Here is a 106,496-nt window from a genome sequence, read left to right as displayed (position 1 = left end):
TCACGCAAATCCTGATAAATCGGGTTATTTTGCGCAAATGATCGTGAGTCTGCCGATTCCGTCAAGCGAATTCTTGGTTATCCAGTGGTTAACAAACCGGATTCGACGAAAAAATCATGTGGAATTCCGGAATCTTAGCTCAATTGTCAGCTGACAATGGCGGTCGTGTCCGAATCCATAAAGCCAGCCCTAAAGTATCGAGGCACATTTTCGACGCGACTCAGCGTCGTTGCCGGCTGATCATTTATAAGCGGGCGAACGGTACAGGTTTTCGGTTTCCAGCCCACGGACGGGTTCATTGCCAGAAGCCTTGTCACTTCCATCCTGAGTTTCAGAATCGCGGCGCGACGGGGCGAGGCCGAGCATTTGTTCGAGACGACCAGCATTGAGCGGAGCGCTTATTCCCTTGAAGTTCATGATCCATCTTTCGTCTGCGCATGGATTGCGTAAAGCGCAGAGATAAGCGCAATTTTAACCCGCCGAGAACAGGCCAGCGGTGTTATCACCATCTTTTCCGACGCGAAGCAGGAAGTGGAGGGGAGGGGAGGGGAGGGCCTCTATCTTCCAAGCGCCGCCCCAAAATGCGGCAGCGACGCTAGACGTCCCGGATCACTTCTGTGCGCAGAGATCAAAGAGGGGCCCGCAGAGACGAGCCCACCAGAATTCCGAAATGCCGGCTGCGGGCCTTACTACAGGCGAAGCTGCTGCCGCTATCGGGGGAGGGGACCTCTAACCCGAACTTTCTCGTCGATCTAAGTCGCCTGAATGTTGGGGCAGAGGCATTGGAGGGGTAGCGTTTCGTTTGCCCGCAGGTCCGATTTGGCCAGGCCATGACATCAGTCCAACCACATGCCGGCAGCTGAGGGCTAGCAGGGTTATCGACATCCTCGGGCGTCATGACCGTAACCGGCGCTTTGGTCACACCTCGGAGGTTTTGGCTATTCAGGTTATGATGGTACCCTGGTGGAAGACAATTTGCCACGCGTCGTCGTTTTTCCGCCAGAGTGTCGTTCTGCGAGTTCGGCGATCCGGCTGCTGCAAAATGTAGTTGAGTTGGTAGAGGCCTTCAGCAAGCTGGCGGATCGAGAATTCGGAGCATGACCAGCCTTCAGGTTCCGGCTTTTTGTAAAACTCCAAAAGGTTCTCTATGACGAATTCGCGGTCGTAGGCTTTACCGCTTGCGCCAATCTCCCAAAAATCATCGGCCGTCATTTTGAGAAGGTCTCCGCGGCTGGTGCCAAGCTCTCGATGATGGAAAAGCGGTTCGCGAGCCCTGAGTTCGCCAAGGATTGCATGGAGATCAGGGGTCAGCATATACCCTCCTTCAAACGTATATCGACGGCCCATTTCTCTACAGCATCGAGGCCTGGTAGAAGATCGTGAACGAGAATGGTGCGGCAGATGCCAAACCTCAATTTGAAGACCTTTTTTTCTATCTGCTTGTGGGCATCTTCGCAATTATGGTAGCCCTGATGGCTCCCTATATGCTCCGCTATAAGTCTATCCACGAATTCCCAAAGCGTGTTCGCGTTCGGCTGGCACTGACAGCTTCTCCGCTCGGTCACGGTTTTCTTATCATCGCGATGGAGGCTAGCGAACTCCACTTGAAGGGGCCACAATTTCCGTAAGGTATCGGATGATCGCTTAGAGCGCCCGCGATCATTGGCGTGACTTGCCATGTCACACCCGATAATTCCGCGGCAGGAGTTAGTTGATCTGGCTCTGCCTATGACCATCGACGATAGGGGCGAGCGTGTTGGTCAGGTAGGCCTGCGGATCGACGGCATTGGGCTTGTACATCTCGACGAACGAGGCGATGGTTGCACAGTTCTCCGCTCCCGCGTCATGCCCGGCGAAGAGAGTGTTCTAGGCGAATCAGGTCTCGGCGGTTATGCTCAACAGCGCTGGTTGGATTTTGCATTGGTGTCGCAGACCTTGCTACTGGTGCGATAACCCGGATCCCGCCTGTCTTCCGCAACCAGCAACTCTTTCCTAGCGGAACCTATTGGCGAGTTCGCTTCCGTCTGCCGAATTTCTTCTTGTTTACCTGCGGTTTACCATAATCTTTCCCGGCGCCGGCCGAGCCTTCGGCGGGGTAAGTGGGGCAGATTCGATGGCGCTGCCGGTTTGGCAGGCAGAAGCGTCGAGCGCTGATGACCGTTGGTGGCTCCAGCGTTTAAGCCCGGGCAAGGATGGTGGCCGGGAGAGACGGGATGGGGTGATCTTCACTGCCGATCCCAAGCCGGTCACCGAGATAATGGTAGAAGGAAAGGCCGAGCTTTTGGCAGGTCTTCATCAGGCCGAGCATGACATCGCGCGCAACACGGCCATCCTGGCTCATTGTGCCACCGGAGATCTTCCGCTTCGTGACAAACGTCCGTAAGGCATTTTCGGAGGCATTGGTGTGGAGCGGGATGCCGGGATACTCGAGCACCTTTAGCAGCTCGTTCTTCCTGCGATGCAGTCGCTCGAGAAGCGTGTCGAGTGCTTCATAACCCGTACGTAGTGTGAAGATCCTATCGAACCGTCGTCGGAATGCGGGAGCGGACTGGGGGGAAGGGCACTGCTGGTAGGCTTTCAGCGCTTTATAGAAACGCCAGACGAGATCTCGGACCATCGTGACCAGCCGCTCCTCCTTTGCAGTGGTCGGCATCAGCTTTTGCAGAAGGCGCTCAGTATGGACCCAACACAGTGCATGATTGCCGACACGGAACTGTCCGGCATCGTCGGACACGATCACCGTATTTGCCATCAGGCCGTGATGGCGGATGGAGCCCCAAAGCCCTGCTTCGGCAAGGGTGCCGATCTCCTGGCGGTTGAGAATATCGACACCTTTGTCAGCCAGATGCGCCATGAACGGTACCTGGTTGCAGAAGTGTTGCGGCTCAAACGTCCGAAGCCCATGGACTACGGGCGGATTGCCGCGACGTTCTTTCAGATAATCGAATGCGGCGTCACCCAGCACATAATCCTGATAGCCGCCGCGCAGCAGGGACAGAAAGTTCAGGCGTGACTTCGATTTCGTGGTGCGAAAGACGGTAAAATCCGCACCGCCGATCTGTGTGGTGTAATAGTTATTATGGGAATGCCGCGCGCCGGTGTCGTCAACCGTCACATAAGGCGACGCCACGAGACCGGCATGCAGCAGTGCGGCATCCTCGGCGACGAAGCCCTCCAGCTGCCTGGTGAGAAGCCGCACTATCTGACGCTTGGAGATGGCGATCCCGACATCGTTCAGCAATGTCGTCAACCGCTGCGTCGTCACCTGTCCTTGTGCGTGCAGCATCAGGCAAAGCCGCCGGAGGTTGGCGCCATAGCCACCTATGATCCCGGCCGGCAAGGGAGCGAGAACCGTCTTTCCATCCGGTGTCACCCAGCATTCACGGCGGTAGTGCACGAGTTCCGCCTTGAGCACCAGGTCTCGGACGTAGACGCTTCTATATCCCTTGAAGCGCGAGCCGGACGGAGCATCGATGCGCAGGATCTCCTGCCGGCTGACCCGATCCACATCCAGCTTCGGACCCCGCGGCTTTTTCCTGCCGGCCACATGGTTTGCTGGAGAGGCCTCCGTTGCCCTCTCCATGCCGGAGGCGCGAAACGGCGGGCGCGGCGGCAGATTTTTCAGCCGGGCGATCTCGTCGCGCAACAGCTGGTTCTCGAGTTTCAGGCGGGTATTCTCCAGCCGAAGGGCGGCGTTTTCCTCCCGCAGCTGGATGTTGTCGGCCTCAAGCTTCGCAAGCCGGGCTTCTGCCTGCTGCGACCGTTCCAGAAGACCCGTCACCAATCCGCGCAACGCATTCAGTGAAAGCGTGTCGGCATGCTCGGGGGAGGGGAGCCGTTTCTTCATGGCAGAATCGAATCATGATTTGCCCCGGCTTGAGAATCCTCAGGCTAGCAATCACTTCTCAAAGCGCGCGGTTATGCACACTTCTATGACCGCTCACCAAAACGCCGCCATGGATTTTGCCCCACGTACTTCGGCGGCTTCGGCGGTGCGGCGGTGCGGCGGTCGATGCCGCGCCCCGTCAGCGGGCGCTGCATGGGTCAAAGGTCGAGCCTATCGCGCCTTCGTTCCCTCGCGATTGGTGAAACGAGCGTTGCCCAAACCCGTGCCTATGGTCAGCACGGCCCATCTCGACACGTCGTTCATAAAAGGGATCTGCGACAATCCCTGCACGACGGCGTCGTTGTGCATCATCACGAATGTGCTGTCCTCGCCGATCTCAGGAATGGCCTTCATCAGTGCGGCGGGAAGGTTGAAACTGTCGCTCTCCCAGTTTCCGCCCGGAAGGTTCTGTCCACCGCGTTCGATGGAGCCATCGGCTTTGATGATGCCGGGGCATGCGATCCCGATGATGGGCGCCGGCTTGAGATTGGCCTTTTCGGCCTTGCCAATCAGATCGCGCAACATTGCGGCCAACTTCTCGATGGTGGCCGTGCGGCTCGGCTCGTCGTCGGCATGACGCCAGATGGCTGAATCCCAGACGCTCGCATCGGCAAAATTCGGCACGTCGTCCTTTCCGAATTTAACGACGCCGGCGCGAACATTCGTGCCGCCGATATCGACTGCCAGGATCGCCTCATGGCCTTTGAACATCCAGCGCGGCATCAGATGGACCGAGCCGATCAGTCCGGCTTCATCGGGGTGGTGAACGATCGGCACGACTTCGACGTCGACGCCGGCCGCCTTGAGGATAACCATGGTCCTGGCGATCGCCAGCTCGCCAAAGCGGCTCTGCCGGAAGCCGCCGCCAACGACGATGCGTTCCGTCTTGACCCAGCGCTTATCCTTCAGGAACTTTCCGATCACGTCGGCAAAGTCCTGGGCGAAGTCCTCCACCGCCCCCATGACCAAAGCCGCCGCTTCCATATCGTCGCCTTTCAGAAAGGCATCGATCTTCTTCTTGGAAAGCTTCGCTGTCGCGGTCTTACCGATCGGGTCGTCTCCGACCTTGCGGATGCGTTTTCTCCAATCGTCGAGCTTCTGCTGGAAAGTCTTCTTGTTGGCGTTGTCGCCAACGAAACCATCCTTGTCACGCAGTTCGTTGTTGTAGTCGTCGATCGTCACCAATGGCAGGTTTAACGCGCCATGCGCCAACGGGGCATTGACCTCATCACGGGGCTCGGAACTGCTTTTGGCCATCAATGTACCTTCTACGGCGCGAGTGCTCGAACGGGCGGCGTGATACAACGCGGACTAGCCTCCGTATGTTCCGGAGTCTGAAAGGCCACCTTGTCCTCGTCGGCCGGCGACCTAGCTTCAATGATTGCAGAGTTTGGAGAATGCCGTGCAGGACGACGACGCTACTCAGGAAATGCTTTCACTGGTCTTGGAAGAGCCCGACCACTGGGCGATGTTTCTCGATATCGACGGGACGCTGCTCAATCTTGCGCCCACGCCGGATGCGATCGAGGTCCCAGAAGCGCTTCCGGGACAACTTCATCGCCTGTCGAACAAGCTCGGCGGCGCCTTGGCGCTGGTCACCGGCCGATCACTTTCTTATGCAGACGAGCTGTTCAAACCCTTTGAATTTCCGACGGCAGGCCTTCACGGCGCCGAAATCAGGAACGCCGCAGGAATGCAGACGGTCGAGGCGACAGCTGAGTTTCAGGCACTGAAGCATGCGCTGACCGCGGAAGCCGAGCACTATCCTGGCGTCTTGATCGAGGACAAGGGCGCGGCCGTTGCCGCCCATTACCGGCTGGCGCCCGAATATGAAAAGGTGCTCGAAGAGCGCATGCACCACTATGCCGAGCTCGCCGGGCCGAACTGGGCATTGCAGCTCGGCAAGATGGTATTCGAGCTGCGTCCGGCCCGGTCGAGCAAGGGCGATGCGCTGGAGCGGTTCTTCCAGTCCGACCCGTTCAAGAACCGCTGCCCGATTACCATCGGCGATGATCTGACTGACGAGTCGATGTTTGCGATCGCCAATGCGCGTGGTGGCGTTTCCGTGCGCGTCGGCGCGATCGGTGCTCCGAGCTGCGCCACGAGCCGGCTGTCCTCTTCTGCGCTGGTCAGAAACGTGATTGCCGCCTTGGCGGCCTGAGGCACGCCGTTGGGCGATGTGCATGCGGATTGCTGTCGTCTTTACGCCGGCTGCGCAGCGTCAATTGTCAAAAAAGTATCGGTTTTAGCCGGGAATCGTGGTGGCGGGCGTGACATGAGCCCATTACACTCCCCTTCAACAATAAAGCCAAAAAGGGAATTTGGCTGGCGGGCCTGGAACCGTCCTCGGAGGAGGAGACAATGGAACCTGACTTGGAAGTCATTCAGATCCGGCCCGGCGAATCTTTCGCAACGAAGGCGCATGGCTACCCCTACCATACGGTTCGTTGGCATTTTCACCCGGAATATGAACTTCATCTCGTGGTAGCGACGACAGGACGCTATTTCGTCGGCGACTTCATCGGCGAATTCGAACCGGGCAACCTTGTGCTTGCCGGGCCTAATCTTCCCCATAACTGGATCAGCGATGTCCCGAAAGGATCGAGCATTCCACTTCGATGCCAGCTCATCCAGTTCAGCGAGAATTTCATCAGCGGCACGATGAAGGTCCTGGCCGAACTCGGGTCCTTCGATCCGGTTCTTGAAGCCTCGCGGCGCGGCGTGCTCTTCGGCGCCGATACCAGCCGGCAGGTAGCTCCCCTGATGAACGAGGTGCAGCAGGCACACGGTGTGCGTCGTATCGAGCTCTTCATGATGATCGTCGGCCTGCTCAGCCGGGCGCAGGATTCCCAGCTTCTTGCGAGCCCGAGCTATCTGCCCGATCCATCGGGCTACATGTCGGCCGGCATCAACAAGGCGCTCGCCTATATCAGAGAGAACCTGACGAAATCCTTCGACGAAGCCGATCTCGCAGCGATCGCCGACCAGTCGACCGGCGCCTTTTCGCGCGCATTCCGCCGCCATACCGGCATGTCGCTGGTACAGTATGTGAAGCGCCTGCGCATCAATCTCGCCTGCCAGATCCTGATGAGCGATGACCACGCATCGATCACCGATATCTGCTTCGAGGTCGGCTTCAACAATCTGTCCAACTTCAACCGGCAGTTTCTCGCGGAAAAGGGCATGACGCCTTCGCGTTTCCGGCGGTTGTTGGGCGACAATATCAACGTGGCAAAGGCGGCCTAGAGGAGCCGAACGAGCACGGTCCAAGGGACGAGGGAGGACAAGGAGGAGGAACGAAAACTGACACTGACTTGAGCGTGGGCACGCGATGAGCGGCTCACGATTGGAGATGCTTGTCCTCAAAAACGTCAAACCACCGGGACAGGCGCGACCGTTCATTCAGCCGAACGGCCACAGCAGACAGTGTAATCACGAACCTACACAATTTTACCAATGGGAGGAGATGGAAATGATGAAATTCTCAACAAAAGCGGCAGGCGCCGCAGTATTTGTCCTGTCCTTGCTGGGTGGTACTTCCGCCTTTGCGCAAACCGCCGTTGCGGATGCGACAGTGGCATTCCTCATGCCCGACCAGGGCTCGACCCGCTACGAGGAGCACGATCACCCGGGCTTCGTCGCGGAAATGAAGAAGCTTTGCGCGTCGTGCAAGGTGCTCTATCAGAACGCCGATGCCGATATCGCAAAACAGCAGCAACAGTTCAATTCGGCCATCACGCAAGGCGCCAAGGTCATCGTGCTGGACCCGGTGGATTCGGCGGCGGCCGCATCGCTCGTCCAGCTCGCACAGAGCCAGGGTGTCAAGGTCATTGCCTATGACCGTCCGATCCCGAAGGGCAAGGCCGATTTCTACGTCTCCTTCGATAACAAGGCGATCGGTAAGGCAATTGCGGAATCGCTCGTCCAGCATCTGAAGGCTGAGAACGTGCCGACCGATGGCGGCGGCATCCTGCAGATCAACGGTTCGCCGACTGATGCGGCTGCCGGGCTGATCAAGGACGGTATTCACGAGGGTCTGGCGAGCGGTGGATACAAGACGCTTGCCGAATTCGACACGCCCAACTGGCAGCCCGCCAACGCCCAGCAATGGGCAGGCGGCCAGATCACCCGTTTCGGTAAACAGATCGTCGGCGTGGTCGCCGCCAATGACGGCACCGGTGGCGGCGCCATCGCAGCCTTCAAGGCAGCGGGTGTCGATCCGGTGCCGCCGGTGACCGGCAATGATGCGACGATCGCCGCGCTGCAGCTGATCATATCAGGGGATCAGTACAATACGATCTCGAAGCCCAGCGAAATCGTCGCGGCCGCCGCTGCCGACGTTGCCGTGAAGCTTCTGGCCGGAGAAACGCCGAAGGCCGAAATGACGCTCTACGACACGCCGGCGCAGCTTTTCGTCCCCGCCGTGGTCACTGCCGAAAACCTCAAGGCCGAGATCATCGACAAGAAGATCAACACCGCCGAGGAGCTGTGCACCGGCCGCTATGCCGACGGCTGCAAGAAGCTCGGCATCACGAAGTAATCGAGCCAAGGGAAAGCGCGGCCGGGCCACCGGTCGCGCTTCCGATCTTCGCTTTTTCGAAAGGCCAGGCGATGTCTGAAACCTCTCATATTCCTGACCCTTCCCGTCAGCCTGTGCTCAGTCTGCGGGGAATATCGAAGAATTTCGGGGCGGTGTCGGCGCTCACCGATATCGAACTCGACGTGTATGCCGGTGAGGTCGTGGCGCTGGTGGGCGACAACGGCGCCGGCAAGTCGACGCTGGTCAAGATCCTGGCCGGCGTGCACCAGCCAAGCTCGGGCACGATCCTGTTCGAGGGCAGGCCAGTGAACCTGCCGAGCCCAAGTGCTGCTCTCGGGCTCGGCATTGCAACGGTGTTCCAGGATTTGGCACTGTGCGAAAATCTCGATGTCGTCGCCAATATCTTTCTCGGCAAGGAACTCAGCCCCTATCAGCTCGATGAGGTCACCATGGAGATCCGCGCCTGGCAGCTCCTGAACGAGCTTTCGGCCCGCATTCCAAGTGTGCGCGAGCCCGTCGCCTCGCTTTCCGGCGGACAGCGCCAGACAGTGGCGATCGCCCGATCGCTGCTGCTCGAGCCAAAACTGATCATGCTCGACGAACCCACGGCCGCACTCGGCGTTGCCCAGACCGCCGAGGTGCTTGACCTCATCGAGCGCGTGCGGGAGCGCGGCCTCGCTGTCATCATGATCAGCCACAACATGGAGGATGTGCGCGCCGTTGCCGATCGCATTGTCGTCCTTCGCCTCGGCCGCAACAATGGCACCATGCCGCCTGACGCATCCAACGAGCAGCTCGTCAGCGCCATCACCGGTGCATCCAACAATTCCGTCTCCCGCCGCGCGTCGCGCCGCCAGGCGCAGAGCCAGCAGAACGAGGAGGGCAGGCCATGATGAAAACCATCGAGAATGATCCGGCGGCACCGGCGCTGCTCGACCGGCGTGATGAGAGAGTGCACCATGACGACAGTTTCGGCGGCTCGATCCAGGCCTTTTGGGATCGCATCCGCTCGGGCGATCTCGGTTCACTGCCGGTCATTGTCGGCCTGGCGATCATCTGGACGGTGTTCCAGGCGCTCAATCCGGTGTTTCTCTCCAGCAGCAACCTGGTCAACATGCTGTTCGATTGCTCGACAGTCGGCGTCATCTCGCTGGGTATCGTCTGCATCCTGATGGTGGGTGAGATCGACCTTTCCGTCGGTTCCGTCAGCGGCTTTGCCTCGGCACTGGTCGGCGTCTTCTGGGTCAACCAGGGTTGGCCAGTGGTCCTGGCAGTCCTCGCCGCCATGATTGTCGGCGCCCTGATCGGCTCGCTCTACGCGTTTGTCTTCAACCGCTTCGGCATGCCGAGTTTCGTGTCCACCCTGTCCGGGCTGCTCGCGGTTCTCGGCCTGCAGCTCTATATCCTCGGAGCGACCGGTTCGATCAATCTTCCCTATGGTTCCTGGCTGGTGAGTTTCGGCCAGATCATGGTCATGCCGGACCCAATCGCCTATCTGCTGGTGGCGCTAGCCGGCATTGCGTTCTTCTTCGCCAGCTACCGTACGTCGGCGCGCCGGCGGGCGGCCGGCCTGTCGGCGAAATCGGCCCGCGGTCTGCTTCTGCGCGCCATCATCATCACACTCGCCCTTGAAGCTGTCGCTTTCTATCTCAACCAGTCACGCGGCATTCCGTGGATGTTCGGCCTTTTCGTCGGGCTCACCGCCGCCATGAATTATGCGCTGACGCGCACCAAATGGGGACGCTCCATGCATGCCGTCGGCGGCAACAGGGAAGCAGCGCGCCGTTCGGGCATCAACGTCTCGCACATCTATACGAGCGCCTTCGTCATGTGCGCTCTGCTTGCGGCAACCGGCGGCGTTCTCTCCGCCGCCCGGCTGGCAACGGCAAGTCAGCAAGCCGGCACCGGCGACGTCAATCTCAACGCCATCGCCGCGGCGGTCATCGGCGGCACGAGCCTGTTCGGCGGGCGAGGCAGTGCCTATTCAGCCCTTCTCGGCATCATCGTCATTCAGTCCATTGCCAGTGGGTTGACGCTTCTCGATCTGTCATCGTCGCTTCGATACATGATCACCGGCGCCGTCCTTGCCGTCGCCGTCATCGTCGACTCGCTGGCACGCCGATCGCGGATCTCCCACGGCCGAGCCTAAAGCAACTGAGAAAACAGAGGAAGAAAATGGGACAGGATCTGTCTGGAAAAGTCGCGGCCGTCACCGGAGCGGCGTCGGGTATCGGCCTTGAATGTGCCAAGGTTATGCTTGTCGCAGGCGCTCGGGTCGTGCTGGTCGATCGAAATGAAGACGCCTTGAAGGAAATCTGCTCGAAACTCGACGCCAACGCCATTCCCTTGGTCACCGATCTCACGGATCCGAAAAGCGTCGCACGGATGATGCCTGAGATTCTGGAAAAAGCCGGCCAGCTGGATATCTTCCATGCCAATGCCGGCTCTTATATCGGCGGCGAAGTGCTGGGCGGAGATCCTGATGCCTGGGACCGGATGCTCAATCTGAACATCAATGCCGCCTTCCGCTCGGTGCATGCCGTTCTGCCGCATATGGTCGAGCGCAAGACCGGCGATATCATCCTGACGAGTTCCGTTGCCGGCATGATCCCTGTCGTCTGGGAGCCGATCTACACCGCCTCGAAACATGCGGTCCAGGCATTCGTCCATACGCTGAGGCGGCAGGTGGCCAAGCATGGATTGCGCGTCGGCGCCGTCGCTCCTGGCCCCGTGGTCACCGCCCTTCTCAGCGACTGGCCGCAGGAGAAGCTGGATGAGGCGCTCGCCGCGGGCGGCCTGATGGAGGCGAACGAAGTGGCCGAAGCGGTCCTCTTCATGCTGACGCGCCCACGCAACATCACGATCCGCGATCTTGTCATTCTGCCGCAAAGCGCCGACATCTGACGAAAGTGCGATCGCCTTCAACACTCGCGGAACGCCTACTCAAGAGGAAACGGCCATGATCTTCGACAGATTTCGCCTGAACGGACAGGTGGCACTGGTGACCGGCGGCACGCGCGGCATCGGGCTTGCCATCGCCGAGGCGCTCGGCGAGGCGGGCGCCAAAGTGATCATCACGGGCCGAACCCGCAATGCAGCGGCGGAAGACCGGCTCTCCAAGGCCGGCGTCGATTGCGATTTCGTTGCCGCCGACCTGATGAAGGAAAGTGCTGCCGACGAACTCGTCACTGATACCCTCTCACGGGCGGGGCGGCTCGACATCCTCGTCAACAATGCCGGTATCGCCATTCATGGCGACAGCGGCGAGTTCTCCGATGCCATCTGGCGCGAGATCATGACCGTCAATGTCGACGCCGTCTTCCGCGCCTGCCGCGCCGCACTGGCACCCATGCGGCGCCAGGGCGGCGGCGTCATTCTCAATATCGGCTCGATGTCGGGCATCGTGTCCAACATTCCGCAGAACCAGGTCGCCTATAACACTTCCAAGGCGGCGGTCCACATGATGACGAAGAGCCTCGCCAGCGAGGTTGCCGCTGAAAACATCCGCGTCAACGCCATCGCCCCCGGCTATATCGAGACCGATCTGTCGCGCGGCGGCATCGACAATCCCGACTGGTTCCCGACCTGGCGCAGCATGACCCCGATGGGACGCGTCGGGCAGCCGGAGGAGGTGGCGGGTGCCGCATTGTTCCTCTGTTCGGCAGCGGCAAGTTATGTCACCGGCGAAGTGCTGGTTATCGACGGCGGTTATACGACGCGCTGAAACGCGAAGACGGGATTTGGGGGGAGGGTGGCTCGCAGCCGCTTGGTTGGGGGCGAGTTTCCCCTCTGCCATTTCCCGATTGTCCTCTGCTCGCGATGTTCTGAATGATTGCGACCAGGCGCCGACTTTCGCACGTATCGGTGCGATTATCGTCTCGCACTTGTGTGTAGACAGCACATGGTCACGCTAGAACAGGATGATTTTAGGCGGGTCGGCCTAAAATCTGAATCCTGTTCTAAATTAAAGAGTTAGAGCATGATGCCGTCCAAAAACCGCTCACACTTTTCGGCATCATGCTCTAGGCAATCGAGCATCCACTGGACGCCAAAGCGATCCGTGAGCTTGCCATAATAGCTTCCCCATGGCTGGACGGCGAGTGGCGTCGTGATCTTGCCGCCCTCAGCCAGCCGTGCGAAGAGGCTGTCGGTACTGTCGCGGTCGTCCATGATCAGCATGTGGGCGGAGCCTCGCATCGGCTCGGCATCATGATTGTCCGAAGCGAAGAAAAGAATACCAGGTCCTTCGAAACAAGCGTGCATCACCTTGCCCCGCGTGGCGTCGGTGGCAACGGGCATCCCGTCTGCGCCGTGACGCTTCAATTGCGTGATCTGGCCAAGCCCGCATTCGGTGTAGAAAGCAAGCGCCTCTTCGCAACCGGTGGAAAAGAACAGATAGTTGGCAAGCTGCATGGCTTGGCTCCGTCAAGTCGCCGGACCACGACGTCTTTGTGTCGCCGGCCCGGCGTTGCATCAAGTCTGAGATTTCCGAGCGTACGCCGCGATCGTTACGAGGCGGCAACCGCACGCTGGATGGCGCCGACGAGATCGGCATTGTTATAGCTGCGGCCGGCGATACCCCAGGCCCCTTCAGGCGCGTAGACGATGTTCGACCATATATGTTCGCGCTTGAGCCGGCCTTCGGCGGCCTGTTCGATCACATCGGCCGCTTGTTCGAAGAAGGACTGTTTTGCTTCAGCGCTCACCAGCGCCATCTCGGGCAGCTTGAGCTCGACGAAGGCTGCAGCGATCGGCTCTCCCGCAGCAAGCACATGCTCCCGCGGCAGCACGTTGATCGTACCGATAATATTGGCGGTCATGAAGTCATTGCCGGTCAAGCCGGCGGCGTCGAGCACTGCCTCCGTCAATCCGGCAAAGGCTTGGGCCTGAGCCCGCTGCGAAAGCAGGCCTTCAGGCACGGTGAGTGTGATAGGCATCGTATATCTCCCTGTTTGAACCGTGACCGCTTCTGATATATACCGATCACTCTTTATGCATACACATCGATCACTCTCTTAGCAATACATAAAGAGCGATCACTCTTAAAAGGGACATATATGCGCTACAGTGCCGAACATAAGCAGGAGACCCGAACGCGCGTCATTGCCGCGGCTGGACGGGTTTTCAGACAGGAAGGCTATGGCGGCGCAGGCATCGATGCATTGACCAAGGCGGCCGGCGTGACCAACGGTGCCTTCTACGGACATTTCAAGTCCAAGGGCGAAGCCTTTCGCACCGCCGTGCTGGCGGGCCTCGAAGAGCTGCGGCAAGGAATTGCGGCGCTAAAGGCCAGTCAACCGAAAGACTGGCTGACGACATTCGTCGGTTACTATCTCGGCTATAAAAGAACCTGCGATCTGGGCGAGAGCTGCGCTCTGCCGAGCCTTTCCCCCGACGTCATGCGCGCAGACGATGAAACACGAAGCGCCTATACGGCAGAACTCAAACGTCTCATCGAGGAAGTTGCGGTCGGCTTGCCGGAGGGTGAGATACCGGGTCAATCCAAAAGGCGCCGGGAAGATCAGGCGATCTTGCTGCTCGCCATGCTCAGTGGCGGTGTGACCCTCGCCCGCGCTGCTTCCGACCCGGCGTTGTCCAAACGCATTGCAGATGTCATCGCGCAGGCTGCATTGACGGCGATAGAGCCTGGAAACTGATCCACTCGCTTGAAGACATTGCCTACCTCAGGGGATCGTCTTTCGGCGCAGTGCTCCCATCAGTCTCTGGAACGTCAGCTCGGTCCCAGGATGGTGATTTCGAACTCGGCACCGGCGCCGGTCGTCGGCAGCAGGCGGATCGTACCGCCATGGGAGCTCAGCATGGCGCGGACGATACCGAGGCCCATGCCGGTACCGCCCTGCTCGCGGCGGGTTGAGAAGAACGGCTGAAAGATGCGTTGGCGATTTGCCTCGGAAATACCGGTGCCGTCGTCACGGACGAGAATGAAACCGGCGGCAAGAAGCGCTGTCGCAATCAGCGGATAGGCGCCGCGATGAGCATATTCGGCATGGCTCATGTGATCGGGCAAATCCGCGCCGCCCCAGAGATAGACGAGATCGAGAAGCGTCTGCACGGCAAAGAGCGCATTGAAGAGAAGCGGCGAGCGCAACAGCGAGGCATGGCCGAGCGGTGAATTTTTGGTCGGCACGATCATGAACGCCCTGCCGGCTTGCCACCTTGCAAATCGACGCTTCAGGCGTGGCCGCAGCAAAGCCCAGACCACAGCGGCAATCATTATCCAGAAGCCGATCCGCCAGGGATCGAGGAATTCCAGCAGAACGTCAAAACGGATGCTGCGCAGCGTGACCTCGATAACGGGATTTGCCGCTGCAAAGAGGAGCAAGAACGCTGATGCGAGGATGAGCGCGCTCCGCCGGACTTCGGTGAGGGAGGAACGTTTCGCCGGTGTCGCAAGATAATGGTTAGGTAGCAACTGCCACCGTCAAATGCTACCTAATTGCGCTTATATATCAAGGATTACACTATTTACGATTACTATAATTTCAATTACTATAAGAGGAATTATGTTAATTGAAGGACGCTTCATATGAAGTTTCTAGGCAGGGGTCGTGAGCTGGCGCGGTTCAAAGAGGAGCTGGATGCCGCGCGTCCATCACTTGTCATTCTCTACGGTCGCCGGCGTGTCGGCAAAACCAGGTTTCTTCGCGAACTGGGCAAAAGCCGGAAGGAGATTTACTTCCAGGCCACACGCGTCTCCTCTCTTTTGAACCTCGAGCAGTTCAAGATCGAAGTCGCAAACGTTTTAGGTGCACTGCCAGTGCTTGAATCGTTGCCGAGCTGGGAAGGTGTCTTCTACTACATTGCCGAGCACACGCGGAACAATCCGGGCCTGCTGATCACCATCGACGAGTTTCCATATCTGCTTGACGGCGACTCGGCGCTGCCTTCGATCCTGCAGAAATTCTGGGATTCTGGCGCACCTGCGGATGGCGGTCTGAAGCTCATTCTCTGCGGGTCATCCATATCCCAGATGCAGGATCTGTTGGCGGAAAGGAATCCACTGTACGGACGACAGACACTGTCCTTGGATATGAAACAGCTCCCCCTCACGGATGTGGCGCGCTTTTTCCCGAAATACGACGCCGAAGCGATCATCAGCACTTACGCCATATTCGGGGGAATACCGCATTATCTTCAACTCTGTAACCCGGACGTTCCGTTGAAGGACAACGTGGTCAAGTTGCTGCTGACCGAGACTGGAACTCTTGTCGACGAGCCGAACACGCTTCTCCAGACTGAACTTCACGAGCCTGGCTTCTACTCCAGCGTCCTCGCGGCGATCGCCGACGGTTGCAACACGACATCGGAGATCGCGAGCCGACTGGGCGTGAAGGTAGAGAAAATTACATCGTACGCCGCGAAGCTGGTGGCGCTCCACCTGATATCGAATACGAAGTCGTTGGATGTGGATGAGAAGGTGAGAAATCGTAGGTTTCGGCTCGACGACAGCCTGATCTCATTCTGGCATCGGTTTGTACGGCCCAGCCTGACCGCGATCAGCGGTGGCTTTGGGGAGGAGGTATACAGGCACGTGGTAGCGCCGGGCTTCTCGGAATACATGGGTATTGCCTTCGAAGCTATCGCGCTCGAGTACGCCAGGATCCATATCCAGGAAAAACTCGGCCTTCCTGCAAACGAACTGGGCCAGATATGGGGACATTCGGACTTCGATATCGATGTTGCGGGAAGACTCCTGAATGGCGAATATTTCTACGGCGAGTGCAAATGGACAAACGCCGATATAGACATGGGGCATCTAAGACAGCTACGTGAAAGATCCGAGAGAACGAGATACGGCAGAGGAACGGCCGGAAAGCATTTCTTACTCTTCAGCAAGGCTGGATTTTCGACCGACCTAATCGATTTCGCAAAAGATGAAACACGGCGGGTTCACCTACTGACGCCTAACGATCTCGTTAGACCTAACCAGTAAGCCTGCCTGTTGGGGGTGGCGATGCCTACGGTAGGCCGACGTATCGGACACCCCCAATTTCCCAAAGACGCTGCATATTTCCCGACATCCTCGGCAAGCCGCAAGGGAATGACGAGCGCGAAACGGGAAAACGCTAAAGGCAGGCCGGTGAGGCTGCGAGGCATGAGCTTGCCGCTGACGAGAGCCACCGACATCAGGGCTGTGAGGACCGAGACCTCCTCGGAAGGAGCCCTCTGCGGCCGGCACGTCTCTGTCAGCCACCATCCGTCGGAGGCGGTCCGGCACAGCGGACGGTGTAATGCGGGGCGGAATGTCGTTCTTGCTCATGGCATAGGGATGCCCGACCGGATTGCAGATTTTGTGCAGGGAGTGAGGAGCAATTCAGGAAAATTGCCCGGCTGCGGGATCATCGAGAAATTCGACAGATCATATCGAGTGCGAAGATAGCCGGTAGTTTACGGCGCTCGCGGCGAGCTTCTCCCGTGCGAGCCTGTCGGCGTCCGCGCTCTTTTTTCGGCAATCGGGATCGAGGCAATCAGCCTGGCGAGCGCTGCCTGAGATCGCACGCCGGCCTTGCCGAAGCATCGGCCGGCATGTGTCTTCACCGTGTTGGAGGAAATCCCGAGAGCGAGGGCAATCTCAGGCAGGTTCATTCCGCTGCCGATCAGTGCGGCGACCCGGGTTTCAGCGTCGGTCAGGCCGAAGATGTGTTGCAGTTGTTGCGCTTGCCGCCGCGTCTTTGCTTCCGGATCGACGATATGAATGAGGACGCGTGCTCCGCTGTCGGTCGCATCCCACGTGGAAATCGCCGTGGGCGCAAGCGGCGTGATCATCATCAGATAGGGCGGCAAGCCCGATGGCCGGGAGATCGCCAATGCGCCTTCGAAAGGCGTGTCTTCGCCATGGGCTATCAGCAAAGCCTGGCGGATGGCGTTTGCCAGGCGCGTCGCCGTTTCGGAAATATGGGCGCCAAGCGCGGGTCTCTCCGACCGGCTGAGGAAAATGCCGTCGGCCTGCCTGAGCAGCGTCTCGGCTGCCGCATTCAGGAGGAGGACTGCGCCCCGCCCGTCGATCAGCACGGCGGCATCCGGTATCGCATCGATCAATCGTTGCGGCAGTTCGGGCGCACGATTGATCTTGTTAATCTGAAAGGAAAGGTCGATGGCGCGTGCCATATGCGGGCTCAGCAGCTTCAGGCGTGCCGCCGCCTCGGCGGCGTGCTCGTCCTGTTGACGAGACAGAAACAGCGCCACTCCGCCAATGCCTCCGCGCTCGTGCAAGCTGGCATGCGGCAGGAAGAGTTGATTGAAGATGTTCTGCGGCTCGCAGATATCGGCATAAAATGCGGAATGCCGCACGGCCTCCGCATCGATCAGGCTGTTGCCGATCGCAATCTCGCCCGGTCTTACCTTCTCGAATGCGCGGGCATAGGGGTTGCCCGTGTAATTCTGAAGATAGAGCGTATTCAAGTCTTCACGCATGCGACCGGGGATCAGAAAGCTGCCTCGGCCACCCGGCGCCTGATAGACAATATTTCCGGCGACGGCGCCGACATAATCGACGATCGAGCACAGGGTGTCCGGCCATTGCTCGGAATGGACTGCAGCCTGATAGACAGCATCAATGATGTCGACATGATCCATATCAGCGCCTCTCGTTTTCACGACGATGGTTTCGCCAATTGCGACGAATGCTTTATTTCGATCACTGCATAAATGTCTAAGGGGAGGCGAGGCAGCGAGCGTCACCCGATCAGGTGACGTCGTGGCGCGCTCCGCCCTGCACTGTAAGGGTTTTTTCAACCAGACGCACTCCCTTGGCAGAACAGGATAATGGCAGCGCCGCGTGATCAGGTCCCGGAAAGCGGTCCTTCCTGGCGCGGATGCTATCCACAACTGAAAACTCCGCACTAGGTTAACTGGACCCGTCAAATTCGCCGTGGCGAGCTCTCACGATCACGGTGAACGAGATAGCGAGGCAGACGGTCTCTGCCTTCATAATCCAGGTACTCCAAGGAGTTTCTCCAATGCCGGACATCTCACAAGCTCCGAAGACATTCCCAGCTCCCAAGGATCAGCGCCTCCGGGATCTCGCCGACTGCATCCGTTTCCTCTCCATGGATGCGGTTCAACAGGCAAAGAGCGGTCATCCCGGCATGCCGATGGGCATGGCCGACATCGCAGCGGTGCTTTTTTCCGAGTTTCTGAAATTCGATGCCGCCGATCCCTATTGGTTCGATCGCGACCGCTTCGTCATTTCCAACGGTCACGGCTCAATGCTGCTCTATAGCCTGCTCTATCTGACGGGCTACAAGGACATGACCATCGAAGAGATCAAACGCTTCCGCCAGATCGACAGTCGCACGGCGGGTCACCCCGAATATCGCCACGCCACCGGCATCGAAACGACCACCGGTCCGCTGGGGCAGGGGATTGCAAATTCTGTCGGTCTCGCACTCGGCGAGCGGATCATGAATGCCTCGTTTGGCGACAATCTGGTCAATCACCACACCTATGTCTTCCTGGGTGACGGCTGCCTGATGGAAGGCATCAGCCACGAGGCGATATCGCTTGCCGGACATCTGAAGCTCGGCAAGCTCATCGCCTTCTGGGACGACAACTCGATCTCGATCGACGGTGCGACCAGCCTTGCTGAATCCGATGACCATCCGGCGCGTTTCCGCGCGGCGAACTGGCATGTCCAGCAAATCGACGGTCACGATACCGATGCGATCCGCGCCGCAATCATCGAAGCGCAGAAGGTGACGGATCGGCCGTCGATGATTGCCTGCAAAACCATCATCGGCTTCGGTTTCCCGACCAGGGCGGGAACGCAGAAGGCCCATAGCGACGCGCCTGGTGAAGACGAGATCGCCGGGGCCCGCAAGATCCTCGGCTGGACATCGCCTCCCTTCGAAATACCGGAAGCGCTTCTCAACGACTGGCGAAAGATCGGCGCGAAAGGCGGGCCGGCGCGGATGGCATGGGCGGTCCGTGTCCAGACCGCTTCGCCGGACAAGCGAGACGATTTTGAGCGGCGTATGAACGGAGAACTGCCGTCCGGTTGGCGCGCTGCCATTGCTGCGGCAAAGCAGGAACTTTCAGGTTCCGAAAAGGATCTCGCCACCCGTCAGGCGAGCGGCATCGTGCTCAACCATCTCTTCGATGCGGTGCCCGAGCTTCTTGGCGGCTCGGCGGATCTGACGCCTTCAAACAACACCAAGGCCAAGAACCAGGTCGAGATCAAGCCCGGGGAATATGGCGGATCCTATCTCCACTATGGTGTCCGCGAGCATGGCATGGCGGCCACGATGAACGGTTTGGCGCTGCATGGAGGGCTTATTCCCTATGGCGGCACGTTCCTGACATTTTCCGACTATTGCCGCCCGGCGATCCGGCTCGCGGCGATCATGGAGGTGCGTTCGATCTTCGTGATGACACATGACTCGATCGGATTGGGCGAGGACGGGCCGACACATCAGCCGATCGAACATCTGAGCGCATTGCGCGCCATTCCCCGACTCGCTGTCTATCGCCCAGGCGATCCGATCGAAACGGCCGAGTGCTGGGAGGCGATCATGGATGCGCCGCGGCAGGCAGCACTGATTGCTCTGTCCCGCCAGCCAATGCCGCTTTTACGCCGCGACCCGTCCGACGAGAACCGCTCGGCAAGGGGAGCCTACGTTCTCCAGGAAGCTGAAGGCGGCGAGCGGCAACTGACGATCCTTGCCTCCGGCTCGGAACTGCATCTGGCGGTCGAAGCCCGCTCGGTGCTGCAGGACGAGGGTATTCGCACCGCCGTTGTTTCGATGCCGTGCAGGCTGCTGTTCGAGAAGCAGGATGCCGCCTACAAGAAATCGGTGCTGGGCGGCAGCCGAGCCAGGGTCGCCGTCGAAGCAGCCGTGCAGGATTCCTGGGACCGCTATCTCGGCTTGGACGGCGTATTCGTCGGCATGCATGAATTCGGAGCATCCGGCAAAATCGATGACGTTTACAAGAAGTTCGATATCACCACAGACGCAGTGATACGTGCCGGACGTGAGGTGGCCGGAAAGCAGGCCTAGCGTCGCGAGTCGGAGCCCATAGGCGGTCCCCAAGCAGGCGACCAGGTCGAGCGCCCCTTATCTAAATCTTGGGGCGCGCTTGGCATTGTGGATCAGCTCGGAGGCAGTCGCGAACGGCCCGAAAAGTCTGAGCAGCAGCGCTTGTTCCTCGGTACCTATGCGGTGACGCGCGCAAAACTCGGTCACGGACCAGACTTTCGTCAGATCGTCTGTTTCCATTTGCCTGGGTTCGATGTGTTCGGTCAACGGCGTGTCCTCCGAACAACGAGACTACGCCGCCCCGGCATTTATAAGAACTAGCTAAAAAGTATTATGCCGCTTTGCAGACCGGCTGAATATGACAAGCCGATATATGAAAACGCCCGCCGATTGCGCGGCGGGCGGTGTCTCTCACTGATTTCTCGCAAGTGATCAAACGAGATGAGCGTCGGTGCCCGTGATGTTGAGCGTCAGAACGCCAACATCCGTGTGGCCTTCGCCATCGGAGATCTTGTAGTACTGGACGGTTTCCGTGACGTTCTGACCGGCAGTCAGGTCTTCCGTCAGCGTGTAGGTGAATTCGCCATTCGGCTTGACGTGGAAGATGCCATGGTCGCCGACGATGTCGGTAACAGCGTCGACGCCGCTCTTGGCGCTGACGTTCGTGCCGTCGAACTGACGAAGGAAGAGCTTGCCGTTGTCGCCGGCAATGTCGTTGTCCAGAACGTTACCGCCGATGGCGCTACCTTCGTTGAAGCTGTAGTGGTCGTCGACAGCAATCGGCTTTACCTGGGTTACGCCCTGGATGTTCAGGGTGAACAGACCGACATCGGTATGACCGCTGCCGTCGGAAATCTTGTAGGAAACCTTCTCCTGGTAGGATTCGCCGTTGGCGAAGCCGATCTTGGCAGCGTCGCTCAGGACATAGGTGTAGCTGCCATCGGGCTTGACGAAGAAGGTGCCGTAGTCGCCCTGGATCTCGGTGACCTGGCTGTTGCCAGCCTTGGCGCCAACGCTTGCGCCATCAAAGGCGCGCAGGAACAGGTGGCCGTTGTCGGATGAATCGTTGGAAAGCAGATTTCCGGAAATAACGTCAGTTTCTTTAAATGTTGCACTATCATCAGTTGCATGAATTGGCGAAGCCATTGCACTCTCCTCAAATTGTTTATTGGCGGGTCAATTTCGACCTCAGCGAGCGGCTCCTTTAACAACCTATTAATACTACAAGTCAATGGTCTATTTAACAGAAGGTTAATTTCGATGCCGATCTCCCCGTTGCTTCCATTCCGGCGGAATAATGTCACTTTCAAGCCAAATTGAAGAAAATTCGGCAGAAACTATACCCGGCTAACTTGAATAAAATGGTGCAGAGTATATCTGAAGGCGATTGGCGATGCCCGCGTCATGCCATCCGGGCTGTCCGTTGCAATTGTGCCCGCCGATACCTATGTTGCTCGAATACCAGATCAGGCGGAAATCTGAGCCATTGCTGGCTCATGATTGAAACGCTTGTGTATCCGTGCGCGCCATTGTGGCTGCGTGACGGGCAATCCCACAAACAATCGATGATGCCGGCCGAGATCGGCAAAGGATTTCTTTTTGAACCACATAAATACAGCCACCGCGGTTGCGGCGGCGAAACCACGTGACGATGACGAGGCTGTCGGCCGCGTTGCTGGGAACTGGAAGCCGTTTCCCTGTCTTCTCACCCGCCGCGAATTGCGGGCTCTGATCGCCGAGCAGCTCGGCTGAGCGGCGATCGTCGCGCCACAAACAAGGAGAACTCGAAATGCAGGTACTCGTCAGAGACAATAATGTCGATCAAGCGCTCAGGGTCTTGAAAAAGAAAATGCAGCGCGAAGGACTGTTCCGTGAAATGAAGGAGCGGCGCGCCTATGAGAAGCCGTCCGAACGGCGCGTCAGGGAAAAGGCGCAGGCGATCAGCCGTCAGCGCAAGGCTGCACGCAAGAAGATGCAACGTGAAGGCCTGCTTGCCGGCCCGAAGCGGGTCACCACTGCCCGCTAGCAACCATTCCCAACCGGATTTTCCGGACTTCAGTGGGCACATTCCCCGAAAGGACAGACAATGGACGAACTCAATAGCCTCACCGTTTCGGAAGAACGCCTCGAGGATTGCCGCGATGTCGTGGACCCGGATCTTCAGGATCTGATCCAAAGCGCGCTGACATCGGGCTTTTCCCGGGAGGAAATCCTCATCGCCGTCAGCGAACTGGTCGCCGAAGACTTCGCAATGGTCATGAAAACCCCAAGCGTCCATTGAGGCACGAGCGCAGTGAGCATCATCGTGCAGGAGGATCTCTTTCGTGCGGCGGACCGGACGCTCCCTGAGGGGTTCCGATATTCTGCTGAGATCGTTCGTCCGGATCTTCAGCGCATGGTTCTTGAGGCAATGCCGACCCTTGCCTTCAAAGCCTTCGACTTTCATGGCTTTGAGGGCAAGCGCAGGACGGTTTCCTTCGGCTGGAAATACGACTTCGACACCCAGCGCGTCAGAAGAGCCGATGCGATGCCGTCGGTGCTGCTTTCCATTCGCGAAGTGGTGGCGCGCTTCGCCGGCATCGAGCCCGATGCGCTCGTGCAGGCGCTGGTCACTGAGTATGGCCCGGGTGCGCTCCGATCGGCTGGCACAAGGACAAATTCGTCTTCGGCCGGGTCGTCGGTGTCTCCTTGCTCTCGTCTTGCACCTTCAGGCTCAGGCGGCGTGACGGTGCCAAATGGCAGCGGCGATCGCTCGTCCTTGAACCCGGCTCGGCCTATCTCATGGCTGGCGCTTCAAGAACGCTCTGGGAACATTCCATCCCGCCCGTCGACCGCCTGCGTTATTCGATCACCTTCAGGGAATTGGCTGAATAGACCGCCCATTGGGAACATCGGCCTCGGCAGATGGTTACTTCGTCTTTTGCACAGATGGAGATGACGATGGCAGAGCATGACGATGCGACGCGGGTATGGGAGTTGATCGACAAGATCGGGTTTTGCATGCTGACGACCCGTAACGGCGACGATCTCAAAGCCCGCCCGATGTCCGCCTATACCGCGCAGCTCGAGAATGCGATCTATTTTCTGACGGATGTCAGCAGTCACAAGGACGATGAGATCGCCCGCTGGCCAAACGTGTGTCTGGCCTTTGCCGACACCAAGGGACAGAAATATGTTTCCGTATCGGGGACGGCCGAGGTGCAGAACGACCGGGAGAAGATCAGGGAATTATGGGCGACGCCGGCAAAGGCGTGGTGGGACAGCCCCGACGATCCTTCCATCCGCATCCTCAAGATGACCCCGTCTTCGGCCGAATATTGGGACAGCCCGGGCACCATCATCAGCTATATCAAGATGGCCGCCGCCGCGGTCTCGAACAGCAAACCTGATATGGGCGACAATGCCGAGGTCAAGCTTTGACGCATGGAAGCGCTCAACGACGTTCCTTCTGGCCGCAAAACATCAAGCCTGATTGGCTGATGCCTTGACGAAATCGATGAATGCCCTCAGCGGCGCCGGCACCAGACGCCGTCCAGGATAATAGAGAAACGGCCCAGAGAAGCGCTGCCACCACGGTTGGAGGATGGGCTCGAGCGCGCCGCTGTCGATATGCGGGCGCAACCAGTCCTCGAAGAGGCAGACGATCCCTGTTCCCGATATCGCTGCATCGACGGCCAGGTCGGTCGCACCGCCGACCCGCACGATCAGCGGGCCCGTCGGATCGACCCGCACGATCTCGCCATCGCGCTCGAACTCCCACGGCGCCGTCATCGCACCGCTCGAAAAGCGACCCAGCAGACAGGCATGGCCGAGCAGCTCGCTCGGATGTTGCGGCCGGCCACGGCGATCGAGGTAATCGGGGGAGGCGGCAGTGGCAAAGCGCTGGACGCGTGGGCCGATCGGTATTGCGATCATATCCTGCTCCAGCCGCTCGTCATAGCGGATGCCGGCGTCGCAGCCGGCCGCGATCACGTCGACAAAGCTCTCGTCGGTGACCACCTCCAGCCGAATATCGGGATAGGCGGCGAGGAACGGTGGAACGATGGCAGGCAGCACCAGCCGCGCCGCGCTGACCGGCACATTGAGGCGCAACGCACCGGCCGGCCTGTCGCGAAAACCGTTGACGACGTCGAGGGCAGACTCCACCTCGCTCAAAGCAGGGCCGAGCCGCTCCAGCAAGCCCTTGCCCGCTTCGGTCGGGACGACGCTGCGTGTCGTCCGGTTGAGCAGCCTGACGCCGAGCTGGGCCTCCAGGCGACGCACCGCTTCACTGAGGAAGGAGGCGCTGCTGCCGCTTACGCGCGCGCCCTCGCGAAAACCCCCGGCACGCGCCACGGCAACGAAGGCATTGAGATCACCCAGATCTGCTTTCACTGTTCGCTACTCCGCACAGCCCGTGCGGATTGTAGCCAATTTTCACACGTGCCGACAATGCTTATCTTGGGCTTATCTCTTGGGCCTATCTTGGCGTCATCTCTTGAAAGGAATTAGACCATGTCCACTATCGATCAGTCCGGCGCGTTCAACCTCGGCGGCCGCAGCGTGAAGCGACTCGGCTATGGCGCCATGCAGCTTGCCGGGCCCGGCGTGTTTGGCCCGCCCAAAGATCATGGCGCGGCCTTGGCCGTGCTGCGAGAGGCGGTCGCGAGCGGCGTAAACCACATCGACACCAGCGACTTCTATGGCCCGCACGTCACCAACCAGATCATCCGTGAAGCGCTGCATCCCTATCGCGACGATCTCGTCATCGTCACCAAGATCGGCGCCCGGCGCGGCGCGGACGGATCGTGGATTCCGGCCTTCTCGCGGGAAGAGCTGACGGAGGCAGTACACGACAACCTCCGCAATCTCGGCCTCGATGTGCTTGATGTCGTTAATCTGAGGATCATGTTCGACGTGCACGGCCCGGCCGAAGGGTCGATCGAAGCGCCGCTGACGGTGCTGGCCGATCTTCAGCGGCAAGGCCTGGTACGTCACGTCGGGCTGAGCAACGTCACATCCAAGCAGATCACCGAGGGGCGTGGGATCACCGAGATCGTCTGCGTGCAGAACCAGTACAATCTGGCGCATCGGGCCGACGATGCCCTGATCGACGATCTCGCGCGCGACGGCATTGCCTATGTGCCATTCTTCCCGCTCGGCGGGTTCAGCCCGCTGCAGTCGTCCACCCTGTCCGATGTCGCCGCACGCCTCAATGCCACGCCTATGCAGGTAGCGCTCGCCTGGCTGCTGCGTCGCGCGGAAAACATCCTGCTGATCCCCGGCACTTCGTCCGTCGGCCATCTCAGGGAGAACCTCGCCGCCGCCGGGCTCGTGCTGCCGGATGACGCCGTCTCGGAATTGAACCGCATGGCTGATGTCGCCGCCTGAAGGTCGCCGGCGATCCAACGCTACGCCACGCTCTTCCGTGGCGTAGCGTAACAACCCCTAAATCGATTCCGATTTAGGGCCGCCGTTGCGGCTATGCTGTCAATAGCGCTCCGGCACGAGCATTTCAGGCGGAACCGGCGCCCTGTTGTAATCAGCGTGACGGATGCGGTCCGGCAACTGGATCTCAGGTTTCGGAACATCCTCGTAAGGGATCTGATCGAGAAGATGGGCAATGCAGTTCAAACGCGCGCGTTTCTTGTCTACAGCCTGTACCACCCACCAGGGTGCGTCCTCCGTGTGCGTCCGCGCCAGCATTTCTTCCTTGGCTTTGGTGTATTCCTCCCAATGGACACGGCTTTCCATATCCATCGGTGAGAGCTTCCATTGCTTCAGCGGATCGTGGATGCGCATCTTGAAGCGGAATTCCTGCTCCTCGTCGGTGATCGAAAACCAGTACTTGATCAGCACGATTCCGGAGCGGACGAGCATCCGTTCGAATTCAGGCACCGAGCGGAAGAACTCCTCGAGTTCTTCCTCGGTGCAGAATCCCATGACGCGCTCGACACCGGCGCGATTGTACCAGCTTCGGTCAAAGAGCACCATTTCGCCGGCGGTCGGAAGGTGCGGGACATAACGCTGGAAATACCATTGATGACGTTCCCGCTCGGTGGGCGCGGGCAGCGCGACCGTCCGGCAAACGCGCGGATTGAGCCGCTGGGTCACGCGCTTGATCGCGCCACCCTTGCCGGCCGAATCCCGGCCTTCGAACAGCACCACCACCTTCAGCTTCTTATGCTGAACCCAATCCTGCAACCGCACCAGTTCATGCTGCAGCCGGAACAGCTCCCGGAAGTAGATCTTTCGTTCGATCGTCTGCTCCGCCGGTTCCGACATTCCTTCGGCGACCAGATCGTCCAGCCGGTCTTCCTCCATCTGCATTTCCAGCTCTTCATCGAAGCTGTCGGCGATTTCGGCCTTAATACGGCTGAGCTGGTCCTGAGGTGTTTGAGTCATGGCCTTTTCCTTCCTGCTTATTTCGACAGGAGCATGTCACTGCGAAGTTTGTGTGACGGTTCGGCTAACCCAAAGCCGGAACAGCCCCGTCGATCCGGGATTAACGCATGCCGGCCTGGTTCATCAGCTTGGCGTATTCCACCTCGGTGGCATCATCCAACGGGAACATGCACTCGATCCTCAGTTCCTGGGTCGTTATCGTCTGTGCGGTGCCAACCGTGGTCACCAGCGAGAAGAAACTCAGAACCTGCCCGTCCTTGATGAACGACAATGGAATGACCGGTGTGCTGTCTGCTGTCGTCGAGACCTTCCAGGCACTGTCCACATCCGGATAGGCGAGGAGCGCATCGATCAGCGCCTTGGTGCGCTTATCGATGACGCGGCCCACGGACTCCCTGAACACCCGCGCCATCAGGCTCTTTGCCGTTTCCTCCCAATTCGCAATGCAGGGCCGCAAGCCGGCCGGATCGAATATCAGGTGCAGCAGACTGCGCGGTTTTTTCCCGTGCCGCCATGTCGATGAAGCTATTGAAGAAGCGCTGCGTCGCGTCGTTCGTCATCACCACGTTCCAATAGCGATCCATGACAACTGCCGGAAACGGTTCATGCTGAACAAGCATGCGCCTTAACGCATCCGTGACGCCTTTCATTTCCACATCGTCGATACCGCCTTCGGCGTAAATCGGGGCATAGCCGGCGGCAAGCAGCAGCGTATTGCGCTCCCGGAACGGCACATCAAGGGCATCGGCCAGATGCAGCAGATTGTGGCGGCCGGGCGTGCTTCGGCCACTCTCGATGAAGCTGATCTGACGCTGCGATATGCCGGTGTCGAGTGAGAGATCCAGCTGGCTCTTGCCCCGCGTGTCGCGCCAGGCGCGCAACTGGATGCCAAGCTCGTTCAGTATTGCGCCTGAATGGCCGTGCGTCGAGCTCATCTTTTTAGCGATCTCCATGTGTGCGGCTGATGGCCGGCGGGGGCGATAACGCTCCCGCCAGCGGCGATGTCGGTCAGAAGGCAATCGGGCCGACCGATCCGCACCAGCGGCCAACCTTGCCCGGCTCTCGTTCATCCATATAGAAGAAGTGCGTCATCACCGGTTTGACAACCGGTTGAGCTTCGTCATCGGGCGTCATGGTGACAGTCCCGCGGAAGATCTTGAGCGAGCCACCGTCCCAATATTCCGTTACGTCGTGAAGCGCTGAGAAACCCGTGTCGATGAAGGCGCGCAGGTTCGTGCGAATGGCTCTCGCCCCTTCCAGTCGGCGACGCCCAGATTGCAGGTAGCATCCTGCGCCAAGCAGTCGAAGCCTTCGCCGAAGGTTTTGTCATCGATCTCCTTCCAGAAGGCCAACAGCCATTCAGGGGGGTCTCGTTTGGTAAAATTCATGGTCGTCATCGTCGTTCTCCTCGGCCGCCTCGTACTGTCGACGGCAGCTTAGCCGTCGACATCGCGTTGGTCGGCCGCTTCTGTTGACGGGAATGTTCCTCCTGCAGGAAGGCCGTTCACTAATATCGCGGGACAGGGAATGCCCTCAATTACATCCGGTGTAATCAGCGGGGTGAGAACGGTCCTCTAAATCTTCGGCAAAGAAGGCGCATCCGTTCGTCTCCCAGCCAATCAAACGCCGGGAGAGTGACATTCCAACTTTGCAGAAACAGGACACTTCGACTTTGCGCCTATAGCTGTCCCGTCCGGTATTGGTCGACAAGGTTCCGGCAGGCGCGGATCGTCAGGGCCATGACGGTGAGCGTGGTGCCGGCGATGCCGCTGCCGGGGAAGGCGCTGGCGTCGGTGACGATGAGGTTCGGGGCATCCCAGACCTGGTTGTAGGGATTGAGCACAGAAGCTTGCCGGTTTTCGCCCATGCGCGCGCCGCCCGTCTCATGGATTGCGGCGCCCATGCACATGGTCTTGCGGAACCATTTGCGGAACATGAAGCGGCTGAAGGCATCGGCTTCGGGAAAGGCGCCCTTGCCCATTTCCTTGAGGCCGGTGGGCGAGCCGATGAATTCGAGGTCGCCGCCAATCTCCCTGATCATGGCGATCAGCGTCTCCTCCTGCCTTTTGAGCAGTGCCTGCTCCTCCTCTTGCATGACGCAGCGGATATGCGGCACGGGAATGTTCCAGGCATCCCTACGCCTGACATCGAGCGTGATGCGGTTGTCGCCATAGGGCAGCATACGGCCGAAGCCGAAGAAGGCGAGGCGTGCATCTCTGTCCCCGGAGACCGGCGCGCGGCCGACGCTTCCCTGGTAGTCGAAATCGCCGCGGGCGGCGTCGCCCTCTCCGAAGCGGGGAATGAAGACCCCGCCCGACGGATTGTAGAAGGGGTCGGTCGGCGCGGATTCGTCGGGTGCCCAACCCTTCGCCTTCGAAAAGGAGCCGAAGGCGAGGCACGGCAGCTGGTCCATGAAATAGCGACCGAGAGCGCCCGAGCTGTTGCCGAGCCCATCTGGATGTTTCGCCGAAGCCGAATTCAAAAGCAGCCTCACGCTCTCAATCGGCGAGGCCGAAAGCACCACCGTTACAGCGCGAGCCGTTGATACCGCGCCCGTGTTGCGATCGATGTATTCCGCGCCGGTGGCGCGGCCGGTCTTCTCATCCGTGGTGATGCGGCGAACGACGGCGTCGTAGCGGATGGTCAACTCACCCGTCGCCTTTGCTTCTCGCAGCGGTCGCGGCATCCGGTCGGCGTCAGGCGCGATGTAGCGCCAGGAGACGACGTGCCTTTCCGGCCAGCGGTTTTCAACCACCTGCTTGAAGATCTGTTCGGCGGGCGTCAGGCTTGCCGGCTTCGCATAGATGCCGTCCGGCAGCGTGGCCACGTTATCCTTGTTGCCGTAGAGCCCGAGATAGGCCTCGACCTCGTCGTAGAAAGGCACCAGCTCGTCATAGGAGACCGGCCAGTCCACGCCCTTTCCGGCGCGTGAGCGGATCTTGAAATCGTCGTCGGTCCAGCGCAGCAGCACCCGGCCGAAACTGTGGAGCCGCCCGCCGCCCTGGCGGCCGCGGATCCAGAGGAAGGGTTCGCCCTTCGGCGTCGTATAGGGGTTCTTGCGGTCATTGACGAAGAAATGGCTGAAGCGCTCGGTGAAAAAGGCTGCGCGCGCCTGGATCGGCTGGCCCTTGAGGGTGGCCCGCGCGCGCTCCCAGATATTGATGCTGCTTGCGGGCGCCTTCTTGCGCGCGGGATCGAAATCCTTCGGTCCGACGGCGGGGCCGGCCTCGAGCAGCAGCACCGATAATCCCTGTGCTGTCAGTTCCTTTACCGCAAAGGAACCCGCCGCGCCGGAGCCGATCACCAGCGCATCATAGACGATCTCAGACATGTAGTTCCAAATCCTGTCCTGGAGCAATCCTCAAAACGGCGCGAAGGGCGTCCGGAATTGCGGGAAAACAAAGGGATGGCGCGTCACAGCCGCGATCCGTCAGCGCCGAAGAGGGATGCCTTGGCGATATCGAGCCCGGGAGCCACGGCATCGCCGGGCTGCAGGGTGACATCGCCCATGAGCCGGAGCGAGAGGCTCTGGTCTGCCCAGTCGAACCAGACGACGGCGTCCGAACCCATCGGCTCGACGACGGAAACGCGACCGGGAATGGTGGGCAGGCCGCTCGTGGCGCCATCGAGCACAAGGTGTTCCGGGCGAAAGCCGAGTGTAGCAGGTCCTTCCGCTGCGCCCGCTCGAAAGGAATAACCGGAGAGATCGACAGTGAGGTCCTTGCTCCGGAAGACCAGCGCGCCGCTGCCGCGCTCGATCCGGCCCTCGGCGAAATTCATCGCCGGAGCGCCGATGAAGCCGGCAACGAAGAGATTGGCCGGACGGCGGTAGATTTCAGCCGGCGAGGCGAGTTGCTGGATGACGCCATCGCGCATGATGGCGATGCGGTCGGCCAGCGTCAGAGCCTCGACCTGGTCGTGGGTGACGTAGATCATGGTGTTGCCGAGGCGCTGGTGCAGCTTCTTGATCTCGACGCGCAATTCGTTGCGCAGCTTGGCATCGAGGTTCGACAGTGGCTCGTCGAACAGGAAGACATCCACTTCGCGTACCAGCGCCCGGCCGATGGCGACGCGCTGGCGCTGACCGCCGGAAAGCTCGGCAGGACGCCGGTCGAGCAGCTTGTCGAGCTGGAGGAGCGCCGCGGTGCGGGCGACACGGGCCTCGATCTCGGCCTTCGGCAGGCCGGCGACGCGAAGTCCGAAGGAGAGGTTCTTGCGGACCGACATACGCGGATAGAGCGCGTAGGACTGGAAGACCATGCCGATGCCGCGGTCCTTCGGCTCCTCCCAGCTGACGTTCTTGCCTGAGATCCAGACCTCGCCTGATGTGATGTCCTGGAGACCGGCAATGGCGTTCAGAAGCGTGGACTTGCCGCAGCCGGAAGGGCCGAGCAGCAACAGGAACTCTCGCGGCGCGATATCGATCGACATCTTCTCGATCACCGTATGGTCACCATAGGCGATCTTCAGATCCTTGACGGAGACGGCAGATTGCATGGAAGCGTTACCCCTTGACTGCGCCGGCCGCGATGCCGCGCACGAACCAGCGGCCGGACAGGAAATAGATGGCAAGCGGAACGATGGCGGTGAGGATCGTCGCCGCCATGTTCACGTTGTAGGTCCGCTCGCCCATCGTGGTGTTGACGATATTGTTGAGCTGCACGGTCATTGGCAGGTTGTCGCGCCCGGCAAAGACGAGACCGAGCAGAAAGTCGTTCCAGATGCCGGTGAACTGCAGCATCGAGACCACCACGACCATCGGCACGGCAATCGGCAGCATGATCTCGAAAAAGATGCGCCAGAAGCCCGCGCCGTCGACGCGTGCCGCTTTGCACAGCTCCTCCGGCACGCTGACGAAATAGTTGCGGAAGAGCAGCGTCACCAGCGGCAGGCCGAAGATGACATGCACGAGAATGATGCCGGCGAGCGAATTATAGAGATCAATATTCGCCATCGCCCGGACCATCGGATAGAGGAAGATCTGGTAGGGGATGAGGCCGCCGGCCATCAACAGGCCGAAGAGCAGGTTTGCCCCGCGCGGCCGCCAGAGCGACAGCGCATAGCCGTTGACGGCGCCGATAAAGACCGAGAGCGCGACCGAGGGGAGGGTGATCGCCACCGAATTCCAGAAGCCGCTGCGAATGCCGACGCAGACGGTTCCCATGCAGGCGCCCGACCAGGCGGTAGCCCAGGCAGAGAAATCGAGCGTGGCCGGCAGGGCAAAGATCTGCCCAAGCCGGATTTCGTCCATGGACTTCAGCGAGGTGACGACCATGGTGTAGAGCGGCAGAAGGAAGAAAAGTGCGGCGACGACAAGGAAGGCATAGAGACCGATGCGTCCGGCGGTGATCTGTGCCGGCTTCGGGCCGTTCGGATGAGGACGGGCCATCACGCAGCCCCCTTTGCTTTGTCACGCATGTGCATGATGTAGCGGAACGGGGCGACTGCGATGATCACCCCGAGGACAAGCACCGTCGCGCCTGCTGTGGCGAGGCCGAGGTTCTGGCGCCCGAACAGATTGTCCATGATGAATTTCGCCGGCACCTCCGTCGCATTGCCGGGGCCGCCATTGGTCATGGCAACGACGATGTCGTAGGTCTTGATCACGCCCATGGCGAGCAGCATGCCGGCCGCGGCCAGCGCCGGCCCGAGCTGGGGCAGGATGATCGAGACATAGATGCGCCAGACGGGAATGCCGTCGATCCGCGCCGCCTTCCATTGCTCGCCTTCGATGCCACGCATGCCGGCGAGCGCAATGACCATGACGAGCCCCGCGCCCTGCCACACGCCGGCAAGCACCAGCGCATAGATCGCCATGTCGCGATTGACCACCCAGTCGAGGACGAAGCTTTCCCAACCGAGCGAACGCACGCTTGCCTGGATGCCGAGCGTCGGATTGAGCATCCATTGCCAGATCAGCCCGGTCACCACGAAGGACATGGCGTAGGGATAGAGGAATAGGGTCCTAAAGGCGCTTTCGAAGCGGATCTTGCGGTCGAGCGCCGCGGCCAGCAGGAAGCCGAGCAGCAAACAGCCTGCGACGTAAAGGACACCGAAGATCAACACGTTTTGCAGCGATGCCAGCCACTTGGCGGAAGAGAAGAGCTTCGAATACTGCGCCAAGCCGACATAGGTCGAGGACGGAAAAAGCGTGGAATTGGTGAAGGACAGGCGGATCGACCAGGCCATGGTGCCGATGAAGACCACGACGGCGACGAACCATGTCGGCAAAAGGGCGATGGTCGCGGATAAATTGGGCTTGCGTTTGATGGACATCGGCCAGCTCGTTGACGGGTGGAAGGCAGGGCTCGCACCGCCGCGCGAGGCGGCGGCCGGCAGCTGTGGCGTCGACGTCAGGCCGACGCCACAGGCGCTATCCTACTCGAAGATGGCGAAGAAATTTTCGGCCGCGGAGGCCGTATCATTCGAGCCGCCGCTCCAGTATTCGTCGACGAAGTCGTCGAGTGCGCCGACCTGCTGGGGCGTCAGCACGATCGCTTGGTCCGGTACGATTGCACCCGCAGCCATCAGCTCGACGCCCTTCTGCGCGCAGGCGTCCAGCTTCGACTTGTCGACGTCGGAGCGCATCGGAACAGAGCCCTTCTTGAGAGCGAATTCGACCTGGACGGTCGGGTCCATGACGACTTCGGCGAGAAGTTTCTGTGCTTTGTCGGTCTCGGCCTTGCCGGTCTTCGGGAACCAGAGGGCGTCGGCGATGTAGACCATACCCTTCGACTCCGGCACGATCATGCAGCCATAATCCTTGCCCGGCTCCTTGCCGGCAACGGTGAATTCGCCCTTGGCCCAGTCGCCCATGAACTGCACGCCGGCTTTGGTAGTGATCAGCATGGCGGTCGCGTCGTTCCAGTTGCGCCCGGCAGCACCCGCATCGACATAACCGCGCAGCTTGCCGAGGATCTCAAGGGTCTTCTTCACACCTTCGACGGAGGCCTGGCTCTTGTCCTTGTCGACATAGATCTTCAAGAAGCCGTCGATCCCGACCTGCGAGAGCAGGATCATGTTGAAGACCTTGGTCTGCTGCCAGGGCTGGCCGCCCCAGGCGACCGGAACCATGCCGGCAGCCTTCAGCTTGTCGAGATCGGCAAAAAGCTCGTCCCAGGTCTTGGGCTCTTGCGAAATGCCGGCCTTCTCGAAGGCTTCCTTGGAATAGAAGAGCCAGCTTTCACCATGGGCGCCGGTCGGCGAGAGATAGACCTTGCCGTCATAGGTGATGAGGTCGTGGATCGATTTCGGCAGAGCATCGGCCCATTTGCCGGCGGCGGCCACGTCGTCGATCGGATTGAACAGGCCCTGGTTGATGAAATCTGCCGCAGCGAGACCGATGACGCCCTGCTTGGCGCCCGGCGCGTCACCGGCGACGATGCGGTTCTGGAAGGCGGCATCGGCCGCACCAAAGCCGGCAATCGAAGAATCCTTCCAGATGCCGCCGCGCTTTTCGAACTCGGTCTTGATAACGTTGAGGGCAGCCGCTTCGCCGCCCGACGTCCAGGACGACATGATTTCGATCGTCGGCTTGTCCTCGGCATGCGCCGAGGCGGATAGGACGACGATTGCTGCGCCGGCAAGTAAAAGCTTCATCATGTTCTTCATTGTTCCACCTCTTGAAAATGCCCTCTTTGCGGGGCGTTTTGTTGTCTTAGGAATGACTGTCAGCGATAGATCGGCAGGAGCGCCTGCCGGACGAGCGTGAGCCCGTTGGCGATGTCGCGGACGGGATCGGGCGCGGCATCGAGTTCGAGGATCGCCCAGCCTTCATAGGCCCGGTCGCGCAGCAGCCGGATCCAGGCCGGCCAATCGACCCGTCCGAGGCCGAAGCTGCAGAAATAGGGCTGGTGGCGTTCATGGATATGTTTGTCGATCGGCGTGTCTGAGGGCATGGGGCCGATCGCATCCTTCCAATGAGCGATGATCATGCGCTCGTGATGGCGATCGACGAGCTGGATTGGATCGGAGCCGGCAACGATGATATGGGCCGTGTCCGGGCACATGTGCACATAGGCCGGATCGGTGAGCAGCATCATCAGATCGACATCGCGCGCGGCGGCAAAGATCGAGTGCGCCTCGGTGTGCAGCGCGAGCCGCACGCCCCTGGCATGGAGTGTTGCACCGAGCCGGTTCAGGAAATCGGCGATCACCTTGGCGCGGTCGAAATCGTAGAATTGCACTGGCTGGGCGCCGAGCGTCTGGCGCAAGGGGGCGCCGATCACCATGATGTCGCTGCCGCAGGCTTTCAGGAAATCGGCATATCGTTCCGCCTTGTCGATCAGCGCGCGCTGGGCCTCGGGCTCAGCGAAATCGCCGGCCGCCTCCAGTTCCGCGAAGAAGCCGCTGCACAGCGTCAGGCCCCGTCTAGCCAGCTCGGCTGCGAAGGCGTCGACGGAACCGTAGGTCTTGATGGCGTCCTGCCAGTTGAAGGGAGAGAAGGTCAGCTCGACGCCGGTGACCCCGGAGGCCTGGACGCTGTCGAGTATCTTGTCCCAGAAGGCACGCGGTTCAGCGCGGGCATAGCCGACGATCGCATCATGGCTGTCGACGCCCCAGAAGCCGGGATGGAAGAATGTCACGAGATCGACGCCGAAGCGCAGCCTGTCAGTAGCCATAACCTGTCCATTTATCGAGGCATGACCTACCCGCGTGCGGAAGAGCCGTTCCGCATCCAATAAGCCATGGATTTTCAACGCATTAAGAAATGGCAATCGTTTGCCATGGCTAGATAATAGCCAAGCCGGTTTTTTAAGCAAGCGGTTTTTGGCAAACGTTTGCTATAAATCGGCGCCTGCCTTAGAGTTGCAAATCGAAGCATCCGGGAGACCGAAATAAACATGAATAAAAACAAGGATGTGGTAGGAGAGGAGCCATCGGGTGCATTGATGGCCGATGTCGCGCGGCTCGCCGGCGTTGCGATATCAACAGTCAGCCGGGCGCTCGCCAATCCCGGACGGGTCAACGAGAAGACGCGCGCCAAGATCAATGCCGCTGCCAGGCAGCTGGGCTACACGCCGAACGCCATGGCGCGCGGCCTCAGGGTCGGCAAATCCAACATCATCATGATCATCCTGCCGGGATCGCTCTACTATGGCGCTTCCCAGATCATTCCGCAGGTGCTGCAGAGCATCAACAAGTCGCTGATCCAGGGCGGCTACAACCTGATGATCGCCAACCTCGATCGCGACGAGATTTCCGAACGGCATATTCTCGACCTCGCCTTTGGCGGGAGCGTGCGCGGCGCCATCATCCTGTCGTCGAAGCTCCCGGAGGTCGACGGGCGCTCGCTGGCAAATTCCGGTCTGCCGATCGTGTCGATGCTGCTCGACATGAGCGATGCCGGCCTGCAGAGCGTGATTACGAACGACCGCGAGGCCGTGCGCGACGTCACCGCCGAACTGATCCGATTGGGTCATCGACGGTTCTTCTATCTTGCGGGGCCTGAAGGCAATTACCACGATGTCGAGCGTTATGGCGGCGTGCTCGAGGCGCTCGAGGCGGCAGGATTGTCGGAGGGCTCGGTGCGTCGCTCGGGCGGCCATCTCGATTATCAGCACGGCTTCGACATCGGCGTCCAGGCAGCGGACGATTTCGCCAAATTGACCGAAAAGCCGACGGCCGTCATCGCAACCAGCGACGACATGGCCATTTCGTTTGTCAGCCGTGTCCAGCGGAGAGGTGTAAGCATTCCCGGTGATCTGTCCGTCGTCTCCTTCGACGGCTCCCCGGTCTGCGAATTCTGCTCGCCGCCGCTCTCGACGATCAAGCAGCCGGTGGAAGAGATGGGGCGCGCAGCGGTGGATCTCCTGCTCGACGCCATTGGCCAGAGAGAGAATGCGGCGGCGGTGCGCACCGTCATCCGCAGCAGCCTTATCCCGAGGGAGAGCATCGCCGCTCCGAAGAGCTGACGGAGCCGGCCGCGGCGAATGCCGGGGGGCCGGGCCCAGTAGTCGAAGGCGCAGATGCCAGATGGCCAAATCTGGAAGATATAACTGTCGGTTCGGCGACAGAGGGATATTTTAGTTGTCAGTAATACAATCGTCCGGCAACATGATCGGCCAGCTTCTAGAATTGAGTAATATTGCCACCAGCACGTTGGGGAGACGGGCATGTGCGCAGAGCTTGTCGAGCGCCGATTGGCGGCTATCCTGGCTGCCGATGTGGTGGGCTACAGCCGTCTCCTGGAGGCAAACGAAGAGGAGACGCTTGATGCCCTTCGTCAGCATCGCCGCGAGCTTTTCGATCCCGCTGTCGCGAGCCACGGCGGGCGTATAATCAAGGTGATGGGCGACGGTTTCCTGGTCGAGTTCGGCAGCGTGCTCAGTGCTGCACGATGCGCAGTCGAAATCCAGCGCGGCATGCTGGAGCGCAACATTGGGATTCCAGCGGACCGGCACTTTGCGTTTCGAATAGGCTTGAACCTGGGCGATATCATCTTCGATGCGGATGACTTTCATGGGGACGGCATTAATGTGGCGGTCCGGCTGCAAGCCCTTGCAGATCCTGGCGGCATTGCCTGTTCGGCGGCTGTGCGCCACGAAGTCGGAAACAAGCTCGATCTCAATTTCGCAGACCAGGGCGCCAAGACCGTCAAGAACATTTCCCGTCCGGTCCATGTCTATTTTGCCGATTGGGGCAATGTCGGCTCCGGCGAGGAGGTACCGCTTGCCGCAAGCGGCCACACGCAGGCACCCACCAACAAGCCATCGGTTGCCATCCTGCCATTTGCCAACATCAGCAACGATCCCGCCCAGGAGTTTTTCAGCGACGGCATCACCGAGGACATCATCACTGACCTATCGAATGTTTCAGGCCTGTTTGTACTAAGCCGCAACACTGTCTTCACATGGAAAGGCCGCAGCGAGAACCTGCAGCGCATCGCCAGGGAACTCGGGGTTGCTTATGTCGTAGAGGGCAGCGTCCGCAAGGCCGGCAACCATATGAGGATCAATGCTGAATTGATCGACGCAGCGAGCGACGGCCACATGTGGGCCGCGCGTTACGACCGCGACCTCACCGACATCTTCGAAGTGCAGGACGAGATTACCAAGGCGATCGTCGAGCAACTAAAGGTCAAGCTGCTCCCGGAGGAAAAGAAGGCAATCGAGCAGGCGCCGACAGAGAGCGTGGAAGCTTATACGCACTACCTCAGGGGCCGCGAATACTACCATATTGCCTCGCGCTCAAACCATCTGATGGCTAGACAGAGCTTCGCCAGAGCCATCGAATTGGATCCCGGCTATGCCCGAGCCTATGCCGGCATCGCGGTTTGCGATTCACGTCTGCGGTCTCAATTCGGCACGGAGATTCCGGTGGAGGACATTCTCGCGAACACGGCGATGGCACTCGCTATCGATCCCAACCTGGCAGAGGCACACGCGGCCAGGGGGTTTGCGTTGGCCGTCGCCGGCAATCGCACTGAGGCGGTTTCCGCATTCGAAGAGGCTTTGTCGCTCGACGCCGATTGCCACGAGGCGAATCGGTACTATGCCGAATTTTGCGTTACCGACGGTCAGTTCGAACTGGCGGCTACGCACTTTCAGCGCGCAATGGAAATTAAGCCTGCCGATTATGGTGCGCCGATCATGCTCGTGAACGTCTTTCGTTCGCTCGGGCAAATAGACAAGGCCAGCAGCTATGCGCGGATCGCGTTGAAAAGGGCGGAGGAGGAACTGCGGCTCCATCCGGAAAATGCCAATGTTGCCTGCTTGGGAGCGACGGCGCTGGCCTTTCTCGGGGTCCGCGACATGGCGCTGGAATGGTTGGCGCGCGCGCTGGCGACGGATCCCAACGACATAAACATCCAGTACAATGCCGCCTGCACCTATGCACTGCTTGGCGAAATCGACAGAGCGATAGATTTGCTTGAGGTCTGGATGCCTCAAGTCGGCATCGAGATGCGGCTGTGGTTCAAGAACGATTCCGATCTCGACTCCATACGCAATCACCCGCGCTATTCGAGTTTGGTTGAGCTGTCTGAATAACGCCAAGTACATCTGGCAGGCTGCTTCTAATTCTATTTTATTACTTGCTAAAATTCTTGCGAGCGCCGAATGTCAACTTAAAATGGCAATCATAAAAGTCTTTTGAGGGGAGAGCGGATGAGCACCCGGTTTAGACTTTTTGTACAGCCTCCATTTGAAGATGATCGGTCTAGTCCTGAGATTGTTGAAGTATCGTCTCGGCTGGGTAGCCTGACAGCTGGGCCGGCTGACAATCGCATGTTCGTTGTGGAGCCGGTCGGCAAGACCGGTCCTTACGGTGTGAACCGCGGGCCGCTCGGAACGCCGTACATGTATCTGCCGCCCTGGACCGGCAAAATCCTCGAGCCGGCCACCCCCGACGAGTGCGGCAATTTCGACTATCTTCGACCTTCGATGGCTGGCTTCGAAGCCGCGCATGTTTTTGGTTGCGTGCGATTCACCCTGGATGTGTGGGAACGCTATCTCGGCCAGCCGCTCACCTGGCATTTTCGCGATCATTATGACCGTCTGGAAATCTCGATCCTGCCGCGATGGGACAACGCGCAGTACGGCTATGGATTCCTCGAAGTTGGGAGCCAGTTCGAGAATGACGGGCACGTCCTTCCCTTCAGCCTGGATTTCGACGTCATCGCTCACGAGGTGGGGCACGCGATCATCTTCAGCGTACTGGGCGTGCCGCGCCCGGGAACCGAGTACCCCGAATATCTTGGCTTCCAGGAGGCCTTCTCCGACTGCGTGTCGCTGATCGCGGCCATGCATTTTCCGTCCGTGATCGACAATGTTCTCGCGGAGACGCGCGGTAACCTCTACCGCGCAAATCGCCTTGCTCGCTTTTCGGAATTTTCGCCGCATCGGCAGATACGGTCGGCAAACAACAAAAGGACGATGGCCGAGTTCGCTCGTGGGTGGAAGGACGAGCATGAGCTCTCGCAACCACTCACCGGCGCGATATTCGACATCCTCGTCGACATCTTTCATGAGAGCCTGGTGGCGCGCGGCTTGATCTCGCCTGCCGTTGAGGATCTCGCAGATATTGCCGAGTTCGATCCGGCTGCCGAGGCTCCCGTGCAGCGTGCTTTCGACCGCGCTTTCGCGCGCAACCCAGATGGTTTTGTCGAAGCACTGCTCGACGCACGCGATATCGTCGGAACGTATCTGGCGGAAACCCTGTGGGCTCTTGTTCCCGACTTTCTGGACTACGGCGATGTCGCGAGAACGATGCTTGCGGTTGATCGGAACGAAAGTGGCGGCCAATTCGCAAGAATTATCAGCAGAAACTTCGGGCAACGGGCGATCGGCGAATTGCACGCCGGCGCACACGTGAAAGGCGGCGAGCATCGCAGCCATGTCCTCTCTGCGCGGACGTTACTGCCGATAGATTATCTAGAGCTTCCGAAGATGACCTTTCGCGAGAAAGTTCTGCTGTCGGGATTAGGCATCGGTCAATAATCAGCTAGATGGAGGGAGACGTGGCAGACGAAGAAACTTTACTCGGAGTATCAGCGGTATATCTGTTTGGGCGTGAACTCAGTGATCTGATCATTAGAGGCAGCGTCTACGGGTCTCTCAAGATACCTAAAACAGGAAAAAACAATTTTCTGAGGCGCCAGCTTGGTTCGGACGAGGCCACTCTCGCGCGAATCTATGCGTTCTCTTTCGAGGGAGTTTTCGTTGAACTGGGGCGGCCGGCAATCTTCATTGTGCACGGCTCCGGCGCGGATCCCGATGGTCCCCCTCCGAGCTCCCTCAGGTATGACAGCTTGTCTCGGTCCCCTGGTTCAAGCGCCCGAACGGGTCTCGGTTCCCAAATTGGAGCTCTCGCTAGGGAGATGAGGGTCTGGATCTATGACAAGGCCGATCTCTCGATGAGACTCGATGCCGAAACGGGAACCCTTGAGCAAATCCTGCTCTCGGCCGAGGTTTCGGCCGATCCCAGAGGAACGGCGAGCGGCGGAATGTCCCGATCGGGCGGCGCCCTGTCCCGCTCCGGCGGCGTGATGTCAAGATCAGGCGGGTTCATACCTCGCAGATCGGGCGATAATGATTGATCTACTGATAGGGACGGACCAGGGAGGCCAACATGTCCGAGGATAAGGCTGAAGTAGAGGTTAAAATTGATAATTTAGACCCGGACCCTGTGGAGGCTCCGTTATTTGCAAACAAGAATTTCAAAATCGTGGGCCATGGCTTTAGCAACAAAGATCTCGATGTATATATATCAACCGACAAAGGAGGCAGTAATAAAATTTCAGAAATAAAAGTGTCGATTGATGGTCATACTACAATTACAGACGATTTTTTGATGGTAGTTGCCAAGCCAGAGCTTGGCGCTCCGATGGGGAGAGTGTTGTGGGTCGCCATAAAACTGAAAGGTAAATTTCAAGACGCTCGAGAAGGATTCAAAGTCGTCTAATTTTCGGGAGATCACGTCCATAGCGGGCTGACGGTCTCCGACGCCGCCGGCCACTGCCTGCTGCGTCGGCGTCTCGATGCATACCCCCAACCCGCTGCCTTGGCCGCGTCGTTCGCCGCAGCCGATCGACCTGCGACGGAGAAGCGCCGCGGTAAAGTGTAGATCATCCCGGACGCGGCGCTTTCGAAAGCGCTTTGCTGTTCCGTGGATTCATTTCATCTCGCCGGTAAAAATTATAAGTGATTTGCGGAAGCGTCGAGCGAGACACGAGTGCGGTCGCGGGTCCGAGGCCCATCAAGAGCGTTGTGTCGTCTACCGTTCACGCGGGAACAGCCCCGTTCCGAAGACCGGGTGAGACCTGCGTCAATCGCCCGAAGACATCGCAGAGTGTTTGCCGACCACGATCCCGTTCAGCTCAGTTCGAAGTGAGGCTACGTTTGCTGCACCGTTAAGGTTCGCAAACTCTTGCTGGGCCGCAAGCCAGAGGGGCGATGCCCTTTCGTGCAGGAGACGGCCTTCAAGCGTCAGTTCGATGACCCGGTAGCGGCCATCGGTCGGCGAGGGCTTCATGGAGACAAAGCCGTCTCTCTCCAGGAAACCGACCATCTTCCCCATTGCCGTGCGTTCAACATCGAGGCGCTCGGCCAGCGCGATGACGGTCGCGCTTTCAGCCTCAGCCAGAGCGGCGAGGATGAGGAACTGGGTGATGCGCAGCCCGACCGGTTCGAGGTGAGCGTCATAGAGGCGGGTGATCTGGCGGCTCGCCTTACGCATGGCGTTGCAATTGCACTGGTCGATTCCCAGAGGCTGATTTGCCGACAACATTTCCGTTCCTTTCAAATCCATTCTCCGGGCGTCTTCACACAGCCCGCGGAAGACGCCATCCTTTATTGCCATCGCGCCGGCTATTCAGAACAATCCCGGCGGGGGTGTGATGTAGCCGGGAACCTCGTCCGCCAAGGTGCTCTTTAACAGAACCGTGCCCTTGTCGGCCATGACCTCGCTCTTTCCGGCGGACAGTGCGTCATACGTCTGTATTGCCACGTTCACCGGGCTGGTCTTCGGCACGTCGATACCGTTCGTCAAATCCGTGTCCAGGAAGCCGACGTGAAGAGCGAGCACCTGGATGCTGCGGCCCGCAAGGTGGAACCGTAACTGGTTCGTATAGCTCCAGGCGGCGGCCTTCGACGCGGCATATGGTGTCAGATAGGGCCGTGGCAGCCATACGATATCAGAAAGGACGTTGATAATGGCGGCACGGGGCACTTTGGAAAGGCCAGGCTCGAACGCCTGTGTGACGCGCGCCACGCCATAGTAATTGGTGTCAAACAACGCCTTCGATTGAGCCTCGAAATCGACCGCCAAGGGATTGTCGATCAGGGCGGCAATACCTGCATTGTTGATCAGAATCGTTGTATCTGCTGCAGCCTCGGCTGCGGCGGCGACCGAGGCCGGATCGGTGACGTCGATGCGGATTGGCACGACACCGGGTTCGTCGAAGCCTTTTGTGTTGCGCATGCCTGCGTAGACCTTCTTTGCTCCGCGCCGGACGGCCTCGCGTGCGAAGGCCAGACCTAGGCCGCGATTGGCACCTGTAATGAAGATCGTTTCGTTGTTGATTTCCATGACACGCCTCCTTGTTAGGTTAGTGGCCGATCCGCTACTCCGGCGGAGGCCAAATGAGCTGTTGAATTCAGAGGAAAAGCTGCTTGGGCAACTGACCGGATAGCGCGCCTTTGAGGTGGTCGGCGAGCGACACAACGGCATGGACCGGGGCCATACGGACGCTTACGCGCGGTATGGAGCCATCCGGGTGGCGATCGATGATGACGGTCGCATTCAGGCGTTCGCCGCTGGTCAATAGCGCTTCATATTCCAGAAACGTCCGCGAACCGACGATCTCCATAAAGGTCGGGGTTTGCTCGACGTAGAAAGTGCCGACGGCATCTACGACACGCCGGATTTCTTCCCGACCGATCACCGGTCCACGCAGCACGGAACTGATCAGTTCCGCTTCTGCGGTCAGGTCGTCTAGGAATGGATGGCGTTCTTGGTGAGTGCTCGACATAGCCGTTACTCCTGGCTTTCGCCTTCACTGGAAGGCGTCACGGTTCTTGGCGATGAATTCCGGTACGGAGAGGGCAGGGGTTCCGGTCACGCGCTCGACGACGTCGTTGGTGCCGGAAAAGACGCCCTCGCGGTAGTTCTGAGCGACTTCGACTAGGTGCTGCACGAGGAAGGGCGGAAACTTGTAGAGCGTCTCCATCTTGTCTTTAAAGGCTTCGATCGAGGCCGGCGCGTATTCGATCTTGGCTCCCAGAACATCACTCATTGCTGCGGCGATCTCTGTGTGGTTCATTTCGACGGGGCCGTGAAGGGTATAAATCTCGCCTTCATGGCCTTCCGGCTTTGCCAGCAGATGGGCGATTACACGCCCCTGGTCATCCGAGCTAATCGGTGCATGGCGGCCGTTCTCGAAAGGGAATTCGATTTTCTTGGCCGCCCAGATCTCCCTTGCAAAATGCGGATAGACGAGCCAATCGGCAAAGAAGGTTGGACGCAGATGCGTGGTTGGGACGCCTGACCAGTCGAAGACGCGCTCCGAAATCCAATGATCCTGCGCTGCGTGGCTGGTGGATTCTCGACGTGCCGAGATCTGCGACATGTTTACAATCGCGGAGAGGCCGGCTTCCTTCGCCGCCTGCGCGAAGTAGGCAGCTGCACTAAGAATTCCGGGCGCGATTGGGTGAAGAAAGTATGCAGATCGAATACCCTCCATCGCCGCACGAATGTCGTCGATGTCAGTGAAATCGCCAACCGCGATTTCGACGCCGCGCTTCCGCAGTGCTTTCGCGCGGTCGTCGTCCGAGCGAACATAGGCTCGGACCTTTTTGCCTAGTTGAAGAAGCTCGTCGATAGCAGCGCCGCCGGTCCGCCCGGTTGCCCCGCTGACCAGGATATCTGTCTTGCTCATTGCCATATCTCCTTATTGAGAGCATATGCTCGTATTTGCTAACAGATAGGAGCATATGCTTTCATTGTCAAGCATGACTTCCAGCCGCGATATTCTGAAGCGTGCCTGCAACGCCTGACCGATCGCCAAGCCGGCAGCACCGAAGGCAAGTGGACGTTTCCTGAAGCAAAGATTGCCGAGTGAAAAGCTGGCCACGACTTGGCAAGCGAAAGGGTGACCGCATTTTATACGCACTGATCCGCTGATTTCGTTCGAAAAGCGTCTTGTGGCGTAAATGGTCGACGGTTCAGATACTATCAAGGCGAACGATACGCCGCTTCTCAGGTGCGCGCGAATTCTAGCAGCGGCGCGATATCATGGTTGTCTGCTGCGCGAAGGGCCACGACGTAGCGAGTGCGCAGTTCACCGACATCGGCCAGAGTTTCGCCGCCCCAACTGAAACGCTCGCCGCCAAGGCGTTCGATCAGAAGATCGGCCGCCAAGCGAGCGTGACGGCCATTTCCGTTTGGAAACGGGTGGATCGCGACCAGGCGATGGTGAAACCTGATCGCAATTTCATCCGACGGAAATGCCTCATGCCCAACCCAATAGCCGACGTCGCTTAACAGGCTCGCGAGCTCCACTCCGATGCGGTAGGCTTGGACGCCGATGTTGCGCTCGGTCGTTCGGAAAGTGCCGGCCCATTCCCAGACGTCGCCAAACATCCGCTTGTGCAGTGTTCGCATGAAGTCCTCGCTGAGCATTCGCTCAAGCGATACGCGCCGGCGACCGCGCGCCCAGGCCGCACCCTCGACGATGCTTTCCTGCTCCGCCTCGTTGAGATCACGGCGGTGCGTGATCCAGGTCTGAAGCAGTCCCTCTCGCTCTTGCGGTTCAAGGGGTGTTGCGTCCTCAGGCTCCTGAAACAGGTCCGTCATGTCTCGTTCCAGAGGTCGCGCTCGGAGAGCCTGTCGCGAATGTATGTCTGGACGCGGGATTCGAAGTCTGCTTCATCTGTGTCCTGAGCTTCGAGCCGCATCGTATGCGCGACACGCTGAAGCTCACGTGTTGCGATCTTCCTTGCGCGCCCCTCGATGACAGTCTCAAGTGAACTGTTTGGAACGAGGGCGTAGACGAGAGTGCAATCCAGCGCCTCAGCTGCGCGACGTAAGGTATTGAGTTGGATCGTGCCTGCGGCTTCCGACTTCTCGATGGCTTCAACAGTTTGAGGTCGCACGCCAATGCGTGCGCCGAGTTGCGCGCCCGTCATTCCGAGTGCGTCGCGTAGTGCGCGCACCCATCCCTTCGGCGGCGCCCTGAACCGGTCGATCGGGTGGAGCGCTCGAAGTCGTTCATCAAGGCGCAGGCGCCCCCTCTTTCGACTGTCACTCTTCATCCATTGCCCTCAGACGGTAAGCTGATCATGAGACAATAAATATCAGCATACAGTCTGATTATCAATCCACATGACTCAGTCTACAATATGATTACAGGATCTAAGTATCATGCTGTAATCTGCGAATCGATTATCTAAAATCAGGCTGGAGTCTGTCGGATATCGTTTTGCTCGAGTGGGATAGTGGCGGGAATTGGCCGTGTTGTTGGGGGAGGAATACCTTGGTCTCGTCATGCCGGTTGGCAACGTCGGTCACGCCAGCGGAATTCGGTGGCCGCTGCTGCCGTCGAGGGAAATTCGCGAGCGTTCGGTGATATGTTTCCATGGGCGCAGGTCACGCTCCATCAAAACTTCGTCTGACCCCATCAGTCGGCGCGTCGTGCTACGAAAATGACAACGCCGGGCGATCTGAAACTTCAGCTATGCGCGGTGGAATTTGAAATTCCGAGCACGCATATGGACCTCTCGAAGATCAAGACGCTGATCGACTTTGTCGGACGATCGAACATTACCGAGCTGACGGTGACGGAGAAGGACGTGACGGTTCGGATCTTCCGCGCGTCGCAGGGTCAGGAGGCTGCTGCCGAGCCCGAGCAAGAGGCAGGATCGACGACAAGCCTTGGCAATGATGCTGGCACCGATACGCCTTCGAGGCATGAGAAAACCTATGCGGTGAAGGCGCCGGTCTTCGGCGTTCTGCATCGGACCCCGGCGCCCGGGGAGCTACCATTCGTCACGATCGGTGACGAGGTGGAAGAGGGGCAGACGCTTTTCATCATCGAGGCGATGAAGGTCTTCAACACGATCGCTGCGCCGCGGTCGGGGCGCATCACGCATCTCACCGAAATCGACGATGGCGAGGTCGAGACCGGCGATCTGCTCGCGGAGATTGCATGATGCTGGAAACGCCTGAACAGTCTGCGGCAGGCCGCTTCGATACCGTCCTGATCGCCAATCGCGGCGAAATCGCAGTCCGGATCCAGCGCGCCTGCCGCGAGCTCGGTCTGAAGACGGTCGCCATCTGCTCCGAGGCTGACAGGGAAGCGCCCTACGGCAGCACCGCAGACAGCCTTCTCTGCATCGGCCCGTCGAGTGCTGCCAAGAGCTATCTCAATCAGGATGCCATCCTTCTGGCGGCGCGTCTGGCCGGCGCCGGCGCCATCCATCCGGGTTACGGCTTTCTATCGGAAAACGCCGCCTTCGCCGACGCCGCCGAAAAGGCGGGATTGACCTTCATCGGTCCGACCTCGTCCTCGATTGCCATCTTGGGCGACAAGATCTCTGCAAAGCGGGCGATGATGGCAGCCGGCGTCCCCTGCGTTCCCGGTCCGGATACCGCGCTGCCCGACGACCCCGCCACGATCGAGCGCATAGCGCTCGAAATCGGATATCCCGTCATCATCAAGGCAGCCGGCGGCGGCGGCGGACGCGGCATGCGCGTCGTGCCAAAGGCCGACGTGCTGCATGAAGCAATTGCGCTGACGCGGGAAGAGGCCCGCAAGGCCTTCGGCTCACCTTCGCTCTACATGGAGAAATTCTTAGAGCATCCGCGCCACATCGAGATACAGGTCATTTGCGACGATCACGGCAATGCCGTGTGGCTGGGGCACCGGGATTGCTCGATGCAGCGCCGCCATCAGAAAGTGGTTGAGGAGGCGCCGGCGGCGGGAATTGTGCCCGATATCATCCAGCCGGTCGGCATGGCCTGCGTGCAGGCCTGCCTTCAAATCGGCTACCGGGGTGTCGGAACCTTCGAATTCCTCTACGAGGACGGTGCTTTCTATTTCATCGAGATGAATACGCGACTTCAGGTCGAACATCCCGTCACCGAGATGACGAGCGGTGTCGATATCGTCCAGGCGCAGATAAAGGCAGCTCAGGGCCACGTTCTTGATCTCAACCAAGGCGACGTGACATGCGAAGGCCATTCCTTCGAATGCCGCATCAACGCCGAGGACCCGGATAGCTTCCTGCCCTCGGCGGGTGTCGTCACCCATCTGGCTTTGCCCACGGGGCCGGGCATCCGCGTCGATACGCATATTCATGCCGGCTACAAGGTCTCGCCCTATTACGATTCGCTGATCGCCAAACTGATCGTCCATGCGCCGACGCGGGCGGAAGCGATGGCAAGAATGCGCGAGGCGCTTGCCGGCACGGAAGTCGAGGGGATTTCCACCAATATCCCCTTCCTGCGCGCCCTGTTCGAGGACGGCGCATTCGCGCAGGGCGAGACGGACATTCATTATCTCGAACAATGGCTGAAGCTGCGGAGGGCGGCATGAGCGCGATCGATTTCAGCGATCCGGCAACCATCGCATTCCTCACCGAGGCGCTGACGGCCGCCGGTGTGGACGGTCTCGAAATCTCCCGGCCGGGCGGACAGCTTCGCATCGTCGTCGCCGAAAAAGGCGGCGCCCGGATCAGCTCGACCGACGCCCCGCCCCGTGCTCCCGGTTTGACATCGGCTGTCGTGAAGGCGCCAATGGCGGGCCGCTTCTGCCTCGATCATCCGGCGTCCGCTGTACCGCAAAAACTGCCGCGCTCCGTATCCGATGCAGATATCGTCGGGTTCGTCGGGGTAGGGCATATCCTGCTTCCCTTTCGCGCCGGCCGTTCCGGTGTTTTGATCAGGCTGCTCGCCGAGCCCGGAGCACTGGTCGGCTTTGGCGATTCTCTGTTCGAAATCGAGCTCCCATCATGATCGCCACGACGAACAGACATGCATCGCAACGCGAGATCGTTCCGGCCACCAAAAGCCGGGCGCGGGTTTCCTCGATCGGCGCCAGATCCTTCCTGCTCGAGGCGCCCGGCGACTTCGATCTCGTCGCGCAGCGGCGGATCTGGGCTCTGTCCCAGAGCGTGAAAGGCTGGCCGGACCTTGCCGAAAACATTCCGGGCATGACCAACCTGCTGGTGATCTTCAAGGAGACGCCCGAAGATCCGGATGCGGTGGTCGCCCGGCTGCTGGAGGCATGGGAGAATGCGCGCAGCATCGATCTCAACGGCAAGACCATCGAGATCCCCGTCGATTATGGCGGCGAATATGCGACGGATCTTCCGGCCCTTTGTAATCTCTCGGGCTTGAGCGACCGCGAGGTCGTCCGCATCCATCATGAAGCGACCTACCGTGTCTTCGCCTTGGGCAGCGCTCCCGGCTTCGGCTATCTGCATGGTCTCGATCCGCGCATCTACATGCCGCGAAAGACCGTGCCCTCGCTGAAAATGCCGAAGGGCTGCGTCACCATCGGCGGCATGCAGACCGGCGTCGCCATGCTCACAGGTCCGAATGGCTGGAATTCCATCGGCTTCGCGGCACTTGAGATGTTCGACCCCGCCTCATCGAGACCCGCCATGATGGCGCCTGGAGATACGGTGCGGTTCCTGCCGGCGAGGATCGAGCTATGATCGAGATCTTGGAAAGCGGTCCGTTCAACACGGTGCAGGACCTTGGCCGCCCCGGCTATCGCGATATCGGCGTATCGGCCAGCGGTGCGATGGATCCGCTTGCGGTCCGCATCGGCAACATTCTCGTCGGCAATGATGAAAATGCCGCCGCGATAGAGGTGCAGACCTTCCCGTTCAGCCTGCGTTTCGAGCGACGCGTGGTCTTTGCCGTGACCGGCGCCGACGGCAATCCTCATCTTAGCGGAATGGAACTGCTTGCCTGGTGCGCTTACATCGCGGAGCCCGGACAGGTTCTCGAACTGAAACAGCCTCCACGGCTGGCGCGCTCCTATATTTCGGTCGGAGGCGGGCTGGATATCCCCGTTGTCATGGGTTCGCGAAGCACGTCGCTGCGCGGCAGCTTCGGCGGCAATGCCGGCCGGCCTCTGGCGAAGGGCGATCGGATCGCGGTCGGCGAGGACGCAGAGATCGCCATGCTGCCAGCCTCGGGTCTCGCCGTCGTCGAACCGGCCGTGGCACTGCGCGATGTCTTCCCGGCTGCTGTCGACGGCACGCTGCCGATCCGCGCCTTGCCTGCCGGTGAGCACGATCTTTTCGCAGGCGATGGCGAAGCTTTCTGGAGCCAGACCTGGAGGATTTCCTCCCGAAGCGACCGGACGGGCTACCGCTTATCAGGCGAGCCGATCAAGCCGACGGCGTCCATCGAGATGCGTTCCCACGGCGTCGTGCCCGGCGTGATCCAGGTTCCGCCCGGCGGCGAACCGATCGTGCAGATGAGCGATGCCAACACTGCCGGCGGCTATCCGAAGATCGCCGGCGTAATCGAATGCGATCTCTGGCGGCTCGGCCAAGCCCGCATCGGCGCCCGCCTGAAGTTCGTTCGCTCGACCCATGCGGAGGCGCGCAAGGTGGAGCAGGCTATCGCCCGCTATGTCGACGACGTCAGGCAGACATCCCGAATGGTCAAGCGCGCCTTGAAGGCGATGGCCTAATGCGTGTCGCACAAGAGGCCGTCAAAAGGAGGAACTGATGAAGATCGATCTGAATTCCGACATGGGCGAAGGATTTGGTCCCTACCGGCTGTGCGACGACGAAGCGATGATGAAACTCGTCTCGTCGGCCAACATCGCCTGCGGTTTCCACGGCGGCGACCCCGATACGATGGGGCGTATGGTCCGGCTTGCGAAACTGAACGGCGTCGGAATCGGCGCGCATCCCGGTTTGCCTGATCGGGCGGGTTTCGGCCGGCGCGAAATACCGTTTTCCGCAGACGAGCTTCGCCAGCAGATGCTCTATCAACTCGGCGCATTGATGGCGATCGCCAAAGCCGAGGGTGTGACTGTCTCCCATATCAGCTTCCACGCCGCCATGGGCAATATGGTCAACCGCGATCCCGTGCTGGCCGACCTGATGATGGATGCGATCGCCACCGTGGACGCCGGCCTCGTCGTCTTCGTCACGTCAGGCAGCGAGATCCAGCAGGCGGCCAGACGCGCGCGGTTGAAGACGCTGGCGCTTTTCCTTGCGGACCGGGCTTATGATGCCCAGGGCAGACTTGTCGCGCGCGGGCTCGCTGGCGCCGTCATCAAGGACGAAGCCTCGGTGCGTGCACGCGTACGACAATTCCTCCTCGAAGGAACCGTCGAGACGATCGACGGAGCGGTGATCGCAATGCCGGCCCGCTCCATTCTCGTCCATAGCGACACACCCGGCGCCTTGGAGCTTGCCGGCATCGTGCGCGGCGAGATCGAAGCCACGGGTGCTGCGCTCGCGCCTGCCGCCGAACTCGCCGATTGATACAATCCTGATCGCCTGCGGGCGGTCTCCCATTCCAATCCCTCATCGAAGGACCATCTTGATGTCCGCTGTATCAGACCGCCTGAAAAACGTCTCCATATCCGCATCCGCCGCCATGACCCAGCGCGCCAGGGAACTGGCCGCCAACGGGATCAAAGTCGTCAGCCTCTCGTCTGGCGAGCCGGATTTCCCCACTCCGGCGCACGCGATCGAAGCGGCTCATGCGGCAGCTCTTGCTGGCGATACGAAATATCCTCCGATGGACGGTACGCCGGCGCTCAAATCCGCCATCATCAGGAAGTTCAAACGGGACAACAATCTCGACTACAAGGCCAGCCAGATCGTCGTCTCGGGCGGCGGCAAGCAGGTGATCTTCAATGCCATGCTGGCAACCTGCAATCCGGGCGACGAGGTCGTCATTCCGACGCCCTCCTGGGTCAGCTATGCGGATATCGTCAAATTCGCCGGCGGCATCCCGGTCGCCGTCCCCTGCCACGAGCAGACCGGCTTCAAGCTGCGTCCCGAGGATCTGGAGGCGGCGATCACGCCGCGCACCAAATGGCTCTTCCTGAATTTCCCGAACAATCCGACCGGGGCGGCTTGCTCCCGGGCGGAGATGGCTGCCATTGCCGAGGTCATGCTGCGTCATCCCAATGTCTGGATCATGACCGACGATATCTACGAACACCTGGTCTATGACGACTTCCAGTTCTGCACGATCGCCGAAGTCGAACCCAGGCTCTATGAGCGCGTCCTGACGATGAACGGCGTTTCCAAGGCTTACGCAATGACAGGCTGGCGGCTCGGCTTTTGCGCCGGGCCGAAAGAGCTGATCTCCGCCGTCAGCAACGTCAACGGGCAGAATGGCGGCGGCATCGCGACGCTGACCCAGGCTGCGGCGACCGCTGCGCTGGACGGGCCTCAGGATCTCTTGAAGGAGCGTGCGGCGATCTACAAGGAAAGACGCGATTTCGTCCTAGACAGATTGTCTGAGGTGGACGGGCTGCGCTGCCACAGGCCCGAAGGCGCCTTTTACATCTATCCCAACATTTCCGGGCTGATCGGCAAGACCAGCAAGGGCGGACGAAAGATCGAGACCGATGTCGATTTCGTCATGGCGCTGGTGGAAGAGCATCATGTCGCGACCGTGCAAGGGGCGGCTTACGGAATGAGCCCCTTTTTCCGTATTTCCTACGCGACCAGCATGGAGAAACTCGGCGAAGGCTGCGCGCGCATAGCTCAATTCTGCAGGGATATGCGCTGATCGGCGACGCGCTTTAGATCTGAATTCAGATCTAAAGCAAAGAAATGGAGCATGATGTCGTCCGAAAACCGCTCACACTTTTCGGCATCATGCTCTAGCTTTTCAACCGCGCCGTCAGCTCGAGAAGGATGTCCCGGACGGCAAGGGCCGGTTCCGACAGCGGATTCTGGTCGGAAACGCACAGCGACAGGGTTTCTTCGATTCGCGGCGAGACGAGCCGGCAGATCAGCGGCTCGCTCGACTCCGATACGATGCGATCGGCGATGGCTTTCGGCATGATCGTCGCGCCGAGGCCGCTGCCCACCGCACGGGCCAGCGTGCGGACGATTTCGACTTCCGCCACGACTTTCAAATTGGTGCGGGTGCGGGTGAAGGCGGTATCGACCGCGCGGCGGACGAAATTATAGGCCGGCGGCAACAGCAGCGGCATCCCGTCGAGGGCATTGACCGGAACGGGTTTCGCATCCGCTTCGATCGCAAAGTCCCGATGCGCGACAAGGAAAAACTCTTCGCTGAGAATCGGCTCGAACCGGACACCCTTGATCGGTCCGGTTCCATGGAGAAGCGCCATCTCCAGCCGGCCGTTCATGATCATCTGGCTATAGGTCTGGCCGACGCTTTCGGTCAGGTGCAGCAGAATACCGGGATGCCGTTTTCGGGTCTCCGCCAGGAGGTCGACCGACAGCGTGGCCGCACTGCTGAAGGGCACGAGGCCGACGGACACACGCCCGGCAAGCGAATTCCCGGCTGCCGACGCATCCGCTTGCGCCTGCTCCATCTGCCGAAGGATAATCTGCGCATGGCGATACACCGCATGTCCCGCATCGGTCATGCTGACGCCCTGCTGGCTGCGGATCAGCAGCTTCTGGCCGAAATGTTCCTCCAGTGCCGCAAGCTGCTGGCTGAGGGCCGGCTGGGCGATGTGCAGAAGGTCCGCCGCTCGCGTGATGCTGCCGCTGTCGACGATCACGATGAAGGATCTGAGGCGTCTGATGTCCATGAGGATCGGGGTACCGTTCTGATCTGCGCGGCTTACATGTTTGCAGACGCGCATTGCTTTTGCAACGCGACGCCGGCGCCAGAACCGGGGACCGCCTGCGGCACGGACGCCGCGAGGCGATGCCCGGCATCAGCTCTGTCTTTTCTTCAGCAGCCTGCGCCCGCTCCATAACCGTTGCTTATTGCTCCAGAGATAATCGGTCTTAGGCAAGGGGTTTAAGCTTCGCTACTGTCTCGATCAACAACAAGGGAACGACAATGCCATTCTCCGACTACAAGACCGCACTGGTGACCGGCGCATCCTCCGGTATCGGCGCAGCCGTGGTGGAGCGGTTCCGCCGGGAGAACATCGAGGTCCATGCGGTTGCCCGTAGCGCCGAAGCGTTGCAGCAGCTGGCCGCGCGAACGGGCTGCATCGCCCACGTCATCGATGTGACCGACCGTCAGGCCATGGCCGAGCTCACCCGTCGAGTGGAGTTCGATATTCTCGTCAACAATGCCGGCGTCGACCGGCCGAAGAAATTCCTGGAAGCCGACGAGGGCGATATCGATCTCCTCGTCGACGTCAATCTCCGAGCGGTCCTGCACATCTGCCGCATGGTCGTGCCCGGCATGGTGGCGCGCGACCGCGGACATGTCATCAATATCTCATCGATCGCCGGCGCCTACAATTTCGGCGGAAATTCATCCTATCACGCCACCAAGGCCGGGGTGAGCATGCTGTCCAACCAGCTGCGCATCGACGCTTTCGGCAAGCGGGTACGGGTCACGGAAATCTGCCCCGGCCGGGTCGCCACTGACATTTTCAATCATGTCCACGGCGATGACCCCAGCATCCGCGAACGGTTCATCGACGGCTTCGAACTGCCGCAGGCGGCCGATATCGCCGACGCGATTGCCTTCGCCATAGCAGCCCCCGTCGCCGTCAACATCGGACATATGGAGATCACACCGACGCTGCAGGTCATGGGCGGCCTGCAGACGGCAAAGCCCCAGCCTTCGGCGAAGACGGATCAATCCGGGGAGCCAAACCCGTGAGCGGTTTCGACCTTTCGGCAATCCTCGGAAATCCGGAATATACCGCCATGCTGCTGCATGGCATCGAGATGACATTCATCATCTATGCCGGCTCCTGGACTATGGCGATGGCGCTGGCACTTCTGCTGCTGGCTTTGCGTTTTTCGCCCTTTCGCTTCGGCGATCCGTTAGTCGCTGCTTACGTATCCTACCACCGGAACGTCCCCACCCTGGTTCAGCTGATGCTGTGGTATTTCGGGATTTTCACCCTGATGCCGAGCGGAGTAGCCGAATGGCTGGCCGTCCATAACGCCGAGGCCATCTTCGCGGTGATCGGGCTCGGGCTCTGCCAGGCGGCCTATTTCAGCGAAGATCTTCGGTCGGGCGTGCGCTCGGTCAGTCCCGGCCAAATGCAGGCAGCCCGCGCGCTCGGCCACGGCTATGTCTCGGCGATGCGTTTCGTCATCATGCCGCAGGGCGTGCGCAACGCCCTGCCGCCGCTCATCAATCACAGCGTTTCCCTGTTCAAGAACAGCAGTCTCGCCGTCGTCATCGGAGCCTCGGAACTGACGCATGCCGTCAAGGAAATCGAGAACCTCAGCTTCCGGACCTTCGAGATCTACCTGATCGGCACGGTTCTCTACCTTTTCTTCTCGCTCGTGATCATGAGCATCGGCGCCTATCTGTCCATGCGCACGGATCCTGCCAGGAGTGCGAGGGCATGATCCACGACATGATCGCCATCGTCCAAGACTACTGGCTGCTGCTGCTGATCGGCCAATATCCTAACGGGCCGCTTGGCGGGCTCGCCAACACGCTGATCCTTTCAGCGCTCAGCATCGCTCTCGCTTTTCCGGTCAGCATCCTCTTCGCACTGGCGCGGCTCTCCAGGTCGCCGCTGCTGCGCTGGCCGGTCACGGCGCTCGTCTATTTCACCAGGGGCGTGCCGCTCTTGATGCTCATCCTGTGGAGCTATTTCCTCGTTCCGCTGCTGACCGGCGCTGATGTGCCGAGCTTCGTGACGATGCTGACGACGCTCGTGGTCTATCAGAGCGCGTTCCTGAGCGAAGTCGTGCGTGCCGGCATCGTCGCGCTCGGACCGGGCCAGATGGATGCGGGGCGTGCGCTTGGCCACAGCTATATCGGCGCGATGCGCTTCATCATCCTGCCGCAGGCGCTCTACAACATGATCCCCAGCATCATCTCCACCTTCGTCTCGACGATCAAGGACACGACGCTCGGCTACGTGATCAACGTGCCGGACCTGACCTTTGCCGCAAGCCAGGTCAACAACCAACTCCTGACGCAGCCTTTCCAGGTCTTCCTCATTCTGGCGATCGTCTATTTCGCCATCTGCTGGACGCTCACCTACTTCGCAAATCGCCTCGAGCGGAGCATCACGCGGCGACGTGCGGGACTTTCCAACCTTCCTGCCGCCGCCTTGGTTGCGCCATCGAAAATCATATCGGAGCAGCTATGACCATGTCAGTTTCAGCACAGGAATTGCAGACGATCCGGCTTTCGCAGGTCTGCAAGAGCTACGGCGACTACCCGGTCCTGAAGGACATCGATGCGCAGGTGACGCGCGGCGAGGTCGTGGTCATCTGCGGACCGTCCGGTTCGGGAAAGTCGACGCTGATCCGCACGATCAATCGCCTTGAGGAGATCAACAGCGGATCGATCACGCTCGACGGGCAAAATATTCACGCCGCCATGCGGGCAAAGGAACTCAATGCGCTGCGCAGCAGGATCGGCTTCGTATTTCAGAACTTCAACCTGTTTCCGCATCTTTCGGTGGTCGAAAACGTGTCGATGTCGCCGATCCGGGTGAAAGGCGTGGCACCGGATGTCGCCGAGGACAAGGCCCTCAAGCTTCTCGATCGGGTCGGTCTCGCCGACAAGGCGCGGGCCTATCCCGGTCAACTCTCGGGTGGCCAGCAGCAGCGGGTGGCAATCGCCCGCGCCCTTGCCATGGAACCGCCGGTGATGCTGTTCGACGAGCCGACCAGCGCGCTCGATCCTGAAATGGTCGGCGAAGTGCTGGCCGTCATGAAGAGCCTGGCGTCGGAAGGCATGACCATGCTCTGCGTCACCCACGAAATGGGTTTCGCGCGCGACGTCGCGGATCGGGTCTGGTTCATCGATGCCGGCCAGATCCTCGAAATGGCGACCCCCGAGGAATTCTTCAACAATCCAAGCCATCCCCGTGCGCAGCGTTTCCTCGCTGATCTCAGGCATTGATACCAACCACCAAAAACAAAGGAGAACAGCAATGAACTGGAAATGCCTAACCCTCACCGTCGCATTTGCCGGCATGGCGGCCGCTTTGCCCGCAAAAGCCGATCAGCTCGACAACATCATGTCGGCGAAAACCCTGCGCTGCGCGACTTTCGCTGACGTTCCTCCCTTCGCTTCGCCCGATCCGAAGACCCGCGAAATGGCCGGTTTCGACGTCGATCTCTGCGGCGCCATCGCCAAGGAACTGGGCGTCAAGGCTGAAATCAAGCCGGTTTCGGTCGAGGCCCGCGTGCCCGAGGTCAAGCTCGGCCGTGTCGACATCACCGTTGCCAACCTCGCCTATACTCTGAGCCGCGCCGAGCAGATCCAGTTCAGCGATCCCTATTATCTCGCCAAGGAAATGCTGATCGTGCCGGCGGATGATGCGGGCAAGAAGAAGGCCGATTATGCGGGCCAGCGCATCGCTTCGACCAAGGGTTCGACCTCCGAGATGTCGATCAAGCTCAACAAATCCGACCCACTGACCTTCCAGGATACCGCCTCGGCCTATCTCGCCGTCCAGCAGGGCAAGGCGCGCGGCATGGTGGCCAACACCATGACGACGACCAAGTTCGTCAATGAATCGAAGAGCAAGGGCAAGGAAATGCGGATGATCGAGGAGCCGATGCTGTACCAGCCGATCGGCATCGGTATGGCCAAGGATCAGCCGGCGCTGACCGCCAAGATCAACGAGATCCTTCGCAAGCTCGACACATCGGGCGAGATCAACAAGATCTGGGACAAGTGGCTCGGCCCGGATACCGAATACAAGATGACGCGCACCGACAAGGTCGTATCGCTCTCGGAGCTGAAGTTCGACCCGATCCCGTAGGATCTCGGGGTCCAAACGAAATCAGACGGCGGGACATGCCCGCCGTCGGCCAAAAATGGGAGGCATCCATGATCCATATTAAAGATATTGCCGAACGGCCAAGCAAAGCCGATATCGACGCCGTTTCCAAATTTTCGCCCGCGACGATCCACGAAGCCCAAGGGCGCCGCGGAGCCCTTTCCTCCCGCCTCAAGCCCGTCGACTACCGCATGAAACTGTGCGGTCCGGCCTTCACGGTGAAATGCGCGCCGCGTGACAACATCATGCTGCAGCTCGCCATCAACTACGCAAAGCCCGGCGATATCATCGTCGTATCGGCGGGCGAATACGAAGAGGCCGGATCCTTCGGCGATGTGCTTGCCAATGCCTGCCTTGCAAAGGGCATCGGCGGCCTCGTGACCGACACCGGCGTGCGCGACACGCTTCAACTGAGGGAGCTTGGCTTTCCGGTCTTCTCGCTCAGCGTCTGCATCAAGGGGACAGTGAAGGAAACCATTGCGGCGGTGAACGATACGATCATCGTCGGCGGCGAAATCATCCATCCCGGCGACATCATCGCCGGTGATGCCGACGGCCTGGTGGTCGTGCGTCGCCAGGAAGCGCAGGAAGTCGCCAGGCTGTCACAGACCCGCGAAGATGCCGAGGCCGGCTATATCGCGGCATATAAGCAGGGCAAATCGGTCATCGAGGTCAGCAATCTCGAACCGGTGCTGAAAGCCAAGGGCCTCGTCGTCGACATCTGACGCGACACCACAATAGCTATCAGCCCTGCCATTTTATAGGGCGGCTGGCCTTTCCGACCAGCCGCCCTATGCAAACCGGACGGTTCAAACGCTTTCGGGCGTAATCGTTTCAAAGGGAACCACGCGCTGAAGGATTGTTGTGCTGTCGCGGTGTTCCAGCGCGGCGATCATCGTCGCGATCAATTCGTCCGATATCTGATCCAGCGGATGGCACAATGCCGCCATGATCAGGCCTTCCGTCAAGCCCTTGCGCGTTTCCGGGCCGATGTCGCGGCAGACGACCCTGACCTTATCCCGCTTTTCGACGGGTGCCTCGCGAAGAGCGCGCAGCACACCGGAAATCCCCCCTCCGACAATGAAGATACCTCTGAGGTCATCGAGTTCGGAAAGCAGCTGGCTGACGATCCGGTAGGCTTCCTGCGGCTCCTCATGTGTCGGTCTGCTGTCATCCACCTGAAGATGCGGCGCGTGCTCGCGCATATAGGATCGAAAGCTCGCATCGGAGACATCCTGGCACTGATAACGATGATTGCCGATGAATACGGCGATCCGGCCGGGCATCGGCGTGGTCTGAGCCAGAAACCATGCGGCGGTCCGCCCGAGTTTCCAATTGTCGGTGCCGACGAAGCCGGCGCGATCCCGGGCGGACTGATCGGTTATATAGGCAACAACCGGCTTCCCCCTCTCCCTGAGCGATTGGATGGTCTGCCCGATCAACGGGTGGTCACCCGCAATGACAGCAACTGCATCACAGCGTTTGCCAAGCGCTTCGAGACGATCTGCAATATTTTGTGGCTCGAGGACATCGACAAAATCGACCACGGCCACGACTTTCTCGTGCTGGCGTCTCGCGGCCGCCTCGGTGATCTTGGAGCCGAACAGCCGGTAGAGCTCACGGCTCGACTGCTGGAGAAGAAAGCCGAAACGATAATTCGGCAGGAGCCGCTGCCTGCGGTCCTCGATCACGCCGCGACCATAAAATCCAATCTCTTCCGCGGCATTTTGCACCCTCTCGATCGTTTCCGCACGCACTGCGCCGGTACCTCCGAGGATGCGGTTGACCGTGGCGATGCTGACGCCGGACGCCTGGGCAAGGTCGGCAATGGTTGGCCTCTTCATGATATATTTCATTCCATTTTTGGATGAAATTAAATGATACATTAATTTCATCAAAACGCAATAGGCATTCCAATTTCAGCGATCCGTTGATACAAATATTCCAGCGAGTTGGGAGCCTTGCTTTGAGGAATTGTTACTCCCGACCGCCTTTTTGGGAGGAAATCACATGAGTTTTTCAATGCGCGCCGTACGCGGGCTGCTGGCTGGCGCTGTTTTGGTTCTTGGCGCTTCTTCTGTCATGGCCGCGAATATTGCTGTCGTCGGCGGCAAGACCGACGACGAATTCTGGAGCCGTATCAAGAAGGGCGTCGATGACGCCCGGCTCGTCGTCGAGAAGAATGGCGGCTCCGTCAGCTATCTGCAGCTGCAGACCTACGACAATCTCGGGCCTGACGCCGCCCAGCTCGTCCGCACGGCCATCAGCCAGGGCGTGACCGGTATCGTGGTGCCCGACTGGGTGCCCGAGGCAGAAGACGAGGCCATCAAGGCTGCCGTCACCGCGGGCATCAAAGTTATCCTGATGAATGCCGGCAACATCGACAAAGCGCGCGAGCTTGGCGCGATCAACTATGTCGGCTCTGATGAATACACGGCCGGCAAGGCAGGCGGCGAATATTTCGCGTCCAAGGGTGCGAAAAATGTCATCTGCGTCAACACGCTCCCGGGTGCGGCAAACCAGGAGGCCCGTTGCAAGGGTGTCATCGACGGCATTACCGGAAAGGGCGGTGCCGGCAAGCAGCTGCCGTTGCCGGCGACCAGCTTCGGTGATCAGACGGCAATCGCCGAAGCCGTCAAGGCGACACTGCTCCAGGACGACACCATCGACGGCGTCCTCAATGTTGGGGCTTCCGACGCTGATGCGGCTGCAAGCGGGATCGCTCAGGCAAACAAAGTCGGCAAGGTCGCGCATGGCACCTTCGACCTGAACGCCTCGGGGCTTGCCCGCATCAAGGACGGTTCGCAGACCTTTGCAATCGACCAGCAGCCTTACCTGCAGTCGCTGCTGGGGGTTTCGCTTCTCGCCGCGCATATCGACTACGGCACCAACCTGCCGACCGCACCGGTGCTGACCGGCCCGGGCATCGTCGATGCGTCGAACATCGACGCCACCCTGGCCGGCGTCAAGGAAGGCGCTCGCTGATCGTTCGAAACGGGCTCCGGCCCGCGGGATATCCGCGGGTCGAAGTTTATCGAGCGTGCGGACAACCGCGTCCGCGCGCCTGGAGATTCACGCCCAAACTGGGGTAGGCATATGAACAATCTTTCATTCGGCAACCTGTTGCGCCGTCCCGAGGCGGGTGCATTCCTCGGACTTGTCGGCGTCCTCGTGTTCTTCGTCGTATTCGGCAGCACCAAGTTCCTGGAGCCCGCCGGCGCCGCAAGCTGGCTCAACGTCGCCGCCAATCTCGGCATTATCGCTCTTCCCATCGGACTTTTGATGATCGCAGGCGATCTCGACATTTCGATTGGCGCGATGATCCCCGCCGGCTCCATGACGGTTGCGGTCCTCTCGGGCTACTACGATCTTCCCATGTGGGTCGGAATGCTCGGTGCGCTTGCCTTCGGCCTCATGGTCGGGCTGGTCAACGGCTACCTCGTCGTGCACACAGCCGTGCCGTCGCTGATCGTAACGCTCGGTACCCTCTTTGCTGTACAGGGCCTGATGCTTGGCACCTCGGTTCTCGTCACCGGCACCACGAGCGTGGCGCTGACGGCCGACCCCTGGGCAAAGTTCCTTTTCGGGCAGTTCCTGGCCGGGTCGTTTCAGGTGATCATTCTATGGTGGGTGGCCATCACAGCGATCTTCATCTTCTTCATTCACTTCTCGCCTTACGGGAACTGGATTTTCGCGATGGGCGGAGACAAGGTCAGTGCCCGCAACGCCGGCATTCCGACGACCCGTCTGACGATGGTCCTCTTCGTCCTCTCGGCGATGAGCGCGTCCTTCGTCGGCATGTGTCAGGCCATCCTGTTCAATTCCGCGCAGGTTTCGGGCGGAATGACATTCATCTTCAACTCGATCATCTCGGTCGTCGTCGGAGGTGTGCTGCTGACCGGAGGGTTCGGGTCGGTGATCGGGATCTTCTTCGGCACGATCACCTTCGCCGTCGTCAACCAAGGCATCTATTTCACGACCTTCGACCGCAACTGGTCGAGCCTGATCATCGGCGTGATGCTGCTCGTGGCCGTCCTCATGAACAATACGTTCCGCCAGATGGCGCTGACCTATTCACCCAAGAAGAAGAAGTGAGAGCTGAGACATGGCTGGCCCAATTCTTGAACTTGAAAACGTCAACAAGTCCTTCGGCCCGATCGATGTGCTCTACGACATCACATTGAGCGTCCATCCCGGTGAAGTGCTTTGCCTGCTGGGTGACAACGGCGCGGGAAAGTCCACCCTGATCAAGACCTTTGCCGGTGTCTACAAGCCGACGAGCGGCGCGGTGAAGTTCGAAGGCCGGCCGATCGTCTTCCAGAATCCGCGCGAAGCCGCAGACCTCGGCATTGCAACGGTTCATCAGTTCGGCGGCACCTTTCCGCTGATGAGCATCGGCCGTTCGTTCTTCGTGGGGCGGGAACTGACCAAGGGCTTCGGCCCGTTCAAAATCTACGATCGCAAGGCAGCCAATGAAATCGCGGTCAAGGCCGTGCGCGAGTTCGGCATCACCCGCATCGACGATGGCGACCGCCTGATCGGCGGCCTGTCGGGCGGGGAGCGGCAATCTCTGGCAATCGCCCGAGCCGTCCACTTCGGCGCCCGGGTGCTAATCCTCGACGAGCCGACCGCCGCTCTCGGCGTCAAGGAGGCGGCGCATGTGCTGCGTATCGTCCTGGAAGCGCGCCGTCGCGGCCTCGCCGTCATTTTCATCACTCACAACGTCATTCACGCCATGACGGTGGGAGACCACTTCGCGGTGCTCATCAAGGGTGCGAAGGCGGCCGACTTTCGCAAGGGTGAAAAGACGCGCGAAGAGATTACCGACCTGATGGCAGGAGGCGAGGCCATGGCCGAACTCGAAGCCGAAATCGAAGCGTACTCGACGGCGCATAGCGGACATCCCCCACCGGTCTGACCGACCGACGCCGCGGATGAACTCCAGAAACTCTAAAGAGCTCGCCTATCCCGGCGGGATGGCCCAGCACAATCATCGGACGGGTAACAGCCATGAAGATTGCAATCGATCCCTTTATGCATCGCCACCTCTCACTCGAAGAATTGCCCTCGAAAGTGGCTGAACTCGGATACGAGTGGATAGAGCTCAGCCCCCGGGCCGATTTTCTCGAGTGGTTCAAGGCGCCGCGCGTGTTTCCGGCCCGCGCCAAGGCATTCAAGAAAGCGCTTGCCGATGCCAATGTCGGCATTGCCTCGATCCTGCCGATGTATCGGTGGGCCTCGAACGATGAAAATGAGCGGCAAGCTGCCGTCAAGCACTGGAAGCGCGCCATTGAGATCAGTGTCGAACTCGGCGTCGACACGATGAACTCGGAATTCGGCCGCGGGCCTCATCCGGACAAGGGTTCGTGCTACTGCTGCCATACCGGCTCCATGATTGAGGCCTGCGAAGACGCCTGGTGGCGCTCGATGGAAGAATTGGTGCCGATCTTTGAAAAGGAAGGCATCAACCTGCACGTCGAACCGCATCCCGAGGATTGGTGCGAAACCTTGCAGCCGGCGCTCGATATCATCAGGACGGTCAACTCGAAGAACGTCAAGTTCCTCTATTGCGCGCCGCATACCTTCTACTTCGGCGATGATACCAAGGCGATGCTCCGGGAAGCAAAGGACGTGCTCGCCCATGTCCATGTCGGCGACACTTTCAATCACAAGGCCTCTTCGGGGCTCCGCTACATCCTCAACCCTCCGGGCACGCAGGCCAGGGTGCATCAGCACCTGAACATCGGGCAGGGCGAGGTTCCATGGGAAGACTTCTTCAGCACGCTGGCGGAGATCGGGTTCGACGGCATCATGACCGCATGCGTCTTCGCCTGGGAGGACAAGGCCGACCACTCCGGCAAGTTCATGCGCGCCGAAATGCAGCGCTTTGTCGACAAATACTGGACCGCGAAATAACGCGCGATGCCCCTCTAGCGGTTCGCGATGCAGCCAGGCGATTGGCGCAAGCGACCGCGGCCGGGGTTCTGCCCGGAACGCTCAAACATCACAGACATCATTCCTGGAAGGACAGAAGATGATCAACGGAGAAAGATCCATCGAGCGCCCCCTGCGTTGGGGCATGGTCGGCGGCGGCCGCACCGGGCAGGTGGGCTACAAGCATAGAACCGGCGCCCAGCGGGACGGCACCTACCGGCTCATCTGCGGAGCATTCGATCTCGACGCCGAGCGTGGACGCGACTTCGGCACGAAGATCGGCGTTACTGCGGACAGGTGCTATGGCGACTATAAGGAGCTGATCGCCAAAGAGGCCGGGCGTGAGGACGGTGTCGAGGTCGTCTCGATCGCCACGCCGAACTTCACCCATTACGAGATCACCAAGGCGTGCCTGGAAGCCGGTCTTCACGTCATTTGCGAAAAGCCGCTGTTCTTCACCGTCGCCGAATGCGACGAGGTCGCCAGGCTGGCGAAAGAGAAGGGCCTGATCGTCGGCGTCACCTACGGATTCACCGGCCATCCGCTGGTTCATCAGATGGCGGCGATGGTCAAGAAGGGCATGCTCGGCGATATCCGCATCGTCGACATGCAATATTCCCACGGCTTCAACGCGGGCGACGATGTGGGCGCCGGCGAAGCCGTGAAATGGCGCACCAATCCGAAGACGGCCGGCCCGACCTTCGTTCTCGGCGATATCGGCACGCACCTCTATTATCTCTCCGAAGTAGTGCTGCCGCATATGAAGATCGAAAGGCTGCTCTGCGACCGCAAGGCCTTCATTCCGACCCGTGCGCCGCTGGAAGACCACGCGACCGTTCTCATGCATTACGACAACGGCGCCCGCGGCCGTCTCTGGGTATCCTCGGTGAATGCCGGGAATATGGGTTCGCAGCGCTACCGTTTCGTCGGCTCCAAGGCCTCCATCGAATGGTCCGATTCCCACCCCGACCAGCTGATTTACGAGGTACAGGGTGAACCGAACCGCACCTTGCATCACGGCATGCCCTACCTCGAAGAGGAAAGCCTCGCCTACGATCGCATGGGCGCGCTGCACACCGAAGGCTTGGGCGACAGCTGGGCGAACATCTACCTCTGGATCGCGAAGGCGATCGACGCAAAACGCCGCGGCGACGAGGCATTCCTCAAGGGCCATCACTATCCCGGCATCGAAGCCGGCACCGAAGGTGTGCGCTGGCTGGAAAACTGCGTTCGCTCGGCGGACGCAGGTTCGGCCTGGGTCGAGTTCAAGTGATCGATCAGGGGGCGCGTCGGATCTCCTCCATCCTCCTCCCAGGCGCGTCCCCGACACCCTTTTTTAGAAAGACAATGACATGAAACTATCGATCTGCACCGACGTGATGGGCGACCTCTCCTTCACGGACATGCTCGACAAATGCGTCAAACTTGGTGTCGAGGGTATCGAGATGACCGGCGGCGGCTGGTCGCGCGGGCCGCACTTCCGTGCGGACGAGCTGCTGGCCGACAGGGGCCTGCTCAAGACCAAGCTGAAGGAAATCGAAGCCCGCGGCCTGGAAATCGCCGCGCTGAATTGCTCGGCAAACCCGCTCGATCCGGGTGACATGGGCAAGCGCCACCGCAAGGAAATGGAAGACACCATCCGGCTCGCCGGCGAAATCGGCGTGAAGAACATCGTCACCATGTCCGGCCTGCCGGAAGCCGCCCCCGGTGACACGGTGCCGAACTGGCTCGTCTACACCAAGAGCTGGCCGAACGAGATGCCTGAGCGCGACCGATATCAGTGGGAAGATCGAGCCTTCCCGCTCTGGCACGGCCTGGTCAAGCTCGCCGATGAGGTCGGCGTCGAAAAATATGCGCTGGAAAACTTCTCGGCCATGCTCGTATGGAACCCCGAGACCCTCTTCCGCCTGCGCAACGAAGTCGGTGCGAAAGTCGGCATGAACCTCGACCCGTCGCATCTGATGTGGATGGGCGCCGACCCGATCGCCTCCGCCCGTGCGCTCGGCAATGCCATCCATCATTGCCATGGCAAGGATACCCGCATCGAACGGGGCCTCGCCGACGTCAACGGCTTGCTGGAGCTCAAGGACGTAACCGACGTCGCCAACCGCAGCTGGAACTATGTCGCCGTCGGCGCCGGCCATGACCTGCAATGGTGGAAGGAGTTCTTCTCCGTGGTGCGGATGGTCGGCTACAATGATTGGGTCAGCCTCGAGATGGAAGACTTCACCATGTCGACCGAGGCCGGCATCCAATCCTCCATCGATGCGCTGCAGGCAACGATCAGCCGCTGATGGACAGGCGCGGGCGGTCGTTCGGCCGCGCTCCCTTGCATTGTTCGTTTCTTGTGAAGAGGCCGACGATGCCCAACCCGATCACCATGACCGAATTCAATACTATTGCGAGGAAACCGACATGACCAAGACATTGGACGTGATCACGATCGGGCGCGCCGGCGTCGACCTCTATGGGGCGCAGGTCGGAGGACGGCTGGAGGATATGGGATCCTTCGAAAAATATATCGGCGGCAGTCCGACCAACATTGCCTGCGGCACGGCGCGACTGGGCCTCAAGTCGGCACTGATCTCCCGGGTTGGCGATGAGCATATGGGCCGGTTCATTCGCGAGGAGCTTGCCCGGCATGGCGTTGACGGCAGAGGCGTCGTGACCGATCCCGAGCGGCTGACGGCACTCGTCATTCTCGGGATCCGGGACGAGGAACGTTTCCCGCTGATATTCTATCGGGAAAACTGTGCCGACATGGCGCTTTGCGAGCAGGATATCGATGAGGCTTTCGTTTCCAGCGCCCGTTCGGTGCTGGTGACGGGAACGCACCTCTCCCATCCGCGCACGGAAGCAGCCGTGCTCAAGGCGCTCGGCTTTGCCCGCAAGCATGGCGCCAGGACGGCTCTCGACATCGACTATCGTCCAAACCTTTGGGGGGTGGCCGGCCATGGCGAGGGAGAAAGCCGCTATGTGGCAAGCGGGAAGGTGACCGAAAAGCTCCAGACGACGCTTTATCTGTTCGATTTGATTGTCGGGACGGAGGAAGAATTCCACATCGCCGGCGGGACGACCGATACCGTAGCGGCACTGCGGGCCGTGCGCGCCGTGACTGCGGCGACGCTCGTCTGCAAACGCGGCGCCAAAGGGGCGGTCGCATTCGAAGATGCAATACCGGACAATCTGGACGAGGGCATTTCGGGCGAGGGTTTCCCGGTCGAAGTCTTCAACGTTCTCGGCGCCGGAGACGGCTTTTTCGCCGGGCTGCTGAAAGGCTGGCTTGATGGCGAGGATTGGCCGACCACGCTCAGATACGCCAATGCCTGCGGCGCTTTTGCCGTCTCTCGTCATGGCTGCACGCCGGCATATCCGTCGCTGCAGGAACTGAATTTCTTCCTCGAGCGCGGCATGACGCGCCCCGATCTGCGCAATGATCCGGCGCTGGAGCAGATACACTGGTCGACCAACCGGCATGGCGACTGGTCCGAGATGCGAGTCTTCGCCTTCGATCACCGGATGCAGCTCGAAAGCATGGCGGGCTACACGCCGTCGAAGGGCGGCGCCTTCAAGGAGCTTTGCCTTGAAGCGGCACTCAAGGTGCAGAACGGGCGTTCCGGTTATGGAATCCTCTGCGACGACCGAATTGGCCGGCGCGCACTCCACGCTGCCTCCGGGACCGGCCTTTGGATCGGCAGACCCTGCGAATGGCCGGGGTCTCGGCCGCTTAGCCTGGAGCCGTCACTCGGTCCCGATTGCGGGGGGCTTTCGGAATGGGCGCGCGAGAACGTCGTCAAGGTGCTCTCCTTCTGCCACCCCGATGACGACGATGCGACCTGGGCCCAGCAGCTGGCGGAAGTGCGGCGACTTTACGTGGCCTCGCGCCGCAACAAGTTGGAATTCCTGCTCGAGGTCATCCCTTCCAAGGTCGCAAGCATCACCACGGACACAACCGCGACACTGATCCGCCGCTTCTATGCCGAAGGTATTTATCCCGACTGGTGGAAGCTCGAACCGATGGACGAGCCCGAAGCTTGGGCGCAGGTCTGTGCCGCCATCGAGGAAAACGATCGTCATACAAGAGGGATCGTCGTCCTCGGCCTGGATGCGCCGGAGGAGGTGTTAAAGGCGAGCTTCGAAGTTGCCGCAAGCTTCCCGCTCGTCAAGGGATTTGCCGTCGGCCGAACAATCTTCGGCTCCGTCGCCCGCGGCTGGTTCGAGGGCTCGATCAGTGATGAAGAGGCCGTCGAAGAGATGGCGAAACGATATTCCCGGCTTTGCACGGTCTGGGACGGCGCGCGGGCGCGCGTGCAGGAGGCAGCAGAATGACAACGGTACGAATGACAGCCGCGCAGGCCATGATGAAATGGCTCTCGGTCCAGATGACCGAGGATGGCGAACGCTTCATCGAAGGCGTCTGGGCGATCTTCGGTCACGGCAACGTCGCCGGCATCGGAGAGGCGCTGCATGGGATTGGCGACGCCCTTCCCACATGGCGCGGCCAGAACGAACAGACCATGGCGCATGCGGCGATCGCTTATGCGAAGACGCTGAAGCGCCGGCGCGCCCAGGCCGTGACATCCTCGATCGGCCCCGGCGCCACCAATATGGTCACGGCTTGCGCGCTTGCCCATGTCAACAGATTGCCCGTGCTTTTCATACCCGGCGACGTGTTCGCCAATCGCCGCCCCGAGCCGGTGTTGCAGCAGATCGAGGATATGAACGACGGAACCGTCAGCGCCAATGACTGCTTCCGGCCGGTCTCAGCCTATTTCGACCGGATCGCCCGTCCCGAGCATCTCCTGACTTGCTTGCCGCGCGCCCTGGCCGTCATGACCGATCCCGGCAGCTGCGGCCCCGTTACGCTCGCCTTCTGCCAGGATGTGCAAGCAGAGCTCTACGACTACCCTCAGGCATTTTTCAAACCGAAGGTGTGGCGCATCCGCCGTCCCGAACCGGATCCGCGGGAGGTCGCAGATCTTGCCGATGCCATCCGGGCGGCGCGCAGGCCGGTGATCATTTCCGGTGGCGGCGTTATCTATTCTGAGGCCGAGGCCGAGCTTGCCGCATTCGCGGAAAAGCATCATATCCCATTTGTCGAAACGCAAGCCGGGAAGGGCGCCAACAGCTGGGAGCACCCGCTGAATTTCGGATCACCTGGTGTGACCGGATCGGCGTCGGCCAACGCGCTTTGCGCCGAGGCGGACCTCGTGATCGGCATCGGCACGCGCTTCCAGGATTTCACCACAGGCAGCTGGACGCTCTTCCGCAATCCCTCGCGCCGGCTCGCTTCGATCAACCTTGCCGGATATGACGCAACCAAGCATTCGGCATTGCCCTGCGTCGGCGATGCCAGGGTCACGCTGGCGCGCCTGTCCGCGGCGCTCGAAGCGTATCGCGGGCCTGGCGTCGATGCCGGGAGCAGGAGCGACTGGCACAAAACGGTCGAGCGCGTGACGGCGGCGCCGGAAGCCGACGGGCCTGGAAACCTGCCCACCGATGCGCAAGTCATCGGCGCCGTGCAGCGGATGGCGACGGAAAACTCCGTGGTCATGTGCGCGGCCGGCACCATGCCGGGCGCACTGCAGGTGTTCTGGCAATCTGCCAGAGGCGGATACCACATGGAATATGGTTTTTCCTGCATGGGGTACGAAGTGGCGGGCGCCATGGGCATCAAGCTCGCTCGCCCTGACAAGGAGGTCATCTGCTTCGTCGGCGACGGCTCCTACATGATGGCCAATTCGGAAATCGCAACCGCCGTCATGCGGCGGGTGCCGTTCACCGTCGTGTTGACCGACAACCGCGGTTACGGCTGCATCAACCGCCTCCAGATCGAGTGCGGCGGCGCCGAGTTCAACAACATGTACAAGGACTGCGATGTGGACGTGCAGCCCGAGATCGACTTTGTCGCGCATGCCGCCTCGATGGGCGCCCATGCCGAAAAGATAGGGTCCATCGCCGAGCTCGAGGCACGCATCGTGGCGGCGCGGGAACGCAACATTCCGAGCGTTCTGGTGATCGACACCGATGCGGTTCCCGGGACCGACGCAGGTGGCCACTGGTGGGATGTCGCCGTTCCGCAGGTCGGCGGCCCAGAGCGGCTCGAGCAGGCGCGCACGCGTTACAAGGAGAATGCCGCCAATCAACGCGCGTTTGATTGAAGGACAGCAACTTGGCTGGATGCTCCCGCGACACTGCGGACGCCTGCACGCAAAGATCAGTCTGGACACTATTATGGACACGTGTTCTATAAAATGGACAGACTCGACGGGAGCACGCCATGCATCTTTCCATGTGGACCTACCCCTGGGACATTCAGGACCAGGGGCTCGACGCCTTTGCCGCCGAGCTTCGCGGCCGTGCGGGCCTGACGACGGTCAGCCTGGCGACCTCCTATCACGCCGGCCGGTTCCTCCAGCCGCGGAGCCCACGGCAGAAGGCCTATTTCCCCGAGGACGGGACCGTCTACTTCCAGCCGGATGAAAGCCTGTGGCGGGATAAGCTGATCCGGCCGCTGATGGCTGGGAATGTCACTGAGCGCGGCGACATGCTGGAAGCGCTCGTCAAGGAACGCGAGGCGACGGGTCTCAAGGTCTCCTGCTGGACGGTCTGCCTGCACAATAGCCGCCTCGGCATGCTGCATCCCGATCACGTGACGCGGAACGCCTTCGGCAATCCCAACTATTACAATCTCTGCCCTTCCAGCCCGGCGGCGCGGGACTATGCCGTCACCCTTGTTCGCGACATCACGACCAACTACCGGCCCGATATGGTGGAACTCGAGAGCCCGAACTTCATGGGATTCGCCCATGAATACCATCACGAGAAAGACGGTGTCGGGCTCAACGCCGAAGACGATTTCCTGCTGTCGCTCTGCTTCTGCGACCATTGCACGGCGCGCGCCATAAAGGCCGGCGTGCCGGTCGAGGGCGCGCGCGGAACGGTCGCGCGCTTCATCGCGGAACTCTGCGAACGAGCTGTCCCGGCACGGCAGTTCCCGGACTTCCCGGCAGCGGGCATCGATGCCTTTCGCGACCATCCTGATCTGCATGCCTATCTCACCTGGCGCAACGAACCGGTGACCAGCCTGATCGGCGAGATCAAGGCGGCCGCCGATCCGGCGACACGCATTGTGCTCATCGACCTGAAGGACGGCTGGCTCGGCGGTGTCGATCTGGCAGCCGCCGGCAAGCTCTGCGACGGGGCGATCCTCTGCTGCTACGACATGCAGCCGGATGCCGTCGCCGATGTCATCCGGACCGGCCGGGCGGCAATCGGACCGGGCAAGTTCCTCGGGGTGGGCCTGCGCGTCTTCTATCCTGAGGTCAGCGGGCCGGCGGTGCTCGCTGCACGCGCCAAGGCCGCCGTCGATGCCGGCGCCGACGGCGTGAATTTCTACAATTACGGCCTGATACCGGCAAAGCGCCTCGATTGGGTCAAGGCAGCGGTCGACGCAATCGCTTGAGCAGATCAGCGCCCCTCAGGATGCGATCGGTTCGGCGACCTGGATCAGGCAGTCGCCGGCCTGGCTGTCGCAATGCAGCCGGTGGGAAATGACAATGCCGCTCTCGGCAAAGCGCAGCTCTTCCTCCGGCTGCTCCAGGCGTTCCAGATCATGATACCATCCGGCAAGCTCGCCGGCGGCAACGATGGCGCCGAGGGCTGCGGCCGGCTCGAACCAGCCTCTGCGGTTCGCATAGATGCCCTGGCTGTGCCGGGATAGCGACAGCAGTTGCAACGGTCCGGGCTCGGCGAGCGGCATGCGTGACAGGACCGGACGCTTCACGATGCCGAGTGTGACGAGCAGCCGGTCGATCGCCGCCGCCGTGAAGGCCATTGTCTCAGGCGTTACGGTGCCGCCGCCGCCGAACTCGCCGGAAAGACCGATGGTTCCAGCCCTTGCCGCAGCCCCCATCGATGTCGGTGCGGTCGGCCCGTTGTCGGCGATGAAGGCATGCGCCGCCCCCATGGCGCGCATCAGCGAAACGGACCGTTCGAAGCGCGCGGTATCGGCCTGCCGCTCGATCAGCGTGCAGGGCAGGTGCGCCATGGAGGTGCCGCCCGAATGCAGGTCGAGCACGACGTCATGGCGCGGAAAGAGTTCGTGTTCGAGGAAATGCGCGAGGCGCGCCGTCGGCGAGCCGCTGGGATCGCCGGGAAACGCCCGATTGAGATTGCCGCCGTCGAAGGGCGAGCAGCGCTTGGCCGCCATCACCGCCGGCAGGTTCGCCATCGGCAGGATGGTGACGGCGCCGCGGATTTCGGCGACATCCAGCAGCCGCATCAGCCGGCCGAGCTGGAGTTCGCCCTCATACTCGTCGCCATGGTTGCCGGCCATCAGCAGCAAAGACGGCCCCTCGCCATTTTTCAGGCGAAGGATCGGAATGCGGATCTGATAATAGGGCGACCGGTCGATCGAATAGGGAATGGCGAGGTGGCCGGCCTGCCGGCCCTCGCGCAAAAAGTCGATCGGATTGACGAGACCGCTATGCATGATGCCTCCAGTGCGGACGGTTGCGATGCCGTCAAAGGGCGGCGATCGCGGTCATTTCGACGCGCAGATCGGGATCGGCCAGACGTGCTTCGGTGCAGGCGCGGGCCGGCGGGTTTTCGATATCGATCCAGTCATCATAGACGCTGTTCATCGCCTCGAAATCGACGATCGCCGGCAGAAAGACGTTGACGGCGATGAGGCGCGAGCGATCGATACCGGCTTCCTTCAAGAGGGCGTCGATCTTGCCGAGCACGTCGCGGGTCTGATCCTCGATATCAGCCTTGCGATTTTCCGCGACCTGGCCGGCAATATAGACGAGACCGCCGTAGCTGACGGCTTGGCTCATACGCGAACCTTTCTGATAACGCTGGATCATAAGCGGGTTTTCCTTTTCTTGCTTTTGGAGGGAGAGGTCAGCCGAAGCTGGTCAGATAGGCCGCGGTCACCGAATGGTCCGGGTCGAGGCCGTAGAGGATGGCATGCCGGTCAAGGCAGGTGCAGGGATGCGAGATGCCGTACTCGATAACGTCGCCGACCGCGACGTCGCCGCCGTCGGCAAGGGCCACGAAAGCGTGCTGATCGTTGAGCCGAAACACTTCAGCGCTTTCGAGATCGGCAAAATAGGCCCCATTGCGATAGAGCACCAACGGCCGCGGCAGGCCCTGGTCCATCGCCACGTCGCGCATGCCCATGCCGCAGATCGCAAGCCGCGCCTCCGGCCGCGACAGGACCTCAGCCCAGACCCGCAGCGCCGGACGGAAAGCTGCGGCTGCCGAGATCGTCTCGCCGCCGATGCGGAAACCGCCGCGTGCATCGAGGCCGGCAAGGCCGCGCTCGTAAATGCCGTGATCGTGGAAGAAGATCGCGCCGCTGCGCAGCACCAGCCGGCAGGCGGGATCGGCCGCGATGGCGGCGGAAAGCCTGGCAATCACCACATCGAAAAACACCGAGCCGCCGGCGGTGACCAGGAGCGGCCGCTCGTCGCCGATGCGGGCGCGCAGCTTCGGCAGGAAATCTGATGTCACCGCCATCAGCGCGTCGATGCGACGCATCGTCTCTTGCGCATCGGCGGTCGCCGCCGCCCCCTCATAGGCGGCGATGCCGGTCAGCCGGAAGGCCGGCGTCTCCGCGGCAAGGATCGCCTCGAGAATTGCCTCGGCGGCGTCGACGCCGCGGGCACCGGCGCGGCCGGCGCCGAACTCCACCAGCAGGCCGAGGGGCGGCAGATCGGCACGCTCCTGCCATGCGGTACGGAGAGCATCGACGAGCGCTGTCGAATCCACGAAGATGTGGAGTTCGGCATCGGGATAGTGGCCAAGCAGGGCCGCGAGCCGGCAGGCAGCGGCGGCCCCGCCGATTTCGTTGGCGAGGATCAGCCGGCGTTGTCCCGCCTTGAGCAGGACGGCGGCCTGGCGGATATCGGCGACCGTCGTGCCCCAGGCGCCTGCCGCCAGAAGTGCCTCCGCCAGCGCCGTCGACATCGGTGTCTTGGCGTGCGGCGCGATCTCGGCGCCGTGGCTCTTCACATAGGCCATCATCAGTTCGACATTGCCGGAGAAAGCCTGCCGGTCGAGCGAGATCAGCGGCAGGGCCATCCTGCCATCATAGGGCTTCCATCCCTGCTTGCCGATGGCATCAAGCGGGAGCGGCGGATTGCCCGGCGGAAAACCGCGCACCCGCTCGTCGATCAACACGTTTTCCGTTGTGATATGAAGGTCAGACATGGCAGCCACTCCTGATCTCGGCCGGGTCGGCGATACCGACGCGATAGGTGTCGTTGGCGGTGGCAAAGAACAGGGCGCGCTGCTCGTCGTAAGACAGCTGCGCGGCGACCGTGCGAAAAACCTGGTAGACCTCGTCGAAAGAGGCATGCAGGCCCGCGACCGGAAAGTCGCTCGCGAACATGGCGCGCGCCGGACCGAAACACTCGAGGCAATGCTCGATCACTGGCCGCAGGCTTTCGAGCGTCCACGCGTTGTCGTAGGCGACAAGGTCGGAGATCTTCAGGCGCAGATTCGGCTCGTTGCCGAGCGCCCGCAGGCCGCGGCGCCAGAGCGCCATGCCGTCCTCCGTCCGGTCAGCCGGGCTACCGCCGTGGTTAAGCACGAAAAGCGTTTCCGGAAAAGCGCGCGCCAGTTCGAGCGCCTCATGCATCTGCCAGGGATAAAGCATCAGGTCGAAGACCAGCCCGAGCCGGGTGGCATGGACAAGCCCCGCCCGCCAGGTGGGATCGCCCATGCGGTTCGGGCGCGAAGCAAAACTCTTCGCCGCGTCCGGATGCCAGCTCAAAATATCACGGATGCCGACGACATTCGGGTTTGCCGCTTCCGCCTCGAGCCGGCGCATAGCGTCCGGCCCATCGAGAGGCACGCGCGCGATATAACGGTGCGCCACGCCAGAGCTGCGGTCGAGGCCATCCAGCCAGCGGCTCTCTTCCAATGTGTAGGCAACGGACCAGCCGGCTTCCACATGCACCGTTGCAACCACGTTCTGGCGGGCAGCATCGGCGCGATAATCGTCGATGCCATAGTCGCGCAGGATCGGCGCGAGGCTTCCGAAAACCATCTCTTCGCCGGAAGCCCTGGCCTTCTGCAGCCAGGGATGGCGTTGCAGGCTAAGGTCCCAGAGGTGATGGTGCGGGTCGATCACCGGCCCGTCATAGAGTTCCGTCATCGGCGCGCCTCGCGGCCGGAAACGAGCAGAAGGGCAAGGATCAGCGTGCCGAACATGATCGAGCGCCAGCCGGGCGAGGCGTTGACGACCGTGATCAGCGCCGTCGTCGTGACGAGCAGGATTGCTCCCGGAATGGTCCCGGCATAGGTGCCGCGGCCGCCGAGGATGGAGGTGCCGCCGAGCACGACGGCGGCGATCGAGGTCAGCAGATAGGGGTCGCCGATGCCGACATACCCTTGCCGGTTCATGCCCAGCAGGAGAATGCCGGCAAGCCCTGCGAAAAAGCCGGACAGCGTATGGACGATCAGCGTGTTGCGGGTGACGCTGACGCCGGAAAGCCGGGCCGCCAGCGGGTTCGCCCCAAGCGCCAGGAAACGCGCGCCGATCGGCATGCGGTGGACGAGCAGCAGGACGACGATCGAGACGACGAGCCACAGAATGATGCCCGAGGGAATGCCGAACGGCCGCGCCTGCCCGAGTAGAATGACCGCCGGGTTGCTGACGGTGACCGCGCTGCCGCCGGCGACGATGACGAGCAGGCCCTGCAGGAAGGTCGCCATGGCAAGCGTCATGATGATCGGCGGCACGCGAAGATAGGCAGCACCGGCGCCGTTCATCAGGCCGATGCCGGTGGCGATGGCAAGGGCCGCCGCGATGCCGGCGAGGCCGGTCGGATCCCAGGCGGGCGAAATCAGCGGCAGCAGGATCGCCGTGACGGTGATGACCGCGCCGACGGAGAGATCGATGCCGCCCATCAGGATGACGAGCGTCTGGCCGGCGGCCGCGATGCCTATCACCGCGGCGAGTTCGAGCAGGTAGCGCAGGTGGCCATAGGCGCCGAAACCACGCAGCGAGACGCTGGCGGCGATCCAGACGAGCGCGACCAGAAGGAAGGTCAGCAGCGATGGATTGCGGAACACGGACCTGATGATGTTCATCGCCTTGCCCTCCAAGCCCCAAGAAGTTCCGGAACGGCGACTGCGCCGACGATGATCAACCCTTGAGCGACATATTGGGCGACCGGCGGAAAGCCCAGGAAGAACATGACGTTGATCATCACCGAGAGCAGCAGGCTGCCGCAGATCGCGCCGCGCATCGTGCCCTTGCCGCCGAGGAAACCCACGCCGCCGAGCACGGCGGCGGCGATCGAGTTCAGCGTGAAGGGCGTGCCGATGACGGGATCACCCGAGCCGGTCTGCGCAGCAACGAAGAGACCGGTCAGGGCTGCGAGAAGGCCGGACAGGGCGAAGGCTGCGACCTTCACCCGTTCGACCGGGACGCCGGAGCGGAACGCGCCGACCGGATTGTCGCCGGCCGCGTAGATGCCGAGGCCGAGCGGCGTTGCGAGAAAGGCCTTCCAGAGTACGAGGATCACAATGAGCAGCAGGAAGGCGACGGGCGTGTGGCCGGCCAATACCGTCGACAGCCAATCGGGAATGAACCCACCCGGCCGCGGCAGCAGGATGAGTGCGACCCCGCCGATGATGAAAGAGCCGGCAAGCGTGACGATGATTGCAGGCAGCCTCAGATATGTGACGATGGCGCCGATGACGGCGCCGATCGAAAGACCGGCAAGCGAGACCGCAAGAATGCCTCCCGGCACGCCGAGCGCTCCTTCCATCGTCGTCGCGGCGATCACCGCTCCAAGACTGACGAGCGGGCCGATCGCCAGCGTAATGCCGCCGTTCAGCATGAGCAGCGCCTGCGCCATGGTGACGAGTGCGAGCGGGAACCAGTTCTGCGTGAACTTGGAGAAGCCGCCGATCGAAAGGATGCCGGGAAAGAGCAGCGCATAGAGAATGAGAAAGGCGGCGACAACCAGATAGAGGCCGGCAAGGCCGCGGTTGCGGCGAAGCTGGATCGCGCCGTAGAGCCGGGATGACGAACTTGTGCTCATGCCGCCTCTCCCTGCGTCGTGGTGGTGACGCCCATCGCCGCGCCGACGATCGCTCCTTCGCTGATTTCATCTTGCGACAGCACGGCCGCGATGCGCCCCTCGCGCAGAACCACGACACGGTCGCAGAGATGCACGAGCTCCGGCGTATCGGAGCTAGCCAGGATGACGAGCCGCCCCTCGGCGGCGAAGGCGCGGAGCATCAGGTAGATTTCCCGCTTGGTCTCGATGTCGACGCCGCGGGTCGGATCGTTGAGGAGCAGAACGGAGGGATCGAGCGGCAGCCATTTGGCGAGCGCCACCTTCTGCTGGTTGCCGCCGGAAAGCGCCTGCACCGGGCGGGCCGTATCGCCCTTGATCGTCAGCCGGCGCGCCAGATCGGCGACCAGGCCGGTTTCCGCCGGCCGGTCGCGCAGCCCTTTGCGGGCGAGCCGTCCGAGCGAGGGCAGGATGAGATTGGAGGCGATGGAATGGGGCAGCACCAGCCCCTCATGCTTGCGGTCGGCCGGGACATAGACGATGCCGGCGGCATTCGCCTCGCCGACATGGGCGGGCAGGGCGGGTTTGCCGGATACCTCCGCCCGAGCGGCGGAGGCTGGAATCGCGCCGTAGAGGCCGAGCAGCAAGTCTTCCTGCCCTTGCCCCACGAGCCCGCCGATGCCGACGATCTCGCCGGCGCGGGCGGAGAAGCTGACGTCACGCACCATGCCGGCGGAAAAGCCTTCGATGCTGATGCGCATCGCCCCGGGTGCGGTGACGGAGCGCGGCGGGAACAGGTCGCCGGTCTCGCGGCCGACCATCAGGCGCACCAGGCCTTCGCCGTCGATGCCGGACAACGACTGGTCGGCGGTGACCAGGCCGTCCTTCAGCACCGTGACGTGCGAGCAGAGCGCCTGCACCTCGTTGAGGCGGTGTGAAATATAGAGAAGTGCCGTGCCGCGGTGCTTGAGCGTCTCGATCAGGCGGGCAAGGATGCCGGCTTCGTGCGCGGAAAGCGATGAGGTCGGTTCGTCCAGGATCAGCACACGCGGCTTGCGGAATAGCGCCTTGGCGATCTCCACCATCTGACGGCGGCCGAGCGCGAGGTCGGCGACCGGCATGTCGAGCGGCTCGGTAAGCCCCACCATGTCGCAAACGTGTCGAACGCCGCGATGGAGCGCTCTGTAATCGATGAGACCGAACCGGCGCGGAAATGCGCCGAGCCCGATGTTTTCGGCAATCGAGAGACTGGCCGTGAGGCTCAGCTCCTGCTGAACGACGGCAATACCCGCCGAGCGCGCAGCCGCCGGGCTGAAGCGTTCGACCGGCTTGCCGTCGACGAGGATGGAACCGCCGTCCGGCTGGAGAGCACCGGACAGGAGGTTGATCAGCGTGGACTTGCCGGCGCCGTTTTCGCCGAGCAGGGCGTGAACCCTGCCCGGCAGAAGGGCGATATCGACGCCCTTCAAAACGGGATTGCCGAAAAATCCCCTGAACACCTGCCGGGCTTCCAGCAGGGGTCTTTCTTCCGTCATGACGGCTTTCCTCAACCCGAGTTACTTGGGCGGATTACTTGGTGGCAAGCAGCTTGTCGAAGAGCGCCTTGTCGTAGTCCGAGTAGATATAGCCGTCAGCCGGGAATTTGTCGGCGCGGGCGAGATAGCTGCCGATCGTGCTGTCGTCGATGACAGGCAGCGGCACTTTGACGAAGGCCGGAACGTCCTTGCCTTCCAGCGCCTGCACGGCGGTGTAAACGGAAAGCGCGCCGAGCCAGTTGGGCTGCATGGTGGCCCAGCCCTTCAGTCCCTTCTCCTTCCAGAGTTCCAGGAACTGCCTGGCGTTTTCGCCTGTCGTCGGCACCTGGTCGCGGCCCTGGCGCTCGAAGGCCAGCACCGAGCCGGCCGATAGCGCGCCGCCGAGCGACAGCACGCCGTCGATTTCGGGATTGGCGAAGAGCAGGCTGGTCATCGCTTCCTGTGCCGGGGCGACGTTATATTCCGTGTTCGTCTCGGTGATCACCTGGAGGCCGGGATTGGCATCGAGGACCGGCTGGGCGCCCTTGCGGCGGTCGTCGCTCACCGAAATGCCGGCCGGGCCGTTCATGATGATGATCTTGCCCTTGCCGCCGAGCTGGCTGACCATCCACTTTGCCGCGGTCGCGCCCCATTCGTTGGAATCGGTGTTGATCTTCGCCGTCACCTTGTCGGTGTTGACAAGGCTGTCGAAATTCACGACGGCGATGCCCTTGTCGCAGGCATCTGATATGACGCGGTCAAGCGCGTTGGAGGAGCCGGCGATCACGACGATGGCGTCGACATTGGCGTCGATCATCGACTGGATATGCTGGATCTGCGTCTGGGCGTTGCCCTGCGCGTCCGTGATCATCAGGTCCTTCACAAGGCCCGCCTTCTTCAGCTCCTCCACTTCAGCCGTGATGGTGCCTTCGGTCTGCTTCATCCAGGTCGGCACCGAATAGATGTTCGCCCAGCCGATCGTATAGGGCGCCTTCCTGTCACCCTTGATGCAATTGGCCGCGGCCGAGGCCGTGCCGGCCGAAAAGACGAGGAGTGCCGCAGCGGCGGCAGCACCGGCGAGAAGGTGGCGGCGCAGCGAAGCGGAAATGCCGTTTTCAAAATTCTTCATGTCGTTCCCCTTTTCGTGTGCGGCAGCGTTGACCGCTTGCCATCTATGTCCAATATAATGTACATGTGATCTATATACCGGACGAGGCGATCTTATGCCGATTTTTTCACCTCGCAAGAGGGGTGCAAAAATTTCATTCGCTGGGAATGACGGGATCGATTGACAGATGCGGCAGACGGCTTGAAAAGCTTGGCCGGACAAAAAAGGATCGACAGCAATGGATGCAGTTCAGGACGAAGCAGCCGGCAAACGCGCCCGAGGGCTCGACCGCGCCTTCGAGATCCTCGATTTCCTGCGCCAGAAACGGCAGGCCCTGAAGCCGAACGAAATCGCCGCGCAGATCGGCGCGCCGCGCTCGTCGGTTTACGAGCTCGTCAACCTGCTGCTGCAGAATGGCATCCTGGAATTCACCGGCGGCGAGGGGCGTGTCTATCTCGGCCGCAAGCTGTATTTCCTCGGCGCAGCCTATGAGAACCATTTCGATTTCACCCGCGAATGCGAGGCGACCCTGGAACAGCTTGCCGACGAGACGCGGGAGACAGCGCAGTTCTGCATGCTGGATGGAAACAGATACACCGTCGTTCGCATGCGCGAAGGCGCGCGCCCCTTCCGCATTTCGACGGATGTCGGGCAGTCGGTGCCGATCCCGTGGACGGCGTCGGGCCGCCTGCTCGTCGCGCATCTGTCGGATCAGGAGATCCTGAACTTCATTCCGCCGCAGGATTTCCGCCTGCCGAACGGCGAATGGCTAGAGCCGCAAAGCTTCATCGCCGAGGTGCGCCAGGCCGAGCGTGAAGGTCTCTTCACCTTCAACAGCATCGTCGACAGCTTCACCCACTGTTTTGCCGTACCGGTGCGGGGCGAGGAAGGTCATGCCGCCGCAACGCTCTGCCTCGTCACCCCGCGTGACGATGGCATTGCCAACCGCGACCGCTACCTCGACTGCCTGAAGAAGGCCGCCGCCGGCCTCGACCATGCCCCGACCCGGCCAAAATGAGGCTGAAGCCCTGAGCACATCAAGGCATTGATGTCCGATGGCACGGGCGCGTGTGCGTAAGCCGGCGTTCCTTTGCACCCTCGTCAAATCGGGTCATGCTCGCTCCGGCGGTGTTGCAGCGAGCCCAGGACACTAAGAAGACCAATCCTAATTTCGTCTCAGCCGGGCTCTTCGCCACGCCTGTAGACCCCGTCTGCCAGCCTGCGCTCGCATATCCCGAAGTAGCCGCCCCGATCGTTGATTTCCGATTTCACGCCAATCCGGGAAATCTATTCACTCTTCCGCCGAAACTATGAAATTAAGTTTCTCTATAAAATTAATAGAGAACGTATTTTAGCAGTCCAACAGCCAATTTTATACTTGGCCTTGGGGAAGGCCGAGCTGTTGACGACAAACGGAGAGGACACGAAATGACACGGAAAATCAGACTTGGGGCATTTCTTCCCGGCGGCGGACAGCATGTTGCCTCATGGCGGCATCCCGACCAGCCGGCCGACGGCGCGACCAGTTTCGAGTTTCACAAGCGTCTCGCCTTGACGGCAGAGCGCGGGCTCTTCGATGCCTATTTCCTGGCCGACGGACTGGCTGTCGGTTTCGGTGGAGCACGCGAAGGCGGCAATGCCCGCGTCGCCGGCTTCGAACCTGTGACGCTGTTCTCCGCCCTTGCGCCCTTCACCACCCATCTCGGCTTTATCGCCACGTCCTCGACCACCTACGAAGAGCCCTATACGACTGCCCGCAAGTTCGCCTCGCTGGACCTGATCTCGGAGGGCCGCGCCGGCTGGAATGTCGTGACCACGACGGGCGACCTGACGGCGCAAAACTTCAATCGCGACACGCAGCTTCCGCATGCCGAACGATATCGCCGCGCCGCCGAGCACGTCGACGTTGTCCGCAAACTCTGGGAAAGCTTCGAGGACGACGCGTTCATCCGGGACAAGCAATCCGGCGTGTTCTTCGATCCGGCGAAGCTGCACGACACCGACCATCGCGGCGAACATTTCAGCGTGCGCGGTCCACTCAACGTGTCGCGATCGCCGCAGGGGCATCCCGTCATCGTCCAGGCCGGCCAATCCGAAGACGGACGCGGGCTCGCCGCAGCAACGGCCGAAGTCATCTTCACCGCCCATCAGCATATCGAAACCGCCCAGGAGTTCTACCGGGACATCAAGGCACGCGCCCGTGGTCTCGGCCGAAATCCCGATCACATCCTCGTCATGCCCGGCGTATCCGCTTTCGTCGGCAGGACCGAGGCGGAGGCGCGCGAGAAATACGACCGTCTGACCTCGCTCATCGTCGAAGAGGACGGGATCGGCCTCCTTAATGGTCTGACCGGCGGCACGCTCGACCTGCACGGTTATGACCTCGACGGCCCTCTTCCGCCGGCGCCGCCGACGGAAGGCATGAAGAGCCGCCAGGCGCTCATCCGCCAGATCGCCGACGAAAACAACTTCACCATTCGCCAACTCTATCAGTGGATCGCGTCTGCCCGCGGTCACTACACCATCGTCGGAACGCCCGAACAGATCGCCGATACGCTGCAAAAATGGTTCGAGAACGAAGCTGCCGACGGCTTCAACATTCTGCCGCCCTGGCTGCCGACGGCGCTCGACGATTTCGTCGATCTGGTCATCCCGGAACTGCAGCGTCGCGGCCTGTTCCGGACGGCCTATGAGGGCAAGACGCTTCGCGAAAACCTCGGCCTGCCTTTCCCGACCAATCGATGGGCTGCAGGACGTGCAGCTCTCCAGGCAGCAGAGTGAGGAGCGGTCGATGTCCTATGAAATCAACCAGGTTCTTCCGAGAAGCTTCGGCCGCCTGAAAAGCAGTGAAAGCAATTTTTCCACACTCGCCTCGCATCTGCGCGGGGTGCTCGCATCGCTTTTGCCGCGCTACGGCCTTCTCATCGGCTTCCTCGTGTTCTGGCAGGTGTCGAGCACCAGGGGCTGGGTCAATCCCGCCATCTTCCCGCCTTTGGACGTCATCCTGTCCGCTCTTTGGACCAATCTGGCCAACGGCGCGCTGCTGGATGACATCGCCATCAGTCTGCAGCGATCCGGAACCGCCTTCGCCTTTGCCGTCGTGATCGGCATTCCGCTCGGCCTGTTCATGGGCCAGATTCGTGCGGTCGAACAGGCGCTCGACCCGATCCTGCAGCTCTTTCGCCAGACCTCGGCGCTCGCGCTCTATCCGATCTTCATCCTGCTGCTCGGCCTCGGCGAAACATCCAAGATCTTCGTGATCTTCTGGGCCACACTGTTTCCGGTGCTGCTCGCCACGATCGGCGGCGTCAAGGAAGTGGACAAGAAGCTCATCGAGATGGCGCGGACCTATGGCGCCGGACCGCTGACCATCTTCCGCCGCGTCATCCTGCCGGCGTCGGTGCCGGCAATCTTCGTCGGCCTGCGTCTCTCGGCGACGACGGCACTTCTTCTCCTGATTGCCGCCGAGATGATCGGCGCCAACAAGGGCATCGGCTTCCAGGTCATGAACGCCCAGTACAATTTCCAGATCCCGCTGATGTTTGCGGCGATCCTTCTGCTCGCCTTCCTGGGGCTTGCCGCCAATGCCTTGCTCGTTTTGCTGCAGCGCCGTCTCTGCCGCTGGTCTCAGCCGAGCCGCTGATCTGCTTCACCGATTTTCCTCTTCCGAAAGGACCCACCACATGACGTTCCATCCCCGCAACCTCCTCCTACCGGCAGCGATCGCTCTCGGCCTTGCCACGCCGGCCGCAGCCACCGATACGGTTAAGCTGCGCTATCTCGCCAGCCAGGGTGGTCTTGCCGCCCATGAACTCGCCGCCGAACTCGGCTATTTCGACGGAACGGGCATCACGCTGGAAAATGTCGGCTACGCCCAGGGCGGCCCGGCCTCGCTGATCGCTCTGGCATCGGGTGATGTCGAGATCGGCAGCGCCGCAACTTCCGCCGTCCTGAATTCGATCATCGGCGGCAACGATTTTGTCGCCGCCTATCCCTCAAATGGCATCAATGACGAGGTCCAGTCGACCTTCTACGTGCTCGAAGACAGCCCGATCAAAAATATCAAGGACATTGCCGGCAAGAGCATCGCCGTCAATACGCTCGGCGCCCATCTCGATTATACCATCCGCGAAGCCTTGCATTCCGTCGGCCTGCCGGCGGATGCAGCCAATCAGCTTGTCGTTCCCGGGCCGCAGCTCGAGCAGGTGCTGCGCTCCAAGCAGGTCGATATTGCCGCCTTCGGCTACTGGCAGACGACCTTCGAGGGGGCTGCGCTGAAGAATGGCGGCCTGCGTCCGATTTTCGACGATACCGACGTGCTTGGAGACATAGCCGGGGGCTTCGTGGTCCTGCGCCGTGATTTCGCTCGCGAGCATCCTGAAGCTGCGAAGATTTTCGTGGAGCAGTCGGCTCGCGCTCTCGACTACGCCCGCGAGCATCCGGAAGAAACCAAGAAGATCCTGGCCAAGGCGCTCGGTGAGCGGGGTGAGAATGCTGATATCGCACAGTACTTCCGCGGCTATGGCGTGCGCGCCGGCGGTTTGCCGGTCGAGCGCGATATCCAGTTCTGGATCGACGTGCTGGTTCGCGAAGGCAAGCTGAAGCAAGGCCAGCTGGCGGCCAAGGACATCCTCTTGACCGCCGACGCCAAGCCGGCAAGCAACTGAGGAATGGTGATGAGCATCGCCGAGGACACGCGTCGCGGGGAGGTGACGATCCGTCACCTTTCCAAATCCTACAGGTTGAACGGGGCACCGCTGCAGGTTCTCAGGGATATCAACCTCCACGTCCGCTCCGGTGAAAGCCTCGCCATCGTCGGCGCCAGCGGCTCGGGCAAGACGACCTTGCTCAGAGTTCTGGCCGGCCTTGAGGATTCCGATACCGGCGAGGTCCTCGTCGATGGCCAGGCGATACGCGGTGTGGGCACAGAGCGCGCCGTCATCTTCCAGGAACCGCGCCTTCTGCCCTGGCTGACCGTGCTCGACAATGTGGCCTTCGGGCTGGAAACAAGCGGTCTGTCGCGTGAGCAGGCGAGGGGGCGCGCGCGCCATTATGTCAAGCTCGTCGGCCTGCAGCAATTCGAGGCGGCCTATCCCCGCCAGCTGTCGGGCGGCATGGCCCAGCGCGTCGGCATCGCCCGGGCTCTGGCCGTCCAGCCCGAGATCCTGCTGCTCGACGAACCGCTCGGCGCGCTCGACGCGATGACCAAGATCGGCATGCAGCAGGAACTCGCACGGATCTGGCGCGATGAGGATGTGACGACCATCCTCGTCACCCACGATCTCGAGGAAGCGATCTACCTGGCCGACCGGATCCTCATCCTGCCGCGGGAAAAGGGCGGCGAGCCGCGTCTGATCGAAATCGACCTGCCCCGTCCCCGCGACCGCAGCGCACCGGAATTCGTTCGACACCGCGAAGAGTTGCTGAACCTGTTCGGACTGCACTGAAGTCTTCAATCGTCAGCGCGCGCCGCATGAGACCTGATCCATGCGGGCCGCGCGGCAATAGCAGTAGCGATGCGGAGGACGCCCGCGGACCGCTATCGCGACTTGCTCCTCGCTCCGGCGGTGAGATACGGGCGCCGATCCAGCTCGGCCGACCTGTAGGAACTGCGCAGCCGCAGCAGATCCTTACGGGCGATCAGGCCGCACAATTTCCCTGAGGCCGGATCGACGATCGGAATGCATCCGTCGCCCGTCGACAGCATCAGATCGGCGATGAATGCGACCGTATCGTCAGGATGCCCCACCGGAACGGAATCATCCGTCACGTTTTCCGCGAGCGTCTGACTGGCGAGGTCCGGATTCCCCTGCCAGAGCAGAGCGTCGGCTCTCGATACGACGCCGGCCAGCCTGCCTGTCGCATCGACCACCGGATAGATCCGGTGCGTTTTCTGCTGAGAGGCGAAGAAATCGCACGCTTCTCCCACCGTCATGGCGACTGGAAGGGTGTCGACATCGCTGATCATGATCTCCCTTGCTCGGGATAGTTCGAACGGGTCGACGCCATATTCGCGGGTGATGTGCTGACCGCGGCGGGCGATCTTCTCCGTGAGGATCGAGCGGCGCAGCAGCAGGACGGTGACGGCATAGGCCACCACGGTTGCGGCAAGCAGCGGAACGAGCGTGCTGACGTCGCCGGTGATCTCCATTGCAAAGAAAGTGCCCGTCAGCGGCGCGCGCATGGTTCCACCCATCATCGCCGCCATTCCGAGCAGCGCCCAGAAGCCGGGATCGTTGCCCGGCATGACAAGGCCGACCAGCCATCCGAGAGCACCGCCGAAGATGAGAAGCGGCGCAAGCACGCCGCCCGAAGTGCCCGACGACAGGGCAAACAACCAGATGACGGTCTTCACCAGCAGGATCGACATGACAGCCGGGGCGAGCAGCCGGTTGTTGAGCAAGCCATCGATGATGTCGTAACCGACGCCCATTGCCCGCGGTTCGATCAGGCCGCCGAGACCGATGACGAGACCGCCAAGCATCGGCCACCACATCCAGTGGATCGGCAGGGCCTCGAACAGGTCCTCGATCCGGTAGAGCAGCGTCGTCAGCAATCCCGATTGCAGACCTGAGATGATGCCCATCGCCGCGCAGGCGAAAATCCCCCACCAGGGCAAGATCACCTGGAAATGGGTCGGGAACAGTGGGCCAGTGCCGAACAGCAGCGGACGCCAGCAGATCGACACGCAGGCGGCAACGGCGACGGGAATGAAGCTGCGCGGCTTCCATTCGAACAACAGCAGTTCGACCGCCAGCATGACCGCAGCGATCGGCGAACCGAAGATGGCCGTCATGCCTGCAGCCGCGCCGGCGACAAGCAGCGTCTTCCGCTCGGCCGCACTCATGTGAAAGAATTGTGCGAAAAGCGATCCGATCGCACCGCCCGTCATGATGATCGGCCCCTCGGCGCCGAACGGGCCGCCGGTTCCGATGGAGATTGCCGACGACAGCGGCTTCAGGACCGCGACCTTCGGCGACATCCGGCTGCCGCCGATCAGGATGGCCTCGATGGCCTCGGGGATGCCGTGGCCGCGGATCTTCTCCGATCCGAAGCGGGCCATCAGTCCGATGACGAGACCGCCGAGCGGCGGAACCAGCACCACCCACAGCGAACGCGGAACGGCAGCCAGAGAGGCGGGCTGGATGCCGATCTCACCGAACCAGATGACATTCGTCACCAGCGCGATGAGGCTGACGAGACACCAGGCAGCAAATGCGCCGGCGGTGCCGACAATGATGGACATGCCGACCAGGAGGAGGACCCGCCGGTCGGTGGTGAAGTCGCCGGCCTCGCGCCGGGAAAGGCCGCCGGTGAAATCGTGCGGCCGGTTGTTTGGTGGATGCTGCGCCATGGAAGCCTCTGCTACGCCGGAAATGGATACGCTTGAGGCGCGTCAATATATCGTGATACGATATAAATCAATGGGTGAAAGCATGAAGGCGAAAATGTCTCATGGGATGCTTCACTTGACCGGCTGTCGGGTGCCCATCTATTCGAGATGGCGGAATGGCTCCTGACCCTGGCAGCCGTTGCGGCAGAGGAGAAGAGCTTTGAAGAAGACCGCGCCGCTGAGACAGGAGGACTACGAGGCTCTCGCCGATCTCCGATTTGCGCTTCGCCAATTCATGGACTTCAGCGCTTCGGCCGCCCAGTCGGAGGGACTGCCCGCGCAGCAGCACCAGGCCCTTTTGGCGATCAGGGGACAACGGGGCGATGCCATGACCATCGGCATGCTGGCCGAGCGGCTGATGATCGCGCCGCATACGGCGACCGAACTTGTCGGGCGGCTGTCGGATGCGGGACTGGTCGAACGTCATACCGATCCGGCCGACCGGCGCCGCCAGACCATTCTGCTCACTGATAAGGCGGATGAGCTTCTGACGCGACTGAGCGCCGTCCACCTTTCGGAAATAAGGGAGATGGCCCCGAAATTGATCGAGCTTCTCCTCGAACTCCAGAAGACAGCGTCGAACGCCAAATGACCATTGCGAAATAGCCGAGTTCCCGACGTGCCGCTTTAACCCAAAAGCGTCTTCTTGAGTCGATGGATATGGGCGGCGCCAATGCCGCAGCAGCCGCCGATGATGGTCGCGCCGGCCTCGGCCCAGGAGCAGGCATAGCGCGAATAGGCGTCGTCATTCAGATCGGCGCGGGTCTCGTGCAGGCCTTCATTGGCGGCTGCCTCGCCTTGCTCCCCTTCGAAGGCATTGGCATAGACGCCGATTTCGATATGAGCGTCCGTCTTCCGGAAGACGCGCGCCGCTGTCTCCACCGCCGCCTGCATGACCTCGGGCTTGCTGCAATTGAACAGGAGGGCTTCGGCGCCCGATGAAGCCGCCCAGGATGCCGCCTCCTCGACCCTTTCTTCGGAGCGAAGCTTCGGCTCGCCGCCCCTTATGGCTGCCTCGTCATCCGCCAATGTGAAGGAAATCCAGAACGGCTTGCCTGACGTCGCCACCGCCTTGCGGACAGCCTCTGCCTCGGCGATCAGGCTCAACGTCTCGCCGAGCCATATATCGACGAAGGGAGAAAGGTTTTCGACAAGCACTTCGAGATAATCCTGCACTCGCGAAGGCTGAAAGTTCTGCGGCTCGTATGAACCGAAGATCGGCGGCAGCGAACCGGCGACCAGCACCTTCTGATCCGTGACGGAATCAGCCGCCTCGCGCGCTAAGCGACCGGCGAGACGGATCAGCGCCGGCCCTTCCTTCCAGAACCGATCCTCGCCGATATGAAAAGGCACGAGCGCATAGCTGTTCGTCGTAACGACCTCAGAACCGGCGGCGATGAATTCCTGGTGTACCATACGGACGATATCCGGCGCGTTGATCAGCGCCAATGCCGACCATTCCGGTTGTTTCAGCTCGGCACCCAGCCGCAGCAGTTCGCGGCTCATGCCGCCATCGAGAATTCGCGTCGTGCTCATGAAGAGGTCTCCATTCAGGCTGTCGCGCCGTCAGCGGCGCCGGGCTTTTCATAACAAGGTGGGCGGGGTGCACGTGGTTCGTACGCCAGGGAATTCATGGGCCAGTCCTTTTCCGTCGGCCTAGCGGCGAACCGGCACCTGCGCTTCGAGACGTCGAAAGACGTGGGCGATCACTGCGGTCAAGGCGAGATAGAAGAGGGTGACGACCAGCAGCGGTTCATAGACGAGCAGCGTGTCCTGCCGAACCTTGTTTGCCACGGCGTAGAGATCCATCACCGTCACCGTAAAGGCGAGCGGCGTCGCCTTGAGCTGCATGACGATCTCTCCTGCAATCGTCGGCAGGGCGATGCGAATGGCGCGCGGCAGCCAGATCCGGCGGGTCAGCATCCAGGGCGACAGGCCGAAGGCCCGGCCCGCTTCGAGCTCGCCCTTGGGAACGGCAAGCAGCGCGCCGCGCAACACCTCTGCCTCATAGGCTGCATAGTTCAGGGTAAAACTGACGGCGGCGAAGAAGAAGCCTTCGCGCAGGATCGGCCAGAACAGGCTCTGGCGGATGCCGGGGACCATGGGCAGCAGCGAGCCAACCCCATAGTAGAGAAGCCACAGCTGTATCAGCAGCGGCGTGCCGCGAAAGAAGGTGCAGTAACTGCGCGCCAGGAGCCGCGTCAGCCTGCCGCCGCTGACCTGCGCAAACGCGAGGCCTATGGCGATGACGAAGCCGAACACCACGGAGATCACCAGCAGGCAAACGGTCTGCCAGGCGCCGGTCAGAAGCAGCGGCCAATAGGAAGAGATCCAGGTGAAACTCATGGGGCGCTTTCTTCAGGCAAGGCGCGGCTGTCCCCGCCGTACCCGTCCCTCGATCAGTTTGAAGACGACGTTGGAAACAAGCGTGATGGCGAGATAGAGAAGGGCCGAAGCAAGGAAAAAGACGAAGTAATGCTTGGTGCTTGCCCCGGCAAGACGGGTGGCGAGCGCCAGTTCCTGGTAGCCGACGACCGCCACCAGCGCGCTGTCCTTGGTGACCGACATCCACAGATTGGCAAGACCGGGCAGCGCGTTCGGCAGGAGCGCCGGCAGCAGGACGCGGCGGAACCTCAGCACCGGTCCCATGCCGAAGGCCTTGGCGGCCTCGATCTGGCCGACGGGAATGGCAAGGATCGCGCCGCGCAGCACCTCCGTCATGTAGGCACCCTGCACGAAGCCCAGCACGGCGACGGCCGCGACGAAGCCGTTCACATTGACCGGCGGCAGCTCCAACGCGGCGAGCAGCCGGTTGAGGCCGTCGGTGCCGGCATAATAGAGCCCGACGATCAGGATCAGCTCGGGAACGGCGCGGATCAGCGTGGTATAGAGATCGAGCAGCAGGCGCAGCATGCGGTTGCCCGAAAGCTTTCCAAGCGCGCCGCCGGTGCCGAGCAGCAGGCCGATCGCGAAGGCGCAAGCCGAGATGGCGACCGTTGAGACTGCACCTGCCAAAAGAACGCCGCCCCATCCCGGAGGATAGGGAGACAGCAGGTCCAGAATACCCTGTTGCGCGGTCGCCATCGTTCGGACTGCTTACTTCGCGCCGTAGATGTCGAAATCGAAGTATTTCTTGTTGATGGTGTCGTACTGGCCACTGGCACGGACGGCAGCGATCGCCGTGTTCAGCTTGGCTTTCAGCTCCGTGTCTTCCTTGCGCAGGCCGCCCGAAACGCCGGCGCCGAGAATCTCCTTGTCGTCGGCGACGTCGCCCATCTTGGCGCAGCAATCCTTGCCGCCATCGCTTTTCAGGAACGCGTCGAGCGCCAGTGAATCGCCGAAGACATAGTCGATACGGCCGGAGGCGAGATCCTGGAACGCCTCATCGAGCGTCTGGTAGGTCTTTTCCTCGGCAGCGGCGGCGAAATACTTCTTGTAATATTCCGACTGGATCGTCGACACCTGGATGCCGATGGTCTTGCCCTTCACGTCCTCGGCGGTGGCGCCCGGCTTCTGGTCCTTGGGGCCGATCAAGGTGCTCGGCGTGTTGTAATATTTGTCGGTGAAGTCGATCACCTTCGAGCGCTCCGCGGTGTTCGACATCGATGACCAGATCACGTCGAACTTCTTGCTCTGGAGAGCCGGAATGAGACCATCCCAGGAAATCTCGACGATCGAGCATTTCTCCTTCATCTCTTCGCATACGGCATTCATCAGGTCGATTTCCCAACCCTGCCATTGGCCCGACGCGTCCTTGGCGAAGAAGGGCGGATAGGATTCGTTCATGACGCCGAAGCGGACTTCGGCCTGTGCGGTGACGGCGGAAAGCACGAGTGCCGCGCCGGCAAAAAGCGTGGGGAGCAGTTTCATTCGCAGGATTCTCCTGGTTTGTGTTGTGTTGTCGATGGGAGCTCGAAATGCATCAGTGGGCGCTGAAGCCGGTGAACTCCCGGCAGCGGGCGCTGACAGGCGCGCCGAATATCTGCTCCGGCGGGCCTTCTTCCTCGATCCGTCCCTGATGCAGAAAGAGAACACGGCTGGAGACATCCCGGGCGAAGCGCATTTCATGCGTGACGATCAGCATGGTCCGGCCTTCTTCCGCGAGATCGCGGATGACTTTCAGGACCTCGCCGACCAGCTCCGGATCGAGCGCCGAAGTCGGTTCGTCGAACAGCATGACATCAGGATCGACGCACAGCGCTCTCGCAATCGCCGCGCGTTGCTGCTGACCGCCGGAGAGGAAAGCGGGATAGGCATCGCGCTTGTCGAACAGCCCGACCTTGTGGAGCAGGGCCTCGGCTTTTTCGATCGCCTCGCGTCGCGACATGCCCATGACGTGCACCGGCGCCTCGATGACATTTTCCAGCACCGTACGATGGGCCCAGAGATTGAAACTCTGGAAGACCATCCCGAGCCCAGTGCGTATCCGTTCGATCTGCCGCCAGCTGCGCGGCTGCAACCGGCCGTCCCGCCCCATCTTCAGCGCAATCTCCTCGCCGTTCACGGCAATGCGGCCACGATCCGGCGTTTCCAGGAAATTGATGCATCTGAGAAAGGTGCTCTTGCCGGAGCCCGACGAGCCGATGATCGAAATCACGTCAGACTTGTGGGCTTGCGCCGAAATACCCTTGAGAACCTCTTGCGAGCCGAAGCTTTTATGAAGATCTTCGACACGAAGAGCAGGAAAGGGTTGATCTGGCATGCATGGTTCCGGGTGAATTGAGCTTGCGAAGGATAATGATAAAATAACGCGGTTTTTTCGCGCAGTTTTCATCTATTCTGCATATTTTATGCAAAATAATCTTCCTCGTGCGGCAAGTACGGCAGAATGCGCGAATTGCTGCGGCGAGAACCAGGATTGGACAATGGAACAACTCGATCGTTTTGACCGTGACATTCTCGATATCGTTCAGCGCGACTGCCAGCTGAAAGCCGAAACGATCGCCGAACGGATCGGACTGTCGGTCTCGGCCGTGCAGAGGCGGTTGAAGCGGCTGCGCGAGGAAGGGATTATCAAGGCGGAGGTGGCCGTCGTCGACCGCAAGGCGACGGGCACAGCAATGGTGTTCATCGTCGGGATGGAGATCGAGCGGGACAATTACGACGCGCTGGCGAAGTTCCGCCTCTGGGCGGAGAAGCAGGATCATATTCAGCAGGTCTATTACGTCACAGGCGCGGTCGATCTGATCGCGATCGTCACCGCCCGCGACGTCGAGCATTATGACGATATCGCTGCCTTGATCATGGCTGACAATCCGCAGATCCGCCGCATGCACACGAATGTCGTGTTGCGGGACGTCAAGCTCGGCCTGTTCGTGCCCCTGGACTAGCGCGCACGCGATGCCCCGCCGGCATTGGTTCCGGCTGCCACGGATCGGGACGCCGACAAGCCGCTGGACTCGCATTTGACAAAGGGCATAATTCCCGGCGCAAATTCTCGGGAGGAATGATCGTTGACGTTACGACACCAGATCATCGCATTGGCGATCGTTCCACTCGTCATTTCGATCCTTGCGATCACCACCTTCATCACCTGGCAATCGGCAAACCTCGCCAAGAACAGCATCGACACGTTCGAACAGAACATGCTGAAGACCAAGGAAGCCGAGATCCTCAACCTGACCAACCTTGCCCTGTCCGCCATCCAGACGATCTATGACAATGCCGGTCCCGACGATGAAGCCGCCAAGCAGCAGGTGGCGGCGATCCTGACCTCGCTCGACTACGGTAAGGACGGATATTTCTTCGTTTACGATTACGACGGCAACAACATCGTCCATCCGCGCCAGAGTTTCCGCCATGGGCACAATTGGCTCGACCTCACCGATCCGGATGGCGACAAGGTCATTGCCGAATTGATCGCCACGGCAAGAGCGGGCGGGGGCCTGCATCAGTACAAATGGCAGAAACCATCGACCGGACAGATCGCCGACAAGCTCTCCTTCGTCGTCAGTCTCGACAAATGGCACTGGGTCGTCGGCACCGGCGTTTACCTGGATGACGTCTTTGCCCAAAGTGCTGCCGCCAACGTCGGGATGCGCGCCAACATAAAACGGACCTTCGTCATCGTCGCGCTGATCGCCGTGCCTTCGGTGCTTGTCGTTTTCACGACCTGCATGCTGCTGACGTTCCACGAGCGCCGCATGGCCGACAGCCGGCTCAAGCAGCTGACACAGCGGGTCATCGATACGCAGGAAGAAGAGCGCGCGCGGCTAGCCCGGGAGTTGCACGACGGCATTTCCCAAAATCTCGTCGGCGTGCGCTATGCGATGGACCTTGCCGGCCGCAAGGTCAGGACCAATGTCGACGATGCGGCTGTCACCATCGACCGCGGTGTCGAGGCGCTGAACGGCGCCATCAAGGAAATCAGGCGGCTGTCGCACGATCTGCGCCCGCGTGTGCTCGACGACCTCGGCCTGACGGCTGCTCTCGAGGCACTCTGTTATCATTTTGCCGAGCGGACGGGGATCGAGACGAAAATCGATGCCTCAGGCTTCACCGACACGCTGAAGGCCGAAGCCAATACCGCGCTTTATCGCGTCGCCCAGGAGGCGTTCAACAATGTCGAGCGGCACTCGGGCGCCTCCCGGCTTGCGGTCAAGCTCTGGAGCGATAACGGCCGCGCCCGCATGACCGTCACCGACAACGGCAGTGGCTTCGACGGCATCAAGGACGGCGTCTCCGGCAGATCAGGTCTCGGCCTGCGCAACATGCAAGAGCGAATGGCCCACTTCCGCGGCCTGCTGCTGATCAACAGCAGCGAGGCCGGCACGACGCTGACGGCGATGCTGCCGAAATCGGCCAATCATCCCGCCGATCGGCAGGCAGAAGCTGCATGACGGAACGCCCGAAAATCAGGGTGCTCTTGATCGACAACCATCCGCTGGTGCTGGACGGGTTGAAGGCCGTGCTCGAAACATTCGACCATATCGAAGTTGCCGGCACGGCGGGGCTCGCCCAAGCGGGGCTGGAGATCGGCCGGAAAGTCCTGCCGCAGGTCGTGCTGATGGACATCAACATGCCCAAGCTGAGCGGCATCGATGCGATCGAATTGTTCAGGAACGAACTTCCCCAGGCGCGGGTCGTGATGCTCTCCATGCATGACAGCCGCGAGTATATTTCCTCCTCGGTCATGCATGGCGCTGCCGGTTACATCCTGAAGGACGTTTCGACCGACGAGATCGTCTCGGCGATCGAGACCGTGGCGGGTGGGGGGACATATTTTTCGTCCGGTGTCTTCGACGCGCTGATGGGCGAACGCGCAGAGGAGGGTAGCGACCCCCTGACGCCGCGCGAACGCGACATTCTCGGGCTGATCGTTGCCGGCAGAAGCAACAAGGAGATCGCCGAAACGCTCGGGATCACCTCCGCCACGGCGGAAACCCATCGCAAGAACCTCAAGAAGAAGCTCGGTATTGCCACCACAGCGGGCCTCATCCGCTATGCGCTCGATCACGGCATCGTCTCGAAAGTCGGATAAATCGCGTCTACCCAGTTCTGGGTAGGCCCCGGCATTTCAGTGCCGCCTCGATCTTGCGAGCTTAAAACCGGCGCCATAGGACTCCATCCACGGCTGGCCAAGTGCGAGCCGTTGGGAGGAATTCACATGCGTTACATCAGCTTCCGATCGGTCGGAAAACCTCGAGCGACCCGCGCCGGGCCTGCTGCGGCCGCCGGCTGACAGACCTGCCTTCCACGCCGACAACTGGAACATGGCGACCGCCGCCCGCGGCGCCTGAAAGGTATTCCGACATGGAAAAACCACGTAGCAAGGCAGCGCTCTGGCTGCTTGTCATTCCCTACATAGGTCTGCTCTGGCCGCCATTTTACAATGTCCGCGAGCCATCTCTTTTCGGCTTTCCCTTCTTCTATTGGTATCAGCTTCTCTGGGTGCCGATCACCGCAGCGCTGACCTGGATCGCCTATCGGAGCACCCGCCATGACGACTGACATCAACGGCACGGCACTTGCCGTCTTCATCTTCTTTTTCGTTTTGGTCACCGTCATGGGCTTCGTCGCCAGCCGCTGGCGCAAGCCCGAGACACTGGCCCATATCGATGAATGGGGTCTCGGCGGACGCAACTTCGGCACCTGGATCACCTGGTTCCTCGTCGGCGGCGATTTCTATACCGCCTACACCGTGATCGCCGTCCCGGCGCTCGTCTATACCGTGGGAGCCTACGGCTTCTTTGCGCTGCCCTACACCATCGTCGTTTATCCCTTCGTCTTCATGGTGATGCCCGTTCTGTGGAAACGCGCCAAGGATTTCGGCTATGTGACGGCTGGCGACGTCGTCCACGGTCAATACGGATCGCGCGGTCTCGAACTCGCCGTCGCGGCAACAGGCGTCATCGCCACCATGCCCTATATTGCCCTCCAGCTCGTCGGCATGACGGCGGTGCTGAAGGCGCTCGGGCTGCATGGTGAACTGCCGCTGGCGATCGCCTTCATCGTGCTGGCGCTCTACACCTACTCCGCGGGCCTGCGCGCGCCGGCCCTGATCGCCTTCGTCAAGGACATCATGATCTATATCGTCGTGATCGCCGCCGTCGCACTGATCCCGTCGAAACTCGGAGGCTACGCCAATGTCTTTGCCTCGGCCGATGCGGCCCTCCAGGCCAAGGGTTCCGGCAACCTGCTGCTCGGTGGCAATCAGTATGTCGCCTATGCCACGCTCGCCTTGGGTTCGGCGCTCGCAGCCTTCATGTATCCGCATACGCTGACGGGCATCTTTGCCTCCAACAGCGGCAAGACGATCCGCAAGAATGCGATCATGTTGCCCGCCTATACGCTGCTGCTCGGCCTTCTGGCGCTGCTCGGCTATATGGGGCATGCCGCCAACCTGAAGCTCGACAGTGCCAATGACGTCGTTCCCACGCTGTTCAAGACGCTGTTTTCGGGCTGGTTCTCCGGCTTCGCCTTTGCGGCGATCGCCATCGGCGCGTTGGTGCCGGCAGCGGTGATGAGCATCGGCGCCGCCAATCTCTTCACCCGCAATTTCTGGAAAGCCTATGTCGATCCTGATGTCAGCGATGCAGGCGAGGCGAAGGTTGCAAAGATCACCTCGCTCGTCGTGAAGATCGGTGCGCTTCTCGTCATCATCTTCCTGCCGACGCAATTCGCACTCGACCTGCAGCTGCTCGGCGGCATCTGGATCCTGCAGACGCTTCCGGCGCTGGTCTTCGGCCTCTATACCAACTGGTTCCGTGCACCCGGCCTGCTTGCCGGCTGGTTCGTCGGCTTCTGCGGCGGTACTTTCCTCGTCTGGGATGCCGGCTGGAAGCCTCTGCATCTGATCAGCCTCGGCGGTGAACCCTTCACCGTCTACACGGGACTGCTGGCGCTTGCGGCCAACATCGCCGTTGCCCTCGTGGTCAACGCCCTGCTTCCGGCCAAGGCTCCGGTCCGGGCCTAGAGCATGATGTCGAAAAGTGTGAGCGGTTTTCGGACAAGATCATGCTCACCTTCTTGATCCAAAAATGCCAAGGGCAGCAAACGCTGCCCTTCGCAAAATTATCCCGCTTTGGCGTTCCAGCATAAGCTGGAGAGAGATCAGGGCGACTTAAAACTCTTCCCAGTCGCCGGCCAATGCTGCATTCCCATTCGTCTGGAACGACTTACCCACCTTGGCAATCATCTGGCGCGCAGGCGAGGGCGCCGGTTGCGCACGGGGCGCCGCGGCAGCGGGCTGCGCTACGCGCTTCGGTGCCACCGTTCCGCCAATGTTGAACTGGCCCAGCAGCTGGAACAGCGCGTCGGCTTCCTTGGCGAGCTTGTGGGCGGCCGCTGTGGCTTCTTCCACCATGGCGGCGTTCTGCTGCGTCCCCTGATCCATCTTGTTGACAGCCGTATTGATCTCTTTCAGCCCCGTCGCCTGCTCTTGCGAAGCGCCGACGATGGCCCCCACATTGCCGTCGACCTGCTGTACCTGCTCGGCAATCTCTTTCAGCGCCCTTCCGGTCTCGCCAACCAGGGCCACGCCGCTTTTGACGTGGCCGTTCGAAGCGTTGATCAGTTCCTTGATTTCTTTTGCCGCCTTGGCGGAGCGTTGCGCCAGCTCGCGCACTTCCTGAGCGACAACGGCAAAGCCCTTGCCTGCCTCACCGGCACGGGCGGCTTCGACGCCGGCATTGAGCGCCAGCAGGTTGGTCTGGAACGCGATTTCATCGATGACGCCGATGATGCTGCCGATTTCGGTGGCGGAGGATTCGATCTTGCCCATGGCATCGACCGCATCCCGAACGACGCTGCCCGACCGCTCGGCACTATCCTTCGTCTTGCGGACGAGCTGGCCGGCTTCCTGAGCCTTGTTGCTCGAGTCGGCAACGGTGGTCGTAATCTCTTCCAGGGCAGCGGCGGTTTCCTCCACCGAGGCTGCCTGCTGTTCGGTCCGCTTGGCGAGATCGTCCGAGGCCGAGCGGATTTCCTGTGCACCGGCGGCGATGGCGCTGGCGTTCTGGGCAACCTTCTGCATGGCGGCACGGAGCTTTTCGACCGCAGAATTGAAGTCGGCGCGGAGCTTTTCCAGAGACGGAATGAACGGAGTGCCGATCTGCTGTGTGAGGTCGCCGTCAGCCAGCGCCTGCAATGCATCGCCAAGCTGACCGACAGCCTGGTCCGTCTGCTCGGCAAGGGTGCGGCGTTCATCGGCATCCTGCTCGAGCCGATGCCGCTCCGACACGGCTCTCTTGGCCTCCGCGTCGGCTTCCCGCTCCGCCTTTGCCGAAATTGCGTCGCGCAGCCCGGCCACCGCCCGTGCGAGCTTGCCGATCTCATCGCCTCGCGCTTCAAGGCGGCGATCGCCATTAAGATTGCCGTCCGCCATCGCCTTCAGCGAAAGCTGAAGTTTTGTCAGTGGGCCGACGATCGTGCGTGCGGTCACACCGGCGGCAACGAGTGAAAGAACAGCCGCAATGCCAAGCGCGGTCAGGGCCAATGGCTTGAAGCCGCTTGCCGTGCTGCGAACCTCGCCACCAATCGATTTGTTCAGCGCTTCCTGATAGTCGATGAATTTGTTGATGGCGCCAAGCCAGGCAACGAAAGCCGGTCGCGCCTGTTCGAGCAGGATCTTGCGAGCGGCCTCGCCATCGCCCTTCTCCTGCAGTGCAATAATCTGGGCGACCAGAGGATTGGTCTTCGCCTGGATGTCTGCAATCTCACCGAGAATGGTCTTTTCCTGTTCCGTCGCACCGGCCGGAGAGGCAACCATATCCGCCATGCGCTTTTCATTCTCGGCGTAGGAGGCGGCCAGCTTCTCGATCAATGCCTCGGCGGTCTTCCGTTCATCGGCAGACGTCACCAGAGTGACGTCGCGGATGGCGATTGCCCGATCATGCACGCTGCCGCGATAGTTGATGGCAAACCGCTGCTTCACGCTGTTGACGTCGTTGATGGTTCCAAGCTTATCGTTGATCTGCGCAACTTTTTCCGTCGAATAGATGGTCAGGCCGACCATCAGCAAAAGGAGAACGCTGAAGCCAAGCGCCAGGCGCGCCACAACCCCGAAACTCATGATATTCTTCATATGCACTCTCCCCTCGCGGTGAGGTTTGTTGGAAGGATGTCTCGGCAGCCAGGATTGCTTGTCATGTCTCATTCAAATGCAGAGCCTCGGTGTCTCCGAGTGCATCCGACAGGCACCCCTGTGCCCGGAATCGCGCTTGAGATACGGGACATCCGTCAAAGCAATAAAAGCCGATTTTGATGCGAAATTCGGGTGCCTGACCCGCCATCATGGCGGAGGTGACGGCCCTCAAAGAACGTCGTCCCGATATCTAAAAAAAATTAGAGGAATATATTTTAGAGAGTGTAAACGGAGCCGGCAGAGCATGGCTATAGCGCTCTATTTGGATAGCATTTGCGCTTTTCGGATGGACAATTTGACGAGCGCTCTCCCGGTAGTTGCGAAATCCTCGGACTCCCCTGCGCAACAAGGCTTTGCGGCTTGCCTGCGACTACGCGACGCCGTCCTGGCACCGGGGTAGTGATTTGCCGAAAGGTCTCGGCAATCGGCATGAATTGCAGCTGCGGTGCCGGAGCGTTGGCGCTTCCGGCTTCAGCCGCGTAGCAGCGGAAGAAGCTGATCGCCCTGCCGCTTGATTTCGGAGAGATAGGGCGTGTCGGACAGCACGAAGTGGGTGATGCCGAGATCCTGATATTTGCGCAGCGAACGGGCGACGTCTTCAGCCGAACCGACCAGCCAGGTGGTGCCGGCTCCGCCGCCTCCGAACTTGCCCGGCGCGGTATAGAGGTTGTCGTCGAGGACGTCGCCGCGCTCATGCAGATCGAGCAACCGCTGCTGGCCGACGGCGAGCGCGCGCTGGTGATCATGCCAGCCGGTGCCCTTGCTTCTGGCCATCTCGGCGACCTTCGCCTCGGCGTCAGTCCAGGCCTGTTCGGTGGTGTCGCGGACCAGCGTCGTTATCCGCAGGCCGAATTCCAGCGGCGGGAGGTCGCGGTTCAGTTCCCGGCTCAACGCCTTGAGCCGCGCGATCCGTTCGCCGACACCGTCGAGGGGCTCGCCCCAGAAAAGCTGGACATCGGCCTCGGTGGCTGCCACCCGCTCGGCCGCCTCCGAAGCGCCGCCAAAATAGAATTTGGGGTGCCGGCGGTCGCCGCGGACCTGGATGCGTGGCACCACGGTGGAGTCGGCAACCCGGAAGTTCTCGCCCGCCGAGGTGACATTGTCTTCGGTCCATAATCTTCGGACCAGCCGCATGAACTCCTTGGTGCGACCGTAGCGGTGCGCCTGATCGCCCTCGCTGTCGCCGTAGGCAGCCAGGTTGTCCTTGCCCGACACGATGTTGATCCGCACGCGGCCGCCGGTCAGATGGTCCAGCGTCGCTGCCGCGGAAGCGAAATTCGCCGGTCGCCAATAGCCTGGACGGATCGCAATGAGCGGTTCGAAGGTGGTCGTCCGGGCGGCGAGCGAAGTTGCGACGGTAAACGTGTCGGGGCGACCCCAACCGGTGCCGATGAGCGCGCCCTTCCAGCCATGCTCCTCCAGCGCCTTTGCGTGGCTGGTCAGCGTATCCAGGCTGTTGTGGTTCTCGACGGCGGAATCGCCGCGATGGCCGGCTTTGACGTCGTTGGGAATATACCAGAGAAATTCGGAATTATTGCTCATGCGATGCTGCGGTTCTGTGTGGTTGGAACAAGGAAACCAGGGGAAGCCCCCTGGGAAATCATATGGCGGCCTGCACCTGCTGCTGCTCCGCCTGAACCACAAAGCCATTCGGCGGGCGCTGAAGGCCCAGGTTCTCCCGCAGCGTCGTGCCTTCGTATTCGTGCCGGAACAGGCCGCGCTTGCGCAGGATCGGGACGACCTGATCGACGAAATCGGTCAAGGCGGTGGGCAGGATCGGGGGCATGATGTTGAACGCGTCGGCAGCACCGTTCTCGAACCAGCTCTGCATCGCATCAGCGATCTGCTCGGGTGTTCCCACAACCGTCCGATGGCCGCGAGCAGTGGCGACCGCCAGATAGAACTGGCGCAGCGTCAGATTGTTGCGCGATACCAGGTCGGAAACCAGCTTGAGGCGGCTTTTGTTGAGTTCGGTATTATCAGGCAGGGGAGGGGCGGGATCATCCAGCGAGTAGCCGGAAAGATCGACACCCTTGTAGTGGCGGGCAAGGATATTCCAGGCGATGGAGGGATGAACCAGCGATTGGATATGCTCGTAGTTCGCCTGGGCTTCCGCTTCAGTCCCGCCGAGAACCGGGAATATGCCGGGACTGATCAGCAGTTCGTCCGGCCGGCGTCCGTAGCGGGCGAGCCGCCCTTTGACGTCGGAATAGAATTCCTGCGCATCCTCGAAGGTCTGGTTGGCGGTAAAGATCATTTCGGCCGTGCGGGCGGCAAGTTCGCGCCCGGGTTCGGATGCGCCGGCCTGGACGATGACAGGATAGCCCTGAACCGGACGGCCGACGTTGAGCGGACCGGCCACTGAGAAGAACTTGCCCTTGTGATCGACGAGATGCACCTTGTCGGGATCGAGATAGACCCCGCTTTCCTTGTCGCGAATGAAGGCATCGTCTTCGTAAGAATCCCATAAGCCCTTCACCAGGTCGACGAATTCCTCGGCCCGCTCATAACGATCAGCATGGGCGGGATGGCCTGCGATTGAGAAATTCTTCGAAACATCCGCACCTGTCGTGACGACGTTCCATGCTGCGCGGCCCTTGGAGATATAGTCCAGCGACGCGAACCTGCGGGCGAGAAGGTAAGGGTCCTCGTAAGTCGTCGATGCGGTGGCGACGAAGCCGATATGTTTGGTCACCTGCGAGAGGGCCGCCCAAAGGGTCAGGGGCTCGAAATGAGCACCCTGGGCGGTGCGGCGAAGCGCTTCCGGGTCCTTGGCGCGGTCCCATCCCGCCGGACTGTCGGCGACGAAGACGAGATCGAATTTGCCGCGTTCGGCGGTCTGGGCGAGCTCGCGGTAGTGATCGATATTGAGGCCGGCATCGGCCTGCGCCTCCGGATGGCGCCAGGCGGCGATATGGTGGCCCGTCGCCATGATGAACGCGCCAAGCCGCATTTGCCGTTTCGATGTGCTCATTGGCTTATCTCCAGATCAAACTGAACTGTTGCTGATGTCAGGCGGCCTTGCGGCCCGGAAGCTCGACCCCGAGCCGGCTGAGAAGATGGATTCGGAATTGCGTAAAACGCGGATCGCCGTGATCGCGCGGCGTCGGCAGATCGATCTTGAGATCCTCGATGAGGCGCCCTTCGTCGAGAACCAGTATGCGGTCGGCCAACGAAATCGCCTCGTCGACGTCGTGGGTGACGAGCAGCACGGCGGGACGGTGTCTTGCACACAACTCCCGCAGCAGATCGTGCATTTTCAGCCGGGTCAGCGCGTCGAGCGCGCCGAACGGCTCATCGGCGAGAAGCAGGGCCGGTTCGCGCACCAGCGAACGGGCAAGAGCGACCCTCTGCTGCTCGCCACCCGAAAGCTGGTTCGGCCACGCCGTTTCACGGCCTGCAAGTCCTACCTCCGCCAAAGCCTTCCGTCCGGCTTCCTGGCCGGAAGCGCCGGTCAAGCCGAGCGTGACGTTCTGGATGACGGTGCGCCAGGGCAGCAGGCGGGCGTCCTGAAAAACCACCGAAAGGCTCTCCGGTGTCTCGAGGGTGCCGGTTCCCTCGACACCATGATCGAGACCGGCAAGAGCCCTGAGGAACGTGCTTTTGCCGGAGCCGCTGCGGCCGAGCAGGGCGACGAACTCGCCTTCCTCGATATCGAGGTCAACGTCGTCGAGGATCGTCTTCGTCGCAAACCGTCGCACGAGGTTTCGCACGTGGACGGCCTTGGTTGCGGGCTTCAGTTTGCCAGAGTGCGGCGCCATGAGAGAACCCTCCGTTCAAGCAGGCGGACGAGACCGTCCGAGACGAGTCCCAGCAGCACATAGACCACCAGGCCGACGAGAATGACGTCGGTCTGCCCGTAATTTCGGGCAAGATCGATCATGTAACCCAGCCCGCTGGTGGCGTTGATCTGCTCGACCACGACGAGAGAAACCCAGCAGAGGGTGACGGCAAACCGCAGGCCCAGAAGGAAACCCGGCAAAGCACCCGGCAGTACAACCTGAAGGATGAAATCCTTCTGGCTCATCCGTAGGGTCTCGGCCAGTTCGACATAACGGCTGTCGATGCTGCGGAGCGCGTTGTGGGTGTGGATATAAATCGGCACGATGACGGCCAGCGCGATGGTCGTAACCTTCATGCTCTCGCCGATGCCGAACCACAGGATCAGCAAGGGGATCAGGGCCAGCGTCGGTATCGCGCGCTTGATCTGGACCGGCCCGTCGATCAGAGCTTCGCCGATCCGGGAAAGACCGGCGATCACCGCCAGGATCGTGCCGATCAGCAATCCGATGCCAAGCCCGAGCAGGGCGCGTGTCGCTGACGTCACGAAATTGTCCTGCAGGCGACCCTGCTCTATGAGCCTTACGAAAGCCTCGATGACAGTCCACGGCGCCGACAGGATGCGCGGGTCGATCCATCCCAATGCCGAACCGACGACCCAGGTCAGGACAAGCAATACCGGCCCGATCTGCAACCCGAAAGGGATCGCGGGTCCGGGACCTAGCCTGCGCCGGGCCCGTGGGCCGGCGGAGCCAGTCAGGCCAGCAGAGCTAGCCGGGCCGGCCAGCTTTGTCGCGCGTGAGCCTCCATGAACTCTCCCGCTCGTTGTCAGGGATAGTTTCGCCTCATCTGCATCCCAAGTGGTTGCCATGTTTCAGATCTCCTCTCCGAAGGGGTCTCGAACGCTACTGGCTCTTGGCCAAAGCCGCGGCGCCGAGCTTTTCGAAGCGATTGTCGAAAATCTGCTCCACATTGAAGGGTTTGTAGCCGAGCTCGTCTGCCAGCAGGTCGATGGTTTCCTGGTGGCGCTTCTTCACTTCATTCCAATCGGCGGGAACGATCTGTTCGCCGGTCAGCTTGACGAGATATTCCCCGTCCTCCTGGCTCAGCCCCTGCTGACCAACGTAGTATTCCTTGATCCAGAGGTCCTGGTTGCGGTTCACCCATTCGGTGGCGCGTGCCCACAGCCCGACATATTCGGCGAGAGCTGCCGCCTTGGCGGGATCATCCAGAACCCATTGCGGCGCATAAAGATGGCTCGGATCGTCGCGCAAGCCATGCTCCACGAGGGTCGCGCCATCGGATCCGTATTGGGTGATGTAGCGCCTGATGTAGACGCCGCCGAGCGGCGCGATGTCGACCTGCTTGCTCGCCAATGCCTTCGGATAGACGTCACTGGTGCTTGGCAGTTCCACCAGAGTGACGTCGCTGCTCTTCAAGCCTGCGGCATGGAGGGCACGCAGAACGAGTGTGCCCTGGGCCTGTCCCGGGCTGAAGGCGATGCGTTTGCCGCGGAAATCCGCCAGCGTCTTGACGCGCGCGCCCGGTGCGATGCCGAAGCGGTAGATGGGATTGGCGATCGGGTCACGACGTTCGCGATAGGCGATGTTGCGGACGGGCAGATTGTTCCAGTTGGCGAAGATGGAGGGGATCTCGGCCACCGATCCGACATCGAGCGCATGGGCGCGGAAAGCTTCCGACGTCTGCGGCCCGCCGCTGATATTGGCCCATTTGACCTCAAAACTGAGCTCCTTGCCGAGGCCGGACACTTCTAGAGCTTTCTGGGTGACCGGATCGCCGATCGTCAGCACCGTGCCTGGCGGCACTTTGGAAAGCAGGGGGGCGTCTGTCTGGGCTACCGCCGGACCATGAATGGCACCGAGACCAAGCAGACTGAACAACGCAATTTTGAATGTCTTTGCCAATTTCATCTTTGCCAACGTCATCGTCGATCTTCCCGTTTCGGATTGCTGATTGCAGGAGCGATGCACGGTAAGATGGAATATAATCTATTAAATCGATAGACTATTTAGTTTAATGAAAGTGGCGCTGAAGAAAAATTGTCCTCAAAAGTCGGGCAACCGGAACGGTCGCATCCGGCGCCTTCGCAGAATGGTCGCGTTTGGCAGGCATGAAAAAAGCGCCTGGGACGTTCGTCCGCGGGCGCTTAAGCGTCTTAGCTCAACTGACGCCCTTTCAGGCGCCCGAACCGTCTGAACGTCCGGCTCGCCTGATGTCAGGCCTTATGCGGTGCGTATTCGTTGGCCGAGAATACGTGGTGATGCACCTTGCCCGTAAAGAGCTGCAGGAGTTCGCCGGTGACCTCGCGGCTCTGCGACCGCACGTCGGAGAGAAGTGCTGCCTTCACCGCATCCATATCGGGATAACGAATGGCGAGCGCCATGGCATAGATCGGGGCGCCTTCGTCGCGCTCCATCCCGTCCAGCACCCGGATTTCCTCGGCGCCCGGAAATTTCGTCCAGAGAGGAACGAGCCGCTGCCGCACGAATTCGCGGAATTCTTCTTCCCGACCGGAATGGATTTCGCCTTCAAACAAAGCATAACGAATGATCATAGGTTCTCTTTTCCAAAACTCGCCGGAGCTGGATCGATGGTGGTGTGTTGTCGGAATATCAGGGCGTATCTGTCGATACGCCCTGACTGGAAGGGTTATTTGCCCCAGATTTTCTTGTATTGATCGCGATAGCCGTTGTCGGGATCAAAGCTGTTCTTCGGTCCACCGTCAAACTCGACGTTCTGGCTGGTCACCACATGCAGCGGCGACACGTAGCCGGACCATGGAGCTTTCGCAAAGGCGCGGTTCAATTCGTCGACGAGCTGCCAGCCCTGGAGGTTGAGCGGCTCGGCCACCGTGACGGCCTGGAACTGCTTGGCGCGGATACGCTGATAGGCGCTCTCCGAACCGTCGCCGGCTGCGACGTTCACCGGTTTTCCATCACCTGCAATGCCGGCCGAGGCGAGCGAAGGTCCCATGAAGTCGTAATAAAGGTCGTTGATCGCCAGCGAATGCGTCCACTTCGCGCCATACTTCTGCAGAAGCGATGTGGTGAGCTGCGGCATGCGCTGAGAGGTTTCGGCGATCGGCGTGTCGACATATTCGAGCACCGTGCCGCCGAGATCCTCGATCTCCTTCTTCATGCGATCGGCCTTGGCAATCGCGATCGCATAGGTGGAGTCGGTAAAGATGATGACACCCGGCTTGCCGCCTGCATCGGCAAAGGCCCAATCCGCCGCGGACTTCGACACTTCCATCGCATCGGTGGTCACGTTTGCGAAGACACCGACTTCTGGAACCGGACCAACGGCCGAGGCGGCGTGCCAGGAAACCATCGGAATGCCGGCAGCCTTGGCCGCTTCCATCGCCGGCTTCTGTTCGACCGCGTCAAAGCCGTTGATGATGATGCCATCCGGCTTCAGCGCCATAGCCTGGCCGAAAGCCGCGGTGCGCCCGCCGATCGAACCGGCGCCGTCAAGCGCCTTCACCGTCCAGCCGAGCGCGCCTGCAGCCTCCTGAACGCCATTGACCACGCCGAGGATGCCGCCGTTTTTCATATCGGCGGCGAGAATGACGATGTTCTTTCCGGCAGCGCCCTTAGGGCCGCTCGTCGGGCCATCCCAGGCGCTCACCTTGGAAGCATACTTTTCGACCACGGCCTTGGCGTCAGCCATTGAATCGGCCAATGCCGGCATGCTCAGCATAACGGCGACGGTTGCGACCGTTGCCTGCAATAATGTTCTGCGCTTCATGTTCACTCCTCCATTTTGTTTGTTCTGAAATGCCGGGATGAGCCGGCATCCTCATTTGGATGCGGGTGTGATCCTCCTCACAGCTCCGCGCTTGCGCTGGGCGTAACCCGCTATGCCGATGGCAATCAGCAGGGTCACGCCGTTGAACAGCGGTTCGACGAAGAACGACCCGCCGAATTGCTGAATTCCTGATATTCCGACCGCCAGGATGATGACGCCGATCAAGGTGCCCCAGACGTTCACTCGGCCGGGCTTGATCGTCGTCGATCCGAGGAACGCGCCGACAAGCGCCGGCAGGAGATATTCGAGGCCGACGCTCGCCTGGCCGATACGCAGCTTCGAGGCGAGAAGGACCCCGGTCAGAGCCGCAAGCAGCCCCGAGGTGACGAATGCGCCGATCACGAATTTGCGGACGGGAATGCCATTGAGTGCGGCCGCCTTCGGATTGGCGCCGATGGCGTAGAGGTAACGGCCGATCGGCAGGTATTCGAGCACGATCCACATGCAGACCGCGATCAGGAGCACGTAGAAGCCGGTGATCGGCAGGCCGAACAGCATGGTGCCGTTCAGCGCATAGAATCCCTCCGGCAGGACGCCGACCACCTGCCGCCCGCCGGTGTGCCAAAGCGCAAGCGCGTATAGAACCGTTCCGGTGCCGAGCGTCGCGATGAAGCTGTCGATCTTCGCAACCTCGACCAGCAGACCGTTAATGCAGCCGGTAAGAACGCCGAGCGCCAGAACGATGACGACCGCGACCGGCCAGGGCAGGCCGTAGGCGGTCTGCAGGCTGATGGCAAGAATGTGCCAGAGCACGATGCCATAGCCGACGGTCAGATCGATGCGACCCGATGCCATCGGGATCATCGCAGCCAACGACAGAAGCGCAATGATTGCCTTGTCGGACACGATCGAGCGGACGTTCAACAGGGTCGGGAAGGTATCGGGCAGAAGGATCGAGAAGATCACGATCAGGCCGACGGTCAGGATCACCAGCCCGTAGACCGGGATCAGGCGTCCGATCTTCTGTCCTGTGGACAGACCGGCCATTTCGCTCTTGGTCGGCTCCAGCGCCGTGGATTCAATGGATTGCATGGCTGTTCTCCCGGTGGCTCAAGCGGCTTCCGATGCGGATGCGGCCGTGATGACCGCCTCCGTTGTCAGAGCGCTTCCAGTCAGTTCGCTGACGATTATGCCGCGCGAGAAAACCA

General features: G+C 60.9%; 104 protein-coding genes and 4 pseudogenes (1 of these 108 only partly in view). 55 read left to right on the top strand and 53 right to left on the bottom strand.

The annotated features are described in order from the left end of the window. Window positions 1-240 precede the first annotated feature (240 nt). Both J3P73_RS34285 and J3P73_RS34280 read right to left on the bottom strand, forming a co-directional pair. A complete protein-coding gene (locus J3P73_RS34285) occupies window positions 241-417 on the bottom strand; it encodes a hypothetical protein (RefSeq protein ID WP_018486025.1) in 177 nt (58 codons plus the stop codon). Between the two features lie 525 nt (window positions 418-942). Next, the gene (locus tag J3P73_RS34280) at window positions 943-1,314 is read right to left on the bottom strand and encodes a nuclear transport factor 2 family protein (protein WP_018496357.1); all 372 of its coding nucleotides are present in this window, start codon (window positions 1,312-1,314) and stop codon (window positions 943-945) included. Between the two features lie 65 nt (window positions 1,315-1,379). On the opposite strand from J3P73_RS34280, the gene J3P73_RS34275 reads away from it, so the two are divergent. Continuing rightward, a complete protein-coding gene (locus J3P73_RS34275) occupies window positions 1,380-1,628 on the top strand; it encodes a hypothetical protein (protein WP_018496356.1) in 249 nt (82 codons plus the stop codon). A 79-nt stretch (window positions 1,629-1,707) separates the two neighbouring features. Here J3P73_RS34275 and J3P73_RS37850 read toward each other — a convergent pair. From J3P73_RS37850 to J3P73_RS34260, 3 genes and pseudogenes are all read right to left on the bottom strand, one after another. Continuing rightward, a pseudogene (locus tag J3P73_RS37850) lies at window positions 1,708-1,866 on the bottom strand (IS66 family transposase); the annotation flags it as partial. A gap of 310 nt (window positions 1,867-2,176) precedes the next feature. Further along, window positions 2,177-3,847 (bottom strand): IS66 family transposase, encoded by a 1,671-nt coding sequence (locus tag J3P73_RS34265; RefSeq protein ID WP_011649147.1) that lies wholly within the window; start codon window positions 3,845-3,847, stop codon window positions 2,177-2,179. Between the two features lie 210 nt (window positions 3,848-4,057). Then, a complete protein-coding gene (locus tag J3P73_RS34260; protein WP_018070614.1) occupies window positions 4,058-5,143 on the bottom strand; it encodes an ROK family protein in 1,086 nt (361 codons plus the stop codon). A gap of 124 nt (window positions 5,144-5,267) precedes the next feature. On the opposite strand from J3P73_RS34260, the gene otsB reads away from it, so the two are divergent. The 7 genes from otsB to J3P73_RS34225 all read left to right on the top strand — a co-directional run bounded on the left by otsB (window position 5,268) and on the right by J3P73_RS34225 (window position 12,150). Beyond that, on the top strand, window positions 5,268-6,047 hold the full coding sequence (gene otsB, locus J3P73_RS34255; RefSeq protein WP_018486030.1) for a trehalose-phosphatase: 780 nt from the start codon (window positions 5,268-5,270) through the stop codon (window positions 6,045-6,047). A gap of 200 nt (window positions 6,048-6,247) precedes the next feature. Further along, a complete protein-coding gene (locus J3P73_RS34250; protein ID WP_018070616.1) occupies window positions 6,248-7,132 on the top strand; it encodes a helix-turn-helix domain-containing protein in 885 nt (294 codons plus the stop codon). A 220-nt stretch (window positions 7,133-7,352) separates the two neighbouring features. Then, entirely contained in the window at window positions 7,353-8,426 is a 1,074-nt protein-coding gene (locus J3P73_RS34245) for an ABC transporter substrate-binding protein (RefSeq protein WP_018070617.1), read from the top strand. Between the two features lie 71 nt (window positions 8,427-8,497). Then, the gene (locus tag J3P73_RS34240) at window positions 8,498-9,319 is read left to right on the top strand and encodes an ATP-binding cassette domain-containing protein (RefSeq protein WP_130769933.1); all 822 of its coding nucleotides are present in this window, start codon (window positions 8,498-8,500) and stop codon (window positions 9,317-9,319) included. Beyond that, window positions 9,316-10,575 carry a sugar ABC transporter permease gene (locus J3P73_RS34235; protein WP_130769934.1) on the top strand — a complete coding sequence of 420 codons (1,260 nt, stop codon included), beginning with the start codon at window positions 9,316-9,318 and terminating at the stop codon, window positions 10,573-10,575. Before J3P73_RS34240 ends, J3P73_RS34235 begins: the two co-directional genes overlap by 4 nt. A gap of 26 nt (window positions 10,576-10,601) precedes the next feature. Continuing rightward, window positions 10,602-11,330, top strand: coding sequence for an SDR family oxidoreductase (locus J3P73_RS34230; protein WP_130687182.1), 729 nt, complete (start codon window positions 10,602-10,604; stop codon window positions 11,328-11,330). 55 nt (window positions 11,331-11,385) lie between these two features. Then, on the top strand, window positions 11,386-12,150 hold the full coding sequence (locus J3P73_RS34225; RefSeq protein WP_207580131.1) for an SDR family NAD(P)-dependent oxidoreductase: 765 nt from the start codon (window positions 11,386-11,388) through the stop codon (window positions 12,148-12,150). Between the two features lie 248 nt (window positions 12,151-12,398). Here the strand turns inward: J3P73_RS34225 and J3P73_RS34220 are convergent, their stop codons facing one another. Together J3P73_RS34220 and J3P73_RS34215 are read right to left on the bottom strand one after the other, a co-directional pair. Beyond that, window positions 12,399-12,839, bottom strand: coding sequence for a VOC family protein (locus J3P73_RS34220; protein ID WP_130769935.1), 441 nt, complete (start codon window positions 12,837-12,839; stop codon window positions 12,399-12,401). A gap of 95 nt (window positions 12,840-12,934) precedes the next feature. Further along, window positions 12,935-13,363 carry a Tautomerase enzyme gene (locus J3P73_RS34215; RefSeq protein WP_130769936.1) on the bottom strand — a complete coding sequence of 143 codons (429 nt, stop codon included), beginning with the start codon at window positions 13,361-13,363 and terminating at the stop codon, window positions 12,935-12,937. Window positions 13,364-13,483: 120 nt separating this feature from the next. Here J3P73_RS34215 and J3P73_RS34210 point away from each other — a divergent pair, with 120 nt between their 5' ends. After that, the gene (locus J3P73_RS34210) at window positions 13,484-14,083 is read left to right on the top strand and encodes a TetR/AcrR family transcriptional regulator (RefSeq protein ID WP_130714310.1); all 600 of its coding nucleotides are present in this window, start codon (window positions 13,484-13,486) and stop codon (window positions 14,081-14,083) included. Between the two features lie 74 nt (window positions 14,084-14,157). Here the strand turns inward: J3P73_RS34210 and J3P73_RS38200 are convergent, their stop codons facing one another. Further along, the gene (locus J3P73_RS38200; protein ID WP_483408187.1) at window positions 14,158-14,859 is read right to left on the bottom strand and encodes a DUF4153 domain-containing protein; all 702 of its coding nucleotides are present in this window, start codon (window positions 14,857-14,859) and stop codon (window positions 14,158-14,160) included. A 114-nt stretch (window positions 14,860-14,973) separates the two neighbouring features. On the opposite strand from J3P73_RS38200, the gene J3P73_RS34195 reads away from it, so the two are divergent. Further along, a complete protein-coding gene (locus J3P73_RS34195; RefSeq protein WP_207580130.1) occupies window positions 14,974-16,380 on the top strand; it encodes an ATP-binding protein in 1,407 nt (468 codons plus the stop codon). A gap of 455 nt (window positions 16,381-16,835) precedes the next feature. Here J3P73_RS34195 and J3P73_RS34190 read toward each other — a convergent pair whose 3' ends face one another. Further along, window positions 16,836-18,128 carry a helix-turn-helix transcriptional regulator gene (locus J3P73_RS34190; RefSeq protein ID WP_130770077.1) on the bottom strand — a complete coding sequence of 431 codons (1,293 nt, stop codon included), beginning with the start codon at window positions 18,126-18,128 and terminating at the stop codon, window positions 16,836-16,838. Window positions 18,129-18,406: 278 nt separating this feature from the next. Between J3P73_RS34190 and tkt the strand changes: the two genes are divergently transcribed. Then, window positions 18,407-20,443, top strand: a complete 2,037-nt coding sequence (gene tkt / locus J3P73_RS34185) for a transketolase (RefSeq protein WP_130689136.1) — start codon at window positions 18,407-18,409, stop codon at window positions 20,441-20,443. A gap of 57 nt (window positions 20,444-20,500) precedes the next feature. On the opposite strand, the gene J3P73_RS34180 is transcribed toward tkt, so the two are convergent. Together J3P73_RS34180 and rapA2 are read right to left on the bottom strand one after the other, a co-directional pair. Continuing rightward, window positions 20,501-20,689: a hypothetical protein gene (locus J3P73_RS34180; protein ID WP_130689135.1), complete on the bottom strand. Its 189-nt coding sequence runs from the start codon at window positions 20,687-20,689 to the stop codon at window positions 20,501-20,503. A 165-nt stretch (window positions 20,690-20,854) separates the two neighbouring features. Further along, window positions 20,855-21,568, bottom strand: a complete 714-nt coding sequence (gene rapA2, locus J3P73_RS34175; protein WP_018070630.1) for a calcium-binding lectin RapA2 — start codon at window positions 21,566-21,568, stop codon at window positions 20,855-20,857. Between the two features lie 453 nt (window positions 21,569-22,021). Here rapA2 and J3P73_RS34170 point away from each other — a divergent pair, with 453 nt between their 5' ends. The 5 genes and pseudogenes from J3P73_RS34170 (at window position 22,022) to J3P73_RS34150 (ending at window position 23,842) form a co-directional block, all read left to right on the top strand. Continuing rightward, on the top strand, window positions 22,022-22,174 hold the full coding sequence (locus tag J3P73_RS34170; RefSeq protein WP_165419548.1) for a hypothetical protein: 153 nt from the start codon (window positions 22,022-22,024) through the stop codon (window positions 22,172-22,174). Window positions 22,175-22,211: 37 nt separating this feature from the next. Further along, window positions 22,212-22,448 (top strand): 30S ribosomal protein S21, encoded by a 237-nt coding sequence (gene rpsU, locus J3P73_RS34165; protein WP_018070632.1) that lies wholly within the window; start codon window positions 22,212-22,214, stop codon window positions 22,446-22,448. Between the two features lie 60 nt (window positions 22,449-22,508). Next, window positions 22,509-22,703, top strand: a complete 195-nt coding sequence (locus J3P73_RS34160; RefSeq protein ID WP_075223806.1) for a hypothetical protein — start codon at window positions 22,509-22,511, stop codon at window positions 22,701-22,703. A 12-nt stretch (window positions 22,704-22,715) separates the two neighbouring features. Further along, window positions 22,716-23,296, top strand: a pseudogene (locus J3P73_RS34155) (alpha-ketoglutarate-dependent dioxygenase AlkB). Between the two features lie 66 nt (window positions 23,297-23,362). Beyond that, window positions 23,363-23,842 carry a pyridoxamine 5'-phosphate oxidase family protein gene (locus tag J3P73_RS34150; protein ID WP_018070635.1) on the top strand — a complete coding sequence of 160 codons (480 nt, stop codon included), beginning with the start codon at window positions 23,363-23,365 and terminating at the stop codon, window positions 23,840-23,842. 42 nt (window positions 23,843-23,884) lie between these two features. Here J3P73_RS34150 and J3P73_RS34145 read toward each other — a convergent pair whose 3' ends face one another. Further along, entirely contained in the window at window positions 23,885-24,796 is a 912-nt protein-coding gene (locus J3P73_RS34145; protein WP_130689134.1) for a LysR family transcriptional regulator, read from the bottom strand. Between the two features lie 120 nt (window positions 24,797-24,916). Between J3P73_RS34145 and J3P73_RS34140 the strand changes: the two genes are divergently transcribed. After that, a complete protein-coding gene (locus J3P73_RS34140; RefSeq protein ID WP_018496340.1) occupies window positions 24,917-25,792 on the top strand; it encodes an aldo/keto reductase family oxidoreductase in 876 nt (291 codons plus the stop codon). 99 nt (window positions 25,793-25,891) lie between these two features. Here the strand turns inward: J3P73_RS34140 and ppk2 are convergent, their stop codons facing one another. From ppk2 to J3P73_RS34095, 9 genes and pseudogenes are all read right to left on the bottom strand, one after another. Beyond that, on the bottom strand, window positions 25,892-26,806 hold the full coding sequence (gene ppk2, locus J3P73_RS34135) for a polyphosphate kinase 2 (protein WP_018070638.1): 915 nt from the start codon (window positions 26,804-26,806) through the stop codon (window positions 25,892-25,894). A gap of 100 nt (window positions 26,807-26,906) precedes the next feature. Then, window positions 26,907-27,741: pseudogene (locus J3P73_RS34130) on the bottom strand (helix-turn-helix domain-containing protein). A gap of 73 nt (window positions 27,742-27,814) precedes the next feature. Beyond that, a pseudogene (locus tag J3P73_RS34125) lies at window positions 27,815-28,203 on the bottom strand (nuclear transport factor 2 family protein). Window positions 28,204-28,484: 281 nt separating this feature from the next. Further along, entirely contained in the window at window positions 28,485-30,137 is a 1,653-nt protein-coding gene (locus J3P73_RS34120; RefSeq protein ID WP_207580129.1) for a GMC oxidoreductase, read from the bottom strand. 83 nt (window positions 30,138-30,220) lie between these two features. After that, complete coding sequence (locus J3P73_RS34115; RefSeq protein ID WP_207580128.1) at window positions 30,221-31,303, bottom strand: ABC transporter ATP-binding protein; 1,083 nt, start codon at window positions 31,301-31,303, stop codon at window positions 30,221-30,223. A gap of 7 nt (window positions 31,304-31,310) precedes the next feature. Beyond that, window positions 31,311-32,195: a carbohydrate ABC transporter permease gene (locus tag J3P73_RS34110; RefSeq protein ID WP_025398247.1), complete on the bottom strand. Its 885-nt coding sequence runs from the start codon at window positions 32,193-32,195 to the stop codon at window positions 31,311-31,313. Next, window positions 32,195-33,082, bottom strand: coding sequence for a carbohydrate ABC transporter permease (locus tag J3P73_RS34105; RefSeq protein WP_024320334.1), 888 nt, complete (start codon window positions 33,080-33,082; stop codon window positions 32,195-32,197). The genes J3P73_RS34110 and J3P73_RS34105 overlap by 1 nt, the downstream gene beginning before the upstream one ends. A gap of 102 nt (window positions 33,083-33,184) precedes the next feature. Then, on the bottom strand, window positions 33,185-34,417 hold the full coding sequence (locus tag J3P73_RS34100; protein WP_207580127.1) for an ABC transporter substrate-binding protein: 1,233 nt from the start codon (window positions 34,415-34,417) through the stop codon (window positions 33,185-33,187). Between the two features lie 59 nt (window positions 34,418-34,476). Further along, window positions 34,477-35,427, bottom strand: a complete 951-nt coding sequence (locus J3P73_RS34095; protein WP_018070646.1) for a sugar phosphate isomerase/epimerase family protein — start codon at window positions 35,425-35,427, stop codon at window positions 34,477-34,479. Between the two features lie 222 nt (window positions 35,428-35,649). Here J3P73_RS34095 and J3P73_RS34090 point away from each other — a divergent pair, with 222 nt between their 5' ends. From J3P73_RS34090 to J3P73_RS34070, 5 genes are all read left to right on the top strand, one after another. After that, a complete protein-coding gene (locus tag J3P73_RS34090; protein WP_024320331.1) occupies window positions 35,650-36,720 on the top strand; it encodes a LacI family DNA-binding transcriptional regulator in 1,071 nt (356 codons plus the stop codon). Window positions 36,721-36,921: 201 nt separating this feature from the next. Beyond that, complete coding sequence (locus J3P73_RS34085) at window positions 36,922-38,796, top strand: adenylate/guanylate cyclase domain-containing protein (RefSeq protein WP_024320330.1); 1,875 nt, start codon at window positions 36,922-36,924, stop codon at window positions 38,794-38,796. A 117-nt stretch (window positions 38,797-38,913) separates the two neighbouring features. Further along, on the top strand, window positions 38,914-40,245 hold the full coding sequence (locus J3P73_RS34080; RefSeq protein ID WP_207580126.1) for a gluzincin family metallopeptidase: 1,332 nt from the start codon (window positions 38,914-38,916) through the stop codon (window positions 40,243-40,245). An 8-nt stretch (window positions 40,246-40,253) separates the two neighbouring features. Then, window positions 40,254-40,844 (top strand): hypothetical protein, encoded by a 591-nt coding sequence (locus tag J3P73_RS34075; RefSeq protein ID WP_024320328.1) that lies wholly within the window; start codon window positions 40,254-40,256, stop codon window positions 40,842-40,844. 32 nt (window positions 40,845-40,876) lie between these two features. Continuing rightward, window positions 40,877-41,209, top strand: a complete 333-nt coding sequence (locus J3P73_RS34070; RefSeq protein WP_130687200.1) for a hypothetical protein — start codon at window positions 40,877-40,879, stop codon at window positions 41,207-41,209. Between the two features lie 363 nt (window positions 41,210-41,572). Here the strand turns inward: J3P73_RS34070 and J3P73_RS34065 are convergent, their stop codons facing one another. From J3P73_RS34065 to J3P73_RS34040, 6 genes are all read right to left on the bottom strand, one after another. Then, window positions 41,573-42,034, bottom strand: coding sequence for a MarR family winged helix-turn-helix transcriptional regulator (locus J3P73_RS34065; protein ID WP_075223826.1), 462 nt, complete (start codon window positions 42,032-42,034; stop codon window positions 41,573-41,575). A gap of 84 nt (window positions 42,035-42,118) precedes the next feature. After that, window positions 42,119-42,835 (bottom strand): SDR family oxidoreductase, encoded by a 717-nt coding sequence (locus J3P73_RS34060; RefSeq protein WP_130658007.1) that lies wholly within the window; start codon window positions 42,833-42,835, stop codon window positions 42,119-42,121. A 67-nt stretch (window positions 42,836-42,902) separates the two neighbouring features. Beyond that, window positions 42,903-43,277, bottom strand: coding sequence for a hypothetical protein (locus tag J3P73_RS34055; protein WP_075223794.1), 375 nt, complete (start codon window positions 43,275-43,277; stop codon window positions 42,903-42,905). Window positions 43,278-43,301: 24 nt separating this feature from the next. Further along, window positions 43,302-44,183 (bottom strand): NmrA family NAD(P)-binding protein, encoded by an 882-nt coding sequence (locus tag J3P73_RS34050; RefSeq protein ID WP_130720405.1) that lies wholly within the window; start codon window positions 44,181-44,183, stop codon window positions 43,302-43,304. A gap of 320 nt (window positions 44,184-44,503) precedes the next feature. Then, window positions 44,504-45,100, bottom strand: a complete 597-nt coding sequence (locus J3P73_RS34045; protein ID WP_130687205.1) for a mobile mystery protein B — start codon at window positions 45,098-45,100, stop codon at window positions 44,504-44,506. Further along, window positions 45,097-45,558, bottom strand: a complete 462-nt coding sequence (locus tag J3P73_RS34040) for a mobile mystery protein A (RefSeq protein WP_018070657.1) — start codon at window positions 45,556-45,558, stop codon at window positions 45,097-45,099. Before J3P73_RS34040 ends, J3P73_RS34045 begins: the two co-directional genes overlap by 4 nt. A 456-nt stretch (window positions 45,559-46,014) precedes the next feature. Here J3P73_RS34040 and J3P73_RS34035 point away from each other — a divergent pair, with 456 nt between their 5' ends. The 7 genes from J3P73_RS34035 to J3P73_RS34005 all read left to right on the top strand — a co-directional run bounded on the left by J3P73_RS34035 (window position 46,015) and on the right by J3P73_RS34005 (window position 52,024). Continuing rightward, window positions 46,015-46,455 carry an acetyl-CoA carboxylase biotin carboxyl carrier protein gene (locus J3P73_RS34035; protein ID WP_075223825.1) on the top strand — a complete coding sequence of 147 codons (441 nt, stop codon included), beginning with the start codon at window positions 46,015-46,017 and terminating at the stop codon, window positions 46,453-46,455. Beyond that, entirely contained in the window at window positions 46,455-47,840 is a 1,386-nt protein-coding gene (locus J3P73_RS34030) for an acetyl-CoA carboxylase biotin carboxylase subunit (protein WP_130690300.1), read from the top strand. Before J3P73_RS34035 ends, J3P73_RS34030 begins: the two co-directional genes overlap by 1 nt. Continuing rightward, window positions 47,837-48,259: an acetyl-CoA carboxylase gene (locus J3P73_RS34025; RefSeq protein WP_207580125.1), complete on the top strand. Its 423-nt coding sequence runs from the start codon at window positions 47,837-47,839 to the stop codon at window positions 48,257-48,259. The genes J3P73_RS34030 and J3P73_RS34025 overlap by 4 nt, the downstream gene beginning before the upstream one ends. Beyond that, window positions 48,256-48,963 (top strand): 5-oxoprolinase subunit PxpB, encoded by a 708-nt coding sequence (gene pxpB / locus J3P73_RS34020; RefSeq protein ID WP_018070661.1) that lies wholly within the window; start codon window positions 48,256-48,258, stop codon window positions 48,961-48,963. Before J3P73_RS34025 ends, pxpB begins: the two co-directional genes overlap by 4 nt. After that, window positions 48,960-49,955, top strand: a complete 996-nt coding sequence (locus tag J3P73_RS34015) for a 5-oxoprolinase subunit C family protein (RefSeq protein ID WP_207580124.1) — start codon at window positions 48,960-48,962, stop codon at window positions 49,953-49,955. The genes pxpB and J3P73_RS34015 overlap by 4 nt, the downstream gene beginning before the upstream one ends. A 37-nt stretch (window positions 49,956-49,992) precedes the next feature. Continuing rightward, the gene (locus tag J3P73_RS34010; protein WP_207580123.1) at window positions 49,993-50,760 is read left to right on the top strand and encodes a 5-oxoprolinase subunit PxpA; all 768 of its coding nucleotides are present in this window, start codon (window positions 49,993-49,995) and stop codon (window positions 50,758-50,760) included. Between the two features lie 61 nt (window positions 50,761-50,821). Next, window positions 50,822-52,024 (top strand): pyridoxal phosphate-dependent aminotransferase, encoded by a 1,203-nt coding sequence (locus J3P73_RS34005; protein ID WP_207580122.1) that lies wholly within the window; start codon window positions 50,822-50,824, stop codon window positions 52,022-52,024. Window positions 52,025-52,118: 94 nt separating this feature from the next. Here the strand turns inward: J3P73_RS34005 and nac are convergent, their stop codons facing one another. Then, window positions 52,119-53,078 carry a nitrogen assimilation transcriptional regulator NAC gene (gene nac, locus J3P73_RS34000; RefSeq protein WP_130662887.1) on the bottom strand — a complete coding sequence of 320 codons (960 nt, stop codon included), beginning with the start codon at window positions 53,076-53,078 and terminating at the stop codon, window positions 52,119-52,121. Window positions 53,079-53,281: 203 nt separating this feature from the next. On the opposite strand from nac, the gene J3P73_RS33995 reads away from it, so the two are divergent. From J3P73_RS33995 to J3P73_RS33970, 6 genes are all read left to right on the top strand, one after another. Beyond that, the gene (locus tag J3P73_RS33995) at window positions 53,282-54,061 is read left to right on the top strand and encodes an SDR family oxidoreductase (protein ID WP_018070666.1); all 780 of its coding nucleotides are present in this window, start codon (window positions 53,282-53,284) and stop codon (window positions 54,059-54,061) included. Beyond that, window positions 54,058-54,765, top strand: coding sequence for an amino acid ABC transporter permease (locus tag J3P73_RS33990; protein ID WP_130657990.1), 708 nt, complete (start codon window positions 54,058-54,060; stop codon window positions 54,763-54,765). The genes J3P73_RS33995 and J3P73_RS33990 overlap by 4 nt, the downstream gene beginning before the upstream one ends. Next, entirely contained in the window at window positions 54,762-55,520 is a 759-nt protein-coding gene (locus J3P73_RS33985; RefSeq protein WP_003538412.1) for an amino acid ABC transporter permease, read from the top strand. The genes J3P73_RS33990 and J3P73_RS33985 overlap by 4 nt, the downstream gene beginning before the upstream one ends. Beyond that, complete coding sequence (locus tag J3P73_RS33980; RefSeq protein ID WP_018070669.1) at window positions 55,517-56,281, top strand: amino acid ABC transporter ATP-binding protein; 765 nt, start codon at window positions 55,517-55,519, stop codon at window positions 56,279-56,281. Before J3P73_RS33985 ends, J3P73_RS33980 begins: the two co-directional genes overlap by 4 nt. 31 nt (window positions 56,282-56,312) lie before the next feature. Next, the gene (locus J3P73_RS33975; protein WP_207580121.1) at window positions 56,313-57,149 is read left to right on the top strand and encodes an ABC transporter substrate-binding protein; all 837 of its coding nucleotides are present in this window, start codon (window positions 56,313-56,315) and stop codon (window positions 57,147-57,149) included. Between the two features lie 68 nt (window positions 57,150-57,217). After that, on the top strand, window positions 57,218-57,892 hold the full coding sequence (locus tag J3P73_RS33970; protein ID WP_011654448.1) for a 4-carboxy-4-hydroxy-2-oxoadipate aldolase/oxaloacetate decarboxylase: 675 nt from the start codon (window positions 57,218-57,220) through the stop codon (window positions 57,890-57,892). An 84-nt stretch (window positions 57,893-57,976) separates the two neighbouring features. On the opposite strand, the gene J3P73_RS33965 is transcribed toward J3P73_RS33970, so the two are convergent. Continuing rightward, window positions 57,977-59,011 carry a LacI family DNA-binding transcriptional regulator gene (locus J3P73_RS33965; protein ID WP_024320317.1) on the bottom strand — a complete coding sequence of 345 codons (1,035 nt, stop codon included), beginning with the start codon at window positions 59,009-59,011 and terminating at the stop codon, window positions 57,977-57,979. Between the two features lie 166 nt (window positions 59,012-59,177). Here J3P73_RS33965 and J3P73_RS33960 point away from each other — a divergent pair, with 166 nt between their 5' ends. From J3P73_RS33960 to J3P73_RS33920, 9 genes are all read left to right on the top strand, one after another. Beyond that, window positions 59,178-60,152, top strand: coding sequence for a substrate-binding domain-containing protein (locus J3P73_RS33960; RefSeq protein WP_130690309.1), 975 nt, complete (start codon window positions 59,178-59,180; stop codon window positions 60,150-60,152). A gap of 111 nt (window positions 60,153-60,263) precedes the next feature. Beyond that, on the top strand, window positions 60,264-61,262 hold the full coding sequence (locus tag J3P73_RS33955; RefSeq protein WP_130657989.1) for an ABC transporter permease: 999 nt from the start codon (window positions 60,264-60,266) through the stop codon (window positions 61,260-61,262). A gap of 10 nt (window positions 61,263-61,272) precedes the next feature. Next, the gene (locus tag J3P73_RS33950; protein ID WP_018449063.1) at window positions 61,273-62,085 is read left to right on the top strand and encodes an ATP-binding cassette domain-containing protein; all 813 of its coding nucleotides are present in this window, start codon (window positions 61,273-61,275) and stop codon (window positions 62,083-62,085) included. Between the two features lie 92 nt (window positions 62,086-62,177). After that, window positions 62,178-63,083: a sugar phosphate isomerase/epimerase family protein gene (locus tag J3P73_RS33945; protein ID WP_027688643.1), complete on the top strand. Its 906-nt coding sequence runs from the start codon at window positions 62,178-62,180 to the stop codon at window positions 63,081-63,083. 118 nt (window positions 63,084-63,201) lie between these two features. Beyond that, window positions 63,202-64,374: a Gfo/Idh/MocA family protein gene (locus J3P73_RS33940; protein ID WP_207580120.1), complete on the top strand. Its 1,173-nt coding sequence runs from the start codon at window positions 63,202-63,204 to the stop codon at window positions 64,372-64,374. Between the two features lie 79 nt (window positions 64,375-64,453). After that, window positions 64,454-65,395 carry a sugar phosphate isomerase/epimerase family protein gene (locus tag J3P73_RS33935; protein ID WP_207580119.1) on the top strand — a complete coding sequence of 314 codons (942 nt, stop codon included), beginning with the start codon at window positions 64,454-64,456 and terminating at the stop codon, window positions 65,393-65,395. A gap of 121 nt (window positions 65,396-65,516) precedes the next feature. Then, a complete protein-coding gene (locus tag J3P73_RS33930) occupies window positions 65,517-67,430 on the top strand; it encodes a bifunctional 5-dehydro-2-deoxygluconokinase/5-dehydro-2-deoxyphosphogluconate aldolase (RefSeq protein WP_207580118.1) in 1,914 nt (637 codons plus the stop codon). Next, window positions 67,427-69,262 (top strand): 3D-(3,5/4)-trihydroxycyclohexane-1,2-dione acylhydrolase (decyclizing), encoded by a 1,836-nt coding sequence (gene iolD / locus J3P73_RS33925; RefSeq protein WP_207580117.1) that lies wholly within the window; start codon window positions 67,427-67,429, stop codon window positions 69,260-69,262. The genes J3P73_RS33930 and iolD overlap by 4 nt, the downstream gene beginning before the upstream one ends. A gap of 119 nt (window positions 69,263-69,381) precedes the next feature. Continuing rightward, window positions 69,382-70,566, top strand: a complete 1,185-nt coding sequence (locus J3P73_RS33920) for a hypothetical protein (protein ID WP_207580116.1) — start codon at window positions 69,382-69,384, stop codon at window positions 70,564-70,566. A gap of 15 nt (window positions 70,567-70,581) precedes the next feature. Here J3P73_RS33920 and J3P73_RS33915 read toward each other — a convergent pair whose 3' ends face one another. From J3P73_RS33915 to J3P73_RS33880, 8 genes are read right to left on the bottom strand one after another with little or no spacing between them, the layout of a single operon-like run. Continuing rightward, window positions 70,582-71,595 carry a succinylglutamate desuccinylase/aspartoacylase family protein gene (locus J3P73_RS33915; protein ID WP_207580115.1) on the bottom strand — a complete coding sequence of 338 codons (1,014 nt, stop codon included), beginning with the start codon at window positions 71,593-71,595 and terminating at the stop codon, window positions 70,582-70,584. Between the two features lie 31 nt (window positions 71,596-71,626). Further along, on the bottom strand, window positions 71,627-71,971 hold the full coding sequence (locus tag J3P73_RS33910; protein WP_024320306.1) for a RidA family protein: 345 nt from the start codon (window positions 71,969-71,971) through the stop codon (window positions 71,627-71,629). Between the two features lie 37 nt (window positions 71,972-72,008). After that, window positions 72,009-73,319, bottom strand: coding sequence for an alanine racemase (locus J3P73_RS33905; protein ID WP_207580114.1), 1,311 nt, complete (start codon window positions 73,317-73,319; stop codon window positions 72,009-72,011). Further along, on the bottom strand, window positions 73,312-74,268 hold the full coding sequence (locus J3P73_RS33900; protein ID WP_207580113.1) for an amidohydrolase family protein: 957 nt from the start codon (window positions 74,266-74,268) through the stop codon (window positions 73,312-73,314). Before J3P73_RS33900 ends, J3P73_RS33905 begins: the two co-directional genes overlap by 8 nt. Next, window positions 74,265-75,206, bottom strand: coding sequence for an ABC transporter permease (locus J3P73_RS33895; protein ID WP_130704098.1), 942 nt, complete (start codon window positions 75,204-75,206; stop codon window positions 74,265-74,267). Before J3P73_RS33895 ends, J3P73_RS33900 begins: the two co-directional genes overlap by 4 nt. Then, window positions 75,203-76,165 carry an ABC transporter permease gene (locus J3P73_RS33890; RefSeq protein ID WP_027688653.1) on the bottom strand — a complete coding sequence of 321 codons (963 nt, stop codon included), beginning with the start codon at window positions 76,163-76,165 and terminating at the stop codon, window positions 75,203-75,205. The genes J3P73_RS33895 and J3P73_RS33890 overlap by 4 nt, the downstream gene beginning before the upstream one ends. Beyond that, complete coding sequence (locus J3P73_RS33885; protein WP_207580112.1) at window positions 76,162-77,676, bottom strand: sugar ABC transporter ATP-binding protein; 1,515 nt, start codon at window positions 77,674-77,676, stop codon at window positions 76,162-76,164. Before J3P73_RS33885 ends, J3P73_RS33890 begins: the two co-directional genes overlap by 4 nt. Window positions 77,677-77,710: 34 nt before the next feature. Further along, complete coding sequence (locus J3P73_RS33880) at window positions 77,711-78,784, bottom strand: ABC transporter substrate-binding protein (RefSeq protein WP_164053527.1); 1,074 nt, start codon at window positions 78,782-78,784, stop codon at window positions 77,711-77,713. A gap of 217 nt (window positions 78,785-79,001) precedes the next feature. Here J3P73_RS33880 and J3P73_RS33875 point away from each other — a divergent pair, with 217 nt between their 5' ends. The 5 genes from J3P73_RS33875 to J3P73_RS33855 all read left to right on the top strand — a co-directional run bounded on the left by J3P73_RS33875 (window position 79,002) and on the right by J3P73_RS33855 (window position 84,210). Further along, window positions 79,002-79,781: an IclR family transcriptional regulator gene (locus J3P73_RS33875; protein WP_075223775.1), complete on the top strand. Its 780-nt coding sequence runs from the start codon at window positions 79,002-79,004 to the stop codon at window positions 79,779-79,781. A 410-nt stretch (window positions 79,782-80,191) separates the two neighbouring features. Then, window positions 80,192-81,544, top strand: coding sequence for an LLM class flavin-dependent oxidoreductase (locus tag J3P73_RS33870; RefSeq protein ID WP_130689070.1), 1,353 nt, complete (start codon window positions 80,192-80,194; stop codon window positions 81,542-81,544). 10 nt (window positions 81,545-81,554) lie between these two features. Then, window positions 81,555-82,406 carry an ABC transporter permease gene (locus J3P73_RS33865; RefSeq protein WP_075223774.1) on the top strand — a complete coding sequence of 284 codons (852 nt, stop codon included), beginning with the start codon at window positions 81,555-81,557 and terminating at the stop codon, window positions 82,404-82,406. 40 nt (window positions 82,407-82,446) lie between these two features. Beyond that, entirely contained in the window at window positions 82,447-83,430 is a 984-nt protein-coding gene (locus J3P73_RS33860) for an ABC transporter substrate-binding protein (RefSeq protein WP_075223773.1), read from the top strand. Between the two features lie 9 nt (window positions 83,431-83,439). After that, window positions 83,440-84,210, top strand: coding sequence for an ABC transporter ATP-binding protein (locus J3P73_RS33855; protein WP_018070676.1), 771 nt, complete (start codon window positions 83,440-83,442; stop codon window positions 84,208-84,210). A gap of 92 nt (window positions 84,211-84,302) precedes the next feature. Here the strand turns inward: J3P73_RS33855 and J3P73_RS33850 are convergent, their stop codons facing one another. Beyond that, window positions 84,303-86,117, bottom strand: coding sequence for a chloride channel protein (locus J3P73_RS33850; RefSeq protein WP_207580111.1), 1,815 nt, complete (start codon window positions 86,115-86,117; stop codon window positions 84,303-84,305). A 199-nt stretch (window positions 86,118-86,316) separates the two neighbouring features. Between J3P73_RS33850 and J3P73_RS33845 the strand changes: the two genes are divergently transcribed. Further along, window positions 86,317-86,748 (top strand): MarR family winged helix-turn-helix transcriptional regulator, encoded by a 432-nt coding sequence (locus J3P73_RS33845; protein ID WP_207580110.1) that lies wholly within the window; start codon window positions 86,317-86,319, stop codon window positions 86,746-86,748. A gap of 35 nt (window positions 86,749-86,783) precedes the next feature. Here J3P73_RS33845 and J3P73_RS33840 read toward each other — a convergent pair whose 3' ends face one another. The 5 genes from J3P73_RS33840 to J3P73_RS33820 all read right to left on the bottom strand — a co-directional run bounded on the left by J3P73_RS33840 (window position 86,784) and on the right by J3P73_RS33820 (window position 90,858). After that, entirely contained in the window at window positions 86,784-87,692 is a 909-nt protein-coding gene (locus J3P73_RS33840) for a homocysteine S-methyltransferase family protein (protein ID WP_130662903.1), read from the bottom strand. A gap of 120 nt (window positions 87,693-87,812) precedes the next feature. Beyond that, on the bottom strand, window positions 87,813-88,502 hold the full coding sequence (locus J3P73_RS33835) for an ABC transporter permease (protein ID WP_207580109.1): 690 nt from the start codon (window positions 88,500-88,502) through the stop codon (window positions 87,813-87,815). Window positions 88,503-88,514: 12 nt separating this feature from the next. Then, window positions 88,515-89,240: an ABC transporter permease gene (locus tag J3P73_RS33830; protein ID WP_018070681.1), complete on the bottom strand. Its 726-nt coding sequence runs from the start codon at window positions 89,238-89,240 to the stop codon at window positions 88,515-88,517. A 12-nt stretch (window positions 89,241-89,252) separates the two neighbouring features. After that, window positions 89,253-90,026, bottom strand: coding sequence for a transporter substrate-binding domain-containing protein (locus J3P73_RS33825; RefSeq protein ID WP_018070682.1), 774 nt, complete (start codon window positions 90,024-90,026; stop codon window positions 89,253-89,255). Window positions 90,027-90,078: 52 nt separating this feature from the next. Beyond that, a complete protein-coding gene (locus J3P73_RS33820; RefSeq protein ID WP_130720592.1) occupies window positions 90,079-90,858 on the bottom strand; it encodes an ABC transporter ATP-binding protein in 780 nt (259 codons plus the stop codon). 163 nt (window positions 90,859-91,021) lie between these two features. Here J3P73_RS33820 and J3P73_RS33815 point away from each other — a divergent pair, with 163 nt between their 5' ends. The 5 genes from J3P73_RS33815 to mctP all read left to right on the top strand — a co-directional run bounded on the left by J3P73_RS33815 (window position 91,022) and on the right by mctP (window position 95,571). Then, on the top strand, window positions 91,022-91,486 hold the full coding sequence (locus tag J3P73_RS33815; RefSeq protein WP_003555489.1) for an Lrp/AsnC family transcriptional regulator: 465 nt from the start codon (window positions 91,022-91,024) through the stop codon (window positions 91,484-91,486). 123 nt (window positions 91,487-91,609) lie between these two features. Beyond that, entirely contained in the window at window positions 91,610-92,995 is a 1,386-nt protein-coding gene (gene mctS / locus J3P73_RS33810; RefSeq protein WP_130662906.1) for a two-component system sensor histidine kinase MctS, read from the top strand. Then, window positions 92,992-93,636 (top strand): two-component system response regulator MctR, encoded by a 645-nt coding sequence (mctR, locus tag J3P73_RS33805; protein ID WP_130662907.1) that lies wholly within the window; start codon window positions 92,992-92,994, stop codon window positions 93,634-93,636. The genes mctS and mctR overlap by 4 nt, the downstream gene beginning before the upstream one ends. A 272-nt stretch (window positions 93,637-93,908) precedes the next feature. Then, window positions 93,909-94,106, top strand: coding sequence for a DUF3311 domain-containing protein (locus tag J3P73_RS33800; RefSeq protein WP_018070686.1), 198 nt, complete (start codon window positions 93,909-93,911; stop codon window positions 94,104-94,106). After that, window positions 94,096-95,571: a monocarboxylate uptake permease MctP gene (gene mctP / locus J3P73_RS33795; RefSeq protein WP_207580108.1), complete on the top strand. Its 1,476-nt coding sequence runs from the start codon at window positions 94,096-94,098 to the stop codon at window positions 95,569-95,571. Before J3P73_RS33800 ends, mctP begins: the two co-directional genes overlap by 11 nt. 147 nt (window positions 95,572-95,718) lie before the next feature. On the opposite strand, the gene J3P73_RS33790 is transcribed toward mctP, so the two are convergent. The 10 genes from J3P73_RS33790 to J3P73_RS33745 all read right to left on the bottom strand — a co-directional run. Further along, window positions 95,719-97,680 carry a HAMP domain-containing methyl-accepting chemotaxis protein gene (locus J3P73_RS33790; RefSeq protein ID WP_130776510.1) on the bottom strand — a complete coding sequence of 654 codons (1,962 nt, stop codon included), beginning with the start codon at window positions 97,678-97,680 and terminating at the stop codon, window positions 95,719-95,721. A 531-nt stretch (window positions 97,681-98,211) separates the two neighbouring features. After that, a complete protein-coding gene (locus J3P73_RS33785; protein ID WP_027688669.1) occupies window positions 98,212-99,282 on the bottom strand; it encodes an LLM class flavin-dependent oxidoreductase in 1,071 nt (356 codons plus the stop codon). A 58-nt stretch (window positions 99,283-99,340) separates the two neighbouring features. Then, a complete protein-coding gene (locus J3P73_RS33780) occupies window positions 99,341-100,714 on the bottom strand; it encodes an LLM class flavin-dependent oxidoreductase (RefSeq protein ID WP_207580107.1) in 1,374 nt (457 codons plus the stop codon). A gap of 37 nt (window positions 100,715-100,751) precedes the next feature. After that, the gene (locus tag J3P73_RS33775; protein WP_207580106.1) at window positions 100,752-101,501 is read right to left on the bottom strand and encodes an ABC transporter ATP-binding protein; all 750 of its coding nucleotides are present in this window, start codon (window positions 101,499-101,501) and stop codon (window positions 100,752-100,754) included. Beyond that, window positions 101,477-102,391: an ABC transporter permease gene (locus J3P73_RS33770; RefSeq protein WP_027688672.1), complete on the bottom strand. Its 915-nt coding sequence runs from the start codon at window positions 102,389-102,391 to the stop codon at window positions 101,477-101,479. The genes J3P73_RS33775 and J3P73_RS33770 overlap by 25 nt, the downstream gene beginning before the upstream one ends. A 34-nt stretch (window positions 102,392-102,425) precedes the next feature. After that, the gene (locus tag J3P73_RS33765) at window positions 102,426-103,451 is read right to left on the bottom strand and encodes an ABC transporter substrate-binding protein (protein ID WP_168251539.1); all 1,026 of its coding nucleotides are present in this window, start codon (window positions 103,449-103,451) and stop codon (window positions 102,426-102,428) included. A 305-nt stretch (window positions 103,452-103,756) separates the two neighbouring features. Further along, a complete protein-coding gene (locus tag J3P73_RS33760) occupies window positions 103,757-104,095 on the bottom strand; it encodes a hypothetical protein (protein ID WP_027688674.1) in 339 nt (112 codons plus the stop codon). 95 nt (window positions 104,096-104,190) lie between these two features. Beyond that, on the bottom strand, window positions 104,191-105,288 hold the full coding sequence (locus J3P73_RS33755; protein WP_018486091.1) for an ABC transporter substrate-binding protein: 1,098 nt from the start codon (window positions 105,286-105,288) through the stop codon (window positions 104,191-104,193). A gap of 51 nt (window positions 105,289-105,339) precedes the next feature. Further along, window positions 105,340-106,380, bottom strand: a complete 1,041-nt coding sequence (locus tag J3P73_RS33750) for an ABC transporter permease (RefSeq protein WP_064246159.1) — start codon at window positions 106,378-106,380, stop codon at window positions 105,340-105,342. 18 nt (window positions 106,381-106,398) lie between these two features. Then, on the bottom strand, window positions 106,399-106,496 hold the final stretch of the coding sequence (locus J3P73_RS33745; protein ID WP_207580105.1) for a sugar ABC transporter ATP-binding protein. 1,399 nt of this gene lie beyond the right edge of the window; only the last 98 of its 1,497 coding nucleotides appear in the window; its start codon lies off the right edge, out of view; its stop codon occupies window positions 106,399-106,401.

The sequence above is a fragment of the Rhizobium ruizarguesonis genome, assembly GCF_017357285.1.
GTDB lineage: Bacteria > Pseudomonadota > Alphaproteobacteria > Rhizobiales > Rhizobiaceae > Rhizobium > Rhizobium ruizarguesonis.
The sequence above is the reverse complement of the archived record's forward strand: the minus strand, read 5'-3'. Positions and strand labels throughout refer to the sequence as shown.

Bases quoted from the DNA above. Each gene is read 5' to 3' on its own strand.
- J3P73_RS34285 (WP_018486025.1), bottom strand. From the start codon at position 417: ATGAACTTCAAGGGAATAAGCGCTCCGCTCAATGCTGGTCGTCTCGAA.
- J3P73_RS34280 (WP_018496357.1), bottom strand. From the start codon at position 1,314: ATGCTGACCCCTGATCTCCATGCAATCCTTGGCGAACTCAGGGCTCGC.
- J3P73_RS34265 (WP_011649147.1), bottom strand. From the start codon at position 3,847: ATGAAGAAACGGCTCCCCTCCCCCGAGCATGCCGACACGCTTTCACTG.
- J3P73_RS34260 (WP_018070614.1), bottom strand. From the start codon at position 5,143: ATGGCCAAAAGCAGTTCCGAGCCCCGTGATGAGGTCAATGCCCCGTTG.
- J3P73_RS34250 (WP_018070616.1), top strand. From the start codon at position 6,248: ATGGAACCTGACTTGGAAGTCATTCAGATCCGGCCCGGCGAATCTTTC.
- J3P73_RS34245 (WP_018070617.1), top strand. From the start codon at position 7,353: ATGGAAATGATGAAATTCTCAACAAAAGCGGCAGGCGCCGCAGTATTT.
- J3P73_RS34240 (WP_130769933.1), top strand. From the start codon at position 8,498: ATGTCTGAAACCTCTCATATTCCTGACCCTTCCCGTCAGCCTGTGCTC.
- J3P73_RS34235 (WP_130769934.1), top strand. From the start codon at position 9,316: ATGATGAAAACCATCGAGAATGATCCGGCGGCACCGGCGCTGCTCGAC.
- J3P73_RS34230 (WP_130687182.1), top strand. From the start codon at position 10,602: ATGGGACAGGATCTGTCTGGAAAAGTCGCGGCCGTCACCGGAGCGGCG.
- J3P73_RS34225 (WP_207580131.1), top strand. From the start codon at position 11,386: ATGATCTTCGACAGATTTCGCCTGAACGGACAGGTGGCACTGGTGACC.
- J3P73_RS34220 (WP_130769935.1), bottom strand. From the start codon at position 12,839: ATGCAGCTTGCCAACTATCTGTTCTTTTCCACCGGTTGCGAAGAGGCG.
- J3P73_RS34215 (WP_130769936.1), bottom strand. From the start codon at position 13,363: ATGCCTATCACACTCACCGTGCCTGAAGGCCTGCTTTCGCAGCGGGCT.
- J3P73_RS34210 (WP_130714310.1), top strand. From the start codon at position 13,484: ATGCGCTACAGTGCCGAACATAAGCAGGAGACCCGAACGCGCGTCATT.
- J3P73_RS34195 (WP_207580130.1), top strand. From the start codon at position 14,974: ATGAAGTTTCTAGGCAGGGGTCGTGAGCTGGCGCGGTTCAAAGAGGAG.
- tkt (WP_130689136.1), top strand. From the start codon at position 18,407: ATGCCGGACATCTCACAAGCTCCGAAGACATTCCCAGCTCCCAAGGAT.
- rapA2 (WP_018070630.1), bottom strand. From the start codon at position 21,568: ATGGCTTCGCCAATTCATGCAACTGATGATAGTGCAACATTTAAAGAA.
- rpsU (WP_018070632.1), top strand. From the start codon at position 22,212: ATGCAGGTACTCGTCAGAGACAATAATGTCGATCAAGCGCTCAGGGTC.
- J3P73_RS34160 (WP_075223806.1), top strand. From the start codon at position 22,509: ATGGACGAACTCAATAGCCTCACCGTTTCGGAAGAACGCCTCGAGGAT.
- J3P73_RS34150 (WP_018070635.1), top strand. From the start codon at position 23,363: ATGGCAGAGCATGACGATGCGACGCGGGTATGGGAGTTGATCGACAAG.
- J3P73_RS34140 (WP_018496340.1), top strand. From the start codon at position 24,917: ATGTCCACTATCGATCAGTCCGGCGCGTTCAACCTCGGCGGCCGCAGC.
- ppk2 (WP_018070638.1), bottom strand. From the start codon at position 26,806: ATGACTCAAACACCTCAGGACCAGCTCAGCCGTATTAAGGCCGAAATC.
- J3P73_RS34120 (WP_207580129.1), bottom strand. From the start codon at position 30,137: ATGTCTGAGATCGTCTATGATGCGCTGGTGATCGGCTCCGGCGCGGCG.
- J3P73_RS34115 (WP_207580128.1), bottom strand. From the start codon at position 31,303: ATGCAATCTGCCGTCTCCGTCAAGGATCTGAAGATCGCCTATGGTGAC.
- J3P73_RS34110 (WP_025398247.1), bottom strand. From the start codon at position 32,195: ATGGCCCGTCCTCATCCGAACGGCCCGAAGCCGGCACAGATCACCGCC.
- J3P73_RS34105 (WP_024320334.1), bottom strand. From the start codon at position 33,082: ATGTCCATCAAACGCAAGCCCAATTTATCCGCGACCATCGCCCTTTTG.
- J3P73_RS34100 (WP_207580127.1), bottom strand. From the start codon at position 34,417: ATGAAGAACATGATGAAGCTTTTACTTGCCGGCGCAGCAATCGTCGTC.
- J3P73_RS34095 (WP_018070646.1), bottom strand. From the start codon at position 35,427: ATGGCTACTGACAGGCTGCGCTTCGGCGTCGATCTCGTGACATTCTTC.
- J3P73_RS34090 (WP_024320331.1), top strand. From the start codon at position 35,650: ATGAATAAAAACAAGGATGTGGTAGGAGAGGAGCCATCGGGTGCATTG.
- J3P73_RS34085 (WP_024320330.1), top strand. From the start codon at position 36,922: ATGTGCGCAGAGCTTGTCGAGCGCCGATTGGCGGCTATCCTGGCTGCC.
- J3P73_RS34080 (WP_207580126.1), top strand. From the start codon at position 38,914: ATGAGCACCCGGTTTAGACTTTTTGTACAGCCTCCATTTGAAGATGAT.
- J3P73_RS34075 (WP_024320328.1), top strand. From the start codon at position 40,254: ATGGAGGGAGACGTGGCAGACGAAGAAACTTTACTCGGAGTATCAGCG.
- J3P73_RS34070 (WP_130687200.1), top strand. From the start codon at position 40,877: ATGTCCGAGGATAAGGCTGAAGTAGAGGTTAAAATTGATAATTTAGAC.
- J3P73_RS34065 (WP_075223826.1), bottom strand. From the start codon at position 42,034: ATGTTGTCGGCAAATCAGCCTCTGGGAATCGACCAGTGCAATTGCAAC.
- J3P73_RS34060 (WP_130658007.1), bottom strand. From the start codon at position 42,835: ATGGAAATCAACAACGAAACGATCTTCATTACAGGTGCCAATCGCGGC.
- J3P73_RS34055 (WP_075223794.1), bottom strand. From the start codon at position 43,277: ATGTCGAGCACTCACCAAGAACGCCATCCATTCCTAGACGACCTGACC.
- J3P73_RS34050 (WP_130720405.1), bottom strand. From the start codon at position 44,183: ATGAGCAAGACAGATATCCTGGTCAGCGGGGCAACCGGGCGGACCGGC.
- J3P73_RS34045 (WP_130687205.1), bottom strand. From the start codon at position 45,100: ATGACGGACCTGTTTCAGGAGCCTGAGGACGCAACACCCCTTGAACCG.
- J3P73_RS34040 (WP_018070657.1), bottom strand. From the start codon at position 45,558: ATGAAGAGTGACAGTCGAAAGAGGGGGCGCCTGCGCCTTGATGAACGA.
- J3P73_RS34035 (WP_075223825.1), top strand. From the start codon at position 46,015: ATGGACCTCTCGAAGATCAAGACGCTGATCGACTTTGTCGGACGATCG.
- J3P73_RS34030 (WP_130690300.1), top strand. From the start codon at position 46,455: ATGCTGGAAACGCCTGAACAGTCTGCGGCAGGCCGCTTCGATACCGTC.
- J3P73_RS34025 (WP_207580125.1), top strand. From the start codon at position 47,837: ATGAGCGCGATCGATTTCAGCGATCCGGCAACCATCGCATTCCTCACC.
- pxpB (WP_018070661.1), top strand. From the start codon at position 48,256: ATGATCGCCACGACGAACAGACATGCATCGCAACGCGAGATCGTTCCG.
- J3P73_RS34015 (WP_207580124.1), top strand. From the start codon at position 48,960: ATGATCGAGATCTTGGAAAGCGGTCCGTTCAACACGGTGCAGGACCTT.
- J3P73_RS34010 (WP_207580123.1), top strand. From the start codon at position 49,993: ATGAAGATCGATCTGAATTCCGACATGGGCGAAGGATTTGGTCCCTAC.
- J3P73_RS34005 (WP_207580122.1), top strand. From the start codon at position 50,822: ATGTCCGCTGTATCAGACCGCCTGAAAAACGTCTCCATATCCGCATCC.
- nac (WP_130662887.1), bottom strand. From the start codon at position 53,078: ATGCGCGTCTGCAAACATGTAAGCCGCGCAGATCAGAACGGTACCCCG.
- J3P73_RS33995 (WP_018070666.1), top strand. From the start codon at position 53,282: ATGCCATTCTCCGACTACAAGACCGCACTGGTGACCGGCGCATCCTCC.
- J3P73_RS33985 (WP_003538412.1), top strand. From the start codon at position 54,762: ATGATCCACGACATGATCGCCATCGTCCAAGACTACTGGCTGCTGCTG.
- J3P73_RS33980 (WP_018070669.1), top strand. From the start codon at position 55,517: ATGACCATGTCAGTTTCAGCACAGGAATTGCAGACGATCCGGCTTTCG.
- J3P73_RS33975 (WP_207580121.1), top strand. From the start codon at position 56,313: ATGAACTGGAAATGCCTAACCCTCACCGTCGCATTTGCCGGCATGGCG.
- J3P73_RS33970 (WP_011654448.1), top strand. From the start codon at position 57,218: ATGATCCATATTAAAGATATTGCCGAACGGCCAAGCAAAGCCGATATC.
- J3P73_RS33965 (WP_024320317.1), bottom strand. From the start codon at position 59,011: ATGAAGAGGCCAACCATTGCCGACCTTGCCCAGGCGTCCGGCGTCAGC.
- J3P73_RS33960 (WP_130690309.1), top strand. From the start codon at position 59,178: ATGAGTTTTTCAATGCGCGCCGTACGCGGGCTGCTGGCTGGCGCTGTT.
- J3P73_RS33955 (WP_130657989.1), top strand. From the start codon at position 60,264: ATGAACAATCTTTCATTCGGCAACCTGTTGCGCCGTCCCGAGGCGGGT.
- J3P73_RS33950 (WP_018449063.1), top strand. From the start codon at position 61,273: ATGGCTGGCCCAATTCTTGAACTTGAAAACGTCAACAAGTCCTTCGGC.
- J3P73_RS33945 (WP_027688643.1), top strand. From the start codon at position 62,178: ATGAAGATTGCAATCGATCCCTTTATGCATCGCCACCTCTCACTCGAA.
- J3P73_RS33940 (WP_207580120.1), top strand. From the start codon at position 63,202: ATGATCAACGGAGAAAGATCCATCGAGCGCCCCCTGCGTTGGGGCATG.
- J3P73_RS33935 (WP_207580119.1), top strand. From the start codon at position 64,454: ATGAAACTATCGATCTGCACCGACGTGATGGGCGACCTCTCCTTCACG.
- J3P73_RS33930 (WP_207580118.1), top strand. From the start codon at position 65,517: ATGACCAAGACATTGGACGTGATCACGATCGGGCGCGCCGGCGTCGAC.
- iolD (WP_207580117.1), top strand. From the start codon at position 67,427: ATGACAACGGTACGAATGACAGCCGCGCAGGCCATGATGAAATGGCTC.
- J3P73_RS33920 (WP_207580116.1), top strand. From the start codon at position 69,382: ATGCATCTTTCCATGTGGACCTACCCCTGGGACATTCAGGACCAGGGG.
- J3P73_RS33915 (WP_207580115.1), bottom strand. From the start codon at position 71,595: ATGCATAGCGGTCTCGTCAATCCGATCGACTTTTTGCGCGAGGGCCGG.
- J3P73_RS33910 (WP_024320306.1), bottom strand. From the start codon at position 71,971: ATGATCCAGCGTTATCAGAAAGGTTCGCGTATGAGCCAAGCCGTCAGC.
- J3P73_RS33905 (WP_207580114.1), bottom strand. From the start codon at position 73,319: ATGTCTGACCTTCATATCACAACGGAAAACGTGTTGATCGACGAGCGG.
- J3P73_RS33900 (WP_207580113.1), bottom strand. From the start codon at position 74,268: ATGACGGAACTCTATGACGGGCCGGTGATCGACCCGCACCATCACCTC.
- J3P73_RS33895 (WP_130704098.1), bottom strand. From the start codon at position 75,206: ATGAACATCATCAGGTCCGTGTTCCGCAATCCATCGCTGCTGACCTTC.
- J3P73_RS33890 (WP_027688653.1), bottom strand. From the start codon at position 76,165: ATGAGCACAAGTTCGTCATCCCGGCTCTACGGCGCGATCCAGCTTCGC.
- J3P73_RS33885 (WP_207580112.1), bottom strand. From the start codon at position 77,676: ATGACGGAAGAAAGACCCCTGCTGGAAGCCCGGCAGGTGTTCAGGGGA.
- J3P73_RS33880 (WP_164053527.1), bottom strand. From the start codon at position 78,784: ATGAAGAATTTTGAAAACGGCATTTCCGCTTCGCTGCGCCGCCACCTT.
- J3P73_RS33875 (WP_075223775.1), top strand. From the start codon at position 79,002: ATGGATGCAGTTCAGGACGAAGCAGCCGGCAAACGCGCCCGAGGGCTC.
- J3P73_RS33870 (WP_130689070.1), top strand. From the start codon at position 80,192: ATGACACGGAAAATCAGACTTGGGGCATTTCTTCCCGGCGGCGGACAG.
- J3P73_RS33865 (WP_075223774.1), top strand. From the start codon at position 81,555: ATGTCCTATGAAATCAACCAGGTTCTTCCGAGAAGCTTCGGCCGCCTG.
- J3P73_RS33860 (WP_075223773.1), top strand. From the start codon at position 82,447: ATGACGTTCCATCCCCGCAACCTCCTCCTACCGGCAGCGATCGCTCTC.
- J3P73_RS33855 (WP_018070676.1), top strand. From the start codon at position 83,440: ATGAGCATCGCCGAGGACACGCGTCGCGGGGAGGTGACGATCCGTCAC.
- J3P73_RS33850 (WP_207580111.1), bottom strand. From the start codon at position 86,117: ATGGCGCAGCATCCACCAAACAACCGGCCGCACGATTTCACCGGCGGC.
- J3P73_RS33840 (WP_130662903.1), bottom strand. From the start codon at position 87,692: ATGAGCACGACGCGAATTCTCGATGGCGGCATGAGCCGCGAACTGCTG.
- J3P73_RS33835 (WP_207580109.1), bottom strand. From the start codon at position 88,502: ATGAGTTTCACCTGGATCTCTTCCTATTGGCCGCTGCTTCTGACCGGC.
- J3P73_RS33830 (WP_018070681.1), bottom strand. From the start codon at position 89,240: ATGGCGACCGCGCAACAGGGTATTCTGGACCTGCTGTCTCCCTATCCT.
- J3P73_RS33825 (WP_018070682.1), bottom strand. From the start codon at position 90,026: ATGAAACTGCTCCCCACGCTTTTTGCCGGCGCGGCACTCGTGCTTTCC.
- J3P73_RS33820 (WP_130720592.1), bottom strand. From the start codon at position 90,858: ATGCCAGATCAACCCTTTCCTGCTCTTCGTGTCGAAGATCTTCATAAA.
- J3P73_RS33815 (WP_003555489.1), top strand. From the start codon at position 91,022: ATGGAACAACTCGATCGTTTTGACCGTGACATTCTCGATATCGTTCAG.
- mctR (WP_130662907.1), top strand. From the start codon at position 92,992: ATGACGGAACGCCCGAAAATCAGGGTGCTCTTGATCGACAACCATCCG.
- J3P73_RS33800 (WP_018070686.1), top strand. From the start codon at position 93,909: ATGGAAAAACCACGTAGCAAGGCAGCGCTCTGGCTGCTTGTCATTCCC.
- mctP (WP_207580108.1), top strand. From the start codon at position 94,096: ATGACGACTGACATCAACGGCACGGCACTTGCCGTCTTCATCTTCTTT.
- J3P73_RS33790 (WP_130776510.1), bottom strand. From the start codon at position 97,680: ATGAAGAATATCATGAGTTTCGGGGTTGTGGCGCGCCTGGCGCTTGGC.
- J3P73_RS33785 (WP_027688669.1), bottom strand. From the start codon at position 99,282: ATGAGCAATAATTCCGAATTTCTCTGGTATATTCCCAACGACGTCAAA.
- J3P73_RS33780 (WP_207580107.1), bottom strand. From the start codon at position 100,714: ATGAGCACATCGAAACGGCAAATGCGGCTTGGCGCGTTCATCATGGCG.
- J3P73_RS33775 (WP_207580106.1), bottom strand. From the start codon at position 101,501: ATGGCGCCGCACTCTGGCAAACTGAAGCCCGCAACCAAGGCCGTCCAC.
- J3P73_RS33770 (WP_027688672.1), bottom strand. From the start codon at position 102,391: ATGGCAACCACTTGGGATGCAGATGAGGCGAAACTATCCCTGACAACG.
- J3P73_RS33765 (WP_168251539.1), bottom strand. From the start codon at position 103,451: ATGAAATTGGCAAAGACATTCAAAATTGCGTTGTTCAGTCTGCTTGGT.
- J3P73_RS33760 (WP_027688674.1), bottom strand. From the start codon at position 104,095: ATGATCATTCGTTATGCTTTGTTTGAAGGCGAAATCCATTCCGGTCGG.
- J3P73_RS33755 (WP_018486091.1), bottom strand. From the start codon at position 105,288: ATGAAGCGCAGAACATTATTGCAGGCAACGGTCGCAACCGTCGCCGTT.
- J3P73_RS33750 (WP_064246159.1), bottom strand. From the start codon at position 106,380: ATGCAATCCATTGAATCCACGGCGCTGGAGCCGACCAAGAGCGAAATG.